Consider the following 115,343-nt stretch of genomic DNA (forward strand, 5'->3'; position numbering starts at 1 on the left):
GGTAAAAGTTCAATAGCAGGATGACGTTAAACACGTTAATCGCCATAGGAAACACCAGCGCTCCGAGAGAATCAATAAGTCCCAAGCTTTTAATCGTCAAATAGGTAGGAATAAGTCCGCCGTTGAACAAAATCGTAAAAACGAAAATCCAGGCATAAACGGTTCTTAGACGAAACGTATTGCGGTCCTTGGATAAAGGATAAGCCGTAACAATCGTTAACAGCATGCTTAATGCCGTCCCGACAACAACCCGTTGAATAGAAATGCCAAAGGCTCTTAAATATTCAGGCTTGCCGAACACGTTATCATAAGCCGCTGTTGTAAACTCTACAGGCCACAGCGCAACCTTGCCGGCTGCCGCCGCCGAACCCGAGCTAAAGGAAATCGCCAAAATATGAATGATCGGCATTAAGCATAAAAAAGATATAAACGCAAGAAAGATGAGATTGCAAACTAGAAAAGCCCTTCTTCCGAATGAGGGTTTAATAACCACGGTCTGTCTCCTTTCTGAATCACCGACTTTTCCGCTATTAGAAAATACGGTAATTCGCTAGCCGGTATGCGAGTACGTAGGATACGGAAATGAAAATAAAGGATACGACGGATTTCAATAAGCCGACAGCTGTGGCAAATCCGAACTGGGCTTGCTGTATCCCCATGCGGTAGACGAAAGTATCAATGATATCGGCACTTTCATAAACCGGCGCGCTGTAAAGGTTAAATATTTGATCAAATCCGGCATTCAGCACATTGCCGATATTAAGCGTAAGCATAAGAACGATGATCGGCATCATGCCCGGCAGCGTCACGTGAAGCGTTTGTTTCCAGCGGCCCGCGCCATCGATTTGAGCGGCTTCATAAAGCGTAGGATTAATTCCTGTCAGCGCCGCCAAATAAACAATGGTCCCAAATCCAAATTCTTTCCACACATCGGAGATGACCATGACATAAGGAAACCAGTTATTGTCGCCAAGAAAGAATATCGGCTTCATGCCGAACCATCCAAGCAGCTGGTTCAATATGCCGGAGGAAGGAGACAAAATATCGACCAAAATACCGCTCAGCAGTACCCAGGATAAGAAATGGGGCAGATAGACCAGGGTTTGGAACGTTCTTTTCATCCATTCTCTGCGCAATTCATTAAGCAAAATCGCAATGGTGATCGGCACGAACAAACCGGCAACGATTTTCATTACGGCAATATATACCGTGTTAAAAAAGATACGGCCGATATCCGGATAATCCATTAACAGCTGAAAGTTCCTCCATCCGATAAACGGGGAGCCGAACAACCCTTTATTCGGCACATATTTTTGAAAAGCCATCATGATTCCTGACATCGGAATGTAACTAAAAATAATAATAAAAGCCAAACCCGGCAGCAGCATCAAATGAAGCGGCCATTCCTTCTTCCAGACGCGCGTCAGACTCTTCATATCTTCACCTCGCTGATTCACTTATCATGCTGTGCATGCCTTGCTCAAGAACCTGATTGTTCTTGAAAAAAGGAGGGATTGCATAGATTCAACCCCTCCTTTGCGCTGCAGATCCTATTGAAGCGATTTATACCACTCGTTAACTTCTTTCGTGATTTCATCGCCGCCAAGCTTCTTCCACTCTTCAACGAATGTATCGAACTCGTCTACGGATACTTGGTTCATTATGATTTTGATGAATATTTCATCACGTTTCTTCGTTAAAATTTCTTGACGGTCTGCCATCGTCGGAGTAGGCGCGCCGTAGAATTTGTTTTGCAGGTATTGCTTGTTCTTTTGAATTTCTGGAACATGAGAAAAGGCACCATTAGGACCGGAGATTACATATTCCCACCACATGCTTGTATCGCCTTCAACGTATTGCATAGCGCGTGCATAACGCGTTTTTTGGTCTGCTGTCTCAAGGATGCTTTCGTCTTTGTTTTCGATGGCTTTAGGCAGGATTTCGCCGTTATTGTCAAACTGTTTGCCTACGCGAAGCGGGTTAAGCAGCCAGTAGTTGTTGCCTTTTTCCACACGGTCTTTACCATACCCATATACTTTTTGCTCTTCTGTCGGATGATTGTCAACAACGATCCATTGGTTTAATAATCCGATTACGCCTTCCGGATGCTTGGCTTTTTTAGAGATAACATAGTACTCATCAACGCCAAGACCAATTTGATTCAATGTAGGCTTATTATCTATTGATGGGATAGGGAACACTCCCCATTCTTGAACAACCTTGCCATCTTTTACAGCCCCTTGCGCAAGCTGCGCCGGTGTCCAGGAAGCGCCAAATACCATGCCGATGCTGCCGTCGTAGATGAGCTCAGCAGCTTTTTCCGTATCTTTAACCGCAAACTCAGGATCGATCAACCCTTTTTTGAACATGTCTTGCAGCGCTGCAAGAGCCTGCTTCATCTCAGGCTGAATATCACTGTTCATCAAACCGCCGTTACCGTCTTCCATCCAAATGTTTTCATAAGCATGATAGCCGTTCAAGAACGCTCTCAGTCCGGTAACGCCTGTCTCTGTACTAAAAGGATTCTTGCTGACCGCAATACCATAAGCTTCTTTTGTACCGCCAGGATTCTTCGCTTTGAACGCTTCGGCAATTTCAATGAAATCATCCATTGTCTTAGGCTCAGGCAGGCCCAGTTCTTTCAGCCAGTCCGTACGAACGAACAAGAATTGATAGTTGAACGGGTTGTATGAGCTTGGAATACCCATCATTTTCCCGTCGATCATCGCTGTTTTCATCTGCATGCCGCCGTCCATGGTCAGAAACTTTTTCGTCTCTTCCGTAGCATGCTGATCATAAATTTCGGTCAAATCCATAATCATATCCGCTTCAGTAAGCTCTTTAAGCTGTGCAGCGTTTACAAGCAAGAAATCCGGAAGATCGTTGGATGCGATAGCAATTTTTACTCTCTCTTTAAATTGGCTTACATCTGCAATCCATTTGTTTGTAATTTTGACACCGATATCTTTTTCATAAGCGTCATAAACTGAGTTTTTGTCGAAGTCTTCACCTTCGTCAAATTTCAAGTAAGGATCGCTTGGCGAAACCGTTGAAACCTCAATGATATCATTGCTGTTTCCTGTGCCTGTTGTTTCGACCGGTTCCTTGGTTTTTCCAGGTGGTGGCTCAGACGACGTTTTGAAACCGCAGCCTGTAATCGCCAATGCAAGCGTCAAGGAGATCATGACAAGTGCCTTTTTGCTCTTCAAATTTTACCCCTCCGGTACATTTCGTTATAGTTTTCGCTGCAAATTATGATGCAGTATTTCATATTTCAAGTATAAAAAGAAGCCCCCCGCTGTTCTATATACTAGTCTTTACTTTCGTATACACCTCTTGACACCAGACAAAAATAAATATTTACTGTGTTTGATGTATACAACGTCGGCGTATTCTTTTCATTTAGATACACCTCAAAATGTATGTATGAAAGTAAATAACAGTATCTGGTTAAAGACATCTCTTGTCTATATACTTAGCATATAAATTCATTATTGTCTGGAGGCCATTGGATCATAATGAAACTTCATATTGCTTATGATCATCCCATTGCTATCAATGCTTTCGAATGGACCCCTGCCACTTATCGACAGCCACCTCATGTGCACGCGAGTCTGGAGATCGGCCTTTGTTTAACAGGCAAAGGCTATTTTTTCTTCGGCAACAAACAATATGCAGCTAACCCTGGCGACTTGTTCCTAGTCAATAATGAGGAACGGCATATTGCCCAATCTGCCCCCGACGACCCGAGCCGCTATCTTTTTATTAACTTTGATCCCGCGCTGCTGCTAGCGGAGGAGCCCGGTCTGCTGCTGCCATTCTCCTATCGCTCCACTCATTTTTGCAATCATATTATTGGCGGCTCGCCCCTCGCCAAACAGCTTACGCCTTGGGTGCTGGCTATAGCGGAAGAACTGCGGGAGAAGTGCTCGGGTTATTTGGTCATGGCCAAAAGCGCGCTCATTCAGCTGTGCGGACGTCTTCTTCGACATTACAACGGTTTGCTATCCGATGATGAGCGTCATCATATGGTACATTCCGTTCGCCAGGTGCACTCGCTTGCCGCTTTAATAGAGCATCGTTACAACGAGCCGGTTAGCTTAGGGGAATTGGCTGATGAACTTGGTTTAAGCGTCTCGCGCGTGAGCCGGGCGTTTCTGGAAACGACCGGTTATCGTTTCTCGGAATATGTTTCCTTGCTGCGTATCCAGGCTGCCAAGCGAGAATTGGCGGGAACGGACAAAGCTGTTGCTGATATTGCATTCGAATGCGGCTTTCAAAGCTTGCCGACCTTTTACCGCGTTTTTAAAGAGACTGTCGGGATGTCTCCGATCCGTTATCGGCAATCTATGGGGGTTATGGAATGAGCAAAAAATGAGAATAACGCTTTCATATTTTGAGAAGCCATTTCCGGCATGGCTGGTTATAATCAAGGCACATATTGATTTCACCTATATCAGGAGGGCAACCGTTATGACGAAATGGATTGGACTGAGGGAATTAGTTCGGGAAGAAATAAAACAGCGCGGAGAAGAAGGCTGTATTGTAGAGGGGATGTCCGAACGTCTGGAAGCAGCCGGCACAGACGATGCAAAGCTAATGGAAGTATACCAGGCTTTAATGGCTCTTGAACCACGTGCGGATTTCAAGTATATCGAGCCGTCGGAATTGGAAGCCATTCGCGCCGAACGTCCGGATGGACCGAGATTCCTGTCCGGAAACTGGGATGAACTTAAATGGCAGGATAAATTTCATGGTGCTTGGCTCGGTCGTTCGGCTGGCTGTGCGCTCGGAAAACCTCTCGAAGCTCCTTCCTTCATGCAAGGCTCCGGCGGAAGGCCCGGCTGGCACAATGTTAAGTTGTGGTTCGAAGGCGCGGGGCAATGGCCGATTCGTCACTACACACCAGGCGAATCAACTGCAGAAGCCGAGTACGGTATCGAGATAGCAAGATGGAGCAGCTTGGCCAGCTGCCGGGAAAACATTCGCTTTATGGAAACAGACGATGATATTCGTTATACCGTTCTTGGACTGCTCATGCTTGAGGAGCGCGGGCTTGATTTCAACTCCTGGGATGTGGGCAAGCTGTGGCATCGTCATTTGACATTCGGGCAGGTATTCACGGCTGAAGCACAGTCCTATCTTAATTTCGCTCGTGTCACTTCACATATTAGCGGCGATCGGCCAGATGACTGGGAGAAACATATCCAATGGGGCCGCTCTTATCTGAATCCCTACCGTGAATGGATCGGCGCCCAGATCCGTGTGGACGGCTATGCATACGGTGCTGCCGGCCAGCCCCAGCTTGCAGCCGAGCTTGCTTGGCGGGACGCTTCCTTCTCCCATGTGAAGAATGGGATTTACGGCGCCATGTTTTGCTCGGCAATGATTGCTGCCGCATTCGTTGAAAGTGATATGAAGCGAATTGTTGAGATCGGATTGAGTGAAATTCCGAAACACAGCCGTCTTGCAGAAGATATCGCATTAGCGGTCAACATTGCTGAGGAAACGGAAGATTCATTAGAATTGGTGAGTAAAATATGGGAAGCATTTAAGCACTATCACGCTGTTCATACCAATAATAATGCTGCATTATGCGCGGCTGCTCTCATTCATTCCGGAGGCGATTTTGAGAAAGGCATAACAACAGCCGTACTTGGTGGCTGGGACACCGATTGCAATGGCGCCACCGTCGGTTCCATTCTTGGCGCATCACTTGGAGCAGCGGCGCTCCCTGAGAAGTGGATCTCGCCGCTAAACGATACGTTGTATGCCGATGTCAGTGGCTTCCACCCCATTGCCATCTCCGAATGCGCACAAAGAAGCTATAGTGTCTTCCGAAAATTGCAGCATTAAAATCATGAACCTCTCGATTCATACGGCCTCTTATCATTCAGCCAATCACGGTATTTATTCCGAAAGCCCCATGGGGTTGAAGTAGTTGAGCCATCCTTAAAGACTTAAACCGACTGCAACAGATTGCAGCCGGTTTATCGATTATCCAAATGTAATTTTTCGCAATAATATGCTTCAGCTATTTCCTTTTAAAAGATCCCAGCTTTGCAGCATGGATTCCGACAATGAGTAGCCATGCAATTTCGGCTGCGATTAAGAATCGTCCGAACAAACCTGCCAGAACATCGGGTCCAAACTGTCCATCTTGGGGAATTTGAAGTACAAATAGGAGCATAGCGACTATTGCAATAACAGAACTTAGAATGAGCAGACTCCTAATCGGTCTCCAAGTATCGACTCGTGTTAGCGAAAAACTAATCAAGACTGAGGCCAGTGGCGTATAGTCAAGCATCGCTCCAATCGAATGCATTCTGCCATTGAACGTTGCATCCTCTGGACTGATAGAAATTGGATCGGTGACGAAGATCCCCGCGATGATGACGCCAATTGCACTGATCCCTAGTATGACAAGTCCTATGTATCCTGTGATGGTACGAATTTGCGGGAAAATCGTAACCATAACACTGATTTGGGCAACCGCCAGCATTCCAAAAGACAATTGCATCATCCAACCAGAGGTGCCAAGCGCATACTCGCTGATAAAGCGCCATGTCGGATCAAATTCAGGCTCCAGAATATGAAGACTAGAAAGGATTAAAATGAACAACGTCCCAGCGAGGACCGATATAAGTGCAAATCTGGAAGCAGTCTTTGTTATAGGTTTTACATGGACTAGCTGCTTAGCCAATTTCTATCCCTCCTGTTGTCCGTGACTCTCGTCATCGTCGATTCATATCCACCTCCACCGGGATAACACCATGTACCTTCATTGGAGTTCCCATCAGAACTGAAAATTCCTTTGAAGTATGAAGTCGATCCCTTCTCACCTGCCCAAATGACAAGCGTGTCTCCTTCGATCTCATAAACATAGTCGAAAGTGTTGCCTAGCGTATCATAATACCGGGATCGGATATCCGTGCTTGTTCTCTCACCGAACGGCTTCAAATGCCCAATAAACTCAATGCCCTTCACTTCTTGCCCATTTTGGGAAAGCTGGACGCGTTGGATCAAAAAATGTCCGCCTTCCATCCATTCATAGGTTACAGTTCCTTCGGCTCCGCCGCTGATATCCCAAGTGCCGACCAACCGATTCAGAGTTTGAAGATCAGTCATATTCACATTCTCCTTAAGCAAAATGTCTTACGATTCAAAATCAGCTTTTATCCTTGTTAGATAATTTTCAAGTGAATCTAGCCTTTTGTTCCAGACGTCCCGATAATTTAGCATGTAACTCGTAATAAAACTATTGATACCTGTCATAGTTCCTCCTTTTTCTAGTAGTCCAGCTTTTACTCCTCAAAATGATTGAGACCTCTTCAAGGATAGATATATTCGCAGCTGCGCTTTGCTACGGGAGCGCACTATCCCTGCTTCGCTCAAAATGCGCAAATGACGGAATACGTGCGACTGGCTGATACTTAGGGCATTGACAATTTCTCTTACCGATTTCGGACCTTTTTTAAGTAGTTCAACAATGTTGGACCTTTTTTAAGTAGTTCAACAATGTTGGACCGATTGAGATCGGCAAAAGTGAGTAACGTTATTTGGATGATTAATGTGTTCGTGCACCTAATATATACTTTAGCGTATATACATGTCAACATATATTAGACACCAACAGTTCTTCCACATTGCGTTACCACCTTTCCGGCAATAGAAAAAAGCCCACCATCAGTTGTGATGGCGGGCTTTTTTCAATAGTTCAACATTGATTTCGAACTATTCTGACCGTTAACTGAAATAGGCTGCCGATTCATTGCTGTCCCCACCCATCTCCAGATGATTATGGATCAATAGTTTCCCGATAGTTCACTTCATAAATCTATAACCGCTTCACTCCGTAATGTATCCTGATAAGTGTGTCTAAAGTGACTTTTCCGCCATGAATCAAGAATTCCTCGAACCATGCACCCGTCATCTTATATTTCTCCTGCTGTTCAAACCATTCGCAAAATGCTTTTCCTGTCGGCTCCAACATACGATGAAGTGCGGGCGTGACTATAAACAATCCGCCTTCATGATCCATCAGGCTGATGAGTGAATCCTCAGTAATCGAGACATCTATCCCTGTAACGTCCATATAAACTTCGTAATTGAATTTCTCCTCCGTAGCACCTCCGTTGTTATGCGCTCGGATTCGCAAATCAGACTGATCAATACCTTGCGATAATGCCCAAGTGATCATGACGTCAAATGCTTCTTTCTTTACTTGCTGCCATTTCCTTCCCTTCCTGCCGGCGGCCTTGTAATAAGCTGCTCGGTATGGTTGAAGTTCAATAATTTCTTTGGTTTGTGTTAGGACGAGCTCGATTGGGATGTAGATATCCATTTCCTGCATATCAGATGGTATGCCGAGATGGGTAGCACAACGCATATCATAATGTTCCATGATCGGACCAGCAGCTGTTTGAAATGACGAGTATGGAAACCATTCCTTGAAAATATAATCATACGTTCGCCCTATCGACTCTCCAACCGGTCCAATCGCTGTGAACCTTGCATATTTCGTTTTTGGGATGAGCCGTGCTGTGGTCCCTGGCGGCACATGGTCTACGCTTGTCACTTCGATCCCGATAAAGTAGGTGTATCCGCTCTCGTCTCGATCTACCGTCAATGCATAGTCAATTTCCTTTTCTGGCTCAACACGTAGATGTGCGATATTGCCGAAAGTTTGCTGCCACTCATCGAAATACTGTTTCCACAGATCGGGCGAAGATACACCATCTTCAAATCGACATTCTATGCCAATTAGCTTCATCGCTGGTTTTGTTACGATCATCGTATGTGGCTTGGTTTTTATCATGGCTACAGCTCCCTTTTGCTGCTGTGCGAGATTGACAGCGTGGAATGTAGGCAAAAGAAACCGTCTCTTCCGATAGTTTTCAGGTGTTAATCCATACATGCGTTTGAAAGCTCTACCGAATACATCATGGGATTCGAAGCCGTAGTCATATGCGATATCCGCAATTTTATCATTGCTATAGCTTAAACGTTCAGCAGCAAGATGCAGTTTGCGACTGCGTACATATGACATGACGGTGAAGCCGGTATACGCCTCAAACACGCGCAAAAAATGTGACTTAGAGAAGCCGGCCAACGCTACAAGTGACTCACACGGAATGTCTTCCTGCACATGCGTCTCAATATAATTAAGTACAGATTGAATTCTTTGCTCATAATCCATGGATGTGCACCTCCACGGAATAAATTGTAGCATGGAGAAAAATAGGTTTCTCGATGTTTTTTCTCTTATTGGGGAGAATCGTTATGCGGTTTGCCTTCCCTTGTCCTCGCTCTGCGATAAGAACTTGCATTGTTAAACAAAAAAGTCCGCGGAATCCGCGGACTTTAATACATGGTAGATTATTTATTGAAAGTAACTTTCTCTGAACCGCCATCAAGAATGATCGACGTGTCCCGCGGCTTCGTTTCCGCGATTTTGCGGCCGCCTCTGAACGAATAAAGCACTGCCGCCTGTTTGCGAATAGCCTCATATTCGTTCTCCGCTTCAAGAACGATGAAGTTGGCAGGCTTGCCTTCTTCAATACCGTACACGTCCTCGATATGCAGCGTTCTCGCGCTGTTTTTCGTAATGAGATCGATTGAGTTCACGATTTGATCGTAACCGAGCAACTGCGATGCATGGATGCCCATGTGCAGCACCTGAAGCATGTTGCCCGTGCCTAGCGGATACCATGGATCAAAGATGTCATCGTGACCGAAGCACACATTGAGACCGGCTTCCTGCAGCTCTTTGACGCGAGTCAGCCCTCTTCTTTTCGGATACGTGTCGAAGCGTCCTTGCAGGTGGATGTTAACCAGAGGGTTGGAGACGAAATTCAGGTCAGCCATCTTCAGCAATCTAAATAATTTGTACGTATAGGCATCATTGTATGAGCCCATCGCCGTCGTGTGGCTTGCTGTTGTGCGGGAGCCCAGTCCGCGTTCGTAGGCTTCTTTGGCGACGACTTCCACGAAACGGGATTGCTCATCATCGATTTCGTCGCAATGGATGTCGATAAGACGGTCGTATTTTTCGGCGAGGTCAAACGCAACCTTCATCGAATCGACGCCATACTCCCTCGTGAATTCGAAGTGTGGAATGCCGCCGACCACGTCAACGCCCATTTTCAGCGACTCTTCCAGCAATTCCGCGCCGTTCGGGTAAGAGTGAATGCCTTCCTGCGGAAAAGCAACAAGCTGGATGTCGATGTACGGTGCCATTTCTTCTTTCACTTCCAGCATCGCTTTAACTGCGGTCAAGCTTGGATCGGTAACGTCCACATGCGTCCGTACATGCTGGATGCCCTGCGCCATCTGCCACTTGAGCGCCGTTTTGGAGCGCGTTTTGACATCTTCATGCGTCAGGAACGCCTTGCGTTCTGACCAACGCTGGATGCCTTCGAACAACGTTCCGCTCAAATTCCACTCCGGCTCGCCCGCCGTTAATGTTGTGTCCAGATGAATGTGAGGTTCAATGAACGGCGGCAGCACAAGCGAGCCGCCAACGTCAATGACTCCCTCATTCGCAGTTGTTTCCAATGACTGCGTGATTTGCTCAAACTTCCCGTCTTTCACGACGATATTCCATAACCCTTCTTTACCCCGCAATTTTGCGTTCTGTATAATCATTTGTTTTCCCCTTTTCTTTGGATTCTTTGGCAGGAACGATCAGCATTAACACGATGTAGGCCACTGCCGTACCGATCAGTGCGTTCAATGGCGTGATTCCCGGAGCCAGCTGGGCGAAGGCAACGCCGATGGCCCAAGCTACCATCGCTATCCAGTTTACCTTCTTGAAAGTCATGTCGGCAAACGGTTTATAGTTTCTGCGCTTCACGAAGAAGTAGTCCGCGATGATGATGGCCCCGATGGACGGGATCGCCGCGCCCAGCACATTCAGGAAACCGACGAAATTGTTGTACATCCACATGGCCAATATGGTACCTACGATGCCATTTACAATGACGAAGAACTTTTTCGGAATTTTCGTAATGTTGGCAAAGCCCAGCCCGGAAGCATAAAGAGCGTTATCGTTGGTCGTCCAAATATTCAGTCCCAGAACGATGATCGCCGGAATGATCAGCCCTTGCAGGAACATGACCTCCGAGATATCTGCCTGCTTATATGCCATTGCGCCGACTGCGCCGAACAGGAACATGAGTGAGTTCCCCAGGAAGAACGCAATGACCGTTGCAGTAACCGCCTGCCGGGACGTGCGAGAAAACCGGGCGAAATCGGGAGTCAGTGTTCCGCCGCTAATGAATGACCCGATACAAATGGTCAATGCCGCTGCCGCGGTGAGCGTCTGGGTCGGGGTGTAATCGAGCAATCCTTGCAGTCCGCCCAAGGAGCCTGTCCCTTCGAACATGGAGTAACCGCCAAGAATGGTAATAGCCGGTACCGCAATATAGCCCAGAATGACGAGCGATTTCATGCCGAAGATTGCTGATGCTGTCATGGCGAGACCAAATATGAAGATCAACAGGTACACATTCCAATCCATCGCTTTGGCAACCGGAATCGCGAACATGGCCACACCGACGCCGAACCAACCGACCTGCGTAAAGCCGAGCAGGAATGAAGGGAGGTACGAGCCTTTCTCACCAAACGCATACTTTGCCAGCAAATGCGTGGAAAGGCCCGTTTTGGCAGCGATATGTGCCAGCGCTCCCGTATAGATGCCGAGTGCCAAATTGCCTGCAAGCACGATTCCGATGAACTCCATGAACGTCAAGCCGACTCCGAGCGTCCCCCCTGCCAGCATGCTTGCCGAAAAGAAAGTGAATCCTAACATGACGGATAACGTCTTCCAAAAATGGTTTCTCTGCGTTTTCGGTACCGCTTGCCACGAAAACTCTTGATCTTGATTGCTCATCAGAATACCTCCAGGTTAAAGTGTTCTGATACCAAAGAAGCAGAAAAAAGAGGCTACTCGTCAAGTCTTCACTGACAAGTAGCCTCTTTTTCACATCATAACCCGCGCGAAGACACAGAGCATCCCCTGACGGAATACGCACTGATTCTCGCGTGATTATAAAAATCCGCTGCCCTTGCCAGCCTCTCTGGACTGAATTAAAGGTACCAGTATTCAATTACATTCTATTATTTTGGAAAAACCTACAGTTGTCAATGTTATAATTATCCAATGGTTAAAATCCTCTTAAGTAAATGTTCTTTTTGCAGGTTGTTCAATCTTTGATGCGGAAGGAAATCGTAAAACTCAAGAGCACAAAGATAAATTGGAGAGACAAAGCCAATAATATCCCCGTCAATATACCCAAATCCAGCGACTGACTAATCGCAATGAGGGCTCCGCCGATTCCAATACTCAAGCCAGGACTAAATGCATCTGTAAACTGAAGACTGGCGGATATTTCTCCCTCTTCCCCTGCTTTCGCGTGCTGCAGCGCAATGGCTCCGGTGGTTGGATGTGCCAGACCGATGCCAAACCCAGTGAAGAGCTGCGAAAGAACTGCAAATCCAATTCCCCCTGCGGGTAGGCCAACAGCCAGCAGTACTGATAAAACTCCAATGATCATAAATCCAATACCGATCATTACCCGTTTCTTTCGGCCCTTCCCGTGGTCTTTAATATCATACCTTGACTGCAGCCAAGCCGCCGTTGACCAGCTTAACGCACCCGCGGCCACAATCAGTCCCGCTAAATCTGCAGGAAGCTTTTTCACATCGGTCAAAGCCAAGACGACATAGCTTTCAGTCGCATTATAACAAGCAACGAAGAAACCTCTTGAAGCAATCGTAGCAGGCAAACCCGCTCTAGCTCTTAAGGTACCTTCTGGCAGCAATGTTCGCAAAGGCTTAATCAAGATCACCAATCCAGCTACCGAAAGCAATATACCATTCCAATTGGTTACCAGACTTAATCCCACCAGCAGCAAGCCCGTTCCAATCGTTAGCAGTAACGCATATCCTTCTTTTCGGCTGTTCTTTGGAGTGGAATCCCGTCTCACAGTAAATTTGCGAAAAGCGGGAAGCGTCAGCAGTACAGCCAAACCAATGAATGGAAGCAACATCCAAAAAACAAATCTCCAGGACACATGCTCCGCTATGGAACCGGCGATAAAAGGGCCGATTAACGCAGGCAGAATATATGCCCCGGAAAACAAAGCAAGTATTTTCGATCTCAGCTTATCGGGATAACCCAAAGTAATGCTGTAATACACGCACGTAATAATAGCCCCTGCACCAAATCCCTGAAACACTCTCCCTGCGAGTAACATCATCATGTTCACGGAAGCAGCCGCAATCACGATGCCTGTCACAAAAATAAAAATCGATATGCCAAACGACGCAAAAACGCCCATTCGGTTGATCCGCTGACCGATAATCATCGTTCCAAGGATTTGTGCCAAAAGAAAAGCGCTGAATATCCAGCCGAACAAATGCAGCCCGTCTAATTGTTGAGCCAGGGTCGGAGCAATCGTCACAAGTGCCAGTCCTTCAAACGCAACGGTCGTTACCGCAAGAATGATCCCTATAGTTAGTGCTCTATACTTGGCGTCGAAAACCCCGGCATTTTCGGAGGTCATTTCCATCCTTCAGTTCTCCTTATGTATAACTCCAAATTAGTCTTGAAAATAATTGTTAGCCCCAGCATTCGTATCTCCAATCCTCTGTTACAAGAATATTTGCAAAATTATCATTGTGAATTAGGTGAATTTAAGCTAAACTTTTTTCTCCTCGTTCACGTTAGCCTACAGAATCGGGGGCACAACTCGGAAATTCAATACGCTATTCTTTCTAAAGTTATTCCTTCCTCGTCACAACCGATTTGAAGGAGCTGCTTCTCCAAAATCCAGGCATCCGTATGTTCAATAAAGAAATGAATTCCCTCTATCGATTGAACCCATACGGGATCGATCGGTGTTGCATTGGCATTTAGACCCACTGTGAAAGCATCTGAACCTCACCTGCGTATTTAGCATAAATTCTTACGTGTTGTCCCTCTTCCAAGCCCCAATCATGCTTAAAAGAATAGATTGCTCTCTCAGATACTACCAGTGACTTCATTCATATTTATCCTTCCTGCTTCTAATCGCATTTTTTAACTTCGCCACGATAATTCGCCATTCTGAAACTGGCTCCGCATCCACAAGAAGCTTTTGCATTGGGATTATTCATGGTGAAGCCGCCTAACATCCCGCTTTCTTCATAGTCAATGACAAGACCTTCAATGAACTCAACGCTATTAGCATGTACCAAGATGCGAAACTCTCCTTGGTTCAGTATGATATCTCTATCTCCTTGCAATTCATCCACGGTAAGCGTGTAAGATAGTCCGCTGCAGCCCCCTTCTTCAATACCTACCCTGAGAAACGAGTTAGGAAGGTTTTCGTTTGCTATTATTTCGGCTACTTTTCTTGATGCTGTTTCAGTGATCTGAATCATTGCATATCCCTCCAAATGATGATGTATATATTGAATTCGGATACTTAGTAAACATTTCCCTTTACAAAGTATACCGTACATTTCGTTTTTGACTTTGTCAACATTTTTGTTTAAAATGTACTGGTTCGCGTAGATTGAATGGTTTAATTGGAGGTATGCAAATGAGTCGAATTCAAAGTAAAAAAGATGCCTCCACAAGGACACGGAGAGCAATCATCGATCAGCTAAAAGAGCATGGTAGAATGGACGTTTTGGCACTCTCCTCCCACTTTTCTCTTTCAGGAATGGCGATTCGTCAACATTTGAGTGCGCTAATCGAAGAAGGATTGGTTACATACGAAGAAGAACCTCGCCCCATGGGCCGACCAACCAAACTATGGAGACTGACACCGGCAGCGGATCGTTTTTTTCCTAGCGGTTATTCGGAGTTATCACGTAGTCTAATCCATTCAATGAAAGAGGCATTCGGGAACGAAGGAATGGATAAACTGCTGACTGTCCGGAATAAGAGCATGCAAGAACAATATATGAAGTACATTGGGGATACACCGGATGTAATGGAAAGGCTGGAAAAACTAGCGGAGATTCGAACAAGTGAGGGCTATATGGCTGAAATCAAAGAAGAAGACGATAAGAGTCTTTTGTTTATTGAGAAGCATTGTCCGATTTGTGAAGCGGCCGCTGCATGTACTGGTTTATGTAAGAACGAATTGCAATTATTTCAACATGTTCTTGGACATGATGTCACTGTCGAACGGATCGAATACATTCTATCAGGTGGAAGAAGCTGCATTTACAGGGTTCATAAATGAAGAATCCCCTCCAAGTGAACTTAATGTGCTTTTATACACAGTCTACTTAAAGGGGATCTTATCCATTTGAAGATCGTTGTTCTGCGACTCTAAAATTTCATATGGGCCTTGTACTTTTCTTCATCACCCCATTTCCAATTGTGCTTTTTAGTTATAGACTTCTGTAACTATATTTATAGCATCCTTAGCTATAATGAGCGTGTCACAATTAAGAATATCATATACATTCAGCGAGTTGGCTTCAGTGGTCTGCACATCTGGAATGTTATTTGCACTTTTATACACGATGTGATCCACCTCAGGTGTTACAATTAGCACTTTCTTATTGGCATGAAGAGCTTTAAGCATCGCGACGATAGCTTTTGTCCTGTAGCTTTCAAGCTTAATATGGTCAACTACAATGAGTTCATCATCTTGCACTTTGGCGGATAAAGCTGATTTGATCGCAAGACGTTTAACCTTTTTATTGAGACGATATCCATAGTCACGAGGTTTGGGACCGAACGCAATACCTCCGTGACGCCAGTGCGGCATACGAATGGAACCCGCTCGAGATCTATTAATTTTATTTTGTTTATAGGGTTTTCTACCTCCCCCTCTAACTTCGCCACGAGTTAAAGTCGAGTGTGTCCCGCTACGCTTGTTCGCAAGATGGTTAACAACAGCTTCATGCAGAACCGATTCGTTGGGGATAATACCGAAGATGGATTCTTCAAGTTCCATTTCACCCGTAATGTTACCTTCCATATTATAAATAGAAACGTTTAACAAACTTAGCTACCTCCTGATTATCATCGTAAAAAAGTGGATTTCATTATAGGAACGGACAGCTCAAAAGTAAGCAGAAATCATGATAATCAGTAGTTTATTGGATTTTGAATATCAACATTTTCTTTCTACTCACTTATATTACAATCGAAGTATCTACGATAACATCCATCACTTCGACCCCCTCTTGGTGCAAATTTAAATGGTTAATACCCAATGTGTCCCTTACATCTACACGATAACAGATAGAAAATACATGATCTATATACAAAACGATGCTGTAGTATTTTATATTTGTTAACTCAGAACTAATGCTAATTAACATGTAGTGTGTACTCAGAGTGCAGATTTCTTCTTTTCATTATAAAAATCCCTTCAAGAGTAACAGTGCTCGTGTTTAGCACTCTTGAAGGGAAAAGTAGGCATCTATTTCTGATATATTATTTTTCTGATAGCATAGGTTGATAAAAAGAATGATTCTGCGAGTTCCTCGACTGAGGCGCCAGCTAAATATGCATTCAGAATATCATTATTTCTTTTGTTAATCTCTTTTCGTGCGCCGGACAGCTCTCCCCAGACTTTATGTTCATTTTTTTTAGCGGGTATATAGAGGTATTCTCCTTGTATATAATCCTGCAGTTTTTCAACTAGTTCCTCCGGCAAGACGACAGTAGCATTAATATATCTCACGAACGACTCACTCCTTGAAATTATAGTTCAAGTAGCAAAGCCAGTTTAAATTTTGTTGGCTACTCCATGCAAATGCTGAAAACCGGCTCTGCATGGAGAATCACATGTGTTATCGATGTATTTTTATGGGACATTGTATTCCCCCTGGTCAGTTGATCGAGTTATTAAATTTTCCCGTTTGATCCATATAGTTGGCCGCATGCTGCGTTAATGTCTGATCCAAATTGGGTCCTGACGGTGACGTTAATCCCCTTTGACTTCAAGATTTTAAGGAACATATTGATGCTGTTCTGATCCGACTCTACAAAACTTTGTGATGTGGCATCAGTAGAATTGTAAGGGATTAGATTGACATGATATAAATGTTCCCATGACCCTCTGCCACGCAACAAATCTGCAACAGCTTCAGCATGTTTAGTTGAATCGTTGATACCCCTCAGCAGGATATAAGCAATGTAGACCTTTCGCTTCGTTTGTTGAATATGCTTATCCAACACGGTCATAACTTCCTCCAATGGAAAATGATTGTTAATTGGCATTAACTCACTTCGTTGATCATTAAACGGTGAATGTAGGGAGAAGGTTAAATTAATCTGTGGAAATTCCTTCGTCAACTTTTTTACTCCAGGTAATATACCTATTGTGGAAACCGTAATTCTTCGATGTCCTAAACCGAAATGTTTAGGATCCGTCAGCACATGCAATGCATCAAATACATATGGGTTTGCAAGTGCCTCTCCCATCCCCATAAAGGACACACTGTCCAAGGGATAGTTATTCAAAGTAAAGTAAAGAAGTTGATCCGTTATTTCATCCGTTGTGAGATTCCTTTTCAAACCAAGTGTTCCCGTAGCACAAAATGTACAACCAAATCCGCAACCACACTGCGAAGAGATACAATAGGATTCCCATCCAGTTTTATAACTTAACCTTACGGACTCAATGAATTCATCGCCAGGGATGGCAAACAGAATTTTACTAACTTGATTGGATTTCTGCTCCATTTTTGGTGTGATCCTTAACACATTGTTTCCAAGCTCTTTGATTAGTTCATTTCTTAATGGCTTAGGCAAGTTGTTCATTGCTTCAAAAGTTCCAATCCTGTTCCTGAAGATTGCCTCTGTTATTTGCGCATATCTATAATTAGGTTGCTTTAGAGCCGATAAGATCTTACGAATTTTCTCATACTTCGATAAATGCTTCATATCTATCTCCCTTTAAACGGAGAAAACGCAAAAAAGCACCAGCTCACCGGTGCTTTTTTGCGTACATTAACCTAACTATACCTATACAGAAATAAGAGACTACCTATAAATAAGTCACGAACTGTATATATGCATAGAAGGATAAAGTTCCGGTATCTGATTTGTTATTTTGTGAACCTGATCAAACATCGCCTTAAATGACAGGTTCACATTTACATCTACAATTTCAGAAGCAGTCATCACTTTATCCCTCCCATTCAATTCATCATTGTAATCACATGAAAAACTTAACACAATATATAACTTACGGTCAAGGAGTGTCATTTACGTTATATCTCTGCCTTCTTTGGTTCTGGCAATATGTAGAGACGCAATAAATGAAAGCTTCGCCTACAATTTAATCAACACTTCCGTGCCGTCCTGAGTCTGGACATCGACCAGAACCGTCCCTTTGCAACCTTGCAACTCCTTGATGAGCTGCCTGATCGCTTGCTTCGTGCTTTCGTTTTCGAGAATCGACTGCACCAGTTCAATCCCAAACCGGCTGCAGTCCGAATCGAAATCATCCTTCCGGCTCAAGTGCTCACCCGCGTGTCCGTCGTGCTTGCTCAGCCAATCCTTCATTTTGCGCTGGACTAAATTGGAAGTCAGGATACCGCTCCCTATACGCAATACGGCATATGGGACTGGAATCGTAAAAGCGTGCTCCTTGCTCTTAACCTTCACAATTATCATAACCCATCACTCAATCACTACAGTGACGGTATCCTTATCACCGGAGCGGATGTCAACGATTTGCCCGTCAAGCTCATTCTCGATTGCATCGATCAGCAGATCAATATCGATATCCTTCACATATTTCGCGGCCTGCGGAATATTGGACGCAATGCTGTGCCCCGCTCCGAGAACAGCCTTTACCAGTTTAATCGGCAAATTGATGTTGACATTATCGTTCTCTTGGGAGGTTACCCGTATTTTCAACGTTTTGTCTAAATAACCGCCGGATGAAGGTGAGAATTTCTTCGAATAGTCGGGTTTCCCCAGCACCTGCACGGCATGTGATGGATGAGCCGTTTGCTTCTCCTTTAGCGCGTCGATCAACTCCGAAGCCTTGTCAGAATCAATTTTGCCTTCCTGCATCATGGACAGCACTTTACTGATTTCTTCTTTCATCGTTTCTTCCTCCTAAAAGTTTTTTGTGAACGATGCTTCCTGAATCGGCTTCGTAAAAACTCGCTTCGGAAGCATAGGCTCATTCATCCTTCAACATTTTGACCGCTTCATCCGCGGTGATATCGCCATTCTCCAGCATGGAAATGACTTTCTTCTCATCAACTTCCGGCTTCTTCCGCGTATCATATCCGAGGGCTGTAATGATATCATTGAGCTTGCCCCGTACCGTCGGGTAAGATATGCCCAGCTCTTTCTCCACTTCCTTTATATTGCCTCTGTTTACTAGAAAGGTGATCACAAAATGGAGTTGTTCGGGCGAGAGTAGAGCCAGCTTTGATAATTCAAACGTATTCTCAATCGTCGTTCGGCAATGTCCGCATTCCAGCTTAACGGCGTGCAGTTGGTGGTCACATACAGGACACTGTGTGATGATGGGATATTTCATGCTCTACTCCTTTCTTTTTTTTGAATTATAAATCAATATATTCAATTTGTAAATGCACATAAAATTAATTTAATTAATTCCGTTATTAATTTTATTCATTACAAGAGCTGGAATCCCAAAAAAATTAAAATCCTTTATTAAAAAAGAAAGCCTCAACGGATCCATCGGGATGGAGCCCAGTTTCAACCCGGTTCATCCCTATCGACTCGATGGTGACTCTTTTCCCAAACCTCCATCACTTAAGTGGAACTATTCCTTTAACAAAAAAGCTGCGAGTTCGCGACTCCTAAAGCTACATGTTCTTATCCTCCGATAAAAAACGGATTGGTCTGCTGAATCATCTTTGATATGCTGATATCAAACATTGGATACGGGAGATGAACATGAGTGTATAAAATACTGATCGTGGACGATGAAGCGGATCTTCGAAAGCTGCTGACCGATTACTTTGAAATCAACGGGTATTTCGTCATGACGGCCAAGGACAGCCGGGAGGCCCTGCGTAAAGTGGAACAAGGACCCGATCTCGTTTTGCTGGATATCAACATGCCTGGGCAGAACGGTCTTGAAGTATGCGAAATCATCAGAGATTTTGTCTCGTGCCCAATCTTATTTTTAACCGCTCGAGTCGAAGATGCCGATAAAGTAGCCGGCTTTCGAGCAGGGGGCGATGACTATATCCTGAAACCCTTTAGTATTCGCGAGCTCGGCGCCAGGGTCGAAGCGCATTTGCGCAGGGAACAGCGAATTCAAACGAAAACCTCGGTGCGGTTTAACAATGATTTGATCCTTAACTATACGTCCCGGGAACTCTATTTTCAGGATACACGCATTCCTATGGCTAAAAAAGAGTTCGAGATTATCGAATTGCTGTCCTTGAACCCCGGCACGGTGTTCGAGAAGGAGCGCATTCACGAAAAAATCTGGGGTCTTGACGATGAAGGCGATAGCAGCGTTATCGCCGAGCATATTCGGCGAATTCGCGCCAAATTAAAGGAATACAGCTGCGACGATCGAATCGAGACGGTTTGGGGCGTAGGATACAAATGGTCGAGATCATGAATAGGCTACTGCTAAAACGACTTACCTTGCTGCAATCGTTTATCCTGTTATGCGTTCTCACGATCTTGGCCGTACTGGCCATCATCACTCTGGAGTTCGCCTGGGCAGAGAACCTGAGGCAGCGTTTTGGTGAGACCGATTGGATTCTGCCCTGCCTCGTCGCGGCGGTGCTGCTCACCGTGGCAGCCGGAATTGTCACCATGGCTATACTATTTTACAGATGGAAACTAAAACGTCCGCTGGAGATATTGAAGCAAGCATCCGAGAATATTTCGGCCAACGATCTAGACTTCAGCATATCCTATGACAGCCGGGACGAGATGGGCGAGCTGATCACCATTTTTGAAAACATGCGCTCAGAATTGGAAAAAAATATTAGGACAATCTGGCGATCGGTTGAGGAGCGCAAGCAGCTCAATGCGATTTTCGCCCATGATCTGAGGACGCCCCTATCTGTGCTGAAAGGGTACGCGGAGTTTCTCGCCACCTATTACCCCGAAAAGAAATTGTCAGAAGAAAAGGTGCTGGACCTGATCCATACCATGAACCTTCACATCGTTCGTCTGGAAAACTATGCGGAGGCCATGAACTCGATTCAGAAGCTGGAGGACGTCCCGGTGCATCGCCAACCGATGGATATGATCCCGTTGACGGTTTTGCTGAACGACAGTGCCGAACAAATTGCTAGGCAGCTCGGCAAAAGCTTCGTCTCTTCCATCGAAAACGCAAATACCATAATAAACGTGGATGCCCATGTCGTCATGCAGGTTTTCGAGAATCTGGTAGTCAATGCGGCGCGACACGCAACCAGTCAGGTGAACGCTTGTTATGTCATCCAGGATGACTCAATCCATATTACCGTCACGGACGACGGACCCGGTTTCTCGGACGATGCCCTGGACAAGGCTGCGCTTCCTTTTTACCGCGGGGAGGTGTGGGATGCAACCGAACATCGTGGGCTAGGACTTTATGTTTGCAAGGTGCTTTGCGAAATACATGATGGGAGCCTGCAGGTCGAAAATAGACCTCACGGCGGTGGGTGCGTGACGGCACGTTTTGGAATGGAGTTGATAAATAGTTGATAATTATCCGTTAGCATTTCCTTATCACGATTGAAGGAGTGCTATGATGCCGAGAACAAAACAAAGAATGCTTATCGCAATTACCTGCTTGCTTCTGTTATGGACCGTGTTGGCGAAGTCCGTATCCACGTTGGAAGTCCGAGACCGTACCGAAATTTTGGGGGACATTGACGAATACATGATCCGGAGCATGAAGGCCAATCACATCGGAGGTGCGTCTGTAGCGATATCCCATAACGACGAGGTCTTCTATACAAAAGGCTACGGTACATTTGCTGATGGCCAAAGCATAACGGGCGATACGCCCTTTCCCATTGCTTCGCTAAGCAAGTCCATTACCGCTTTAGCCGTGCTGCAGCTGGTAGATAAAGGTCGGATTGATCTGGATGAGGCTTACGTTTCCTATTTTCCCGAACTTTCGCCTCGGGATTCCCGAGTCCGTGACATTACGGTCCGACATTTATTGAATCAGACCAGCGGCCTTAATGACAGAACAAATCCCGATATGACGAGGACTCCGCAGTTCCACTCACTGATTGAGGCAAACCCGTTATTAAACGAGGTTGAGCTCGCACATGAACCTGGAACAACCTACAGCTACCATAATCCCAACTACATGCTGTTGGCGAACCTCGTGGAAAGCATAAGCGGAGAGCGTTTTTCGGATTACCTGGATCGTCATATTTTTAAACCTCTGGGTATGAACCATACCTTCAGTGTCAGCACTACGCAGCAAATCAATGGGAATGAAGCTATCCCACCGGGTCATTACTCGATTCTAGGTCGTTCCTTGAGTCGCTCGGAGCCGCTGTGGTTCATTGACGGTCCCGCAGGCATCGTTTCAACCGCGGAAGACATGTCCAAGTGGATGATTGCCCAGTATAGCGGCAACCTTCTTCCCCCGGCGCTGATGAATCAATTTCATTCAGCCGGAGACATTGCGCCGTATGGCATGGGTTGGCTCGCAGATCAAGATGAATCAGGCGGTCGAACGATATCCCACAGCGGCATTTTCTGGACGTACAAGTCGGAAGAAACGATTTATTTGGACGAGCAGATGGGGATTTCAGTGATGTTTAATTCGGGATTGAACGCTTTTGTGAATTACTCGGCGTTTATCGATGGAATCGCGGATATTATGAGGGGAGAGCAGCCCGAAATCTCTTTTTTTAACGACCGAAACATGGAGACCATCATGATTGTGCTGATCCTCGCGACGCTTATATGGGGAGCGTATGGCTATGTTCGTATCCGTCGGAGGAAGAAACGGCTAAGGACCATTCGTTTGATTCTGATCATGGTCGGAAAGCTAATTCCTATCTTAATTCTGTTGTCCCTCTCCCCACTAGTAACGTTTATCGGCGGAGGACGCGTACTGCCTTGGTTCGGCCTCTGGACTACCCTGTCGTCACCCATCATATGGCTTGTTGTATGGTCACTTGTCAGTCTTGTGCATTTGGCTTCTTATATAGCATCTATGTTCAACCACACAAAGAGTGGCCAATTGAAGGCTGACAATCGATAAAGCGACATCTGAGCCAACAACAGGTTCCATCTCCCCGCTCCTCGTCTTGGGTTTCGCCGGCCTTTCCACACGCTGGTTCCAAATCCATAGCGTCGCTTGTGATACGGGGTCTACTGCTCAAGTTAGGCTTTCTGTTAAAATGCGCTGTCAAACGTACGCTCCATTGAATCAGCCTCTGTAGAAACCGCGAAAAAGACAAATGGCCCCTTCGTCTTTAACACATGATGATCGACCAGAAAGTATTCATCTGGTCGATAATCCTTGAATTTCATTTTCTGTGCTTCGATTCGTTGCTCAATATTCTCTTTGACGCTTTCTGCCTGACGCTCATCCTTTAGCTTGATGACGGCCAATTCATCAGCTTTTACATTCGATGTAGACGTATAAAGAATAAAATCATCCACGCTGTCTGTATCCATCTTATACAATTTCTGCAGCTTATTCAGATCCTGCTTTTTCATTTCTTTTAGGCTCACTGCCTGTTCGATACTTTTTCCGATTTCGGTAGCCGACAGTTGTTCTGAAGTCTTGTCATCCTTGCCTGCGCATCCGGACAAAACGCCAATCACGACGACGAATGCAAGCATAACCGAGTAAAAACTTCTTTTTTCTGTACATTGTTTTTTCATTTTGATCACTCCGTTAAATTTGTTATGGATGGGTCCTCGAAAAACGTATTCGCATTATAAAGCAATAGCATGTCCTGGATCCCCTGTTCGTTCGCAAGCGACGCTAAATCCTCCTCATAATACCGAAGGTCTACCACATGTATTTCGCTATAATGCTTTAATAAGAAAGGAATCAGGCTGTTAGCATACGAATCTTTAACCACCAGCAGCTTTCTACCGCTCGGATTAGCCGTTTTAATACGGATTCGTGCATGATTACCGTTAAGAAACACCGCATATTTATCCTTCCTCTGCAGCTGCTCCATCGCATACAATGAATCCGTGGTCTTCTCTTCATCGACATACGTTACGGTATATTTCTCTTGATCCTTTGGCAAATAAAGCTGCAAGCGATCGGGCTGTATATGTCTGAAACCGCTTTTTGAATAAAGTGAGCCGTAAAATTCATCGGTTACTTGCTGGATGTTAAACTCTGCCTCTTTCTGTGGTGTCAGCCCCATTTGTCTGCAAAGTTCCAGGTAAGCTATATAAGCGCCTTTCGTCGTCCAATGATGATCGGTTTTATAAAAAACATGTTGCTCCCGTTCGGCATATAAAGCGGAGAACACATCGACAAAAGGAATATTGGAATGCAGGAAGCGCCGGACCTTTTCCAGGTACGCTTCTTCATCGCCGACCATGGCATATTTCGGGAGCTTGTCTTTATACAGAGCCGCTGCCGTTGGCACCAGCATCACATATTTGTTCAACCCGGGCGTGGCATGGTCAAACGCATGAATGGCATCAACCTTCCCCTTCCAATCCTCTTCTGCAGGGGGAATAAAATTCTGAATCAGATACCCGTCTTTGCCGATGTAAATTCCGTTGTTCTCCTTTTTCCCCATCATGCGGTCCGTATCGGTTTTTGTCCCGATCCAAAAGTCTCTAAAAACAAATTGGTCGGACACATATTTTTCGAAATCAAGAGTGAAATCACCAGACACCAATGCTTTCAGTGAGAAATGCGGCAGCTGCTCCAGCATCCGATTCTCAGATTCCGATAATGTACGATCCGCCGCCGCAAGATTAAGACCTGCGATTATGCTTATAAACAGGAGCAGCAATAAAGCCAGCAATTTAATTTTGAAATTTTTGTAATATCCCATGGCTGTCCCCTTTTAAAATCGAAAATATAAAAACGGATTGTAGGTTGCATTGACCAAATAAGCCGTCGACAGAACCATGAATAGTAAATAGATAACCGGTACGGCAATTATGCCGGCAATTCTCCATTTTTCCTTTATGAAGGATAACATCTTTCCCGGAAGCGGAGTCGCACAGAATGCCAATACGACTAGTAATACAACATTCGTAGACAAATCATAGAGCGCCTGCTGATCCACAAAAACATGCCCGCCGAAACCGAACATCGCGCCAATGAAACGCCAAGCGGAAGAGAGTGTCTCCATTTCGAACAAAACCCAGCCGATGATGACGACCAGAAGCGTATAGACATGGCCGACAAAAGCAGATCTGCGTTCCAACCATTGCAGAAGCAATAGTTTCTCGATGATCACAAAGAATCCGAAATACAAGCCCCACACGATAAAGTTCCAGCTGGCGCCATGCCATAATCCGGTTAAAAACCATACAATCAGTAAATTCCGGAGCTGCTTCTTAAACCCTGATCGATTACCGCCAAGCGGTATATAAACGTACTCCCGAAACCAGCTCCCAAGCGATATATGCCATCTGCGCCAAAATTCGGTTACACTTTTAGAGATGTAGGGATAACGGAAATTTTCCATGAAATCAAATCCGAACATTTTCCCCAGTCCCCGTGCCATATCAGAATAACCGCTGAAGTCAAAATAGATTTGCAGTGTAAATGCGGTAATGCCCAGCCAGGCGGAGAGTACGCTCATTTCCTCGATCGGCGTCGCTTTAACACTCGCCCACAATAATCCGATATTGTTGGCCAACAGCACTTTTTTGGCAAGTCCCCTGATGAACAGTTCCGCCCCTTCGCCAAAACGGTCCAGCGACACCTTACGGGAAACAAGCTGTTCCGCAATATCGCCGTATTTGACGATGGGACCCGCTACAAGCTGCGGGAACATGGTCACATATGCCCCAAAAGAGATGAAATTTCTCTGCACCGATACTTTATCCAAGTAAACGTCAACGACATAAGACATCGTTTGAAAGGTATAGAAAGATATGCCCACAGGCAGCGGCAGATCAGCTGCTTGGATATTCATATGAAACAACTGATTGATGTTGTCCACGACAAAATCCGCATATTTGAAAAAACCGAGAATCCCCAGACTGCCGACCATCGAGCCGATAAAAATCGATCTGGCAATCAGCTTCCGATGTCTATATTTATCGATCAGCAGCCCGTTGATATAATCGAAGACCGTGGAGAAGATCATAATAAAAATGTATAAAGGCTCTCCCCATGCATAAAAGATCAGGCTGACAACAAGGAGGACAGCATTTCGAAATTTCATCGGAGATACGTAATAGATCAGAATGGTGACCGGCAGAAAGAGAAACAGGAATATTAGGCTGCTAAAGACCAATACTCACACCCCCATGTTGATTGATCCATTGCATGCTATTCCACTTGATCTTTTAGCAGATCCAGCATTCTAGTGTAAAACTCCGGTTTGAAATGAATGCCGTCCGAGTCGTACAGATCATTTGAGCCGTTTGAAAATATTGGGAACAAGTCAACATATCCGATGTTCTCTTTCTCCGCCAACTCTTTTAAGCCTTGGTTATAATCATTGATATTTTTGTATCTTGGTTCCAGTTCTTCCGCTTTCGCCGTCACCGGAGTTACTGATAAAAGGGTTACTTTCGCTTGTGGAAGTTTTTCCTTGATCGTACCGATCAGCTTCGCATAGTTTTTCATGGAATAGGCTTTGGGGTTATCCGCTGGCCATAAAATGTCATCCGAACCCAAGAGGATAAAGATTCGTTCCGGGTCCCGCTTGATCAACTCATCCATATCTTGAAGTGCAAACTCCGCTGTTTTACCTGCGCCTGCCAGAACATTCCCCTCTTTCAGCACATCATGGAAAGATAAACCCTCCGTAATGGAATCCCCAAAAAATATGCTGTTCTGGAAGAGTGTTTGATACGCGGTTTCTACTGAGCCTTTTGATACCGTTGCCTGTCCTTGGTTTTGAGTGGTCGGTTGCTGCGGACTTAAGCTTGTGGATTCGTTTCCGCATGCTGCTAAAGCAAGTGTAATACTCCCAATTAGTAGGGTTGTAACTATTTTTTTCATGTTCATGTTCCTCTCTTTAATTTAAATTTAGAGCTTCTTTAATTCCGTCTAGGATGGAGCTTGCCATCCGGTATTGGAAATCTTCCGACAGCATTTCATTCTCTTCTTGCGGATTCGTTAAATAACCCATTTCGATTAGAGCCGCCGGCATGTTCGAATCCTTCAAGACGAAGAAATCCTCTTTTTTTACTCCCCGGTCCCGAAATCCGCTGGTTTGGACGATATGCTTTTGCAAAATTTCCGCCAAGAACAGGGAATCTTCATGGTAATAGTAGGTTTCAGTACCAGAAACGCTAGCGTCTTCGTACGTATTCCCGTGAATGGATATAAACAAATCCGCGCCCAGTTGATTGCCGATTTCCGGCCGTTCCCGGTCAATCGAAGATATAAAGCGATCTTCTGATCGAGTGAGAACCACCTCAATTTGCGGCTCCTGTTTCGCCAGTTCTTCTACCTTAAGTGCTACCTGCAGCGTAAAATCCTTCTCAAAATTTCCACTGGCTCCCGTTGCACCGTTATCCTTACCGCCATGTCCTGAATCAATCACGACCTTATAAGGGGTTTCTGGCTGGTGTTCTAGCATTCTTATCTTATCCGAGCGGACATCCATGCCGGTTTTACGGTCGCTTGCTGTCCCTTCCCCGGAAACAAGTTGATACAGCAGAACGATCACCAGCACAGACAAAAGGGTGTTTATAATCGAGCTGCCTTTTTTCATACGTTCTCTCCTCCTCCTGAAAAAAGTGTAATCTTCAGAGATAAAGATAAGGTGCAGATAATATCAAACTTCCATAGAGTATTAGGCTTAGGTTGCGGCAAACAAAAGGAAGCTGTTCCTGACAGGTCCATAAGAGACCTTCAAGAACAGCTCCCTGTTCCAAAGGATGCTATTGCTGCGTCTACAAGCGATGATCCTTTTGAAAATTCAAGTGAAAATGCTCGTTATCGTCGTAAACACCAAATTGGTAGACTTCTTCTTCATAGAATTCGATGATCTCCGGAAGAACCTGCAGCGTTTGCGGCTTTTCGTGCATCAATACGACTTCCAAATCGACTTTTGTTGCTTGTTTGATATTCTCGACAATTTGATCCGGGTGATCCTTCAGTTGCCAATCATTCGATTCAATGGTCCAATCCCAAATCTTGATTCCTTCTTGGGCAATTTGGTCGCGCAGCATCTTATCGTCCAGTCCAGGCGCTGAACCGTATGGCGGACGTACCAAATTCGGTTGTTTACCTGTAATTTCATGGATGAACGCCAAGTTGTCTTTCATCTCAGATACGAATTGCCTCTCTTCATACAGTCTATTGTATTGATGAGTCATGCTGTGCCCGCCAATATAGTGTCCCTCGTCTGCTGCACGCTTCACGACACTTTGCAGATCCTTGCGCTGCAGGTTGCTTCCTTGCATAAGAAAAACGTCTATCGACGTACTTTCTCAGTAGACATAAATTAAAAAAGCGCAGAACCGGGTTCTACGCTTTCTTATTCAAATGAAAATAGAATAGGACTCCATTGGGAGTGTTGGTTACACCATATGGGACACCATGCATTTCCAGAATCTTTTTGGAGATGGAAAGGCCAAGCCCGGTCCCTCCAGTCGACCGTTTTCGGGAAGGCTCGCCGCGATAAAACCGGTCCCAGATCTTCTCCAACTGTTCGTCCGGAATGCGGGTTCCTTTATTTTCGATGCAAATTTTAACGGTGTCCTGTTCTTCCGTGGCTGTTACGAGTATGGACTGCTGCTCCGGCGTATAACGAATTGCGTTGGTGAGGAAGTTGACGATGACCTGCTCAATCCGAAGCTCGTTCCCCACAACTTCAATAGGTTCAAGCGAAGTATGCAGATGCAATTGCTTGCCCGCAATGTCCACAGCCATTTTTGCGCATGTCCGCTCGATGACGGTGTCGATATAAAAGGAATCCTTGTTCATTTTATACGTTCCCGATTCATATTTTGCCAATTCTAGCATGTCCACGATCAGCAGATCCATTCTCTTGACTTCGTCTTCCATCGCCTTGAAGTAATAATCCCTTTTATGGCTTGCCACCCCGTCCTTCAAAATCGCAAGACAGCTTTGTATGACGCTTAACGGCGTTTTCAACTCATGAGATACGCCGGATATAAATTCTTTTCTCGTATTCTCCAGCTGCTTCTCTTTCTCGATGTCCTGCTCAAGCTGGAGAATATGGGAGTGCAGCCGCTCGGAGAGCTCATTAATGTTGCGCGACAAGTCCCCGATTTCATCCTTTGTTGTGATCGGGATTTTCTCGGAGAAATCGAGGTCTGCCATTTGCCGGGTGGTGCGGTTGATGCGCAACAGCGGCCTGGCGATCTGGCGGGAATAATAGAACGATGCCAGCATCACGAGGAGAAGCGTCGCGATAATGATGTAAGCATAATAATTTTGGATCATTCCCGCGGCTTCGTTGACCGGCTGAAGCGACGTCATCGCGAACAAGTATGCCGGATTACCGTCACCATCTTGAATGCGGTCCACGAAAATTTTATAGTCCACGCGGTATTCCTCGACATCCATAATCCGATTCGAATTCACGGCAGGATCATAGTCGCCGTACAGCAGATCCGCTTGGAAAGCTTTGATACGGTCCAGAAACAAGTGATTCGTATAACGAGAAACTTCTGCGCCTTTCGGTATCCGGACTTTCGCAATGGTTCCTTTGACCAGAAATCCGGGATATTTTTCACGATATTGGATTACGTTCGTTCGATTGAGGACCTCGCCCTCTTTGTTCACCATCTGCCGATTTTCCAGCTGGTTTTCCTCTCTCAGATTGTATGCGTGCATCGCCATCCGCTGGATCACCGGCTGATTGTTCATGATCAAGCCTTCGATCGCAATCGGTTCCCCTTCTTTGATCCAAGGAGTGAGGAACGGATTATTGCTGCTGAAGTCCTCTACGTTGATAAAACTGTATAGAGGTACGTTCAACGTTTTATTGGAGAACATGGCATCATCCGAATGTTCCAGCTTGATTTCCATGATGTAATCTTCGGTATATTTCAGATTCCCCCGGGCGTCCAGCGTCGCGATCCATGTGTTGTTCTTTTGATAGAAGTCTTGCTCGAGCTTGACCATCTCTTGGGCGTTCGCGGCACGATTCAAGTCAATTTGTTCATAAGCCTGCAGCGCCTTGTTAACGCTCTTCACTTTCTGGTGAACATAATACTGTTTGAAAAATACGGTTTGCCCTATAAAAATCACGGCAAGAATGAACAAGCATAATCCCGTCGTTAATAGGAACAGCTTAAGAACAATGCCTTTTTTCATAACTTCTCCTCGAATTTATAACCTGATCGAACAATCGTGGCAATATGCTTGGCATGCTCCCCTAGCTTGGAACGCAAATTGCGGATATGACTGTTGACAGTCCGATCGTCGCCGACAAAATCATACCCCCAGATTTTTGTAATCAGCTGTTCTCTGGTGATAATAATTCCTTTGTTTTTCATCAGATAAGCCAAAATTTCAAATTCCGTATGCGTCAAACTGCAGTTTATCCCATCCACCGTAACCGTTCGGGATGGAAAGTGGATGGAAATACCGTTGCTGGACAATGCATCGTCTTCCTGGTCCCGGGTCTGTCTGCTCTCCAAAAGCCGCTTCGCCCGGGCCAGCAGGATTGCAGGGCTGTACGGTTTGGTTACGTAGTCGTCGGCTCCCAGTTCAAACCCCATCAAGGTATCATCCTCATCCGAACGGGCCGTCAGCATGATAATTGGAACGTTTGATACTTTTCGGATGCGTTTGCATACGGACCATCCGTCCAACTCAGGGAGCATGATATCCAGAATGATCAGATCCAGCTCATGTTCCTGGAATAGCGCCAGAGCTTTTTTTCCATCGTCCGCTTCAAGCACTTCATAACCTTCTTCAAGCAAATAATCTTTTATGATTTCTCGTAAAATCTGCTCATCTTCTACAATCATTATTGTTTTAGACATGTGACAACCTCTCAAGTTTTAATGAGCTTAACATTAGCCCCTTAGACTGACCAGTATGTGCATCATTTGGATATTAGCACTTTTTGACATGCTAGACAAACGTTGTTATCAAGACAGAACTCTAATCTATCTCGGGACCAAAACCGTAAGTCTGGCGGCACTCACTCCTAACCTGCCACTTCCCTACTTTACGAATTCCATCAGGTAATCCAGAAACAGCGGATAGAAATCCGGCTTGAAGTGAACGCCGTTGTCCGCGTAACGGATTTTGTTGGCGGCAAAGAGGGTTGACAAGTCCACGTAATCGACTTTCATTTCATCGGCCAACTGATCAAGTGCTTGGTTGTAGTCCGTAATGTTCGCAGGCTCTTGCTTCACGGCTTTCTCGTCGACTGGCGGGATCGACAGGATGTGAATTTCTGTCTTGGACAGCTTGTTCCGAATGCTGCTGATCAGCTGCCGATAGTTCTCGATGAATGTCTGCTTATCCGACAAGGCAAAATGCGTTCGTGAAATGAGAGCCGTCTTCATCGTATTGAATCTTGTGCTGCCGGAAAATGGGGGCAAAATCAATATAATCTACTCCCTTCCCCTTCGCCATCTGCTGCAGGGCGTTTGCTCCAGGAAGCAGGTCCTCGTTCGTCAGTCCTCCAATAATCGAGTCGCCTACGAACAAGCTGCTACAGGCTCCTGCGTCGTAGCGAGCTGAGACTGCTCCGTGTCGTCAGCCGCACTGCAGGCGACGAGGGTCGATAGTATCACTGTTGACAAAAAAATGCTTACCCATCGTTGTATCATTTTCATACACAATAACTCCTTCTTACTTGCAAGATATCCATATCATAAGATAGCGAAATCAATTTCAGGTGCAGAAAAGATCAATTCGTCTTCAATTTATACAACAATCGCTCTGATACTGAATTTAAATGGAATGAATTTGAATTGCTCAGTTTAGAAGCAGCAATGGACGATGAGATATGGAAATCAGAAATAACGGCGTGGTGGGAGGAATTTTTTGATTTCATAATGTCGAATACAATAGAGTTCCAATGACAAAATAGGTAAGGCACACAACCTTAGTCCGGTTGAGTACCGAACTAAGGTTGTGTGCCTTCAACCCAGAAATATCAATAGTCTAGTAGACGGCCATTATCGTTCCATTGACCGTACATTTTATTCTCTCTCGTGTTGTTTATGAACTTGTCTAATCTGCTCTTAAATAATTCTGGCTGATTCTTATTGCTTTGTATCGTGTCGATCCGAACTCTTTTATAAAGATCTGGAAATGCCATGAAATTCTCATATACTTGCTTTTCCTCTTTTAGTCTTTGCTCAATAACTCCATCGAGTCTGAAAGAATCGTGATCCATCTCAGGAAGAACCATTCTGCCTTCGTCTCTCATGAACCCCAGCTTTTCAAGTCGGCGGACGCGTTCTTTATTTAATTCAGTCCATGAACTTTTCTTACTTCTAGGTGATAGTCTCTGAGCCAGCTCTCTTTCAGAAATTTTCTTCTTGACGCTATCAATCCATCCAAAGCATAATGCTTCCTCAACGACGTCTAAATATAACAATTTATCAGGGGTTGGCGTCATACTAACCAAGACCCAGCAAGACTCCTCAGTCTTGCCATGGTTCTGCAGCCAAATCCTTAAATCCTCTCTTGATGTTACTGGAATTACATGTTCAATTTCCATAGCTAAAACCCATCCTCCTCCTTTCTAATGAGAATATCAAAACATGGCCCTTTCATTGGAAGGCCATGTTTTGAATGAGTTACTGTTTGTTTGAACTGACTTTATCAAGGAAACGATCTGCGTCACTATTAAATTTCCAGGCAACTCCGAACTGATCAACCAGCATTCCAAAACACGAAGACCAAGGAGTATTAGATAACGGCATCACAACATGGCCACCAACAGATAATTGATTAAAGTATTCTTCCAAAGTTTGTTTATCGTCCATGACTAGACTAATAAGTACGTTGTTTCCTTTCACCAGCTCACCTGTCACCGCCTTCATGGAAGGCAAAATATCCGACATCATCATTTTCCCGCCTGCAAATTCTATCGAAGACTCCATGATCATATCGAGTTCATTTTCTGGCAACGGATAGTTTGGATCCTGAGGAAAATCCCTAAATTTCACTTTTTTTACCTCGTTCGCATTTAGAGCCTCCGAATAAAAATTCAATTGCTCTTTCTGCGATTCCATCAAAGTTTAAATATACAATTGCTGACATAAAGTTGTACCTCCTTCTTTTGATAAATGAAGTATAATTTATTAGTGGTGACAGACGCATGTCACCATTTGAAAATTTGTACCAAAAGAGGGGCAGCTATGGAGAAAGTTGAGAGATTAATATCCATTATCATGATATTGCTGAAAAAAGATATCGTTTCAACAAAAGAATTCGCACAATTATTTAACGTTTCCAAAAGAACGATTCTTCGCGATATGGAAACACTGAGCTTATCCAACATTCCCATCTATTCAGTTCATGGAATTCATGGTGGGTACGGTATTATGGATGAATACAAGGTGGATAAACGTCTTTTAAGCAGCTCCGACTTAGAAAATATATTGACTGCACTCGGCGGATTGGAACAAATTCTAATTAGCGAGGAAGTTGAAATCACGATTAAAAAAATGGAAGCCATGGTTCACCCCATGTCACTGAAAAGTTCAGTCCGACTTTCATTTTATGATTGGGAGGGTCGGTCCGAGATTCTTCAAACCTTGAAGACATGCCAGGAATCGATAATAGGGAGAAAGTTAATTTCATTCGATTATATAGATAAAAATGGCATAATAACGAATCGAATTGTTGAGCCGTATCAGCTTCATTTTAGCGAAACGAGTTGGTATTTAAAGGGATTCTGTTTACATCGTCAGAGCTATAGAACATTTAAATTATCCAGGATCGATAATCTCAATATGGATGAAGAAACCTTTATCCCTAGAGATTATGTATTTGAACAAAATGAAGCCGGTTATCAACCTCAACTTGTTGCTATCAAGGCGTTGATTGCGCCCAGTGTAAAAGATCAATTCATTGAAAGATACGGTCGCAAGAGCATTGAAAACTTTAACTCTGAATATTTCTTAGCCACTATCCATATTCCTCAGAACAGTATTGGATTTCAATTTTTAGCAAGTTTCGGGACGAATCTAGAAATCGTAGAGCCCCAATCCTATGTTGAAGAATTCCGTAATTATTTGCTCAAAATGGTAAATAAATATTCTTGAAAGCTTTAAAAACGCCATGGATCTGCACAAACCCGATGTGGATATTCTGGTAGTGACGAATGTATCCCCGTTTCTGTTCCAATCTTGGTGATCCAACAACGACAATCTCGGATTCCTGGCAATCAAATCCGTGTGGTTCAATGGTGTGCTTCAGTTAGGTTAATATGGTTAATGCAAATGATGAGTGAACCAACGCCCCTTTTAAAGCTTATCGTCCCCCCCGATGTGTGAGGACTGTAGTTCCGCTATTTCTTTTTTTTTGCCCATTAGCGAATGTATGAGGACATGAGATCCGCTATTGTAGGTTATTGCGGGCTAAATTTGTGGTTATGGGTAGATTAACGGAACGTGTGTCCGGATAAACTCCCAAATGAACCGTTTTTCGGTAAATAGCGGATCGTGTGTCCGCATGGGCCCAATAACAGCGCGTTTTTTGCAGTAAACAGTGAATCCTAGATCCGCATGGGCCCCAAAATCATTCGCTAAAGTAGCTAACTAATATAGCTAACTATAATAGCTAAACGGTTTTATTCTCCTCCTCTATAACAATAACTTCCCTTGCTGCTTCTATGAAAGATAATATGATGGGTGAAAGCCACTTATCTTTATGCCATAGCATCTGTGTATACACGTGCAAGTCCGGAATTTGCCATGGAAGAGCAACAAGTTCGCCCCGTTCAACTTCGGCTTTCGTTACGATTTCAGGAAGAAAGGCAATACCGATTCCCGAAATTGCACATTGTTTAATGGCTTCGGCACTTTGAAACTCTAAATAAGTAATCGTATCAATGCCCTCTTTCTCAAATTGCCGGTCAAACATGGTTCGATAGGGACATCCCTTTTCATTCGTAAGAAATACTTGTCCATGAAAGTCTTCCAGTTGCAGTACCGTTGGTTTCACAAGTGGATGGTCAGGAGCAGCGAATAAGCGGAAAGTTTCTTCCACCATCGGCTCCACTTCAAGTCCGCTCGAGCGAATGGGTTCGTCCAACATAAAGACGACATCCGCGGCTCCCTCAAAGAGCGCTTGCTTGAGTTCTTGATTGGGAACGGAGCGGAAGATGAGGCGCACTCCAGGATAGCGTGAACGAAATAGTTGAAAGACAGCTGGAAGCCGATAGGCGCAAATAACCTCATTGGCACTGATCGTTAGGGTGCCGATAAGATTTTCATTATCATGAACGACGCTGCGGGCTTCGTCCAATTTGTCTAAAACACTTTGGATCTGAATTAAAAAGCGTTTACCTGCAGTTGTGAGAACGAGCTGCTTGCCCAAGCGGTCAAAGAGACGAACACCAAGCTCATCCTCCAAGGCTTTCATTTGCATCGTGACGTTGGAGGGGACGTAGTTCAGCACTTCCGCAGCCCGAGTGAAATTTAATGTTGATGCAACCGTGCGGAACGTATTCAATTGGCGCAATTCCATCATATGATCCCCCTTCTTACTTTCAATAATATTGAATACAACTTTGAATTTCATTCACTTTTATTGAGAGTACCACGGACCTATACTTAGTACAAGAAATACACGCTACATGTGTGGTTTCATTTTGAAGGGAGAGACAAAACGATGGATTATGAGATTTTTGATTTGGGTGACGTAACCTTGCAATCAGGTGTGACGTTACCGAGCGCTTTTCTTGCTTATAAAACTTATGGAAGATTAAATGAAAAGAAAGATAATGTCATCGTCTATCCAACTGCTTTTGGCGATCAGCATGTTCAGAATGAATGGTTGATTGGAAACGGCATGGCCCTAGATCCGCGAGAATATTTCATTATCGTTCCAAATCTATTGGGCAACGGGTTATCCTCGTCTCCCAGTAACACGCCTCCCCCATTTGACCGGGCTCATTTTCCGGGGGTAACCATCTATGACAACGTTAAATTCCAGCATCGGCTGGTGACCGAAAAATTCGGTATTGAAAAGATCGCTCTCGTCGTTGGATGGTCAATGGGAGGCATTCAAGCATTCCAATGGGGGGCAAGTTATCCCGACATGGTGGAACGAATTGCACCTTTCGCCGGAGTTGCAAAGACCTGGCCCCAGACGTATGTGGTCCTGGAAGGAATGAGAGCTCCACTCATGGCTGCAGTCCGCTTCGATTCAAGTGAACTAAATCAGTTGACTTCTGCAGACATGCGCGCGGTTGGTCGTGTCTATGCCGGATGGGGCGTATCACACGCGTTTTACAGAGAAGAACTTTATCGTGAGCTGGGATTTGACTCATTGGCAGATTTTATGGTGGGCGTCTGGGAAGATAGTTTCATGAAGATGGATCCGCACAATGTCTTAGCCATGTTATGGACAGGACAAAATGCAGATATTAGTGCAAACCCGTTTTATAACGGAGATTTCGATAAGGCGCTCAAGAGCATTAAAGCACTTGCCTGCGTCATGCCGGGGAGCACGGATCTCTTCTGCTCTGCGGATGATAACGAATACGAGGCTAAGCTTATGCCTAATGCTGTTTTCAATCCGATCAAGTCGATCTGGGGACATTTTGCCGGTCGCGGAATCAACAGTGCGGATAATCAATTTATTGATGATAACCTAAAACGCTTGTTGACGCTTCGTACAGACGGATAGATCATAACAGAGGTCACCAGAACTTACTGGTTGACCTCCTTTTTGTGTAGTTGTGCTTGCTGAGCAGTTCTGCCCGTTAGCTAAAACCGGTCGTCAGTCTAGTGTTTATATTTTCTGTTGACAACATCAACAGCTACGGCACAATGTTCTTGACCTCAGACAGAACTTAAACAGCTGATCCAGTGTCTTTTTCGAGCCCCTTGCATGATTCCCGTCTCTTCTGGAATCATCGGTGCAAAACTTCATTCATTTTGAATCGCTTTGAACCGTAGATAACGAAACGAGGACCGGACCGGCAAAAACCGAAGCCTCTTCGCCTTTTGGATTGTGAAGGCGGAACAGGAATGCGTCGCCTGTTTCAGACTGCCACACGATATAATCGTTTATCCCTTCACCACTCGAGGTTTGTAGGTAGAGCTCGGCGGAACCCAGTGGATGCTCGACGAGCTCTCCACTAAAATCGGATACTTCGCCGAACTCTTCCAATTCCTTTTTTCCTGCAGCTTTAAGCTGCGTTAGGTCATAACTTGTAGGCAGTGACTCAATATCAACATAGTATTCTGGATTGCTGCTAAGAAATAGGCGTCCTTCGGCAGCGTCGAAAGCAAACTTTTCGAATACGTATAAGGAAAAATCTTCTTCCTGATGCAAGGTGGCTGTAAGTGACTGGTTACCCTCACCCGTCATCAAATCAAAGTTTTCGCTCTGCGGACGCGTCCCTTCGGAAGGAGCTTTAGCTACAAACGCCTGAAAATGGATGTTCGCATTGTGAGCCACCCCCTTAAATTCCTTTGATTTTTGTCAGATCCCCGCTGCATAGAGTTTCAAGATTATCAAATATCTTACGAACAGGCCAATCCCACCATTTAATGAGAAGGAGATAATCGATGAGTTCATCGTCAAATCTTTGCTTAATGACTTTGCAAGGATTCCCGCCTGCAATATGGTAAGGGGGAACATCCTTTACAACAACAGAATTAGCTGCAATAATTGCTCCATCTCCAATATGTACACCGGGCATTACGGTCACATTTTGACCGATCCATACATCGTTTCCAATTACAGTATCACCTTTAAGGGGTAAGTCGGCCAGTGTCGGAGTCGCTTTCTCCCAACCATGGCCCATAATGTTAAATGGATAGGTAGTAACGCTGTACATTCTATGGTTTGCCCCATTCATTACAAATTCAATACCCTTTGCTATTGCGCAAAATTTTCCGATAATCAGCTTATCTCCAATAAATTCATAGTGATGTGTGACACGCTCTTCAAACTTTTCAGCCCCGTTGATATCGTCATAATATGTGTAGTCACCGACAACAATATTTGAGCGAGTTACAACGTTTTTAATATAACATATACTTTTAATTGCCTCATTTGGGTAGATTGCATTAGGATCAGGTCCATATTGCATATAAAATTCCCTCCTTCGTGTTTTATAAATAAACGAGAATATCGCGTTGTACTTGATTATTCAATTATTTTATTATACCTCTTTCTATATCAAAATATCTCGATGAGGGCCGATATCAAAGACAAACTTTATACGCCAAAATCCATTTATATTGCCGAATGGTTCATTGAACAAGTCATCATGTTTGATGGGTTATTCTATAATCATCGTAATGACCACGATGATAAGTAACCATAAATAAATTCTAAAAAACAAAGTATCTGGAATTTTCTGAGCCCACCTTCTCCCGATTGGTACTCCTATCAGCCCCCCAAGCGATAATCCAATCAATGCAGGTATATAAATAAATCCAATGGTCGAATCTGGCATGCCAGCTACCCGTAATCCTGAAGCAAGATAAGTGGATGCACCGACAATAGCGACAGGCAGACCTAGTGGTGTAGCTAGAGCGACCGCATGCAGCATCCGCATCCCATATTTTCTAAGGTATGGGATCGTCATAACGCTACCGCCAATCCCTAGCAACGTTGAAATAATGCCAATGAACGATCCAATAACGAAACGGGATATGCGTCCTGGCAGAGGAGAGATCGGGAATTCATCGTTACTATTCGCTGTTTTCTTGTACAAATTAGATATAATGACATAACAAAGTAGCATAATAAATGCACATTTGAGCAATCCACCATCGATATAGCGGGCCAACAGCCCGCCGATTAGAGCGCCTGATGCGATAAAACCGGCTAATTGTCTAAATACCATCCAATTGATATTACCTTGCTTCGAATGATTATAGGTGGAATTCGTTGAATTTATAATCATGACAGCCAGTGATGTCCCCACAGCTGTATGCATAACATATTCCGCAGGAACAACGTGAGGAAGGAAAACATATAGAATTGGGACGACAACGAAGCCGCCACCTAGGCCGAAAAGGCTGGATAATACGCCGATAAACACCCCGATTAAAGTAAACGCAATCAATGCCATGATCCTACTTCCTCCTTTAATTCAGCCCGCACTCATCGCTGAATGACCCGCTCTCGTCTAGGTCCGACGGACATAATCGTAATCGGTACCCTATCTCCGACTCGATTTGTTCAACAAAATCCCTTGCAGCTTACAGTTATGACTCCTATTTGGATTTGCTTATAAAATAAATGATAATGGAATAGGGCATATTATAATAATTGATATTTGTTATACTCGATATAAATAAAGGTAATGGTAATGCAAGCAAAATCTGGAGTAGTATCGTATCTTTTATGAGATTGCGAGACTTGAGTCAGCTGAACCAGCGAAAAGCAGCCGATCACATTAATCGGCTGCTTTCCTTTATTTTTGCAAAGTTCATCACTAATTCTCTTTTTAGAGCCCGCTTTGCTAATCAACTGTAGTCTTCAATTAATGATATTTTTCCTTTTTTAAATTCTGAATACTGACTTTCCTTTCAGTTGGATCTTATCTCCAGTTTTTAATCCGTTCGGCAAATCAACGGCCAGTATCCCTTCAATTATCACTTCTATTTCTGACGGCGACCAAAGAACCCGTTGAATTATATAAATAAACATTATTTTTATTTTATTTATTCTTACCACTCCTTACCGCCGGGTAGTTGGATGTTAGTCCAACTGCTTACATCGCATTGTCCATATTCATTATTACCCACAGCCATCACCGTGCCGTCCGATTTAAGGCCGATGGTATGAGCGCAGCCCGCCGCAACTGCTACAATATCGCACCAGTCACTTACATTGCATTGACCATACTCATTCCAGCCCACAGCTGCCACCGTACCGTCCGATTTAAGCCCGATGGTATGATGACTACCCACCGCTATCGCGACAATACCGCGCCACCCGCTCACATCGCATTGACCTACCTTATTTTGACCCACAGCGACCGCCGTGCCATCCGATTTAAGCCCAACGGTATGAAGATAACCCGCCGCAACCGCCACGATGCCGCGCCAGTCGCTTACATTGCATTGGCGATACCTATTATTACCCACAGCCATCACCGTACCGTCCAATTTAAGACCGATGGTATGCCAGTCACCCACCGCGACCGCCACCATATCACACCAGCCACTTACATTGCATTGGCCTTCATTATTTCGACCCACAGCCACCACTGTGCCATCCGATTTAAGACCGACGGTACGACGCCAACCCGCCGCAACCGCCACCATATCACGCCAGCTGCTTACATCGCATTGGTCATACTTATTCCAACCCACAGCCGCCACTGTGCCGTCCGATTTAAGCCCGACGGTATGAGCATTACCCGTGTTCGTCGCCATATGAACATTACCAGCCGCAACCGCAACCATATCGCGCCAGCCACTTACATCACATTGGCCATATTTATTATCACCCACAGCCGTCACCGTGCCATCCGATTTAAGTCCAACCGTATGACGACGACCTGCTGCTATGGTATCTTTGGGAATTGCCCATATCTTGCTGAAAAGATTCCCCTTTTCCATAAGGTTCTCCCCCTTGTTTTTTCTTTCCAACTTAAATCATACAACATTCACGCAAGTGCTAAGGCAAAGCCTGCACACCTTTGATTTTTCGTAATCTCAAAACTAGAAAGCTTAGCTAGCGCATAGAGAGACTGAAATCTTTGGCAAAACGTAATATCCCCAACTTGGCCCGATCCATCACGACCAGATATCGCCAAGCATGCGGACAGAATGAAAGTTACGTTAATCCGTCCGTCTCATCTGAAACGATCCTATTGTACTATACTATCCTGAAGGAGGTCAGCGCCAAAATCAAACATTTCGACGGAAGCAAAGAAACTGCGCGACAGACGTTCCGACATCTCATTCCTATCAAAAAAACGACCTGGGTTCGACCGGTCGTTTTCCATTAAATGATATTGCAGTATAATAATACCGAATTATTTCCCGAAACAAATAGAACGGTAACCACAGGTGGATTATCTAATATACCGGAAACCTCCTGAAATGCTTTGTATCCAATTCAGGTCACTTCCATGAACTAAATAGATATTTAGTTTAACCAGATTGGCGAAACTTGCATTTTCAGACGCTAAAATCGTTGCGATATTATGAAGCGCCTGCTTTGACTGCATTTCCAAATCGCCAGCTTCAATTAGCTCACCTGTTGAGTTAATAGCATTTTGTCCGCCGATATAAATTGTTTTTGCTCCATTTTGAAGTTAGGCCTTGGTTTTCATTATGATTCGGTGTTTTATTTCACTGGTGTATAAAGACCGACTATACTCTCATCATTGGGAAATCGAGTCTTTTAAATAATCCGTAAAATTCACTGGGGATCTGCCAATCAGGTTTTCCAAAGCGGGATTGGTTTGCGAGAAATCTCCTTGTCGACTTGCCTGAAACATACCCGTAAGCATACCAACCATCGCTTCCGGCAGTCCTCGGGACATCAAGTGGTTTCGATATTCATCATCCGACACGACAATTCGCCGAATCGGTCGATCCAAGACCTTGGAAGCAATCGATGCGATTCTACCCATGTCAATTGCTTCGGAAGCCGTAAGGTGAGGGGTCATACCGTCATATCTCTGCTCTGTCAAGATGACCGCTGTGGCTTCAGCCAGGTCGGAATGGCTGGTCCAGGCAACAGGACCATCTTCCGGAGCAATCAATTCCCCTGTTTTCAAGGCATCACCCATCCACATCATCGCTGATGCGGCATAAAAGCCGTTTCGCAGCGACGTGAAAGCCATTCCCGAAGATTTTAGCATCTCTTCTGTAGCAGCATGAACGTTCATGGGAGGAAAATGCGACGTTGCAGATGAAAACATTTGGCTAGTATACAGCAGTCGACCAACACCCGCTTTCTTGGCCGCGTCGATTGCGGTTTGATGCTGGCGAACAGCAACTTCTCCCAAGGAGTGGGACGAGATAATAAGAACTTGAGACGCTCCCTCAAAGGCGTGTAGAAGACTTTCGGAATCATCGAAATTTCCTTGCCGGACACGAACTCCTCGTTCTTTTAGGTCCTGTGCCGTGTTCACATCACGGACACTTACACCAATATCCCCGGCAGGAACACGCTTGAGAAGTTCCTCTACGACCTTCCGGCCTAATTTTCCATTCGCTCCTGTAACAACAATCATTTCTATACTCATCCTTTCGTTTGCAAATCAGATAAAGAGTTTGCCATACGATTTTGTTTGTGCAATCATAATCGTATAAGTGCGTGTTAACAAAAGTCGCTGAATCAGACACAAACAGCTCAATGGATTTTAAGTGACTTTTTGAACAACCTCTTAAGTAAAAGATAAAAGGATTGAGTTATGCAAACAACCTGCAAAAAGCTGTTTTTGTTGTGTTCCCAACATTTTTGCCCTTTTGTCTGTTATTGAATTTGAGAGAAAGAGGGGGATAAAATGTCGGTAAATCCCGAGGATCCGCGTGTTAAAAGAACCCGTCAATTGTTCGTGCAGGCTTTTAACGATTTGGTTGGGAAAAAGAGAAACATCTATTCCATTTCTGTGCACGATATCACGAATCAAGCAACCGTAAATCGAACAACATTTTATGCTCATTTTCAGGATAAATATGACTTTCTTGAATATTGGATGACGGAAAAGTTCCAAAGGACTATAAGGGATAGACTGCCGGAACAAACAAGATGCAATGCGGACAATTTGCGCATCCTTATTCAAACCATATTCGATTTTCTTTTGCGGTTTCGACAATGTAGTACGCCGGGAGACAAGCAGTTTGAAGCGATGTTTGAAAATGCCATGCGTCAGGATCTTCATCGACTTCTGCTTAAACGGGTAAATGAAATGGACACACAGGGCTTTTCGCAAGAAAAATTGGAAGCTGCGGCACTCGTTATCAGTTGGGGCATATTCGGATCCGCTTTGCAGTGGAGCCGGAACCCTCAAGATCGTTCAGTGGAAACGATGTTTGAAGAAGTCATTGAGGTTATAGCGGTCAATTTGGCCCCTTTCTGGGAGCAAACAACCAGCTAAAGGTATGCTCTCGTTCAATAAAAAAAGCCGCGATTTACGCGGCATCATTACCATATCTCCGGAGCGATGTATCCTGACCGTTCAGCCGTTATCAGCCTATAGACTTATTGCGGCTTCCATTAGTCGCTCTTTTGTCATCGTAGGCGAATCGCTGCCTAACCGATATATGATCGCCTGCCCCTCTTTTTCGATCATCCAACTGATTTCTTGGTAGACATGGCTATCGGTATATACATATGAATCGTTTATTAAATAATGGGCGTCGTGTCCATTCAGCTCCATTTCTTCATATTTAGCTGAAGATGGGGCTAACGTCTGTATTTTCACTTTGGAATCGCGAGGTGTTTCCATGACCAAATACAGCGTCTCTTGATCTGAATTGCGATATACGGTGGTGTACGATAACAACGGAAACGAGGTTGGAATGGAAGTTTTTCTCCATATAAAATCTTTTCCCGACTCTTCGCTCTCGGCCTTCAACTCTTCAAGCAAAGCTGCGATATCCGTCTCGGAGCCCCCATAAGCGCCGAATGGAGACAGCTCCATTCCTCCCGTGAACCTATACGTTCCAAGCAAGGAGTCTGGAGGCAACACATCAAAATGTCGGTCCGTTAATGCCTTTCTCCAAGTATCCAGGTCCTCGTTCACGTCCGGCTGCGAGACAGGAATGAACGGCAAGCTCTTGACGTTGCCCAAATCGGATAAATAGACGACGGCGGACTCTCCCGGGTTCAACTGAGCTTTCACCTCATTCCGGGCCTGGCTGATGCTCTCGAGCTGAGTTTTGCTTAAGCTCAAATCCTCCAACGTTACGGCGGACATCGTCATATTACCTCTCGTCTCTTCGAACAGCAGCGTTCGACCCGCATAAGCAAAGCCGCTTACGACCGCAATCAGTATAATGACCATTACCGCTTTGGACCATTTCCGTCTTCTTCTCATCGGTTGTTCTCCCTTCTTCTCCAGCATCTGCTCCCTGTGGACGTTCATTACTCGCAGATCTATAGAAGAAGGACACACGATGTTTTTTGCGTTTTGTTGAAACTCGTCTTTCAATTGCTGTTCAATAGACATAGCCGTCCCGCTCCTTTCTGTGGTCCCGCTGGCTATACATATGGCGAAGTCGCTTCAGGGCATGATGGTGCCTGGATTTTACGGTGCCTAATGGAATTTTTAACAACTGGGCGATTTCTTCAAGCGTGCAGTCCTGATAATACCTGAGGACGACAACCTCTTTGAGCTTCAAAGGCAGCGCTTTGAGCATCGGAATCAGCTCCAGGCGGTCGCTAAGAAGGGATACTCGATCTTCCATTGCCAATTGAGGCGGTTCGGAAGACATCCCTTTCATCTTTTCCAAAATGCGAATCCTTCGCCAGCTTTTTCGCTTCCAGCTCCGAACTTGCCGGATAATCAAGCCGTTGAACCAAGAACTGAATTTCTGCTCCAGCTGATAATTGTCCAGGCTCTTGAACAATTCGATATACACCTCGCTCATAATATCCGGAACATCGTGCTTGTTGGGAGCCAGATAATAGATTAAACCGAAAGCCTGATCACGTGTTAAATCATAAATTGTTTGGAACGCTTCTTCATCTCCCTGACTCATCCGGATGAGCCAAGGTTTGATATCCATTTCATTCATAGGGCCGGCCTCCATTTAAGGACTTACACCTGATATTGGCTCCATTGCCCAATAAGGTTCAATTTGATGTCAAAAAAGAAAAAACGCAGCTTTCCGGCTGCGTTTCATCTAATTATGCTAGGACCTTACAGTATGACGATTAAATAGAAGAGCGCTGCTAAAACAAAACGATACAGAGCAAACCATTCCAATCGAAGTCGCTTAATCAGTTTGATGAACGTCACTACTGCAATCATGGCCACAATAAAGGATGTCGTAAAGCCAACTAACATTAGAAAGAGATCGTCAGCATTCAGCAAATCACGACTATCGTATAAATCTAACAAGCTTGCGCCAAACATAACAGGCACGGAAATAAGGAATGTGAAATCTGCGGCGGCTTTTTGACTAGTACCAAGCAATAGTCCACCGGAAATCGTGGACCCCGATCTTGAAAATCCCGGCCACAAAGCCAAACATTGGAACAGGCCAATCCCGAAAGCTTGTTTGTAATTAATCCCATCCATCGTATCAGCGGTTTTAGTTCTCCTGCTCCGTGCTGCGACGATCATCAACAAGCCACCGGCAACTAGACCGATCAAGACAGGGGTTGGGCCGAATAATTGACTTTTTATTGTGTCTTTGAAGACAAGATATAGGATTAATGCTGGTAACATAGCCAAAATCATATGAATAACATTTAATCCTTTACTTTGGGAAAAATCCATTTTAATCAGATTAGCCCCAATCTGCAAATACCTTTTCCAATAAAGAATTAGAACTGCCATGACTGCACCCAACTGGATCACAATTTTAAAAGTTATTGCAGCGTCTCCCTCAAAGCTAAGCAGATGGCCTGCTAAAATCAGATGTCCAGTAGACGATACCGGTAAAAATTCAGTTAAGCCCTCTATTATGCCAAGTATTATTGCTTTAACTACATCAGTCATCAATGGATGTCCTCCTTCGGAAAAAACTCGTTCAAGCCTTTTCCAGTATAAGGTAGACGTCTATATATTCCCATCGATTAACCTAACAATATTCCATTCCGTATGACATTCTTGTCACATTGCTCAAAAGGATAGAAGAACAACAGAAAGAAGCCGATATACCATAGCTTGCGGCTCCTTATCCAAGTCTAACTATGGACAATTACGTTATCCAGTCACACGATTCACAATTTTTAGAACAGTATCCCGCGTTAATTTGCTTCCGCCCGCAGAAATGAGTTTGACGGTAGCATGAGCTAACGCTAGTGGAATCTTGCAAAATTTTAACGCTGGACCATCCTTTAGGTCTGCGACATAAGAATCGGCGATTTGTAAATTACGGCATGTGTACTGGTGCATTTCATTAAATCCCCAACCATCAGGAAAGAAGTCAACACCACGTTTAAGATCCTCATCTCTATTTCGGAGTATATTTACTGCTTGTAGTCCTCTTCCGAAGGCAATCGCCTTTGTTAGATCAGATTGCGTCCCGTCATGCCATAACCAAAGTTCTGATAACATCTCTCCAACCATACCAGCCACGCTATAGGTGTATCTGTCCAGATCCTCTTCTGTATGAATATTCCACCCGTTCTGAACCCAATCAGACATATGTAACGACATCTTTGCGATGTAATGATTTACGATGGCGACTCCGGAAGACGGACAAAGAAGCACCCATTTATCTAGCTGCATCGTAACTTCCGGTAATACCGCCCGATAAGGTGATAGTAATCTTCGTGTTGCTTCCATAACTTCCATAACATCCTGGGATTTAAATATTTCAGAAATCCCAAAAAGTAATTCAACTTTCAATTCGTCAGTGAGTTCATGATGATCTTCGATTTCGTCTATTGCTCGCATACATAGATAGGCAGATGCAACTGCCTCCCTTATTCCTAATTCCAAATAGCTTATGGGTATATAAAAAGTACGGCTCGTCTTCTTTAACATGGACATTGCTTCATTCAGGTCGACGTTATTAATGAGTACTCCCTCCAAGTATTCGTTCAGTTTTAAAATTACTCATTGCTTTACTATGATAACATACGTTGATATGGTCAATCCAAATACAATAATCTAGACTTGTGTTTTGATCCGATTCGACGATCAATTTGACGAACTTATATACTTAAAGCAAAAAAAGCCGCAATTTATGCGACTTTCAAAATCTATTTAGTCATCACTTCTATTCTACTTTAACCCCTCTTTTTTCCAACTCATCTCCAATACATTTAAATTCATGATCTGTAATATATACATTTTCATTTATAGGCAGACCATTTATTGCAAGTCTGGAGGAGTCTTCTAATGTTACATATATTTTATCCCAACCTTTAAATTGTTCAGGTATGCCATCTAATAATGCTTCTTCACAAACGATCATTAGCCCTTCTCTAACCCAGCTCATAGCACAGTCAAGATGAAGGTTTGTATGATGAAGGGGTACCTCGACCACCTTATATCCAAAATTACTCACTAAATTCCTCATCCATCGAATACCATTCAGAGTATTGCCCTTTTGATATATCTGGTTTTGGAATAGATAAGTATAAGCACTTATTGTTGTCTGATTCCATTGCTAATATATTTCTAACGGGTAGTATCTCATTTCTTCTATGTGGAAATCGAAGAGACCCTTCTATTAAAAAATGTCCTACTGTGAAAAAGGGATCTCTTATAAAGAAATTGCTATAACCATCCTCTTTTCCTATCTCCTTTTCATAGTCCGTTAGCAGCCTAGGAACTTTGACTTCTACATTATATTTTTCTAAAACTTTCTTTAAATTACGCAACAATCGTTTAGGATATTAGTGAGGAAGAAAAATTGAGGTTTCCCGGGGCACAGCGTTTGGTGGAATCGCCTCTTACTTCACCTATTCAGTCATCACAATATTTCGATATACCCTTCTGTTCCATGCACGCGTATTCGTTGCCCATCTTTTATCAGCTTAGTGGCATTTTCCACCCCGACAACGGCTGGTAAGCCATATTCACGCGCGATAACGGCTCCATGGGTCATCAATCCACCCACTTCGGTGACCAGGCCTTTTATGGATACAAATAAAGGTGTCCAGCTGGGATCAGTAAAGGAGGTGACTAATATATCTCCATCATCCAGATCCGCATCTTCCATGTTTAAGATGACACGTGCCCGCCCTTCTATAACACCGGAAGAAACAGCTAGACCTACAATCGCTTCGGCTGGAAGATTTTCTCGTTTGTAATTACCTGCAATGATTTCACCATCCGACGTGATAACACGTGGAGGAGTTAGTTTTTCATACAATTTGTACTCGTCTTTTCGTTTGCTGATGATCTGTCTGGTCGCAAGATTCGCTTGCTGCTCGACCATGCAACCCGGGTCATCCAGTTTATTGGTGCATACGACTTCGTGAAGTTCTTCAAACGTGAGATAATATATATCTTCTCTTTCATGAATAACGCCCGCTTGTACGAGTTGTTCGGCTTCTTTGAGTAAAGCCTGCTTATAAACGAAGTAGCGATTCACCATGCCGTATTTTGGATATTCCCGATAACCGATGAAATTCCGGATAAGGTCGATCATTCGTTTGGTTTCTTTGGCTTTTTGTTCACCATCTGGAAATTGCTTCAATCGCTCTAATAGTTCTTTTTCTTTTTTTAAAGCCTCCTGTTGCCCCTTCTCAAATTTCCGACCGCTTTCATTAGGTTCAAAGTGTTTGATGTTACCCAGAATCAACGGGACAAGCGTAATTGGTTTTTCGCTCCAACGAGTTCTGGTGATATCGATTTCTCCGGCACAGCGCATGCCGTATTTGCTGAGATAAGTATAGATCGCGTCTTGGGTTTCCTTCCCGCCTTCCAACTTAACCAGTTCATCCAAAAAATTGTCGTCTTTGACATGTTGTAAATAATCAATGACTTCCGGATAAGGACGGATTACATCTGCGACATCGAGCAGCGCCAAACCCATTTCCGAAGTAATATTATTGGGTACAGATTGAGAAAGCGCATCCGCTGCGTTTTTTTCACCTAGCCACTCGTTCATTTTTTCATTGATCCATGATGAAGCATTCATGGCAGCCATAAACACAGCCGAACTTTGTGGGTCAAATAAGATCTTCTTTAATTGCTGAATATCTTCCAGGATAAAATCAAACAAATCCGATCCAGACTTCGTTCGGATGTTATGTTTTAACTCTTGGATCGATGTTTGACTACGCTTAATCAAATCAGAAACGATTGTCGGGTCGTTTTCGAATTGTGGTTGAGTACCGGCAGGCGGCATACCTTTATTGCTTTTACTAGGACTCGAGTCTTTTTTATCGTTTGGTACTAGTTTTATGAAATCTCGATCTATTATGGTCATAAGTGCGTCTTTTAAGAGCGGATCGTATTGTCCCATGCCATTTAATAAAAATTCTCTACTGTCAGGTGAAGCTAGATTATGCGTGACATCAACAAATAACCTTCCACCAGCTTTACGCATAGGTGCAGCAGTGGTCAATAGAAAAAAAGACAATCCCAGTGGTTTTATGGGATCCGTCATCATTTGTTGATGACCAACAGAGATATAGACGCAATTTTCTTGATTGCTCGCTTCAGGGATGGGGTATAAAGTCGTGATAGGCCGACTCTGGACAATATAAAAAGTATCGTGAGCCAAACACCATTCAATATCTTGCGGGCAACCAAAATGAGCTTCGATCTGTCTCCCGATGCGTGCCAGTTGTAAAATTTGTTGATCTGTAAGTGTTTGAGTCTTTTGCTGATCGGGATCGATCTGCTGTGTCTCTGTTCCGCCTTCTTTTCGTCCATAGATCGCCAATGTTTTGGTTGCTATCCTCTTATCGACGATCTCCCCTTCCTGTACTTGATAACAATCAGCAGATACCAAACCAGAGACCAGTGCTTCTCCAAGTCCAAAACTGGCATCGATGGATAGCAGCTTTCGGCTCGAAGTCATCGGATCGGCGGTAAATAAAATCCCTGAAGCCTGTGGGAAAACCATCCTTTGAACGACAACGGATAAATAAACTTGACGGTGGTCAAATCCATTTTGCATCCGGTAGATCACAGCGCGATCCGTAAATAGGGAAGCCCAGCATTGGCTGATATGCTGCAAGATGGCATCGACGCCAATGATGTTTAAATAGGTGTCTTGTTGACCGGCAAAAGAGGCATGTGGCAAATCTTCAGCAGTCGCACTGGAACGTACGGCATACGCATGTTCCTCGCCAAACTTGGAGAGATAATGAATAACTGCTGCCACGACATCGGATGGAATTTCTGCTTCCATAATGGTTTGACGAATCTTCCGGCTGATTTCACCAATTTGATCTCGATCTTCTGTTTTTAACATGGTTAGTTGACCCAGCAAATCATGATACGTTTCATTTTGTTCGATGGCTCTTTGATATCCCACGGTTGTAACACAAAATCCTTCGGGAACCTGTATCCCTTCGATTTGTGATAATCCCCCTAAATGCAACCCTTTTCCGCCAACGAGCCAAAGCTGCGTTTTTTCCATTTCCTGAAAACCGAGAACCAACGAACTCATTCAACATCTCTCCTAACCATTAAATTGAGAAAAAAATATTTGACAAGGTTTTTTTGACATGGTACAATTAGATTGTAGGATGATATATTAATGTCTAAATCATCTTTGTCAGACGTGATCTGATTATAGCATCGTGTCTGTTTATATGCAATATCAAAGAACTTGGTTAATTACACCTTGTTTTTTTTGTTTACGCGCTATACCTTCAATCATAAACTTCATGAACAACTGAAAGACCGCCATCCCGGCGGTCTTTTTGTGATCAAGGATAAAATTGATGTACTCCAGAATGCCGATATCGAGCATCGAAGCCGTTAATGTGCCATCATTTCATGGGCAATGCTATGGCCATCCATTGCGGACGGGTAATAGGTAGGCCAATTCGTAACCTCTTGAAGTAAAGCCTCGCGGTCGTCTCCCCAATATAAATGGAAATGATCAGACTTGCTTGGCGTGATGCGATGGTCGCTAAATTGAATGTAGCGAGGCAGTCCCTCGATGTCATCAACCGACTTAAATATGTAACGGACCCCGCGGTTACCTGCTTCGTAAGTCAGTATTTCGTATCCATCGGCTTGGTATTCGACCGACTGCTCCTGACCGTTCGTGAAAAACGTGACGGTGTCACCTTCGATGACAATACGTTCCGTATCGGTCTTGTAGCCGACTTCATAATATTCCTTGTACGCTGCCGCCGTCATTTTTCCGGTATCCTCCGCTTTGTGCACAAACACCTCATCCAGTGTTCCATCCAGCAAGTATGGATAAACCGATTGCCAGTCTCCTTCCCAATCTGACAGTGTACGATGCTGGATTTGGCTGTCATCAAAGAACCCCTTGTAGATCGCTTCTGCTTCCTCATCATGATTGTGGTTGTGGTTGTGGTTGTGGTCGTCCTCATCATCATGACTATGACTGTTGCTGCTTTCATGAGTACCGCTGTCTGCCTCAGTCTCGTTGATAGGACGATTCTCATTAGGATCAGCGCTTTGACACCCTGCAAACAATAACCCCAATGCTACTAAAATAACTCCCATCCCAAGTTTAAGTTTCATACTTAATCCCTCCATTTAATAGTAATCATTACGATTAAGGATTATACGGTGGGGATTTGCCTTTGTCAATATAAATCGTAATGATTACGAAATGGAAGCAACTCAAAAAAGGACCATCCCACACAGAATGGCCTTTCTGGTTATAAACGATGCTTAGCATCTTGCTGCTTATTTACCTCCCTACGATTTTCAAACTATCTGAATCCAAACCATAGTTGCTTTGCTGCTCTGCTTCTTTAAGCCGGTGGAATGCTCTGCGGATTGTTAAATACATTTTTCGGATCGTATTTGGCTTTTACTTTTCTTAATCTGGCAAAGTTCTTTCCATAATAAACCGGCCCTGAACATTTTATCGCATGAGATGGCTTCACCCATGAGCTGTTCCATTCGACATAGAATTTAGCTTTTCGCCAATAGGTTTTAACTGGCGGATGGCCTCGCTTTTTGATCCCAGGTACACCCCCAACATACTGACATTCCCGCCTTTTTTGGGACCGATGCTTAATTCGCTGCCCAACTTGGTGCTGGCGTTAGGTGCCCATACCTGCCATTTTTTTACGACTTTTTCGAACTGCTCCCATGGCCAGGTGATGCGGAATACGGTAGCTTGGGCTGGAGCGCGCAGTGCTTTTAATTTATATTTGGTATATATGCCGAAGTTACCGCCACCGCCACCACGGGTAGCCCACAGGAGGTCGGAGTTTTGTTTTTTGTTCGCCCGTATGACTCTCCCTTTTGCATCAACCATTTCGAGTTCGACCAGGTTATCGCAGATGAGGCCTGTCGTTCTTTGCAGCGGCCCAATTCCCCCGCCGGGTGTGATTCCGCCGATACCAACCGTTGGACTGTCACCAAATGGAGCCATATAGCCTTGCCGTGCCAACTTATCTACAATTCTTCCTACCCGATTACCTGTCTCAATTAAAACAGTGCCGCTTTTTTTATTCAACTTAATGTTCTTCATTTGGCTAACGTCGATGACAATGCCTCCATTAACCTGTGAAAGGTTGGTCTCTAGAGCATGCCTTCCGCTTCTCGGACGAATAGGGACATTATTTTTACGTGCCCATCTTATGGCATTGGCTACATCCTGTGTTTTTTGAGCGAAAACAAAAACTTTAGGGCATCTGTCCGTATGTGGATCCCAATTCTTACGAGCGGCTTCATAACCAGGATCACCCTTAAAAATCACTCGCCCTGTAAGCTTAATTTCTGATTTCACGATCTATCCAACTCCTTATAAATAAATGATCATACTTTTCATCAACCGATTAGGCAGGCTACATTTAACGTATGAAGGAGTTCGATGTCGTGTATGGGCTGAAGCTGAATAAGGTTTTATATTGTTTTGGGTATAAAACAAAAAAAGCCGCGGATTCCGCGACTTCTTATGTGTGTTACTTTTGCACAATCTGAATAAGGTTGCCACATGTATCGTCGAAGACAGCAATTGTGAGTTCGCCCATTTTTGTAGGCTCCATAGTAAACTTAACGCCGTTATCCAATAATCGTTTATACTCTTGTTGAATATCCGCAACACCAAACATTGTCGCTGGGATCCCATCGGCAAATATCTTCTTTTGATAATCCTTGGCAGCAGGATGGTCATTCGGTTCGAGTAAAAGCTCGGTACCGTCTTGCTCATCGGTAGAAACAAGCGTTATCCACCTAAATTCTCCGACGGGAACGTCCTCCTTTTTTAGAAACCCCAGCTTTTCTGTATAAAAATCCAGTGCCTTGTCTTGATCTTGTACGAATATACTGGTAACAATGATCTTCATTACTCTATCCATCCTTTCAGCAAATTTTTAAGTGGTTCGTTGTTGAATATAACTACTCGATATTTTCCCTTTCGTTTTGATTTTACGAGCCCTGCATCTTCTAATGTAGAAAGATGTTTGGCTATCGCTTGTCGCGAAATGGACAGGTCATGCTTCATAATGAGACGTACCGTTAGTTCATACAACGTAAGCTCGTTGCGTTCAGATAGTTCGTCTAAAATAAGCCGCCGAGTCGAGTCTCCTAGTGCTTTGAATATAGCGTCTTTGTCCCAATTCATATATCCAGTATAAGCAACCCTACGGTTGCTTGTCAATAATAAGCAACTGTAGGGTTGCTTAACCAGCGATCGCGAGGTCGGACTATGCACATCATGAGCGATTGGATGAAATGCTGCGAAAAGCAAAAAACACGCCGCAAGGCGTGTTTGCTTTTCGAGTTACTACTGATGAAGACTTTAATATTCTCCCTTAATGACGAAAAATGAGCCTCGAATCGTTCCAGCTAATTTAGACTTCTGCCTGGCAAACTTAAACTTCCCTTCTAACTCCGGTGGTACCTCCATCCCCTCAGAAAGCTTAAAACCAACGGCCCGCTTCTTAGGGTCATCAATCGTATACATGACGTTGAGTCCAAGACCATCCTCATAAAAGACGTAGGCAAATTGGATATTCTCCACTTGAAAACGCGACGTTTCTAATGGTTTGGCCGCAAACTCAATATCACGTTCTTCTTTTAAAATTCGGTTTACATAATCCAGGGTCTCCTGGCTTTCGCTTGCTGGTACAACCGTAAATTCATGCTTGTATTTGTTCATGAAGTAACGGGCTTCATTCGCTCGTAAACCAGCAAGCGCTTCTGCTACGGGGGAAGATTCTAAACCAACCGTAGACACATTTTTAAAATCAACGATATAGGACATATTCATCCCTCCTAAAAAATTTTGTGAGCGTTACTTCTTAGAACCTGCTTCGAGCAAAGCTTGCATCGGAAGTGTTCACTTATTTCCTAACAACGGGAATCCATACTTCACCAAATACTAGCCCGTTTCGCTGCCCCATCTCAACCGTTGCATTTGGCCCACCAACATAGGCAAAATTCTGTGCTTCCGGCAAAACTTGTCCGAAGGCAATGCCAGTAATTGTATTACTCAACTCTTCAGCCGTCTTCCCTTCCCCTTTAACAACAAGGTATTCCCCCTTAGGAAACTGAATAACCCTGGTTGCTTCGGGTAGAGATGCCTCTGTCATAACACCAGCATAATACATCATCTTATTATTAACCGCTTCGTTCACGGCAAAAATGTAGTCATTTGCGGCGATGGTCTTCAGAGTATCAAGCCTACCATCTTGTTTCACAGCCTCCCAAAAGTCTGCTTTCTCTTGGTTTATGCCAGCATAGTCTGTGTAATCGCTCTGCAGCTCAGTTCCAATTCCTAAAACGATAAAGCTGTCTTTTTCCTCAAGCGTAAAATTTGTCATATTCAAAACCTTCCTCTTTTTTAAATTTATCAAATGATTTGTCTTTTCACTTGATGGGTTTATAATATCCTTAAATCGTGTCAAAAAATGATACTGTTTAGGGGAGGCCCTATGAAAAAAGTTGAACGGATTAATATCATTATGCGCTATATCAATAATCGTGCCCACTTTACTATATCTGAAATCATGCAGGAATTTAATATCTCTCGCTCAACAGCGATTCGAGATATCAGAGAAATTGAAGCGATGGGGATGCCACTTGTTGCTGAAGTTGGGAGGGATGGGGGGTATTTTGTCATGAACAACTCTGTCCTGCCTACAGTCCGCTTTACCGATAATGAAATTAAAGCTCTGTTTATTGCCTTTATGGCGACAAGAAATCAACAACTCCCTTATCTAAAGAGTCGTCAATCTTTAGCTGAAAAATTACTTGGCCTCATCTCCGAAAACCAGCAAGATGACCTTGTTCTGTTAAATCAAATATTGCTGTTTGAAGGGACCAACCCCTATAATCCCGACTTGCTCGATCTGTCAGACTTGCCCCATCCGATGTTAGATAAACTCATTCAGGTCCTGCTTCTGGACAGATGTTTATGGCTTTCCATCAAAGAAGAGAAGGTAATAAAGTCTTATCCCATGTATCTCTTGCATCTTTATCGTGAAAAAAGCTTATGGCTAATTGAAGGTTTTGACTTGGAGGAAGAAAAGAGGCGGATTGTACCTGTCGACAATCTCACCCATGTAGAACCATGCCCTACGAAAAAAAGAGTAAGTAAGAAAAAGATATTAGAACAACTAAGTAAGCAGGAAGAAGAAATCAACCTTGTCCTTGATCTCGGTCCAAAGGCGATTGCCCAGTTCAAAAAATACCATCCTTTAAAGTTTTCAGTTTCATATACGAATCCGTACCAAACCACAGCCACCTTAAAGACTTTTATCAATGTTCATCATTCAGAAGAATTAACCGAAATAACCAATTGGCTGCTTTTCCTGGGCGATGACATCAAGATCAGAGAGATCCCTGAAGAAGTCGTTGCAGGTATAAAAGATAGATTAAACTTATACTGCCCATAAGCAGCAGCTGTTCAAACCCAATTATTATTGAGCTTGGCAAGTTGCCGGCTATCCTTATTATCTCACGATCACAAGAAATCGTATCCATCTGAGACGATCGATTCGACCTTAAAAATAAACATCCCCTTCTTCTTTTAGAGAGAAAGGGGTGTTTATTGGTTGCTTTAAATGGATGTTAGCCCATTCATTTGCCGCTATTGTCTTGATCGGTTTGTGCGCTTATTAGAGCAGCCTTGCCAACCCCTAAAGCATAATAACTTACCGCAACAATACCTAAGAAAACAATGCCGATAATCAGGGAAACGCGAGTCTCATCGTTCAGCCACATACCGACCAGTACCATAAGCAAAAAGACGATGGTCACATAGTTTGTCATTGGGGCGAAAGGCATTTTGAACGGATGATGCCCCAATTTGTCCTTGATTTTTCTGAATTTGATTTGACTGATCAGAATAACAAACCATGGCACCATACCGGGAAGTACGCTGGCACTGTATACGTGCACAAACAGATTTTCCGGTGCGATATAACTTAAAAATACGCCAAAACCCAATCCCACGAGTACGCCAATCGTTCCCAGCAAGGGCACCCCGTTACGGGACAGTTTCGTAAATATTTTTGGTGCCTGTCCATTGACTCCCAATGTGTAAAGCATGCGTCCTGCGCTATAAATTCCGCTATTACAACCTGACATGGCAGACGTGATGACAACAAAGTTGATGAGCCCCGCCGCTGCAGTAATGCCGATTTTCGCAAATGTCGCAACGAACGGGCTGCCGATGGCTTGCAATTGATTCCAAGGATAGACCGTTACAATCACAAATATCGCGCCAATATAGAAGATCAATATCCGCCATATGATACTTTGCGTCGCGCTCATTAACGTTTTTTGCGGGTTCTTGGCTTCACCTGCTGTGATCCCGATCAGTTCGACGCCTTGATAAGCTCCGATCACCAGCGAGAGGGCAAAGAAAAAGCCTGACCACCCACCGGTGAAAAAGCCACCATGCTGCCACAGGTTAGAAAATCCGATCGCATTTCCGCCGTTACCAATTCCGAACAAAATCAGTCCAAACCCAGCAACAATCATCAAGACGATGGTTACGATTTTAATCATCGAAAACCAAAACTCAAATTCACCAAATGATTTCACAGAGAATAGATTGGCTGCACCGAGAATCACCATGGCGACGATCCCTGGTATCCAACCGGGCAAATCCGGAAACCAATACTTCATATAGGTCCCTACGGCAATGATCTCTGCCATCCCGACAATAACCCATTGGAACCAGTTGCTCCAAGCTGTCATATACCCTGCCAAAGGATGAATGTACTTATGTCCAAAGGTCGCAAATGACCCCGTGCTCGGCTCTACGTACTGCATTTCCCCCATCGCGCGCATAATGAAAAATATAAATATCCCGACAATGGCATACGCAAGCATCACCGATGGACCTGTCCATTTGATCGTGCTTGCCGAGCCCATAAATAACCCGACACCGATTGTGCCGCCCAAAGCAATCATCTGAATATGACGAGCTTCGAGTCCCCTCTTTAATTCATTGTTGTTCATTGCAGCTTCCCTCTCTGCTACTATCTTAGCTGTTAATTTGGATAAGTTGAAAAATTCATCATAATCCTAATTTTGTTGTGTTGACGCTGATCCAATTGTAGTATTTTGTTCCTATGAAAACAATGATATTCATTTGGTAAACCTAATTGAAAATCATTTGGTAGACTTAAACAAACACAGTGCATATAAAAAAGCCGCATTATTGCGGCCTGTTCAACGTATATGTTCTCATGTGCAGCAGCCCCACTTCAACACAAGCCATGGATCCATAGTTACAACAATAACTCCATGGCTTTTCGTTCTTTCTCCGCTATCTCAAGCAAATGGCTGGAGGCTTGTTTCAAGCTTTCGATGCTCCTTGTTTTCCCGGCATGGTCGATCATGGATGAAACGCCGGTCCACATGGGAGCGAGTTGCACGAACTGCAAGTAAGCTTTCTCTATTTTGGGATCGCCCAACAAGTCCGCGCTTTCTTTCAGAAAATCCCGATAAAGGTTTCGAAATAGCGCGCCTCCGGTTCCGCCCTTTTCCATCAATAACGCGGTCAGGCACAGATCTTGTTCAAAGTTTTTACTGCGGGACGGCCATTTCAAGATTTCGCTGCTCATTTTTATGATGCCTTTATTGCCAGCGTTGCGGATGGGCGGATTCAAATAATCCTGTGCATTTTGGGCCAATGCCGAACGAACAGCGGGTTTCATCGGCGGAAGATCGCCGGCGGGTTCGACGGTGAAGGAACGATTCCTGGAACTCATGGGACCTTTGGCGTTTCTGGCCTTGGCCAGATGATCTAAACGTGTCGTCAAAAGTCCGCCTTGCTGTCGCGTGTCCGCCATATAGGCGTATTCGCCATCCATCCCATAGATCACCGCATAATGGCCCGCAAAGTGAACTTTACTCGTAAAGTAATCCAAGTAATAAGAGTCTAATTTAAGCCCGACCGGAATTCCTCGTTCAATGAAGCTTTGAACATTTTTCTTCGCTTTATCAATCGAAGTTGTTTCTTGAACGTTGAGAGTTAAGTTAAGCCTAGTGGCGATACGGGTAGTCAAAGTATCCGTTTTCGCCCTCCCTCCGATAAAAGGAAAGTCCATATTTTTCGAATCCCAATAAATAAAACCCAAACCTTCCCCCAGCCCAAATAACATCGGTTCCGACAGCCGGATGCCTGCAAATTGAAGCAAATTGCCCACTGCCGTGGTCTCACAATGTGTTCCATCATACGGAACAAAATCCTGAATGATATGGGACATATTAATTCCTCTCTTCCGACAATTCATGGATTAGACTCATCACAAATGTTTGTTCGCTCTCGATGAGATTCAGCGGATGTTGGAATAATGATCTCACGTGAAGCGGCAGCCTGGCACCGCCCTGCGATTCGTAGGTTTGTTTTATGTTCATTAGTGCCTCACTAAGAAGATCCAGCCTTTTTCGCAAAGCTTCAATAGCTTCGTCTTTCTCGATGAATGGTAATGCCGCAAGTCCAAGATCAAAACGTTGATCCCGCTCCCGCGTTCTGGAGAGACTGGTTAAGACTTCGTCCTTCAGCGCAGCCGCCCCGCTCTCCGTAATAACAAATCGGGTCGGCATCGGTCCTTTTCCGGATTTTTCACCGGAATCTTCTGACATGACCAATCCTTTTTCATTCAATTTTTTCAGTCCCGTATACACCGAAGTGGTGCCAATATGCGCCCACTGCCGATAGCCTCGCTGATCGAGTAATTTGTTAATATCGTATCCTGAAGCTTGATCCAATTCAGCAAGGATCTGGAGCAACATAAATTCTACGTTAGAAAGGTTCACCAGAAAGTTCCTCTTTTCATAAATAATACACGCATATAATATAACAGTGGTGTAATATAAAATCAATAAAAAGAGCACATGGCATTCATACGCCTTTGCGCTCAGTTGTTATTATTCATCGATTGTTTTGAGGAGCTTTGCAGGTACGCCACCAACGATTGAATAATCAGGAACATCTTTTGTAACAACAGCTCCGGCCGAAACAACGGAATGTTTACCGATCGTTACACCAGGCATAATGGTTGCTGCAATTCCTATCCATGCCCCTTGATTAATAACGATTGGTTTTGACACGGTAGATCTTCTTTGAGCCGGAGATATCGGATGATTGATAGCATTGAAGCATCAGGTTCCTCGAGTTGACACTCATATACTAGTACTATATAGTACTAGTATGGAAAAACAAAGAAAAAGAAAATCGAATCGTGATATCGTACTACAAGTTGCCGCACATTTGTTTCTAACAAAAGGTTATCAGCTAACAAGCATGGATGATATCGTTGACCATTGTAAAGTTTCAAAAACTAACATTTATTATCACTTCAAAAGTAAGGAGGATTTGTTGCTACAAATTATGAGCCAGTTTATAATTCATTATCAAGAGCGGATCGACACCGTTCTAGGCCGATCGGACTTGTCCGTAACTGAAAAGTTAGAAAGTCTCTTGAAAGCTATAACTGAAGATAATGCTGGAACTGATTACTTAGGAGGATGCCCGTTTATTACCTTCTTTACTCAAGTTTCTAATGACTTGATCAAAGTCCAAGAAATGGTTAAGGATTTCTTCGAGCATCAAACCACTTTACTCGAAAAACTGTTATCGGAAGCCATTCGAAATAAAGAATTACCGGAACAAACACCTATTAAACAAACAGCAGCACTGATTATCTCTTCAATAGAAGGCGGACTGTTCCTCACCAAAGCCACAAACAACCCCTTATTATTAAATAATATCCTTACTTCTATAGCATTTTTGCTAAAGAAGTAATTTTTTGTCCATTATTAGTACTGAACAGTACTAGATCGAAGGAGTAAATTTCAACTATGAATATTTTTTTGACAGGCGGGACTGGTTTTATCGGCAAACAGATCATAAAGCTTATGCCAAAACATCATCGCACCATTGTCTTGGTTCGTTCCATCAACAAATTCAACAACATGGTAAACTCATTAGTGCCTTCTGGACATCAAAATGTGGTTCCCGTCCTGGGCGACCTAACCCAGCCAAATCTGGGGTTAAAGGGGAATGACCTACGGCTAGTCATGGATTCCGATATCATTATTCATGCAGGTGGCCCTATGAACATAGAACTGGATCAAAGCGCAGCAGAACGGGTCTTTCTTCAAGCCTCCAAGGAAATTGCCTCAATTGCTCGATCGGTTCATCAAAAGAAAGCTTTGAAGCAATTCATTCACGTAGTCGGATTTATGAGTCCATATAACGAGGAGAATTTCTCAGATGATCAGACGGGCTTCCATCTAGAGAAAGCCCCGCCCTATGAACAAATGAAATTTAAAGCGGATATGTATATTCGACAAACCATGCATGATCTAGGCATACCTTTGTCTGTCGTTAACCCCGGCGTCGTAATTGGAGATTCCATAACTGGAAAGACAGAGCAGCTCGGTGGTTTAAGTATTTTGGTCGATTCCACTAGGAGAAAACTAATGCCTTTTGTCCCTGGAGGAAAAGAACACTGGATTCCTATGGTTCATGTGGATCATGTTGCCTCTTTGGTATCTGCCTTAGTTGAGGAGGAGCAACCGCTAAACAACACATATTTTTTGCTGGATGAGAAATATAATACTCCTAACATGAAGGAGCTCGTTACAGCAATCGCAAAAGAAGTTCGTGTAAAAGCTCCTGTAGGCACAGTTTCGCTAAAATTAATGAAAAGTTTACTTCGTATGGGAGTAGGAAAATTAGTAAAAATCCCTGAAGCCTCTATGGAATTTATTGTGAAGCCTGATTTCCCTACAACATCAATAAAAGAAATGGGATATAAACACAATTTGAATATATCGCTTCAACAAACTACCTTGCCTTTTGTTATTACTGACTTGGATTATCGTTTGTCCCATAAGGATTCAATCTATTCCGATAATTTTCACAATAGCCGGGTTGGGAACTTGACTGCACTGGTTAGGGAAGGAAACGGAATACCGATCATCATGCTCCATGGTACATTTGCTGGTGCGGATTGCTTTATTCCATTGGCAAACTCCTTGCCTCACCAACCGATTTGGCTTGTAGATCTGCCTGGTTTCGGACGGTCACCTTATCATCACAATCCCCAAACGATGGCTGGATACATCAATTCCGTTGTTGATTTGATCCTTAGCTTTCAATCACCGGTTATCTTAATAGGACATTCTTTTGGAGGATTGGTCGCAGCGCACGCAGCAGAACAACTTCAAGAGCGAATTAAAAAGTTAATTTTATTGCAACCTGTTTTACATCCCGCACATTACAAATATCGCTCTTCCCATGTAACAAAGTTCTTTTTATCACTGATGAATAAATCGATGTTCAAAAGAAGGCTCTTGGCAAACGGAAGCTTTTTGAATGAGAAGGAGATCCCTGATTCCTATTTAGATTACGTGATGGAAGATTTGCAGTCGCCTCGAGTTAGAACATCTAATTCGGAAGTAATGTCAGCTATTTCTAACCCCCATTCGATTCAAGCGAATCCTGACGGGATTGATTTGAACAAGCTAAACATCCTTTGGGGAGATAAAGATTTGGAGTATTCTGTTCCGAATGAATGGAGCCGCAATCCAATCACTTACTTACCGTTAGGACATCAGTTCCCCATTTCCCATCCGGAAATAACTGCACAATGGATTCAAAAGTGGATCCAATAACCTGCTACTAACTATCAAGAAAATGAGATAACCTTTGATAGCCTTGAAGATGAACGTATACATCTTATTCTTGCCTCCATGCGAAACTGGACTTTAGTCGGGGTCTGCTACCTCCTGCGGCCTGTTCCGAATCACGGAGATATTCGTTACAATACAGCCAAGACTTTTGGAGGAGCGATTGATCATGAATTACGAACATAAAGTACAGAGGGAAATTGCCGACTGGGAACATAAAATGTTCAAACCGCCAGGATGGCTGGAAAAGACATCGAAAACCATCGGCAATCGGATCAATCATTTGATTCCCCCGAAGGTGCACAGCATCATTACGACCACCATTCGATCAATCGTTCGCACGGCATTGTTCGGTGCGGAATATACGCCAAGTCGCGCGGTGGAGCGTACACTGGAACTGGAGGCTGCCGATCAAGAAGCGAAAGAGTTGTTTGCCCTGTACCAAAAAATCGCTGTTGCCGAGGGCGCTGGAACAGGGGCTGGCGGCATTATGCTTAGCATGGTGGACTTTCCAGCTTTAATTGCGATCAAGATGAAATATTTGTTTGAGCTGGCCCATGTTTACGGTTATGACACTAAACACTTCTCCGAGCGGGTATTCATTCTCAAGGTATTTCAAATGACATTTTCCGGGCCAGAAAACCGTGCAAGGTTGCTCGCTTCCATCAAGCATTGGCATATAGAAAAGGAACAATGGCGCTCCGATGCCGATTACGCCAAGAATATGGACTGGGAGACATTTCAGATCGAGTATCGCGACGCCATGGACTTTCGGAAAATGCTGCAGATGGTGCCTGGGATCGGCGCTATTGCAGGCGCATGGGCAAATTACAGCATCCTTGAGGAATTGCGTGAATTCGCTATGAACGCTTACCGCCTCCGCAGATTGCATGATGATTTCGTGGTTGTGGATTGATCCCTCTCTGTCGTCATATACATCCAAGGAAGATCGTTGCTTGGGAAACAACAAAGACAGCTAATCCATATGATTAGCTGTCTTTTGGTTTGCCTTCAATTGTCATTACTTTGCGATGAATGCGCCCACATCCGAAATTGCGAACCCCATCCCGAAATTCCAATACTACTATATTTTGGCAAAACGAATTATAATCCTTTTTGTGATCACATTAATTCTAAGTCAGACAGCCATATTCCACCGCCATACAAAGGAGGGATGCCGTTTCAAACCCAATTGCCGAAGTTGACTTTATCCCCATACTAAAGGAGGAACTCTGATGATGCGAAAGAGAATACCTTACCTGCTGATCCTGTCGTTGCTGCTGACCTCTTGTTTCATCTTCGGTACGAAAGCCGAAGCTGCAGACTATACGCAGGGCGTCGATTTATCCGGAAGTACAGCTACCGTATGGTTCAAATCCGCCGTCAATACGAGTTGGGTCGATGTGCATTATAAAGTGAACAGCGGAGAACAGCAAAATCTCAGAATGGCTTACAACGCTAGCAAATCCCGATATGAACAGGCCATCTCTGGCATGGCCACCGGCCACGTGATTGCGTATTCTTTTACTTACAATAACGGAACTCCAGCCTACGACACCGGTGTCTTTACTTACACCGCCGGATCCATTCCACCTCCCTCTACTTCCGGCTCCATTTATGACATTCATCCGTCCTCAATTCCCATGCCTCCAAACGGCTCCGTCTCGGTGAAGATAATGAACGGGACCAATGGCGCTTATACCGACTCGCAAATATACTGGGGCGTTCTCGGCATCAATCCCGTTAACAATCAGTGGAGCTATCTGGACCTCAATGGCAATCTGATCCCCATCTCCAGCGCCTTGAATGATGCACCAGAACATCTAACCAAGAACGGCATCAACTACGCCAACATTTATCACAAGGTCAGCGATGCTTCCTGGGTCACCTTGCCCCGGATCACGTCAGGTCGAATGTTCCTTAGCGTTGGCACTCCAATGTACCTGAAGACCTATAACGATGGATTCGCCGGCCCCGATCTGAACAATCCGACCGATCCAAACCGCGATATCTATTTCGATTTCGTCGAATTCACGATTGACGCGGCTGGCTATCACGGCAATACGACACGTGTAGACGGATTCGGTTTTCCAATCCAGCATCGACTGATCAACAAAACCGGTTCCTTCGATCAAACCGTAGGTGAGTTCGAAAACGAAACCCGAAACGGAATCTTCGCCAAATTCCAGGCCGAAGTTCCTGCCCCCTTCAAATCGCTGGCCACGATTCAAGCACCTTATCGCATCGTCGCGCCGATTCATGGTTCTTTCGCACAAGGTGGCGCTAATGCCAACTATTTCGGCGGGTACGCTCCATACAGTACACAGGATATTTTCCGATGTGACGGCGCTTTAACGGATGCGGCAACCTGTGCAGCCATCAATCGCCATGTATATACGACTAATGACTGGAATAACGTGTCGAATTACTATCAGGCTGCGCCTGCCAATTATTACGCTAAATTCTGGCACGACCACAGCATTAACCGTTTGGCCTACGGGTTTCCATATGACGATGTCAACGGTCAGGCCGCTTACCTTGAAGTGGGCGATCCGAAAGGCCTGATCATCCGCATAGGCTGGTAAATCTTCCGTGATCGCTAAAGCGTTGAAAATCGCCGATAGGCAAAAAAAAACGCCGTCTTGGTATGAATGAAGTTTCATTTCCTCTCTAATGTTGATCAACATCAGGCATCCATCTAATCGGCAAGTATATAAGTTTTTGTCTACCGACAGTTGATAAATTGAATCTCCAATTATAAACAAAAACGATGCCACAAAGTCATCGTTTTTGTTTTTTAACTATCAATAGATTGCATGAATCCCACTGTTTACGCTTTAGTTGCAAAACAGCAGTCATTACTCTGGTTAGCCATCCCTTCAGTTTTGTTGCACAACGATTACATCGCTTTCGGAACGTTTGATGAATCTGTCTGTTTAGGAGAACGGATAAACATCAAGGCTAATATCGCACCCGCAAAAGCAACGATTCCAGACCAAAGGAAAGCTTGCTGAAAACCATGATTAAGAGCTGCCACAGGATTAGAATCTGATATGGAAGCCGTAGTTGATGCAGCGATCGCTACCATGATAGCAAGGCTTATAGCTGATCCTATCTGATAGCTTGTATTAGCGAGTCCAGATGCAAGCCCCGCTTCTTCAGGCTTGGCTCCAGACATAGCAGCCATCATAGAAGGAATATAGGCTAGAGACATTCCGAGAGCACCTAAAAGTGAAGCTGGAAGTACATTGATAAGGAAACTGCCATCCACAGGCGTATTGGTTGAGAATAAGAGCATTGAGCCTCCAAGGGCAATCAATCCAATCACAATGTTTGCTTTTATACCGAATTTACCGATCAATTTGCCCGTAATAACGATCATGAAGATAGCAATCAAAATCGTCATCGGAAGCAGACCAATCCCTCCAGCGAAAGCTGAGAACTTTAGTACCTGCTGCATATAAAGGTTCAGGAAGTACCATAATGGTATCCAACCACCAGATAACATGATAAGCGCGATATTGCCGGCAGCCAGGTTAGGCGCCTTAAAGATTCGAAGGGGTACAAGCGGTTCCTTTTTGATTAGCTGAATGATGAGGAAAAGTATAAACAATATCACTCCTGCGATAAGTGTCCACACGGTGATCGGTGCTCCCCATCCATTATGTTCTGCAGTCACGATGCCGTAAACGATTAAAACCAATGATGCTGTGACCGATATGGATCCTGCTATATCGATGCTTCCTTTTCTACGTATACCTTTTGCTAAAAGACCAGGAGATAAGAGTAAGGCGACAATCCCAACAGGTACATTAATTAAGAAGGTCCATTGCCAACTTAACCACTCCGTTATAACACCACCCAGAAATACCCCTGCTGATCCTCCCGCAGCTGCCGAAGCACCCCAGAACCCCAGCGCTTTACCCAATTCTTTAGGATTACCGCTGAATAACATCATCACGATGGTTAGAGCTGAAGGTGCTATTAAAGCGGAACCGAATCCTTGCAGTGCACGACCGATGTTTAGTGACTCTTCGTTCCATGCAAAACCAGCGAGTAAGGATGCTACTGTGAGAATCATAAAACCCCACATGAACATGCGCCGTTGTCCAAAGAGGTCTGATAATCGGCCACCGAGTAGTAAGAGCCCCCCGAAGAAAATCACATAAGCGTTAAAGACCCATTGTAAACTTTCCTGAGTATATCCAAGCGCTTCTTTGATTGCTGGCAATGCAACTCCGATAATCGATGTATCCATAATCACCATAAAATTCGCAAGACATAACAATGCTAGTGCCATCCATCGTTTTGGATCTGCTTGTAAAAGAACCTGCTCTTGTTTTGACATTATAAATCCAACCTCCTTTAGCTACTTATCACCAGGTGCTTTTGATCCAATAAATTAACCCCCGCGACGGCCGCCTAAGAAAGTGAGTTAATTTAAGACCATTATTTACCGAAAAAAGCGCAGAACATGAAGTTCTACGCTTCCAACTCGAAGTGGAGCATTAGCGATGTCGCATGTAATTCAAAATTCTCAGCCTTGTCCTAAAAATGAGCGTGGTCCGGATACGCCGGCAGCGTGCATACGAAGCCTAGCTTACGGTACATCTCCAATGCCGTCTCCATATCTTGGACAACATGGCCGACACGATGAATTTTGTCAATTTCAGTCCCCATCGTACAACCTCTTCATCATCTAATATATTCAAACAACCACGATATAGCTGAACGCTATTTCATTGTTACAAGCATGTTTTGGTCATGATAAAATCCTTCTGTTCTTCATTCCCCATATAGAAAGAATGGGCACCTGTTTGAACAAACCCCATGTTCTTATAAAAAGCAATAGCATTTTCATTTCGTTCCCATACGCCTAACCAGATGCTCTTTTTATTACGTTCCATGGCGATTTCCATGGCTTTATTGAGCAGAAACTTGCCAAGCCCATGTTTTTGATATTGGCCCTTAATATAAATCCTCTCGATTTCAAGCGAGTCATTGCCCATCATTTCAGTCTGCGCATCATGGATGTTTACCTTTAAATACCCGGCGATTTGCCCATTATAATAAATAAAATAGAATTCTGAAGCGGTATTGGATACCTCTATTGCTAGTTGGTTAATGTTAAATGCTCTTTCTAAGTAGGTTTTCATATTTTCAGGTGAATTTTGATCCCTAAATGTCTCATTAAACGTCTCAATACTGATGTCTTGAAGTAAGCCCAGGTCTTCTGACGTGCACTTTCTTATTGTTAGAGTCAATTGGCTTCCCCTCCCTTTTGTAATTCAATACAATCTCTTGTTTCCCTTTTTTACAAACTCCCAATCTTTTTCTACGTTTTTTCTGACCGTCTGCAAGAGATTGAGCAGAGTTTCTGCTTCGCTTACGGATAATCCCTCTAATGCAACCCGATTGGAATAATCATGTTCTCTTTTTATAAAAGGATACACCCGTTTCCCTTTCTCCGTTGGAAAGAGCCTTTTGATTTTTCTATTATGTTGATCTTCTTTCTTTTCAATAAAGCCGTGAAATTCAAGCTTCTTTATGGCACGGGCTGCAGTTGTCCGATCTACTTTTATCATCTCCGCTAACTTCTCTTGAATGATTCCTGGATTTTCACATACTCGCACAAGGTACAAATACTGTCCTTTCGTCAGGTCATATTCTTTAAATTCTATATTGCTTATCGAATCTAATGCCCTTGCGATCATGCCGATCTCACGCAGAATTCCCTTCATACACTGGCTCCTTCGTTCTCATTTATGTTGTAAATGCAACAAAAACATAGATATAGTTTAATCTATTTATGTTGCATTTGCAACAAATAAGATGATAAATAGATCGCGTGCGTAAAATGACCAGTATAAATTGATTCACTCGACTTATAATGCGTATTAACCTCGGATTGCGAAGGACACGGCACTTTCAGGCGGCGTTCCATGAACAAATGACCACTTCAATGAATTGTCCTGATTCATCGAAATGGTCATTAGATTCAAGCTGCACTCGTATTCTTGACGGCACCGTACCAGAAGAAGAAATCCATGAACTGATCAAACAGAGCTATGTTTTAACTATGGCGTCTTCTCGAGGTTAACATGGTTCAGTTCATTCCCATCCGAATGATAGATGAGCTGTACAACCCCAGTGGAGAACGTTTTTGCATTTACCAGCTTTAAATTCAACCTTTGCTTGATATCCAAAAACAACGGTTTTCCTTCTCCCAAAATGACAGGGTGAACCGATAATCTGAATTCATCAACCAGCCCTAACTGGATAAAGGTTGTAATAAGGCTTGCTCCCCCATATAACCAGATGTCTTTACCTGGCTTATTCTTTAATGCATGTACTTCCTCAAGGATATGATTGTTGATGTAAGTTGCTTTATGGTCGCTCCCTTTTTGCGTCCTGGAAAACACATATTTTTCTTTACTGTGAACGATTGACCATAATTCTTGTTCAGTTTCCGGATGATCCGTTTCAGGTGTAAATTGCCCCCATAAATCATAACTTTTTCTGCCATACAAAATCGTATCGATTTGATTTAAGAAATCCATAAACCCCATCTCCGGGTCCATAATGCACCAATCTACTTCCCCATTCTTCCCTTCAATAAAACCATCCAAAGTTACGGCTAAATCTAAAATGATCCTGCGTTTCAAGATATGTTTCTCCTTTCGGGATTTACCACTCATTGTATCCCATCATTATGTCATCTAATGTCTTATTTAATAAGAACGGGAAGACTTATCATTCTTGTGTCCATTGACCCAGTGCAAGTATAGACCTATTTCCTAAAAAATTGATTGCAAGCCGTGAACCTCGGCATATATGATAAGATCACGAATCCGTTACGGATTCCATAATCCGGCATGGATTCTGCCATTTCATGAGGGGGATTTTATCTGAAACGCAAACTCATCGTCAAAGCAATGACCACAGCCGCGCTGCTGAGCGCATGCGCGTATCCCGTCCACGCGGATTCCATTTCGCTGAGCGATATCAATCAATCCTATGCCAAGGATGCGATTCTGGAATTAGTGGAACAGGGCATTATCAATGGAAAGGGCAACGGCAAGTTCGATCCGACCGGCAAAACCGAGCGCCAGGACTTTGCCATTATCTTGGCGAAGGCATTAAACCTTGATGTGTCGTCGAAGCCGGCGGATTCAACGTTCAGCGACGTTCCGCAGGACCACTACTCCTACTCATTCGTAGAGGCTGCGGTTAAAGCCGGCTTAATCAAAGGCCAGGGCAATGGGGAGTTTGGCATGGGACAGAACCTAACTCGACAAGACATGGCGGTGTTGTTTGTTCGGGCATTGGGCGTTGAGGTTGAGGGCATGGGCAGCCAGCTGAAATTCTCCGATGCGGCGAGCATCTCCTACTATGCCAAGGATGCCGTTGCAGCCGCCATTGAGCTTGGGCTTATGAACGGCATGAATGGAAAGGAGTTCAACCCAGTCGGTCAGGCGGACAGGCAATCGGTCGCCTTAGTCGCCAATCGATTCCTGAAAGTGAAAGAGCAGCTAGATACCCCGTCAGAACAGCCAGTCCAGACGCCCAAACCCGACGAGGTAACACCTCCTCCTGCTGAGAAGCCGACGCAGAATCCAACGCCGTCTACCGGAGGCAGCAGCGGCGGATCAACCGCGCCAAGCTATCCGAATCCGGGCAACCCAAGCTCGCCAGATAGCGCTGCTCCGATTGTAAGGCTTTTGTCTGCCTCCTCCGTTCTCATAGGGGAGAACGTGGCGGTCACTAGCAATGAAACCGGGTTCGTTTACTTAGTCCCCTATTCTCTAAACGCCAACACGAAAGCGCAGCTTGAAACCTCTGTCGCCGAAAAGCTTGCCAGTAAATCCGTCGTTGCAGCGGCTCAAGCGGAAACACTCATTGCAACGGCGAATCTGTCAGCGGGCGACTACAAAGCGTATGCGGTCGACGCTGCAGGCAATGTGTCCGCGCCAACCGGCAAAATTACGCTTTCAGCGCTGCAGTTGGAACAGCCGGCCTTGCATTTTTCCGATGCACGGACGCTCGTAATCACATACAATGAGACCCTTAACCCCCTCTTCGTTCCAACTGCCCATGAATTATCGGTATATACCAAGGATGGTGAGTTACAATTACCGAAAGAGGTTGAACATATTAACATTACGGGCCGAACCGTTATTGTTGCCCTAGCGGAATCACTGCCGATGGCAAGGCCGGTGGAGGTCGTATATGATCCGTCTTCAGCCGCCACCGCGATCCGCAGTGCAACAGGAACGATCTCACCTGCATTCGGGCCGATCATGGTTCAGTATTTGCCGGACAACGTAAGGGAATTGTTTGAAGCGCTGATCACCGAAGCCGAGGCGCTGCGCGACACCTCAATTCCAGGGAACACAGCCGGCACTTACCCGTCGTTCGCGTTTGAGCAATTAAACCAGGCGATCTTGAACGCCTACTCCATCGCAGACAACCCGAATACGCCTGCTGCAAGTTTGGCAATCGGTTATAACGATCTGATCCAACAAATGAAAGCCTTCAAAGACAGCCGAATAGAGCCCCTGAGGGTCTCTCTTGCCGAGGAAAACGCATCGTTTGTATTAAATAGCAACATGTTGCGCTTGAATGGCATGTCAGCCCAAATTACGGACTCCTCGCTAGACGAAGATCGATATGATATAAGGAATATTAGAAACCTTATCGAGGTAACGAGAGGCGATGCTTTCATAGAATTGGAAATTCGTTATGACTCTGTCACTAATAGGTACGAGATTCAATCAGAAGGCCAAACGATAGGACATATCGAGATCGAGACCTCGGATCCATCGCTCATCCAGTTAACCGCCCGTGATCATGGCATCCATGTAGCACCTGCTCCGAATGTAGATCAAGACCGCCCGGTCTCCCTGATCTTTAAAGTTTTCGAGAAGGATGCAGAAATCGGCAAGGTCGAATTGCCCATCCGATTTGATTCCGAACCTCCAACGGTTACGCAGGTTACTTACGACAGCGCTCAAGGACTCTTCTTATTCCAATCCAGTGAACCGGTATACTCTTATCCTCAGACCATTCAACTAAGAGCACAAGTGGATTATTCCGGTAACGGCGATTTCAGCCAAAATTCCATCGATATCTTCCCGTTAGTGGACGGAGAAGACTTCAAGTTAGAAATCACACCGGATAAACGCGCCGTCACACTCCAGCTTACCCGTATGGGCATTTCCAAGCTGGCCACCCAGCTTCCAGGAGGAAAGTTCAAAATCATGATTCTCGGCATGAGTGATTTCGCCATGAATTGGCAACAGAAGATTCATATCATTGACTCGCCGGAAACACCATAATGTAACAAATGGAAGCCCGGATTTTTCAAGGAAGTACCCAAGTTGTTAATTGCTACACGTATATCCTCACTCTCGCAAAGTTAGATGGATTTGTTGTGTAAAAAGAGTTGAATTCCCTTCCAACATACAAAATCCCACTGATTCTTAATTTGATCAGTGGGATTTATTATCTGTGCGGACCCTTTAGATGAATATGTATTAATTTACTTTATAACAGGCAGCGCCTTGGAATGTGGGGCAGAACTGAGTCAAATACTCCAGGCTGTTGCTCGTGTGTTGTCGATCAATCATTTAATCCCTTTCCATTCAAGATATGCGGGATATATTTTTCAACCCTGGACTCTCGCGTTTTGGATTGCTTGGGTGCAGAAAAATGCAAAATGTAGGCTCTTTGCCGTCCCGGCGTTAATGCTTCAAAAGCCGTTTTTAAGCCTTGAATTTCAACGAATTTACTTTCTAATTCTTCCGGCATGATATATTCCGTATTCTTTTTAAAGCTCACTTGCAAACCGGCTTTCTCAACTTCGATGGCTTCAACAATATATGTTTTCAGGATAAGTTGCATTTCATCGATCTCTTGAACATTGGTGAACCGAATCTGACGCGCTGCCTGAACATTCGCCGTTTGCTGGATTAGGATTCCATGGAGATCTTTTAACAACGCGCCTTTATGAAACAGAAGCGCACAGTAATCCTTAAAGCCATGAATCAAAACGATGTTTTTATCGTCAAGCGTGTAACAAGGATGCATCCACTTAAAATCCTCGGTCAGTCCGCAGTCAAGAACGATTTCTCTCAGCAGATTGAATTCTTCCTTCCACTTCTTAAGCTTGTTAAAATAGGGATCAATCTTGGAATTCCTTTCACCTTTTATCATCGAGGTACCCCCTTTATGCCCTTGTTCGTTTCGCTAGAGACGTCGGCAATTGGTCGAGGCTGCTCAAATTCTTTTCTTGCCAGTAACTGTTCAAGCCTTCTTCACCTTTGTGCTCCGCCCACCGTTGGAGTGTTTCTCTCTCCTTTTCGTACGACATGAATGGTACCGCATAACCGCAGGACGTCTGGACTTTATGTATATCAACCGTAATGATCTGCCGGACTCCAGGCATCGGCTCGAACATCCCGTATAACAACTCCCACTCGTTGTCCTCCGGAAGAATTACCGTTCCGGTTCCGTACAGGCGCAGAATATTCGGAGGTCCCTGGAATGCGCAGAACATCATCGTGATACGACCGTTCTCTTCGAGATGGGCACTGGTCTCATTGCCGCTCCCGGTCAAATCCAAATAGGCGACCTTACGATCGGACAAAATCCGGAACGAGTCGTACCCCTTCGGCGACAGATTGACATGCCCATCTCGCGACATGGGGGCCGTTCCGACAAAAAATAGGTGCTGCTTTCGGATAAAGGCCATATGCTCAGGTAGCATGGCCGGAAACTGTTTTCCCATCGTATCCCCTCCGATGAACTTGTATTAGGTTCGATTCACGCGTGAATACCAACCCAGGTCGAGCGCTCTGAGGCGTTCGGACGGATCGCTGGCTCCGGTCGTGATCTCGCTCTTGGCTATACGTTCATTGTATTCGAAGCCGCTACATAAGTATAATATATTCTTATCAAGCATACATACACTCCGGTTATGAATAAGGCGACTAACTCTTCACAACTGTTACGGATGCGCTCTGCCTCGATTATAGTACATGCCTTGTTCGTTATCGACCAACAACTTGCCCTTACATTTTACAACTAAATTTCCCCTCCCCCCGCTTATTTGTACATCGATATCTAACCCATATCTCTTACGAATCTTGTGTCCTGCTTCCTTTTTACTTTGACTTTACTTGATTTTTACTTCCATCTATTAAGCTAACGTATGGTATCCAATACCGAGTTTATTTTGGGAGGAATAATTAATGAAGAAAATAACTTCTGTGTTAATCTCCGCTATGCTTTTTGCATTACCGGCCACCCCTGCTTTTGCTCAAATGAATGATGATACGGTCAAGCAAAAGGCTCAAGCGTTGGCTTCGGAGATCGTGTCCAATTATGATGTCAGTGGCTTGCAGTATGCCATCATGGATCATGGATCCATCGTGTTATCCGATAGTGCTGGCGTATATGATAAAGCTACCAAGAAACCAGTAACTAAAGACACGATGTTCGGAATCGGCTCGGTCAGTAAAATGCATGTAACTGCGGCAACGATGATGCTAGCTGATTCGAATAAAATTGATATTGATAAACCCCTGAACACATATATCAAGGATTTTAAAATGGCGGATGAACGATATAAAGAGATTACGCCACGGATGTTAATGAATCATTCTTCAGGGCTTTATGGGAGTCACTATGGAAACAGCATGTTTTTTGATGACAACGATACGAAAAATCATGATGAATTATTGGTAAAATTACAATCAGAAGTTTTAAAGTCAGACCCAGGCGAATATTCAGTATATTGTAACGATGGGTTTCAGCTGCTTGAATTATTGGTTGAACGAGTAAGCGGTTTAAGCTACACCGAATTCATTGAACAATATATTAGCTCCCCGCTGAATTTAGACTCTACTAAAACACCACTCGATTCCTTTGATAGAGAACGGCTGGCAAAAACATATTTTCCTGGGATCGATCAGGCTTTACCCGTTGAGAATGCCAATGTCCTTGGGACAGGAGGCATCTACTCCACGGCAGAGGAAGTAAGTAAGTTTGCTGAAGTATTAATCGGGAATCGAACGGATATTTTATCTGAGAAGTCTGCAAAGGCCATGCAAAATCATGAGTATCGAAATGGAATCTGGGTTTCTGAAGAGACGAACACCGTGAATTACGGTCTTGGTTGGGATGCCGTTCGTTTAGCACCTTTTAGTGATTACGGAATAACAGCATTATCCAAAGGCGGGGATACCGTTATGTATCACGCAGCTTTAACTGCCCTACCCGAACATGATATTTCTATGGCTGTGCTTTCATCTGGAGGGAGTTCAGTTTTCAATAGTGCATTTGCAACCAACGTTTTATTAGAATATTTAAAGGATAAAGGCATCATTCAAGATATCCTGCCCGATAAAATATTTGATCCTTCCATAAAAGTGGATATGCCATCGGAATATCTCTCTTATTCTGGATTATACGGTTCCGTGGGCAGAACAATAAATCTTGATATCAAGAACGGAGAAATTGATTTACCTGCTCTACAAGGCGGGGAGATACCATCACAAACATATGTATACACGGGAAATGGACAATTTAAAAACAAGGAAGGAAATGTAGCCATAAGCTTTGATCTACAAAAGAACGGAAAAACGTATTTAAAGGTTAACGCATATACGAATCTACCAGGTTTAGGCCAAACCGTTACCGTAATGTATGAATATCAAAAGCTGGATCCCAATCCTCTAAACGATACAACTAAAAAGGTATGGGAGCATAGAAACGGAAAAAGTTATTATGCATTGGATGAAAAGATAACTTCTGGATTTTATCTAGCACCACAGGTCTTAAATAAGAAAATATCCGTTGATGTGGAACATGGGTACGCAAACGGCACTAATATTGTGGATGAGAATCAAGCCATTAACGCAGTTGAAATTCCTATCATGTATGGAAGGGATGCATTTGATTTGAAGTTCTATACATTGAACCGTACGGAGTATGTAATGGTCAATAGTCAATCCTATATCAGTGAAGATGCGATTCAACCCATATATGCAGGGAACTCCTCGATCAGCAGCATACCATTCAATGGTCAGGCTGTTTGGTATAAGATTGATGAAAAATCAGCCAATCGAGCCATGACTGTGGAGGTTCCTTCAAGTGGAGGATTTGCCGTTTATGACGGAAAGGGAAATGTTGTGAACTTTTCAAAGGCAAGCAACAATCACTCGGTTGTACTGCCTGAAAGCGGGATGATCGTTTTTGGTGGTAAGGCGGGAGATGTATTTCAAATTAATCTGAAGGCTAGGTAGGCTAGAACTTGTATTGGGAAGCCTTGATCCGAATGGACCCGGCTTCCCATTATGCAGGGCAGTGTTTATATCGATTATGGGGTCTCGTAGTTTTTTAACGGCATACCTACGTATTCCCGGAAAGAGCGAATCCGCTCTCCCTCGAACTCGAAGACGATTGCAAGCTCATTACGAAAAGGCCGCCCATTCAACAAACCTTCCGAGCGAAATACCACCACCCCGTTGTCCTCACTCTCAAGCTCGATGAGCGGAGTCAGTTGCATCTGAAATACGGAGCGCTCGAACCTGATCAATTCCTCGAACCGCTCTTTGCCTTGCTGTTCGTGGTTCCATCCCTCTAACGGAAGCGGAACGAAGAAATGGAAATCTTCCGTAACCGTTATAAGAAAATCGGCTGTGTCCCCTGTTTCCAAAGCCTGCTTAAAAGCATCAAACACTTCACAAGTTCGGGATTGGACTGAGTCTAGAGATTTCTCCATGAACAAATCCTCCTTATTAATGGTTTATTGTACTCTCTAAATATTGAGTTTTCATTGAGTCGTTTTGATTGGTGAGACGCCATGTAAAAGGAATCTTGCTTAACATTGGTTAGTGCGACACAACCTTTAGCTGGCTCGATATCGTTCCTAGGTGAATGGCTTCGTGAATCAGAGCGAAGTTGAACAACTCGCCGGCGGTGTTGAATTGGAACGGGCCCAAAGCATACGGATTCGAAAGCTTCTCCCCCAGCATTTCAGGTGTCAACTCAGATAAGCGAGAAAGCTGCGCGGTTAACAAATCGACCAACTCTTCCTTCGATGGAGGAGTAAACGTCCAGTCCAAGGGCTTTGTTCCAGAATTAAACAGCGTTTCGTACGAACCCGGTATAGCAGCCGGAGAGCCGAAGCTTAGCGTAGAATACTTATCCATCCAATAAATCACATGGCCGACATTCCAACGGATTGTATTGTTGAATCCTAGCCCTTGAATGTCGAACAGTTCCTCAGGGATCGCCTGCACCTGCTGCAGCACCAATTGACGTACGGTTGTTGCCGTGTTGATAACCATGTCAGACATGTTAATTTCCTCCTTTGTTATGAGAACCTTTTGCTATTCCCAGTTTAGATCTCATGGAACATTCCATCAATGCAGTGGGCGTTACCGTAACGTTAAGTATCAGTTAACGATTATTCGTTGACAGAAAAACAAGATGGAGCAACAATAATCAGTGAACACGATACAGCGATACAATAGAAAGCAGGTGAAAATCGATGGAGTTAAAACAACTGCAATATTTCATGGCCATATGTGAAGAGCTTCATTTTACGAGAGCAGCCGAAAAAATGGGTGTCAGCGCACCCAATATCAGTCAGCAGATAAGAAGATTGGAAGAAGAATTAGGGGTTCTGTTGTTCGATCGTGTGGGTAAAACAATTGTTCTTACAGACGCTGGAGCAATTCTTCGTGAACATGGTGCTGCCGTGTTCAGGCATCTGCAGCAAGCGGGCGACGCCATTGCTGATCTGAAGCAAATGCAAGGCGGATCTCTTTCCATCGGGGTCTTGCCCGGTGACGCGGATCTCATGTTTAATGCCTTGCTACTGAACTTCCATCAAACCTATCCCACCATCTCCCTGTCCCTTTTGGAAACCACAAAAGTAACAGAACAAGTTCTGGACCGAAGCATCGATGTCGGCGTAACCATTGGACCTGTTATCGATGATCGTCTCACGTCAATTCCTCTGTTTCATGAAGAGTTCTCATTAGCAGTAAGTATGAATGATCCCATTGCCACGGAGAACTTCATCCCCTTGAAGAGGTTGCAAGGCTTAAAGATGGTCATGTTTCCAGCAGACCACCAATGCCGGAAGCTGATCGACCGATTTTGCATGGACAACGGGTTTACTCTACAGCCGCACATGGTGACAACAACGTTATCTTCCCTCCTTCAGATGGTACAGAGCGGAGTTGGCGCTTGTGTTCTGCCGCGACTTCTATTGGAGAATCTTCACAATCCCGACATCAAGGTTGTGCACCTGAGGAACCCTACGCCATCTCAGGACATTTGTCTGATCTACCGTAGCGACAGGTATGTCGGATACGCCATGCGTACGTTTATCAAAACTTTGAGAGCCTACATCGAGACAGCTATCCAACATTCGAAGTCTTCATAGAAGGCAGCACTTTTCTGATCCTTCGGCGATATAGCAAGAGAAACGAGCCGGCAAAGTCTGCCCCACTTCTTCTATCTCAACACAGAATACGTTCATTCAAAATCTTTTTTTAGTACTGCACTGCAAATTTAGTCAATATATTCTAAAGACATGATTGCGATGGCTTCTTCTATTTTCAGGGAAGGAAGAAATGGATATGCCGATACGTCCGCCAATCTTGCAGAGCGGCGATACCGTTGGAATCGTTACCTTAGGTAGCCCGCTCGCTGCGAACATCATTAATGCACGAATCGAATATTTGAGAGCAATGGGGCTTAATGTTGTTTTGGGTCAATATGTATATGCGCAGAATGGATTTCTTGCTGGCACAGACGAGCAGCGGGCTTCCGATTTAATGATGATGTTTCGAGATGAGCAGGTCAAAATGATACTGCCCACAAGAGGCGGTACAGGAGTGGCCGGAATTCTTCCGTACCTTGATTATAATGAGATACGAAATCATCCAAAAATCGTTACGGGTTACAGCGACATCACGGTACTATTAAATGTACTGCATCAATATGTGGGTTTAATAACATTCCATAGTCTGCTACTTATTGACTTCAAACCCGAAACGCCCGCTTATAATTTCGATCAGTTTTTTTCTGCGACATCCGTATATTCTTTAACCCGGTCCATCTTGAATCCACAGGGGATGCCGCTGATAAGCCGTGTTCCGGGCAACGTTACGGGGCAGCTTGTAGGTGGTAATCTGACATCGTTTGTCGATACGTTAGGCACGCCTTTCGAAATCGATACACGGGGGAAGATTCTCGTTCTTGAAGAAACACATGAACCCACCAATACCGTCTACAGGTACTTGAATGATTTGAAGCTTGCCGGAAAATTTCGTGACTGCATCGGCATTATTATGGGAGAATGTTCAGGTTGCCAGGCGGCTTATGGCAAATCCTATGAAGATGTAATCAACGAATTTGTTGTACCTCTCGGTAAGCCGCTTATAACGAACCTTGCTACAGGTCATGGTTTTTATAAAGCCGCTTTGCCGTTTGGCGCAACCGTTAATCTCGATTCAGTCCATAGTAGAATAACTATAGTTGAACCTACCGTCAGCGTTTGACATCGGCTAAGACGATGAGCTGTATCATGTCTAGCGACAAGCCTCGCAGCGCGGAGCCTGCAAAGAAAGTCCTCTGCTCGTAATGTGTACGGCTCAGACGAACAAGCAGCAAAAAACAGCCTTGGCCGACGAACGGCCAGGGCTGTTTGCAAGTTTACATACGTGCGAGTCGACAACTTTGTTTGCAAAGGAGCTAACATGATCCCTGTTGTCTGCTCATCGACCTGTGTATGGATAGGATAAACAAAGTCGATGAACAAATGGATCTGTTCCCGAAGTTTGGCTAAATTATGGGCAGCAGCTTATCGCAAAGGGTGTCCTCATCGATCCGTCAATATGCTGCTTGCTCATACAAATCAACAGGCAATGCCTGCACGAACGGCGACCAGTCGCCCGTTGCATATACATGAAGCCGGTGCATGGCACGTGTGTACATGCTGTATATAGAAGTTTGCGATCGTTTTCCCGGCTGTAAGCTCGAGATGATGCCTCATAAATCAGAACCGCATCAAACTCAACACCCTTGGCGAGATATACTGGAATGACCATCGCTCCTTTTTCAAAGGTAACCGTCTCCTTTGTAATGAGCTGCAACGCTTCGCTTCCTTGCACCTGTAGCGACTCAAAGGCTGCGCGGCTTTCAGCCGCAGTCTTCGTAATAACGGCAATAGAATCAAAACCTTCGACTTTAAGTGCCTCGATGTCTTTCAGTATACGTTCGTCACGCATCTCTCCGCCCTCCACCTTCATAAGAAGAGGTTTCGGTCCGCTCCTTTCAAAAGGGACGATTTCCGTTTTTTTTGCGTTCAATTGATTTTTTATATTCTTGGCGTATCTGCCAAGTTTTTTTTATTTTCCCGTAAAATCGAACTCGCTCGCCCCCTCCCTATCATAAAATAGAAAAAACCGCGTTGTAGGTAGAGGTCCCGCAACCCGGTTTTATCAATGTTTGTCCGCTGCTCTCCTCTATCTATACCTTTTCCTAACAAGCTCAGATTTTATAATGCGCCCACAACCCGGTGAGGTACATACGGCTCTTCAAGGGAGGCAATCTCCTCCAGTGTAAGATTGACCGAAAGAGCAGCTGCAGCGTCTTCGAGATGCGATATTTTGGTCGCACCGACGATGGGAGCTGTAATCGGTTGCTTTTGCAGCAACCAGGCAAGGGCAACCTGTACACGGGGAATGGCTCGCTCTGCCGCAATCTGTGCAACCCGTTTCACAATCACCCGATCTGCATCGGCAGTGGCATCATACTTGGATTTTTGAACCATGTCTGTTTCTGAACGGTGCGTCGATTCTGACCAATCGCGTGTCAATCGTCCCGATGCTAGAGGGCTGTAGGGGATCACGCCGATTTTTTCAGATTTGCACAGCGGCAACATTTCGCGCTCTTCCTCGCGGTAAATGAGATTGTAATGGTTCTGCATCGAAACGAACCGCGTCCAGCCATTCATCTCGGCAACATGCTGCGCTTTTAGAAACTGCCACGCATACATGGCTGAAGCTCCGATATAGCGGACCTTTCCGGCTTTCACCACATCATGTAGAGCCTCCATCGTTTCTTCGATAGGCGTATCATAGTCCCATCGATGGATCTGGTACAGATCGACATAGTCGGTACCCAAGCGCTTGAGGCTTTTGTCGATTTCACTCATGATCGCTTTCCGGGACAGCCCCATGCCGTTCGGTCCTTCGTGCATACGGAAATGAATTTTCGTCCCGAGGACAATTTCGTCCCGATTGGCGTAATCCTTCAATGCGCGGCCCACAATCTCCTCACTTGTACCGTCTGAGTACACATTCGCCGTATCGAAAAAGTTGATGCCGAGCTCCAATGCCTTTTTTATAATGGGACGACTGTTCTCCTCGTTAAGCACCCATTGATGCACCCACCGCTCTGCTACGCCAAATCCCATGCATCCAAGACAGATGCGGGATACGTCGAGTCCGGTATTTCCTAGTTTCACATATTCCATGAACATCCCTCCTTAAATTTATGTCTACCCCCTGGAGTGATCTCCAGGTCACGAGTGACAATCAGCATTCTGCATCTTCCACAAATTTATTGAAAAGATTTTTGTTTTTTCCCAATTTGCGACTTTCCTCGTAGAATTGAATTTTCTTCTCTAACAATTTAAGATTCTCTTGATATATATTTAATTTAGCTCTGACTTCCTCTTGATGGTTATATAATATTTGCAATAATTTGTCTAATCCTTCTTGTCCTTTCTCCAAAAGATCGATGTATTTTTTAAGATCTTCTAACGACATCCCTGTTTGCTTCATGTGTAGAATGAATTTGAGCCAGTTCCCATCTTCGTCTGTGTAGAAACGGATCTTGTTAGAATCTCTCTTGGGCACTACTAATCCCATTTTTTCATAGTAACGAAGTGTATGCTCACTAGTTCCTAATATGCGAGCCATTTCTCCTATTCGATAAGACATATGTCCATCCCTTTCATTTTACCCTTGAAAGTATCTCCTCGAATGAAACCTCTATTCCTCAATGGTTTTAATGATCTTTGCGGGTACGCCTGCAACGATTGTATGATCAGGAACATCTTTTGTAACCACAGCCCCGGCCGAAACAATTGAATTTTCGCCCACCGTTACACCAGGCATGATGGTTGCTGCAATCCCTATCCACGCCCCCTTTTTTATAACAATTTGTTTTGAAACGGTTGATCTTCTTTGAGCTGGAGATATCGGGTGATTGATGGTCACAAGGTTTACTTTAGGAGCAATTAACACGTTATCTTCAATCGTGATACCTCCCCGATCCATGAATGTACATCCTTGATTAATGAAAACCTTATTCCCTACTCTAATATTTTGACCGTAATCCGTGTAAAACGGAGGAAGCAATTCAAATGTATCATCCACTTTACTCCCCGTTAACTGGCTAAAAAGTTCTCTAACTTTATTTTTGTTGTGATAACCCGTATTTAACTCTGCAATTAGCTTCTGTGCACGTTCGATAGCATCTGCCATTTTATGAAATTCAGGGTCACGAAGTGAAATGACCTCACCTGCGCGATCTCTTGCAAAAATGTCTTGGTTCATCCTATACGCTCCCTCGGAATTTTTTATGTTTAATGAGAAGTTCCTTCTCTACCGTAACACCTAGAGTTAACTCTAAGTCAAACAAAAAATTCAATCAGAATACAGCTTGACTTAAAGTCTGCTCAAAGTGATAGCCTTATAACACCTTACGAGGTAAATATGTTGGAAATGGGGAACATTTTATGTCAAATGTAAAAGACCAAGTTGTTATTATTATGGGAGCATCCAGCGGAATAGGTGAAGCGACAACACGTAAATTAGCAGAGCAAGGAGCCAGATTAGTCATTTCAGCTCGCCGTGAAGATCGTTTGAAGAAGCTTAAAGCTTCCATGCCCGATGCAAGCATGGCGTATCAAACCGCGGATGTAACAAATGATGAAGAAGTGCAAAAAGTTATCGATTTGGCAATGAAGGAATATGGACGAATTGATGCTATCTTTAACAACGCTGGTATTATGCCCACAGCTCCGCTCGCTGAGAGCAGAAAACAAGAGTGGAAAGCCATGTTGGACGTAAATATTATGGGCGTTTTGAATGGAATCTCAGCCGTTTTACCAATCATGCAAAAGCAGCATTCCGGAAAAATTATTACAACATCTTCGGTTGCTGGTCATGTTGTTTATCCAGATTCGGCTGTTTATTGTGGTACGAAATTTGCTGTAAGAGCAATTATGGAGGGACTGCGTCAAGAAGAAAGAGAAAACAATATTCAATCCATCGTTATTTCTCCTGGGGCAGTTGATACAGAACTATATACGTCCATTCATCATGAAGAGAATCGAAAGTGGGTACAACAAAATTCTGCAAACCCTGAGCTCAGCATGAAATCCGAAGATATTGCAGATGCGGTTGCTTATGTAGTAGGAACACCAAATAGCGTATCCATAAGCGAAATGGTTATTCGTCCAACAAAGCAGCCTATTTAAATACATCTCATGATTCAGCGAGTGGGTTTATTAGCAACCATGGAAATTAACATCACTATCAAGAAAGAGGTTGTCCTTCAAGTCACCAAACGTGACTTCGGACAACCTCTCTCATTTTACAAGCTCTGTCCAATTCGAAGGTGCAACGGGCTCTGCCCAAGTCAGAGAAAGCAACCCTTTCGGGTGACGATGGAAAGCTTAAACGGCTCTTAATGGTTTGTTTTAGATAAAAAAGTTTCCTATAGAATTTCCGTGTTCTTGTGTTGTCACACAAATAGCTCGGCACCAAGGAAAAAGAGAAAGCCGCTAACACTTGTATAAGCACTGAGGAGGTATTGTTTGGAATCCTTATTGAGGCGTCTCTCAACAACGGATCGGAATGCATGTAGAATAGCTATTACAAGAATAACGTCCTGATAAGCCGATAATCTCCATTCCATAACAAACCTCATGTAGAAAAGGCCGATTAGAAAAACAACTACAATGATGGACTCCCCAATTAGATGAAATCGATTAATATGCTTATACAGCAGCCCATCTGAATCGTAGGATACCTTCAGCTTTTTTTTGATCCATAAGTACCCGGACGAAACGACGATCGCATACAAAATGATACTGAGTAGGAACATTCTAAAGTCCCCCTTTCCCAAAATAGAGGCCAGTATCACTCAAGACCTAACTTGCTTCGTTTTTTTAAATTACACTTATCTGGGAATGGAGGTTTATCATTCCTTTAAAATACACTATTTTCTTATTTGAATCAATGCGTAAACAAAACAGCACCTATGGAAAACAAGGTGCTGTTTTGAGTCTGATTTCAATGATTGTTCCAACGATATCTGCTTCTTAAGCGCCGCATCAAAATTTTTCAGGAAATTGTTTGACAATGCCTTCCGTCAGAATATCCGCTAAATGAATCATATGGATCTCGTTTTTGTCAGTTGCTGCAATATCCGCTTTCCAATCTCCTTTGATACAGCTAACGACGATTTCCGTAACCAACTGAAGGTGTGTATACAGCATATCTTGCAGCGTTTTAAACTGCCAGTTCGGATTCGCTGCGCTTAAAAATTTGGCGATATCGTCGGCGTTTCTATGCCAATCTGCCTCTAACTTGGTCACATCTGCCTGATTGCCCGCTTTGGCAGCGTCTACAATTTTCACTGCGATCAGAATATGCTCTCTTAGAAGATCAGCCAGCTTATTGCCTGCGACTTCTCCATAATATGGCTTGATCACATTGCCTATGTCCTGCTGGTTCTGCAATAGCCGGTCCAATACGTCCTTCTGATCAGGTCGATTGGATACGGCGCTGACAATATAGCTTCTTGTCCATATTGTGTGGTCGATCCAGACTTTCTGCATATCGGTTTTTAGTTGCACCATTTTGGGACTTAGGCAATCCTTTTCCTTAGCAACCTTCGCTTGCACAGGTACTACTGGCGTCATGGTAAAAACTAGCGCCAAGGTTAACAGTAATGCCGCCAATCCTTTGTTTTTCACATTCATCTGCTCCTCTGTATGTTTGGAATAAAACAATCTGTCTTATTATGGTTGAAGCATCCCATTTCATACAGAGGATGATTTACGAGACAGCTGTCATTAGATACAGGTTTCTATCAACAAGAAAAAACACTCATAATGGAGTGTTTTTCTACCGGACTACTTTAATTACAGGAACCCATAACTCGACTTTTTTTCTTCTGTAAGGGGACAAACAACTCTATGAAGTTTTCAGTGCATACAGCTCCGAAATTATCCGATCGAGTCTCTCTTGGATGAGGATCGCTTCCGCATATCGGGCAGGAATGCCCTCATATCCGTAGTAGATACCTGCCAACCCACCGGCAATTGCGCCGATCGTATCGGAATCTTCCCCTAGATTTGCCGCCTTCTGTACGGCTCCTGCAAAATCTGACGTATGGAGTAAAATATGTAGTACCCACCGGAAGGTATGCACCACAAAACCGCTTGCCGGGCAATCCGGCTGTGCTTCAATGATGCCTTCGTATTCACTTCCCACCACCTCGGCCATGATGGCTGCTCTTAAATTTTCACCTTGTAGAATGCGTTGCGCCATTCGATTGTACAAAACGCAGACTTCGGCGCATCTTGGATCATAATGCGTCATCCGTGACTGCAAGATTGTCACTCGGTCAATATCCAGCAGGTCCTTATAGGCCAGGGCCGCCGGCAGGCAGCGCATGAGGGATCCATTCCCACCGCTTTGCCCCATATCCATGTGCGCAACAAAGGCCGCTTCAAACCAGTCTCCCTCGTATTTTTGAAAAACATGACGGATGATATTCCCTATGTCTTTGGGCCGTGATTGGTACCATTCCATAAAGAAACGCCCGATCGCCTCCAGCGGCTCATCAGGATTTTCGAGTATCCCTTCTGCCACGCAAAGCGTCATCATCGTATCATCGGTCACTTCCCCCTGTTCCAACTGCCACACCCCGCCGCCGATAATCTCCGTCAAATAGCCGTGCTTCTCCTTAATCTCTCGCTCGCTCATAAACTCCGTCGTTCCACCAAGAGCGTCGCCTACAGCCACTCCATACAGGCCGCCCTTGATGCGATCATATAATTTGTTATCCATGCGACCACCTCATATTCATGTTGGAAAAGAAATCAAGTAGTGTTTCTTCCCGGTCATCGTAGTGAACGGATAGGAATTGTAATGTCTTGGTTTATCCGGACCGGGGCAGCTTCCCGGTACATTACAATTTCATAGGTTTCCAGCTTGGGAGCGAAAACTCGTACTTCATAGTAATCGTCCTGTTCGCTTCTCACTCGTGCTTCCCCTGAATCTATCCCGACGCCTTTATCGAAACGCTCCTGTAATTCGGGATTTAAACTCCCTTTGGCTTCAGGGTACATTGCAAACAAAATACCCAAACGCTTGTTATGATCGTTACTTTCCTTTTTAATTTTCAACCGCAAATAGTCGTTCTTGTAACTCGCCCCGGTTATCGTTAACTCCTGGTCTTTAAAGCGGACTTTCTTTGGATACGTTTCGTCTAGCGAAAGGGTAAACGATCCGCCCGGGCTCTTTTCTGTCAGTAGCACTTGATCCAAGTGCAGCGTAAGAGAATTCACCGACTCATCGAAGTAAGGGGAGCCGGTAAACATAAGCTTGTTGCCGTTCATCCGTTTCCCACCGGGAACATCCACCATGTTCTGCGGGGTGTCCGTATGCAATTGGTACTTCTTCCCCTTATCATCCGTTACAAATGGGGCGGCTCCAGAATGGCCGAATAACAGATAGTAATCCGCTTCATCCGCGATTTTGATATCGAGATAGGTATTTGTCGGTGTAATTTTTATATGCTCCAGCGTCATTTCCCGCAAATCCGGGTCCCCCGCCACCTTGACGGTCTGATGAATCGGTATGATCCGATCCTCCAACCAGTCCGTATGATGAAAAGGAACACTCATCTTGAGTGTATCTGTTGTTTGTTTACCGTCTTCATCAACGTAGGGTCGAATACCGATTTCAAATTGCAATTCTTTAGGGTTTTGGTTTAAAAACATGTTGACATCCTCTGGATTTACTTCACCAATCCGGCTGATGACCAGTATCGGCTCCTTTGCATCATCGCTCGATTCGATCACAACGCTAGCGCTGCTTCCTCCATCAGCAATTTCAGGAATATTTACGGAATAGACCGGTGCTTCCCTGTTAAGATCTAAACTGCCGTCCTGTCTTTTAAAGACATGTTGTTTCAAACGGTCGGATTTAATGAACACTTTATATGACAGCCTATCGCTCGTCAAATATACATCGCTGATGCTGACAGTCACCCCATCAAACTGTTTCACGACAGGTTCAAACGGACTGTAGCCATGGGATTGGGCGTTCTCAACGCCATCATGACCGCGCAGCGTGTCCAGCCAATCCGAAACGATGGAGAAGCCGGGAATCCCTTTGACCATAGCGGCAAGAGCCGGAGACTTCTGCACGGTGAAACCCAGAGATAAGGCCAATACCATGCAGGCTGCAGCTATTGTATACCTTCTTCTGCCGATTCGCTGCCGTGGCTTCGTCACCACCATGTCCTCCTCCGGCTGCTGATAACAAAGCGGTACCTCCTTGGCAAATTGAATTAATGAATCAGGAAGCGGAATTTCATCTAACGATTGCTGTATATTTTTCTTCAGCTGCCGTTCATCCTGGTTTAACATTCGATCACCTGCTCCATTTTTAGTCGGGATGCCGTTTGGCTCAGCTTTAGTCTGGCGGCATGAAGCCGCGATTTAACCGTCCCGGCCTTGATGCCCAGAACGTCGGCAATCTCATCGATGGACAGCTCCTGGTAATAATACAGCGCAATGACGGACCGATGGTGGATGTCCAGTGACATGACGCATTCCAGCAGTTCGGATCCCCTCTCTTTTTTCAGTACGGCTTCGAGCGGTGATTCATGCTCGTCCGGAAGCTCCAGCTCGTCGATATTTCCCGAAACATTAGCGTGGCGTGACCTTTGTCTGACCAGATCCAATGCACGGCAGGCCGCCAAATGATTGAACCAGGATTTGAAATTCCTTATTTTTTTCCCTTTGATAATGGCTTGATAAGCTTCGATCAGCGTGTTCTGTACCGCATCCTCAGCCAAATGAGTGGAGCGCAAAATAGCCGCGGACGTACTGTATACTCGGCTCAGCAGAGGTTCCACCAGCTTAAAAAAAGCATCTTTATTTCCTTTCCGGCACAACTCAAACAATCGTTCTTCGCTTTCCATCCTGTCAACTCCCAAAAGTACTATACAATAAAGGCGAACAGAATGGAGGTTCGGTTCATTATTTGTGCAAAAAAAAACAGAAACGGCACTGATGGCCGTTTCTACTTCCTGCATATGGTTGGCTTTTACTGGAGCTTAATCCTCATCTCCAACTCTTTCAAAAACGTAACAGGCGTCATTCGCTTAGTCATCACCTGAAGGGCCGCATTTCGATCAACCGCCGGGAATTCAAGTTCGTAGCGGTAGACACCGTCTTTTAAGCCGATCAATTCCTTACGAGTTAAATCCAGGGCCTTTCCATTTTCCACGAGCCAAGTTCCAACGTTTTGAATGGATGCCGTCTCCCCTTCGATCGACAACGTTAGCACGGTCCGGTTCTTTTCGAATTTCACACCCGTTACGGTCATGGTTCCGATCTTGCCCTGATCCAGCTTAACCGGATAGGTAACCGATAGCTTCGCCGTTACGGTGGCTTTTTCCGCTAACTTTGTACTTTTATCATCATAATTGCCTCCTACATAGGGCTTGATGATAAGTTCCTTCGGTTTGCTCTTTAATGCCCCCAGTTTCTCTTTATAATAACGGTCAAACGTGCCGTCCGGCTTTTCGCGCATTTTGTCTTCCGCCTGAATACGGTCGTAAATCCATCCGTTGCTGTCCATGACGACATAGTTCATAAGCATAATATTGCGGTCCATTTCCCGATCCATATTTTCAGGGACATTCCGTGAAATGACATATTCCATGAATTGCGGAGTAGCTGTTAAAGACTCCAGTTCAAATACGGCTCCCCCGTATTCCTTTATAATAGCCGGATTCAGCTTGAATCCGGAGCTTACTACGCTTTGCCCTGCTTCCGCTTGGGAAGCCGCATGAACGGCCTGCGACGACAAAGTTCCTCCGATTAATAACGCTGCACTTAGATATACGATGGTTGTTTTTTTCATGATTATTTCCTCCTTTATCTGATGAAACAAAACACATATCCGGGCTCCTTTATCAATTTGGACCAAGATGATGCTTTGTTGTTTCTACACTATAGGCGAAGGAAATAACAAGAAGGTTCAGACATGAATCATTTTAGTCCGATGGATAGATTGCAAGTCACGCCATACTGACCGTAGCTTCATGGGCTGCTTGTGCTGGTAGTTAATCACCAGAAAATGAAGAAGAACCGACTCATTTTTCATAGCCGGCTCTTTTGCATCAAACCTTATAAATATCGCGAGATTATATCTCTTGTGCAGTAAGTACGTTATCCGGCGCTTTTTGGTTCATAATCGGCACCATGACCAGTGCTCCAAGAAGAAATAGGAATCCGGCTCCGCCATATATCGTACTCAGCGAAAAGGCATCCTTTAACGCACCAGCGAAAGACATGGAAATGACCATCATGCCTACGAACATCGGATTCAGAACCCCATTCACCCGACCGACAATGGAAGCATGTGACCATTTCAGGATCATGGTGCTGATTCCGATATGAATGCAAGGGAACACAAGCCCATTCAGAAATTGAACGGTCAGCGTGACCGTAACGCTCGTCGAATAACCGACAATGGCTGTGCAGACCGCGCCTGCCAGCATGCCTATTGCAAGAAGAACCTGCGGCGGAACCCGCTTCGCGAAGACGGCAACGATCCCCCCGCCGATCAGCATGGCTACGCCATTCACCATCAGCAGATATTGCAGGAACTCCTCGCTCCTACCCAGCCGCTCCGTTACGATAAACAGGTTGAGAGCTTGGGCTACGCCAACAGCAAGTCCTGCGAGAATGAACGCGAGTCCGAGCATGCGCAGCACTTGGCTTTGCCAAACATAGCGGAAGCCTTCCGCGAAATCTTTACGGAATTGCCCTTTGACTGCGGCCGTTTGAGATTTCATATTATCCTCAGGAAGGCGAATCAGGACGAGTGCGGAAAGCAGAAAGACCACGCCCATCACAGCGATTGATGTTTCAAGTCCAAACGTGCTGTAAACGAAGGTGCCAAGCATAGGGCCAAGTACCATGAAGATGGCCATCAGCGATTGAAATAAAGCCATCCCTTGCTGCAGTTGTTCTTCAGACACATGATACTTAAATAACCGCATACTTGAAGGTTGCGAGAACTGCGAAAGAATAGCCGAGATGAATGCGACAAGGTAGACGGATTGCCAAGAACCGTAATGTATGGTAAGAAGCACTACGAATACCGATACCGCGGATAATAAATCGCACCAGATCATCGTTCGCTTTGGCCTCCAGCGGTCCGCAAATGTACCTCCGATGAACGAAAAAACAAAAATAGGTGCGAATTCTGCTACGCTGATAAGCGAAATGGCGTATGGATCGTTATTTGTTCTATCCGCAACATACAGGAGGATCGCGAAATTACGTACCCAGATGCCGATTTGCAGGAGTACGCTTGATAATAAAATCGTCTGCAGGAACCGATTGCGTAGAAGGCTTGGTGCATTGGTGCTTTTGTCGTGCCTATTCAATCTTTTCAACCTCCAATTTGTCTTTAAAAGATATCCGCCTTGATTATGGGTATGTCTCTCCTTTCCATTCCTTATTATAAGGACCTCATCATCGTTGACCTCCGCCTGAAGACTGAAATCTATAACAATTGCTGCGCTATCTCCCAGACATGTCCTGCCGGATCTGTGAAGGCAGCAGTGCGTACCCCCCATGGTCGATCCACTGGACCATTAAGTAGAGCAACACCTTGTTTATTCAATTCATTACATACTGCATCCACATCCTCCACCCTAATGGTAAACTGGAAACGAGATCCGGATTCTCGGCTTGCAACTGTTCCAGGATGGATCAGACCGTATGCCTCGGAAATATTCAGGAGGTTAATGCTCATATTTCCGAAATCAAATACTGCAGACACTTCGTCTTCATATGTGGCGGAAAATCGAAATACTTCTTGATAGAACGCTCTCACCCTTTGCAAATCCTCCACAAACAACGTTATAACATCTACATTCATCGACCCTAATGTCTTCATACGTACACTCCTTCAACAATCAGATTAAATGGAAGGTTTTACACTATCTGATTTGAACCAGCGTTTCCCGTTAATGTCAGTTGGTATTTGGAAAAGTCAACGCCATCAGGACCGAGCATGATAAACTCCCATGTACCGCCCGGCTTCATATCAAACTGCTGAATAGTCATCGTAAAACCTTGTGGCCCCCACCACTTCGATAGGTGTTCCTCTTTCGTCCAAACATCAAACACAAGATCACGTGAAGCATCAAATACGCGGGTGATCACAATCTCGCATTCACCTACTTGCGTCGCAATTTTGTTTGTTGCATTTGTTTTGGTTCATGTCCATCCCACCAATATGAATTTGATTTGTTGACAACTCCTATTTCCGATCATAGCAAATTAATAATGCATGGATTTCTTTTAGATTGCTCTTTTGAATAACACAATTATTACACTCGAAAACGCCCAGTTTCCTTAAATAATTGATTCAATAAAACTGCCCGTTATCTTCAGGTTTGGCTTCCAAGGCCGATTGGAATTAGAGTATCATCTGCTCAGTTAGAATATAATTTTTTGTCTATATCCGCTGACAAAAAAAGCCGCGATTTCCGCGACTTCGTATGTGTATGTGTTCTTGTCTCTTACAAGTGCCCTGCGACTATTCGGCGCTTCTCGTTCACTTGCCTTCCTCATCGGCTGAGGGACCGTAGATGCCCGGCACCGGAATATCAAGCAGCCGCAAATATACCCCGAGCTGCGCCCGATGGTGAACCATATGGCTTAAACCGAAGGTGCGAAGCGCGACTGCCCGCGGTTGGCGCAGAATGATATGGTCGCCGTTCCGCAAGGTCCATTCCTCTGCGAGCGCTTTCTCATCGCATTCGGCTAACAGCTGTTCAAGCTTGATAACGTTCGCGTCAAATTCCTCCAGCATGTCTCCGCGTCTTTCTAAAGCTTCCCGCCGAAGCGGCACGGTCGAAAGATCGAATTCCGGGTAAAGAAAAATCGCGACTTGCCAGTTCAGCAAGTTGATCAGGTGCGTGGCGAGCCCGCCTAACGTCATGGATTTGACGTGCGGTTTCCACGTCATATGCTCCTCGGGTAAGCACTCCAGGATGCGGCGCGTATGGGCCAATTCGTGCAGAGCGTCCCCGACGATCAGTTGTTTCACCATAAATTCCCACTCCTCCCTAATATGGTTAGCATACTATAAATCCGATCGAGTGAAAAGGCTTGTCTCGGTCGTTCGGCATCCGATAACGGGACGACATTTCCAGAACATATGTCCCTCCTCTGCATTCGAGGACTCAGTAATCCCCGTCATCGGCCGCGGGCCCAGGAGCAGACGGCTGATCGCATCCGCGTTATAGCCGAAGCCGTGCCAGCTACTACTATTATCAGTATGATATCAGTCTTTATCTTCGTATTCAGCCCTTAAGTACGTTAAAATCTCCAAGGTACTCGGTTTTTCTTCGATGGCCCTCCGATACGGAAAGGCCATCTGCCTGCAATGAAGGAAAGCACGGAACTAGAGTTGACCGGTCTGTGACTGTTTATTTTTCACAGGCGCAAACCAACCGAGAAGAGCTATCGCCACCAAGACACCATAGAAAATAATGGTCCAGACTGTGCTATGTGGGAAATCATGATTTAACACCCCGATATCCTCATGGGCCAAAGTAATCACAGCGAGCTTGACACCGACCCATGCCACGATGGCATAAGCCGTGGTCTCCAGTGCTGGCCGCTGCGCAAGCAGCTTTACAAACCATGTGGCAGCAAATTTGATCAGAACGAGCCCGGCGATTCCGCCAAGCACGACAACCAAGAATTGTCCTCCGTCCATACCGCCGAAATCCGGAAGCGGGGAATCTGGGAGACCCAGTGCCAAAGCCACTGCAGCAAGAATGGAATCAATTGCAAAGGCGAGATCTGCAACAGCAATTTTGCTTACCGTTGGCCAGAAGCCTTTACCGGCAGCATCTTTCTTTACGTCCTCGCGAATATTCTTGTTTTCCTTACCGAAACGCGCTTTGATGATGTGCTTTAACCCGAGGTATAGAAGATAAGCAGCTCCGATCGCCTGTATTTGCCAGACATTCGCAATAAACGATATTGCAAACAGAGCAGCGAAGCGAAAAACAAAAGCCATAATGATCCCATAATTAATAGCTTTCTTCTTCTGGTCCTCCGGTAAGTGCTTCGCGATCACTGCCAGTACAAGGGCATTATCCGCCGATAATAAACCTTCCAATCCAATTAGAATTAGTAATGCCCAAGCATACTCCAACCAAAGTGATTCCAACAGTACTTCTCCCCTCTTAACTGAGAAATTTTATGGTTAAACCTCTGACTAAAACAACTAAGCTCCAGTTAAAGCAGCAGAGGTTTATTCCAGTTTTGATTATGCCATGACTCCCTTTCGTTATTACGTTGTCAAGTAACGTCTCGTTTCATTCATTTATGGCACAACTTTTCAATCTACTCTCTACAAGGCGACTTCTCGTTCAGAAATCAAAAATCCCCTTTTCCAAGGGGATTTCCTTATGTACTCTTATTTCCGCCAAAAAATTGAACAGTCTGCCCTATCTACAATTAAACTCGATCATTTTCTCAAGTAATGAGAAATCAACCGGACTTTCCTACCGGATACGTATCAATTCTTAAGTGTGATCATAGCCAGCCTTCACAATTTCATCAGAAAAATGCTGAATCCCTACCCTTTCAGGGGCAACAGCCATATGATGTCGATCAGAGAAGCAAGACCCAGCATATCCGAAATCATCAGATCCATCCATTTAACTATTCAGACCTCACAGGTATTCAAAATATTGTTGCACTCCGTATGCTGCAGTCATGCTTATGACGAATCCAACAATAACAAATCCAATAATAATATTGGTTATCCTAACATGGCTATGAAATTAAACAAATTTGCATTTAGAAGTAAAAATTGATTATCCTGAAATGTTATTTGATATCTAAAGGAATGGATATAGTCTTATCGTACGTTTTAATATATTGAAATCCTTCCAGTAGCAAGAGTTCTGGTTTATCCCTTGTGTTAAATGAATACGTCTGCTCCCACAGGATGTTACCGTTATTCAGATCCCAAGGTCTTGAAGTGGACATCGATGATACGGGAACTGTGTTACCAGCTGCTAGTATGGATAAATTATCCGTTTCCAAGATTGTAAATTGTTTTCTGGCGATAACGATGTCATAACCTGTAGCGGTTTTTGTTACACTTCGAATCCATAACTTTTCTTCGCCTATCTTGATCGATTGATCTGATGGTGAGGCAAGGGAAATCGCTTCTACCACTTTCTGAAATCCTTCAAATGCTTCGAGTACGAGTTCAATGGTCTTAACCTTCTCTGTTGGAAGCACATCAAATTCAATTTCGAATCCTGGGATGCCCGCTTCACCATTATGATTCGACCGCATTCCCCAGCGCTTTAATTCTGTTCCATTCACATATAGCTTTGTTTTCTCTGATATTCTCGGGTAACCCTTATTCTCCAGTTCATAATGTCCCTTCACAATCGTTGAGGTTGGCGAAGCCGTAATGGAGTCATAGTGAATCGCCCCCTGATCGACAGGAATGGATTTAGATATTTTTTGTTTTACAATGCTCTTCATCGCTTTATTCGCTTCAAACTTGAAGGAGATCGGATAGGAAGACCGTTCCCCATTATCCAACCACTTACTGAATGTAACAGTTAATGTTCTGGAGAATGGACTAACAGGCTCGAATTTATATACTCCCTCATATTTCGATTCGCCTTTGTTATAATGGCCGCTCCCTTCTTTCGGATCTGAATCAGTCAGGAACCCTTGCAATTTATCTACATTGTAATCAAACGATCCATCGGTATCAATAACGGAGCCTACGGGAAGCTTAATGGTGTAATACATTAGAAATGCATTATCGTCTGAAATAACACCATTGACAGTAATAATAGTGCCGTCATCAAACGTTTTGCTCTTATTGACCGTTTGTCCGTACCCATGCTCCGCCACTTCAGAAAAGCTGAGAGCGATCAATTCGTTTTTTTCAAGCAACTTGGCTCCATAATAAGCGAAGGCAGGATATTGATACATTCCGGCAATCAGAAGGAGGGCTGCTGCAGTTGATGCAATCCAAGGTAGAGCTATATTCCTTTTTCTTTTTTTGGCTGGCACATCCCGAAGTGCATTGCGGAGTCTGTTCTCAAGTTCTGATGGGGCTTGTACCATGTTAAAGCTCTGTTTGTACTCCTGTAATTTCTCCTCGATCGTTCTCATAACGATCACCTCCAATCAAGACTTTGAGCTTTTGTATTCCTTGTGACATTCTTGATTTGATTGTTCCAAGCGGTGCGCCCGTCATGTCCGCAATCGTCTGATACGGCAGGTCGTGGACATAACGAAGTTCGATTACTTCCCGTTGCTTTGCAGTCAGATGAGATAACAATAGCTGCATATCCATCTCAGATTCTGTTTTACGATATGGATTATCGTCAGTGAATCCAGCAAGGGATGATTCTTGTTCCTCTTCCATTGGAAGAAATCGCTTCTTTTTACGAAGTAATGTTTTGCACCGATTAACGAGAATGGTTTTGCTCCAGCTATAGAATGCTGCGCCATTTTGCAGCTGATCAACCTTTTCATAAATTGTAACGATCATGTCTTCCATCGCATCCATCGCATCGTGCTCGTTCCCCATATATGAATAAGCAAGACGATAATAAGCGTCCTGATCAGCCATGATTAGTTGTAATAAAGCTTCCTTGTTGCCTCTTTGGGCTTGTGAGACAAGACGGCTTACTTTCATTTTCTCCCTCCTTTTCATAGATAAGAGATGACTGAGGTGATAAAAGTTCATTTGGCACAAAAAAACCTCCGCAACTATGTCAGGGACGTTCCTACATCCCTGGAAGGTTGCAGAGGGGAAATTGTTCCGGTACGGATTTCTTGGCGATATTAATTTGGGTTCGGGCACATATTTCAGAACTAAAGCCTCATCTATATGTGCATGTTATGACCTTTTCTTACATACCTATGAGAGAATACTCATGTTTTCAGGCGAAAGAAGGGATATCATGAAGACAAGATGGGGCATTGCTTTGTTGTTGCTCTTTATGATCGCGGCTATAATTCTGTACCGGCAAGTTCATGATCGTCCCAAAGTAGAAGATCTTTATACCGATGGGCAGCTTCGCATGGAAATACAAACCGTTCACTCTGTTGCAGAACCCATGAAGGAGACGTCCTTTCAGGTTTTCATTACCGAGCTGCCTGAGAAGCCCGTTGTTAACGCCGATATCAAACTCAACCTCAAGATGCCAGATATGTTTTGTGGTGTGTTCCCCGCCGTAATTGTCGAATCAAAGCCGGGTGTATACAGTGCAACGGCCGTACCTGTTATGCAAGGACTTTGGCAGGCGGAAGCGGTCCTTCGTTGGGAGAATGAATATGTCACGGTGAAGACGTTGTTCAAAGTTCGCTAGTCCTGCTTACCATAACCATGGGTGAATTCCCGGAATCCATCCGTTGACGCTAAGTCCTTTTAAAATAGACAGCACTCCCATTAAAAAGGCCAGAAATCCGCCGAATTTACGCATTCCTCTACGCCACTTTTTCGTTAAACTGCCGGCAGACAGCCCCGTTAGGAGCAGAATGGGAAAAGTCGAAAGTCCAAATACCAGCATGATCAAGAGGCCTTCCAGACTAGAACCGGATGCCGCTGCATTCATCTGCATCGCATAGGTCAAACCGCATGGAAGAAAACCGAGCAAAAGGCCGGTTAAAAATGTCGCTAACAACTCATACCGCTGACCAAGCCGTTCCAATTTCAGGTGAAAAAAAGAGTGTCTCGGCAGATGAGCGTTATAAATGGGCAATGTGTACCGACGAAATGTCCACAGCAGAATGAGAAGTCCGCCAATGATGCTGGCCGCTCCCTGGAAACCTACAAAGCTGCCAGCCACATCCAGAAAGGAGCCCACGATCCCCATAAAGCCTCCAATCACCGTGTACGTTGTCACTCTGCCAGCGTTGTAGGCTAACACAGAAGCAAGCGGAGAACTGCTGGTTCGAAGGGCCAGAGACGAAACAATCCCTCCGCACATAATCAGACAATGCGGCGCCCCCATCAAGCCAGTCAGTGCTACTAACAGCAATCCGCTCCCCGTCAATGCCATGCTCTTACAACCCGCTGTACCCCTGATTGGGGTCCAGGGGAATGACCGACAACCAGCAAAGAGCTGACTTCCATTCCTTTTGGAATCTCTGCTTTTGGCTTCAAGTCCTGTGTGAGCATTCCTCCATCTATTTTCGGATGCCCACGCATACGTAATTTCGCTCCACGAAGCATTCCATCCCCCTTCCCGGCCGCTCCCTATATACCGTTTTCATAGGATCGTGCATCCATTCATTGTATGAAGGTACGGGAATATTAAGAATAGCTATAAAGCTGCGTGATCATTGGATTGGAGAAATCAAAAATAAGTTTTCTGCTAAAATATTGATGAGTTACAAATTATGGTATATGCTATAAGCACTACAACTGAAGAGGTGCATATCCTAATGAAAAAGACTTTTGTATTACTTTTGATGCTGGCATTGTTCATTCCGTCACAGGCTTTTGCAGCATCCGTTTCTACGTCTGAGATTCATAAACTGTACTTTAAGGACTATAACGCACAGGTGAAAAAAGTGAAGGCTGCCCAAAAAGCATACAAGCACCCTGTGTGCGTGAATGTGACCTCGCTAACCACTCAATTCAAACAACTTTCTACTGAATATAACAGCCTTAAGAGGGCTAAAGCCAGTAAAGAAGCGTTGAGCCAAGCGAAAATGTCACTTGATAAGGCAAAAAAAAGTCTCAGCGAAGCAAAGAAAACTTGTAGCAAGCAGACATCCGACATGAAAAAAAGAAGCAACGTCATGCTAAAGAAATTGAACAAATACAAATCCGACAGCATTCAAGAGATCAAGTCTTATATGCAAGGCAAAAGTAAAATGTCTTCGGAAGAGTTCAGCAAGTACATATCTGGAATGAACACTTACATCAATACCAGCATTGAAGAAATTTTAGTTTTCCTTGGAGCACCAGCGGCAGGTTGAATCCTGTCGCTTTTTTTATTGCAAACTTGTTGAGTTCAAGCCAAACGCTAGTCCCACATCGCATACCCTTATATGCCACACCACTCATTACATTTTCATGCTTTCAACTGAATGAGGTCCGAATACCGGGGCTAATTTAGATGCAGACAATTGCTCACTTAAACCGAAATATTCACAAAAATTCATAATCATCGGGTTCCATTTCGAAGGATCAATATAATTTGATTGGCCATCTATAAGAAGATTTTCCTCGATATGAACCTTTTCAATATGCACTTCGATGGCAACAAGTGAACTTGGTTCTTCAAAAGGATGGAGCTTTACAAACCTGGCTTCCAGATGGACGGGGCATTCTTTCACACGCGGCGCTTGAACAAGCTGGGACGGAAGTTGATTTAACCCTGCGACACCAAATTTATTCGCCTCGAACTTATATCCCCTCTCTGCTTTCGACTCAGGGACTGGGTTGCGACCTGTCAACAGGGTCAGACGATCAACTGCGGGAATCAAGTCAATCGACGGGAGATTAAGCACACACTCACCTTCACGGATCATATTTTGCACAGTCTGAGACTTGCTGCTCATTCCAAGCATACATGATTGATTGAGCCACCAGGCAGAGGACATCGGAGCCAGGTTGGGGGTGCCGTCTTCGTTGATCGTACTTATCAACACGACCGAAGTCCCGAAATAGTGGATTTTGGGGTTGATTACTTTATGCATAACAAATTCCATCTCCTCGTCATGATTTTTAAGTAATGTATCACAAGCTCCTTGTTGGAGGATAGGGTTATGGAATAAGACCGCAAGATATAAAAAGTGGGTGATGATTGAAAACAGCCGACCATTAGGCCGGCTGTTACGTGTCATTTACTTATCACTGGTTTGTTTGTTGCTTCTGCGAGCGCAGGGCCATCAATAGAGCTACAGCGATGAGCACGAACGCGGCAAATGCCAGCATCGGAATCGTCAACCAGCCGAACCAATTCAAGTAGTCATTCAAGCAGGAGACCGGCCCGCATGCAGCAATACCCGACTCTTTGGGGAGCTTTTGAATAATACTATGATATGTAGATATGCCTCCGCCAATGATAACCAGGGGCAGGATATATGGGACGATGTGCGTCTTTTGCCGATATGCTGCGATTCCCAAAACAATGACTAATGGATACATGAAGATCCGTTGATACCAACATAAGACGCATGGCGTAAAATGCCATACTTCACTAAGAAACAAACTTCCGCTAGTTGCTACAGCTGATACAGTCCATGCAAAAAATAACCAAACTCCTGTTTTATTCATTTTTCAAGCTACTTCCCTTCTATTCCATTCTTGTTCCAGCAGCCTTACGACTCGGTATTATTACATGATTTTCTCATTTTCTCTTAATTATCTATATATGAAAATGGCTCATTCGGGCTATATGTGATCATGAGTCAAAAAAAGACTGCCGGTCATATTTACCGACAGCCTTCTTAAGATTTTCATTTTCCATCAATACAATACAATCATCCAGGCATTGGGGTTCCCTGATTCCAAAAAGCCAATAGTCTGTCATGGTTGAAACGTGGCCAGCTGGCGCAGCATGTTCGTAATATTGCCTCGGTGGTAGGTGCCATGGGAAGTTCTTTGATTCTTCCCAGGATTGTTTGGTTGGCCCATGTGTGGTAGTTATACTTTTCTACTGATTGATTCGTCATTCGTTCCATCAAGTCACGGATAGTTATTGTTCCGAATGCTGCCGAGCCAGCTTGCTATTAGGCTCCCTTAACATTTCAGCTCTGTTTTGCCCATTTTCAAAAAAACATTGCTCTACTCATCTGCGCCGATGTTCACATTGTCTCCTTGCACTCTTGGCTCACCGTCAATGTCCTGTGTTCCGATGATCGCGTGATCCGTCGAACCAGCATCAATCGCTGGGGACGAAGACTGAAGATGAAAATCGCCTTCGGGAGCATTTACGAATTTAGGATCCATGAACAAAGAATGCGCATCGTTGCCGGTTCCCGCTTTGTATGCGGAGAAGCCAGTATAGTCTTTGCTCTTCCATGTCCAGAATGCATCTGCACTACCGCCTGGAGAATAATATAGATTGTAATCCACGACGTTTCCTGAATTTTTGGCATATTCATTGTAGATCAGCACACCTGTGGAACTGGCCACAAAGATATTGTTCTTGATCACGTTATTTCTCGTATCATACTGGACATAGAGCTGGCCGCTACCATCACCTAAAATATCGTTATTGTAGACGGTGTTGTTTACGACTTTACAATTCACCGTTGAGCCCCGCTCCTCGTCGTATCCACCCATGGCGATCCCCGTCAACCGGTTATTGTGCACCATGTTGCTTCGAATCGTAATATTGCTGGTGGATTTGCCCGCATGCTCGGAGGCAATTTCAATGCCGATATCATTGTTGTAGCTGTAGTTCTGCTCAATGATGCTGTCTTTGCCGCCATCAACATAAATACCGCCAGCTGAGTTACTGTTATTCGAGATTTTTTTCCCATAAGAAGGATTGTTGTTGGAAGAAATGTTGTATATCCGATTACCTTTCATCAAGCCATTTCGGGCCTGATCGTATGCTTCTTCCGGCGCTGTCCCCTCGAAACCGATAATATCAATCCCGATGTTGTCGTTATCGTGAATGAGATTGTCCGTTACCGCGAACTTATCTACATTACCATTCAGTACCAGTGTCTCACTGGAACCAAGGACAAGATTGTACAGCTCATTACCATGAATCGTAATGTCATGAAGCGATTCCGGAGCTTTGGTGCCATATACGGCGATACCATGAGCATCTCTTCCAAGCAAATCGCTGCCGGTTGGTGTGACCGTGCTCTTGATATCGTGGATCTTGTTGTTGGTCAGATTAATAAAGCCGCCTGAGCCTTGAACATAGATTCCAACAGGCACTGCATTTCTGGAAGTCGTCGTATAATTGCGAATCTCCAAGTCCTGAATAGTAATGTAATTCACATCTTTTATCTCGATTAGCCCTTCGATCCCGTTGACTGAAAGTCCAGCACCATCAATGATGGCTTTCTCCGAACCGTAGTTCGTGAAAGTAATGGGACCTTGTGCAGCTGTCCCGGAGCGTGTTATCTTGAGCTTCTGATTGTATACGCCGTCCCGAACGTAAATCATGCTACCCGGATCAGCCTCGTCAGCCGCATGCTGCAGCGTCTTCCATGGCGCACGGATCGTCCCTGGATTGGAGTCGCTGCCATCGCTGGCGACATAATATTCTGTACTGGCTGCCGACACGGCGGTAGGTTGCACATTTCCAGAATCTAAACCAATTACAGTCATGCTCAATCCCACGAGCATAGTCTTTACTAATTTCAACATCGTTCCTCATCTCCCATCTGTTCATATTTATATTACATTGAGGTCATCCATGAAGTCACGACGAATATGGAAAAAGCCAAAAAAGCCGCCCACAAAGCACGACTTCTTGTGCATGCATACCGTGATCCCTTTGAGATCTCATTTCTATTTATAAAGAACTCCTTTCATTTTAATCCTTTAATTGGAGGCAGTGCGATGTTTCAAGACATGTTTCGGCAATATGCCTGATTCTTTATAAAGAAGCTTCCCATCTTTGAAAATAAGGGTGGTCGGTATGCTCATAATCTGATATTGGGAAGACGTCGCCGGGTTATCGTCTACATTAACTTTAACTACTTTAATGGAACCTTTTGCTTCCCTTTCAAATTCCTCAAGAACGGGTGCAAACATTCTGCATGGACCACACCAAGAAGCCCAAAAATTCACTACGGTTACTCCTTCGGTTTGGACCATCCCTTTAAAAGTAGAATCTGTTGCGTGTTGAATCGCCATCACTATCATCCTTTCATCTTCTTGGTCTGACTACGTAACACGTGCGTAGTCTCGATCAAATTTTTCTTGTGTACATGCTTTGATCCTGCATTCGAACCAGTACTTTGCCATAACGACCACTCTGTCGGATGGTTACTTTGCCGGACGGATACGCTTGCTCCAAATAGTCTGCAACCAATTTCCGATTCTGATCATCTGCAGCAAGACCGTGACTGCGAAGCCAGTTCATCATTTCTTGTAACGCCGCTTCTCTTGTAACTTCCGTCGTTTTCGTTTCCCGTGTGATAAGGGACTCATAGGAATAGCCTTTGAGATACAGCAGATGAAGCAAATATCCGAACTCCAAGTGCTTCGATTGGAAGGGCTGACCGGTGATGAGCGGCCAGATTTCATTCACCAAACTGAGCTCCATAGAGCCTGCCGGCATACTGATATAACAATAATCCCGGGCGCATTGTAAAATCTTTTCGACGCTATCCCAATCCAGAATGACCGGACACATCGAAACAAAGACAAGATTGAAGGCATTGTCCCAGTCTCTGGCCAGCACGTCAATATCTTCAAAAGGTTCCGGTACAATCTTCACCTGGTCATCGGCGAATTTTGTGATATTTTCCTTCAGCAATTCGATCAATGGCAGAGAGGATTCTACGGCAGTTACGCGGGCCCCTCGCTCAGCAAATGGCACCGAAAATACTCCCGAAGCGGAGCCAATGTCCAGTACAGAGGCGTTATCGAATTGAACCCCTTGTCCTTCAAGCCAATTCATGATCCGTGTGGTCCGTTTTCTTCCCTCTTCATTAAATGATTGCTCATTGAAAGTCTTCGCCTTATGATCAAAGGCTCTGGTCGGTTCGATTCCGGTCTTTTTCATCTTGTTCACAACGCGTTCGCCGTGTTCTTTCCATGCCTTCTCCCAAATGGCTTCATTAAAAAAATCGTTCATAACATCCATCTCTCTTCCGCTATAGTTTCTGAGGGCAGTGAAAAGCCCGCCGAGCCGCCTCCAATAAACTCCACATCGAATGTTGGTTGATCATTGGTTTTTTTACATTGATGGATCTACATTATCCATAATTGGAGCGCAAAATAAGTATCCCTTCTTGCTTACGCTATTGTTCCATTGCTTATAAGCCTGATCCGGTACGGACTGTATTATGGATGTTCGATATCCATAATACACGATTCAACTTCAGTTTGCAATAGGCGTCCATTATCAAAATTCTTTATTCGCTAGATACCAACGGCTAACGAACAAAAAACCGCCCTCTTCAGAGGACGGCGAGTGGTTTATATCACTTTTTGGGCGAATGAATCAACCTTAATTATGCCTTGTTCCGGCTATTCTCCGCGAAGGACACGAAAACCCTGATCGGGGCCAAAGCCATTGGGATCGAACTTACCTCGGAAAGATATCTCGTTGTTGCTGACGTCGCCGATCCAACCTCCATCCTTTACTTCTCGGAAGGAACCGCTTGGACTATCCAAGTCGCCATGCCAGTCCCAGCACCATTCCCTTACGTTTCCAGACATATCGTAAACCCCTAACTCGTTGGGTTTCTGGGTACCGATCGATTTTGTCGTATTATGATTGCTCTCTATGATAGGCCAGTTCCAATCCCCAGATAGGTATTTGTCTCCGGCGTTTTTCCAATACCATGCGACCTCGTCGGCATTATTGCTTCCGCTGTAGATGTAACCCTTGCTATTCTGACCTCCGCCTGCAGCATATTCCCACTCGGCTTCTGTAGGCAATCGGTAACCGTTAGCTCCCTCATTGATCGTGACAATCCATTTGATATGATCGTTATCATTCCTATTATTCGGATCTTTCTTACCCTTGTCTATGTTGTAATATGGTTTTAAGCCCTCTAGAATACTTCTTTGATTACAATACTCCACAACGTCATACCAACTCACCATTTCCACCGGCAAATGGTCGCCTTTGAATGCAGAGGGATTACTGCCCATGACTTCCACCCACTCTTTTTGAGTGACCTCATATTTGCCAATGTAAAAGTTCGATACGGTTGCGTTTTTTTCAGCGTAGTTAGACTGGTTGTTCTTAGAGGTCCCACCTTCCACAAATACAAAACCATCTATCTTTTCAGACTTCACTTGTGAACAAGCGCCGATCACAACCATTGTTGCTATTAAAAAGAACATTAATAGCTTTCTCATTGATATATCTCCTTTATGCTGATGCTGATAGGAACACTGATAGGCCATAACGGTATGTAACTCGCCTCCCCCCCGTTACGTTAAAGGCCGTTCGTATGGCGAGAAACGGCCCGCAACGTATCCGGACTTAGGGGTAAACGAAGGAAACAGCCACCGGTCTGTCTCCAATGTGGGGGATTGAAGTTTCCTTATGGTCGATTCGTTGTTGATACCATATCAGACAGCACAAACCCCGCTTATCCTCAGAGACGGCCCTACCACTCCCGTTCGCTTGAGTTTTTGATGGCGATGGGTTACCACACTGTTACGTTTGAGCTCCCGCTACTTTGATAACCCTCTGTTGCTAATACCTGATATGACCAGCTGCTTCCCAGATTCATTCCCTTGCTTGCCCATGCGTTCACGTGGTTGCTGAAAGTGATGGACGAGTTGACCCCGGTCGCTCTTTTCGATTGTCGAACACTCCAGTACTGGGCAAACGTTTGTGTGCCGTCAATGGAAGGTGCGTTGTATCTCATGGTCGTATAGATGTCATATGTGCCCCCATCACTGGTTACCGTGCCTTTATGAGTCCCGGTAGGTCGATACGTACCCCAGCTGTCAACGACGTAATATTCGATGAGTGCGTTTCTAGTCCATCCATAGAGAGTCAAATATCCATTGCCGGACGGCGCCCACACGCCGGCATTGTAGTTAATCGTCCGGTTTGGCGATCCCGTATTCCAGCCTTTACCGACAACAAAATTCCCGGTGTTTTGCCAGGTCACGCTGTAATTACCGCCGGAGCCGTTAACGGCATTAACCGTTCCGCCGCCATCGGTCCAATTTTGCCAATAGTCGGTCGCAGCACTTGAGGTCGTTGCAAACAAACCAAAACTCATGGTAGCTGCAAGAATGACCGTCATCAACTTCTTACTGAATTTAAACATAATCTACCTCCTCATATTTTGATTTATCTTTTTCCTTTTACCTCCTTTCTAAGTAAATTATAGAATGACAGCGATTACATAACACTTAGCAAATCAAATATGATATCTAGATTATTTTACAATTTTAGGCACTTGCGACCTTATGGAACAGGTCGGAAAGATTAAGACAAAAAAAGAAGACTACCGGTAATTTACGCCGACAGTCTTATCATCCAATTAGTATATTCTTTTTCCTTTTCGCTGGACAACCCGATGAATAGCTAGCCTTTCTTTGATTTCTCACCGTTTTTTCCATCCACGGCTCATTGATGCCAGCCATGCTTCTTCTGGTTTGATTTCTTCACTCCACCCGACCAGAATGTGGCGTCTGATCTCCGAACTCCTTTGGCTTCCTTCTTATGCCGATTATGATGAAGGTGACATAGATTATGATCGCAATCGAATCGATGAAGGTATCCGCAAGTGCCGATACGTCTTGTAATGCCGTTATGCCAAGAATAACCAGCAACCGGACGATTAGAAGCGACACGATGGTCCATGCGGCAAACCGAATCTTCATATAGTCGCTTTGGAATGACATGAACATGAACACGATGCCGAAGACCAGATTTTCCGCCGTGATGATGTGCCAGACATACATGAATACGGATCGAGTGTCCATCGCTATCGCACTTACATGGAGCATCGGCAGCACTGCGGATTGCCCATTCCATGCGTGTGTAAAGGCAAACAGTATCGCCAGAATGCCAGCAATCAAAAAATAGAAATTCCTAACGTTGATGCCCATGACATCCCTCCTCGGATATTCCCGGTTCCTGCTTGCGAATAGACCGGTAAAGTTCGCGAACGATTTCTGCCAGCCGTTGGTCGCTTTCATGATTAAAGTCCCTTAGCGTTTCGGCTGCTACGTCGAGCAATTGACTGACCTTTTCCAGATGGGCAATTTTCTTACGCGTTTCTGCATTCTTCGCATCGAGGAACGAAGCAACCTCACGGCAATAAGCTGGATCTACATTCTCCATTCTGTGGAACCCAAACGTTCCCTTGATCTCGTTAAGAGTGAAGTCCGCATACTGCATGATTTGAATATTCATCAAATCGATGAGGTCGTTCTTCGAATACCTGCGGTACCGATTGTCTTCACGGGACGGCGATACGATCCCAATCCGGTCATAGTACCGAAGCGTATCCCTTGGAATCCCAAGTAACTGCGAAACCTCTTGTATAGAATAAAGTTTTTCCATGTATTCAAAGTAACATTGGAGTAAGCTCCAATGTCAAGTCAATTTGTATATTCATTTTCAGCGCAATCAAGCAATCTCCAGATTCGTTGTGAGTCTGTTAAAGACAGATAAAAAAAGACCGTCCAATTATGGACGGTCCAAGCATTAGTATGATCTTGCAGCCAATGAAATCCAGTAGGGTCCTCCACCATCATTTACAACCACTTTGATTTTGTAGGTTCCTTCGATTTTGGGTTTAGTCTCCAGTTTAACTTGATAATCAGTCCGAGATGTTGAATTACCTGAAGCAAAAAGATTGCCATTTGGATCATAAACAAGGAGCTCCATACCAGCGCGTTCATCATCCCCCAGCCAGACACGTAAGTTCACTCCATCTGATTTTGCATAATCAAAAGTAACCTCATCTTCACCTGATATAACGAAATTCCATTGATCATGAGCAAGCGGGGTGATAATGCTGGATGATTGAGTTTGTAATGGCGTGTATGCAAATGCACTTGCTGGAATAGATAATAAAACTGCAGTAGCGGTAAGAATACTAGCAATTCTCTTTTTCATAGGCGCACGCTCCTCTTCATACAAATATTATTTTTAATTCCAACATCTACTATAATTGTAATATAAATATTTTTCAAGTTTTTTCCATAGACTACCGAGATGTCTGATGAATGAATACAAGAAAGAAGACTGCCGGTATTTTACGCCGACAGTCTTTCTCTCACATGGAGTATACTCTTCATTCTATTCGCTCGACAATTCCTTAAGCGATTTGATTTTACCATGGGGATGCTGTTCTTGCTTTCGTGACTTCCAGGCAGCTTCTTTCCTTCTCTTCTGGTGAGCCATAACAGATATCCTCCTTTGGAAAATGAAATGTATACCACTTTCTTATATTGTCATTCCCCGGCTTTGTTCATTCAAAAAATTCACTGGGCCGTTAAAATCAGCGGTCCGTCAGCCGTGATTGCAATCGTATGCTCATATTGCGCCGACAGCTTGCCGTCGGCCGTTCTCGCCGTCCACTGATCGTCGTCGATCGTGATACGGAACGTACCTTCGTTGATCATCGGTTCAATCGTAAACACCATGCCTTCCTTTAACCGAATACCTTTGCCGGCTACGCCGATATGCTCGTAATTCGGTTCCTCGTGCAGGCTCCGCCCGATCCCGTGCGCCAGTAGATCGCGTACGACCGAGAACCCGTTCGCTTCCGCATGCTGTTGAATCGCCGACGTGATGTCGCCAAGCCGGCCCCCGGGGATTGCCCGGGCAATCCCCAGATCCAAGCATTCCTTGGCTACCTTCATTATTTTTTGCGCCTCCGGCCGGATATTGCCCACCGCATAGCACCAGCACGAATCGCCGAACCATCCGCCATATTCCACGACGATGTCGAGCTTCAGCAAGTCGCCGTCCATAAGCACCCGGTTCGAAGGAATGCCGTGGGCCACCACATCGTTGACCGAAATGCAGGTTTCGGCGGGGAAACCGTTATACCCTTTCGTAAACTGCTTGCCGCCTAGCTTGGTGATGTGTCTGGCAACAAAATCATTGATTTCCCGAGTGGTGATCCCAGGCTCGATCAGTTTGGCCACCTCGCGGTAACAATCCGCAACGATTTGGCTCGCCGGCTTCATCTCTTCGATTTCCCTGGGTGATTTTAAAATGATCATCTATGTTTATTCGCTCCTTATCAGCTCTATAGTTTTAAAAACCGTACGATATCCATGGCCTCCTCGTGGAGCTTTCCGCGGCGAAGCGATAGCGAAGCGCAGCCAACCAAAGCGGCCAGCAGCATTTCTGCGCGCTGTAACCGATTTGGCGGCTCCGCCGCGTTTCCGCCAGAAGCGGCAGCTCCTTCCGCCACACGGCCGGTTTCCAGCAGCGTGGCAAACGGAGCGAGCACCTCCCGGTGAAAGGCGGCTGAGAGAGGGGCCGATCGCGCTTCAGGTAGCGAGGCAAAGCCCTCACCGGCTAGCTTATGCAGCAGGTACAGGGCGTGGTCCTCAGCCCAAAGCTCCAGCAGCCTGACGCCGGAGGCAGCGACGGGGCCAAGCTCTGCGGCATCGGCCGTTTCGCGGCTTTCGCTTCGGGAATCCGTGGCAGCGGAGTTCCCGGTATCCGCCGCCGCAGCCCGCGCGACCTCCTGCGTAACCTTCAGCGGCGCCTCTGGTGGAACCTCCAGCCATCCCCCGGCCCGCTCCAACGCGTCCCATAGCAGATCGTGGAGCAAATCGCCCTTATTGCTGTAATAATGGTATACCGTGCCATAGCCGAGCTCCGCCTGCGTGGCAACATCACGGATTTCCAGTAAAGGCCCTTTATTCAAAAACACATCGGCAGCGGCTTTACGGATTTGCGTCAGACGCCGCAGCCGGATCTCTTCGTTTTGTTCCTTCGTGCGTGGAGTCATCTCGTCCGTTCACCTCTTTTGTTTTTGACCTACTCTTATGTCAATATAAAACATCAGCCTACGAATTACAAGTGATTAGCTGGGACTATTCGGCTCAACCTAAAAATCGGTGACTTGACCAACACCAACGGGTTAGCTTTGAGCCGGAAATCCCGTTTATCCCCAGGCTGGCTTTAAGCACGTTATTTCAAGCTCTTACTACCAGTGCTCCAGTTTGACTGTTCTGCCATCAGCATAACGAGCTTTGCCTCTGCTGATTAACATCACTTCCTCTATGTCCCGCCTGGTCCTTTAAGCGCATGTCTACATTACTAGTTGCTATTATAATAGAATGAGACATCCCAAAGTTATCAGAAGAGCGAGCTTATCCCCCTCGATTGAAAGGACTTATTATGAATAACAAGCTGATGCGCGTTTTGAAAAAGCTGTACCACCACTCGAATAACGACTATGATCGGGAACGCGAGGTTTCCATCTATAAGACCGCTACACTTACTCCGGCCGAGCAGGAGCTGCTCCACGCCAGCGGATGGGTCCCAAATGAACTGCAATACATCCGTCATGACGAGATCATCGACAAGCTGATCAAGCTGCAGACGAACCCCTTCCTTTCCTGGAGCAGCGTAGGCAGCGCCTTTATCGCCGGGGTTGGCGGGAGCTACCCGCGAGGCATATCTTCGCTGGCCAGTTACCATTCCATGATACATGCGCGGGCGCATGCGTATGAGGAAGCCGAGCGCGTTCTTGCCTGTAGGGTGTGCGCATTCAGTCATAGCGACGAAGGCTGGGACAACTTGTCCTACATCCGTTATGCAATGCATCTGGGCAATAATTACAGCGGATCGAGCTTCGGCGCGTATGTAGACATGACCGAGTTCGTCAAACTGCTGGAGCAAGGTCCTATTCAACCAACGGAAAAAGACAAGCAGGCTTTCAGCGATCTGCTGCATAGCCTGGACCGCGCGGAAGCGGCCGAAATGCCGGGGAAATATGAAAAGCGGCTCACCGCCGAGAAAATCATCAAAGGACACGCCGGCATACGCCGCGGCATGCTCAAGGCGCTCGCCATGGTCGGTGTGATCCCCAATCGCATCCTGGAGCTTGCCCCGGATCGCTGGACGAACATGGAGTCGATCATCAACGCCGAGTTCAGTCTGGACAATACCAAGGGTCGTTCCGACATGGAGATGCCTTGGGCTGGCTGGCAAGGCAGTCTGGGCGTGGATTGGAGCAAAGCTCGCGCAATTTTCGGCGAATGGGTTGAGTAACTTGGGGTTATGATTGGCCACCCATTTAATAAGGAGCTGTCTCATAAGTAGGTTTGCTCACTTGACGGACGGTTCGTCCGACGCGGACGACTCGCCGAGCTCGGCGAGGTCTTGTCCCACTCGTTCATGTTCTTCTTGTTTCTCGGCCTCTTCGATAGTTGAAAACAACGTCTGGACTTTCTCCTGCAGCTTCGCCTTGTGCTTAACGACCGCTTTGCCCCAGACGAACGTGTAACGGTTGGCATTGGCTTCGATCTTGGTGCCGTCGACAAAATAGTGTTCCAGATTGACGTACTTTTCCTGGGCAAGAAACTGAAGCACGCTCGTGAAGACGATCTCCAACACATCTTTCATACGCTCGGAACGAAAGCGATTGATGGTGCGGAAGTCTGGACGCTGTCTCCCAGCAAGCCACATGAACATGACATGCTCACGGACGGCTTTGGCGATCTGACGACAGGAGTAGATTCGCTGCGTATAGGCGTAAATGATGACTTGGGTGAGCATCTTGGGATGGTAGCTGTCTCGTCCGCCGCCGGGATAGGCAGCTGAAAAGATGCGGTCGTCCAAGCGGTTGACCGATTCATTGACGATGCGAACAAGATGATAAGGAGGAATGTCATCCTCCAAGTCCATTGGCAGATAAAGTTGGTCCATGGTATATTGAATGTACAAAGAAATCGTTCCTTTCGTAGATGGTGGGTCGCACTTCCATTTTACCAAGAAACGGTTTCTTTTCGTATGTCTAGAGTATGTTTTCGCACAACGTAGCGGAGAGGACGAAACGATTCCGGACAAGCGAGAGCGGTCGCCTTTGCCCCCGAATTTCATCCTTGCCTAGTACCATTTCAAGAAATTTTGGGGGCAACAGCGATGGGAGGAACGATTCGTACACGGAGCGTCTCCTCACAGAAAAAGGAGGCATCACGCCAGATCTAAGATCTTTTGGGACACCCCATGAGTATTTAACTACTAGCAGACTTAAAGCAAAACTATTAAAGCCCGCCATATAAAGGAAACTGAGAGATAATCTCACGTACACTTCCCAATATCTGATCTTTAACCGTCGAACTGTTCGGATTTTTAAAGGCAAGTCCAATCAGTTGGGCAACTTCTTTCATTTCCTTGGGGCCCAATCCTCTTGATGTCATAGCAGGTGTTCCGAAGCGAATGCCACTCGTTACTAACGGGCTTGCCGTATCATGAGGAATTGCGTTTTTATTAGCGGTAATCCCCACTTCATCAAGGATGGTTTCAGCTTCTTTTCCCGTAAGTCCAATCGTGCGCAAATCAACCAAAACGATATGATTATCTGTTCCTCCCGATACAACGGTTAACCCTTCATTCATTAGTGTTTCCGCTAGTACATTAGCATTTTCAATAGTTTTTTCCATATACGTTTTAAAATCCGATTGCAATGCCTCGCCTAGTGCAACCGCTTTGGCCGCGATGACATGCATAAGCGGGCCGCCTTGTGACCCAGGAAATATCGCTTTATCAATGGCTTGCGCCCATGGCTTACGGCACATGATGACTCCGCCTCTTGGTCCTCGCAACGTTTTATGCGTTGTTGTCGTTACAAAATGCGCATGCGGTACCGGGTTGGGGTGCAAGCCCGCAGCGACAATTCCCGCAATATGTGCCATATCCACAAAGAAAAGGGCCCCGACTTCGGCAGCAATTTGGGCAAACAACTCAAATTCAATCGTTCGAGGATAAGCACTTGCGCCAGCAACGATCATGCGCGGATGATGCTTATGAGCAAGTTTTCGCACTTGATCAAAGTCAATGCGTCCGGTTTGTTCATCGACACCGTAAGGGACAAAATTGTAAAGTCTACCGGAAAAGTTCACCGGACTCCCGTGCGTTAAATGTCCACCATGGGATAAATTCATGCCCAAAATGGTGTCACCAGACTTGACTGATGCAAAATAAACTCCCATATTCGCCTGCGCACCGGAGTGAGGCTGCACATTGGCATGTTCCGCACCAAAAAGCTCTTTGACACGGGAAGTGGCAAGCTCCTCTACGATATCAACATATTCACATCCGCCATAATATCTTTTTCCCGGATACCCTTCCGCATATTTGTTGGTCAGTACCGTACCTGTGGCTTCCATGACAGCCTGGCTTACAAAATTCTCCGATGCAATCAGTTCTATTGTATCCCGCTGCCGTATAAGTTCTTGCCGAATAGCATGTGCCACTGCTTTGTCTTGTTGTTCCAAATATTTCATGAACCCTCTTCCTCTCTGTATGCTCGTTTGTCTACTTATATTGTGTTGTATAAGCAACGATTGTCATGATAGTATATCAATCAATGGAGTGTTATTTAATATCCATAAATCAGTAAATTAAGCAATCCATAATAACATCAGAGGTGTATGTATGCTAAAAGTTAACCGAGATGATGAACGTCCCATCTGGCAGCAGCTTCTGGATCAAGCAATCCATAATATTACGACCGGAAAATGGCCGCCAGGCGAATTACTGCTCCCCTCCCGCGAACTCGCTCCATTGATTGGCGTTTCCCGTTCAACCATACAGATTGTTTACGAGGAATTATTCAGCCGCGGGTACACCGTAACCTCTCGTCGCGGCGGGACAAGAGTTAGCGAATGGTCATATGCCTCTCGTCCATCAGAGGATACGGCTACCCAAGGGCCCCTCCTCCCCGAATTGCCCTTATTAAACGCTTCAGTCGGTCATTTGCACAGTTGGTTCGGAGACAAAGAACATCGGAAAGTAGACATCGATTTCAGTCCCCATGAGCCCTATCTGGACGAACATTTTCAAAAAAATTGGAGACAATCTTTTTTACATGCGTCCACAGAAACAAACTTGGACAATTGGGCTTACGGCAACGCTTATGGCTTCCTGCCGCTGCGAGAACAGATTCAACGTTATTTATCCCTTGAACGGGGCGTTCATGTGAATCTCGATCAAATCATATTAACTTCAGGCGCACAACATAGCATTGATCTAATCGCCCAAGCCCTTTTACATGAAGGAGATACGGTTTCGGTTGAAGATCCCGGCTTCCCTGCTGCCTGGATGGCGCTGAAGTATCGGCGTATGCAAGTTGTATCCGTTCCGGTCGATGAGTACGGGCTGTATGTCGACCGCATTCACCCTGGGTCCAAACTTGTGTTTGTTACGCCATCCCACCAGTGTGCGGTTGGAGTTATTATGTCGGAACCTCGCAGGCAACAATTGTTACATATGGCTGCTGAACAGCGGTTTTGGATTGTTGAGGACGATTACGACAGCGAATTTCGATATCGCGGCGACCCACTTCCAACCTTGTTCAGTCAGCGTCCTCAAAACACCTTGTACATGATGAGTTTTTCCAAAATGGTTGCTCCTGGAATTCGCATCTCGGCAATCATTGGTCCCAATGAGGCTATTCGCCGGCTTGCCCAAGTTCAAGAACTAACCTATCGTCATCTTCCAATTATGGAGCAATTAACGCTTGCTCATTTTATTAAACATGGTCATTTCATGCGCCATATGAGACGAGTTCGAAATGTATATCGGCGCAGACACGAAGCCATGACGAAAGCTATCATCGCGACGGGTCTGAATGAACACTTTACACTAAGCGGCGTAGAAACAGGGCTGCATATGCTTCTTGAGGCAGAACCATCGTTTGACGAAGAAGCCGTGACGAAGTTAGCGCTCGAAAAAGGTATCCGTGTTTATCCGCTTAGCACGTATGGTTTGGAGAGCAATCGAAAAGGATGGGTACTGGGTTTTGCTAAAGTAGATGAAGCTGCCATTGAAGAAGGCATTTATCGTCTTGCGGGGTTGCTTTTATAATACCAACAACCTCGCACCCGTCTTTTGACCCGCTCTATCCCTGTTTTCATGTTCACATCTTCTATTGTTTTGGTTCCGCTTGCTGTACTCCGCTTGATCTGTATTGCTTTTTATGAAATTTCCCATGAATCAATAGATGTGCTGCCAAACCCGCAACAAGTCCCCAAAATGCGCCACCGACGCCAAGTAGAGTGACATTCGCGGCTGTCGCTAAGAACGTAATCAATGCAGTCTCCCGTCCCTTGGGATCCGTTAGAGCATTGGCAAGACTACCACCAATGGTGCCAAGCAATGCCAATCCCGCTAATGTCGCAATAAAGGTAGACGGCAGAATTAAAAACAGAGCAGCCAACGTCACGCCAAAAATGCCGACAACAATATAGAAAATGCCACAGGCAATGCCTGCGATATAGCGTTTTGTGGAATCCTCATGCGCATCTTTCCCAGTGCAAATCGCTGCTGTAATGGCTGCTACATTAAAAGCATGCGAGCCAAAAGGTGCTGCAAGAAGTGAGCCCAGACCCGTTACGGTCAAAATCGGATTTGCGCTCGTCTTAAACCCGTCATTCCGCAAAACGAGCATTCCGGGCATGTATTGTCCTGTCAAAGTAATAATAAATAGCGGCAATGCAACACCTATTGTAGCATGTAGTGAAAACTCCGGAACGACAAATACCGGTGATGCAATCGCCAAGTGGATCGTGCTGAAATCCGCTATTCCCATAACAATCAAATAAATCAGTCCAATGGCCAGTATGCCAACAATCGCATAGCGGGATGTAAACCGTCTTAACACGATATAAGCGGCAAACAGGACAACGACAAGCAATGGATCAACTTTCGCTCCCCCAAAAGCTGAAATGCCAAACTGCAGTAAAATTCCTGCTAGTAGCCCAGAAGCAATACCTGGAGGAATAAGCCGGACAAATCGTTCGAACATGCCCGATAATCCTAAAACAATAAATCCTACGGCAGAGATTATGTAAGCTCCAATGGCTTCCGGATAAGGGGTTACCGCTAAGGCCGAAACGAGAAAAGCCACGCCTGGTGTTGACCAAGCCGTAATAATCGGTTCCCGGTAACGATAACTTAGCCAGATCCCGGTTATGCCCACTCCAATGGAGATGGACCAAATCCAGGAAGCGGTCATTTCGGGACTTAAACCCGCAACTTTTGCTGCCTGAAATACGAGAATAAAGGTGCCCCCATAGTTGACAATGACAGATATTAAAGCGGCTATGGTCGGCGATATCAAATCGCGGCCGCGCAGCGTAGGCGATGTTGTTGTGTTCATAAGTGTTCTCCTGCCTTTCTCCTACTCATCCTGGTGCGCGTTTTCGTTCCAGTAATAGCTGTCCGGCAAGTAACGTTGGCCGAATACGCTTGTCCCCACGCGGATGATGGTAGCTCCTTCCTCAATGGCCACCTTAAAATCACCGGACATGCCCATCGAGAGGATATCCATTTGCACACGAGGGAAATTTTTCTCTCTGATTTGTGTTTGAATACATTTTAGTAACCGGAAGCAATGCCGGGTCTCGTCGTTGGTTGCATTCAGTTTTCCTATCGTCATTAAGCCTTTTACGTTTAACGTTTCGAACCGGGACAATTGTTCCACCAACTCCACTGCCGTTTCCGGAGGAGCACCAAATTTACTTTCTTCATAGGACGTGTTGATTTGCACCAAAATATCCATGGTTTTGTTCTCTTTAACGAGCTGATGGTGAAGGGCCTGCCCCAGTTTCAAACGGTCCACAGAATGAATGAGCGTAACATATTTGACAACGTCCTTCACTTTATTCGTTTGCAAATGTCCGATAAAATGCCACTCTACCTGATTGAACTGCTGCATAAGCGGAAATTTGCCCCGTAGTTCTTGTGCTTTGTTTTCCCCGAATAGAGTCTCCCCCGCTTGTATAGCCATTTGCAATTTTTCAAGCGGTACGGTTTTGGTTGCCAACAACAATTTCACGTCCTCTATCTGACGACCCGAGGCTTGGCATGCCAATTCCATCTGCTGCTTCACGGTTTTGAGATTCTCTTTAACGAAATGCTCCATGTCTTCTCCCCTCTTTCTGCTGCACGTAAGTCCATCATGACAACCTGCACGCTGATCAAAATTAAGTCCT

General features: G+C 44.8%; 116 protein-coding genes and 5 pseudogenes (1 of these 121 only partly in view). 23 read left to right on the forward strand and 98 right to left on the reverse strand.

The window, feature by feature from the left end:
* The 3 genes from MHH48_RS18840 to MHH48_RS18850 all read right to left on the reverse strand — a co-directional run.
* Window positions 1-493: the 5' portion of a carbohydrate ABC transporter permease gene (locus MHH48_RS18840; protein ID WP_179090596.1), read on the reverse strand. It extends 392 nt beyond the left edge of the window; only the first 493 of its 885 coding nucleotides appear in the window; its start codon is at window positions 491-493; the stop codon falls past the left edge of the window.
* Window positions 494-530: 37 nt separating this feature from the next.
* Entirely contained in the window at window positions 531-1,436 is a 906-nt protein-coding gene (locus MHH48_RS18845) for an ABC transporter permease subunit (RefSeq protein WP_179090597.1), read from the reverse strand.
* 114 nt (window positions 1,437-1,550) lie between these two features.
* Window positions 1,551-3,209, reverse strand: a complete 1,659-nt coding sequence (locus tag MHH48_RS18850; protein WP_083659585.1) for an extracellular solute-binding protein — start codon at window positions 3,207-3,209, stop codon at window positions 1,551-1,553.
* Between the two features lie 309 nt (window positions 3,210-3,518).
* Between MHH48_RS18850 and MHH48_RS18855 the strand changes: the two genes are divergently transcribed.
* Window positions 3,519-4,367: an AraC family transcriptional regulator gene (locus MHH48_RS18855; RefSeq protein ID WP_076321483.1), complete on the forward strand. Its 849-nt coding sequence runs from the start codon at window positions 3,519-3,521 to the stop codon at window positions 4,365-4,367.
* 106 nt (window positions 4,368-4,473) lie between these two features.
* Window positions 4,474-5,856, forward strand: a complete 1,383-nt coding sequence (locus tag MHH48_RS18860) for an ADP-ribosylglycohydrolase family protein (protein ID WP_076321484.1) — start codon at window positions 4,474-4,476, stop codon at window positions 5,854-5,856.
* A gap of 178 nt (window positions 5,857-6,034) precedes the next feature.
* Here MHH48_RS18860 and MHH48_RS18865 read toward each other — a convergent pair whose 3' ends face one another.
* From MHH48_RS18865 to MHH48_RS18900, 8 genes are all read right to left on the reverse strand, one after another.
* Window positions 6,035-6,703: a DUF998 domain-containing protein gene (locus MHH48_RS18865; protein WP_076321485.1), complete on the reverse strand. Its 669-nt coding sequence runs from the start codon at window positions 6,701-6,703 to the stop codon at window positions 6,035-6,037.
* Window positions 6,688-7,128 carry a hypothetical protein gene (locus tag MHH48_RS18870; protein WP_076321486.1) on the reverse strand — a complete coding sequence of 147 codons (441 nt, stop codon included), beginning with the start codon at window positions 7,126-7,128 and terminating at the stop codon, window positions 6,688-6,690. The genes MHH48_RS18865 and MHH48_RS18870 overlap by 16 nt, the downstream gene beginning before the upstream one ends.
* A gap of 183 nt (window positions 7,129-7,311) precedes the next feature.
* Window positions 7,312-7,491 carry an ArsR family transcriptional regulator gene (locus tag MHH48_RS18875; protein WP_306024377.1) on the reverse strand — a complete coding sequence of 60 codons (180 nt, stop codon included), beginning with the start codon at window positions 7,489-7,491 and terminating at the stop codon, window positions 7,312-7,314.
* A gap of 346 nt (window positions 7,492-7,837) precedes the next feature.
* Complete coding sequence (locus tag MHH48_RS18880) at window positions 7,838-9,199, reverse strand: AraC family transcriptional regulator (RefSeq protein ID WP_076321487.1); 1,362 nt, start codon at window positions 9,197-9,199, stop codon at window positions 7,838-7,840.
* Window positions 9,200-9,378: 179 nt separating this feature from the next.
* The gene (locus MHH48_RS18885) at window positions 9,379-10,647 is read right to left on the reverse strand and encodes a cytosine deaminase (RefSeq protein WP_076321488.1); all 1,269 of its coding nucleotides are present in this window, start codon (window positions 10,645-10,647) and stop codon (window positions 9,379-9,381) included.
* Complete coding sequence (gene codB, locus MHH48_RS18890) at window positions 10,616-11,893, reverse strand: cytosine permease (protein ID WP_076321489.1); 1,278 nt, start codon at window positions 11,891-11,893, stop codon at window positions 10,616-10,618. Before codB ends, MHH48_RS18885 begins: the two co-directional genes overlap by 32 nt.
* A gap of 313 nt (window positions 11,894-12,206) precedes the next feature.
* On the reverse strand, window positions 12,207-13,574 hold the full coding sequence (locus MHH48_RS18895) for an MFS transporter (protein ID WP_076321490.1): 1,368 nt from the start codon (window positions 13,572-13,574) through the stop codon (window positions 12,207-12,209).
* Between the two features lie 496 nt (window positions 13,575-14,070).
* Window positions 14,071-14,427: an iron-sulfur cluster assembly accessory protein gene (locus tag MHH48_RS18900; RefSeq protein ID WP_076321491.1), complete on the reverse strand. Its 357-nt coding sequence runs from the start codon at window positions 14,425-14,427 to the stop codon at window positions 14,071-14,073.
* A gap of 161 nt (window positions 14,428-14,588) precedes the next feature.
* Between MHH48_RS18900 and MHH48_RS18905 the strand changes: the two genes are divergently transcribed.
* On the forward strand, window positions 14,589-15,239 hold the full coding sequence (locus MHH48_RS18905; protein WP_076321492.1) for a metalloregulator ArsR/SmtB family transcription factor: 651 nt from the start codon (window positions 14,589-14,591) through the stop codon (window positions 15,237-15,239).
* A gap of 147 nt (window positions 15,240-15,386) precedes the next feature.
* Here the strand turns inward: MHH48_RS18905 and rplD are convergent, their stop codons facing one another.
* The 6 genes from rplD to MHH48_RS18935 form a co-directional block, all read right to left on the reverse strand.
* Window positions 15,387-16,010 carry a 50S ribosomal protein L4 gene (gene rplD / locus MHH48_RS18910; RefSeq protein WP_076321493.1) on the reverse strand — a complete coding sequence of 208 codons (624 nt, stop codon included), beginning with the start codon at window positions 16,008-16,010 and terminating at the stop codon, window positions 15,387-15,389.
* 423 nt (window positions 16,011-16,433) lie between these two features.
* Window positions 16,434-16,697 carry a CD3324 family protein gene (locus MHH48_RS18915; RefSeq protein ID WP_076321494.1) on the reverse strand — a complete coding sequence of 88 codons (264 nt, stop codon included), beginning with the start codon at window positions 16,695-16,697 and terminating at the stop codon, window positions 16,434-16,436.
* Window positions 16,698-16,861: 164 nt separating this feature from the next.
* Window positions 16,862-17,902, reverse strand: coding sequence for a Cfr family 23S rRNA (adenine(2503)-C(8))-methyltransferase (locus tag MHH48_RS18920; RefSeq protein ID WP_076321495.1), 1,041 nt, complete (start codon window positions 17,900-17,902; stop codon window positions 16,862-16,864).
* Between the two features lie 390 nt (window positions 17,903-18,292).
* Complete coding sequence (locus MHH48_RS18925) at window positions 18,293-18,637, reverse strand: hypothetical protein (protein ID WP_083659587.1); 345 nt, start codon at window positions 18,635-18,637, stop codon at window positions 18,293-18,295.
* 6 nt (window positions 18,638-18,643) lie between these two features.
* Window positions 18,644-19,075 (reverse strand): hypothetical protein, encoded by a 432-nt coding sequence (locus MHH48_RS18930; protein ID WP_076321496.1) that lies wholly within the window; start codon window positions 19,073-19,075, stop codon window positions 18,644-18,646.
* Window positions 19,076-19,154: 79 nt separating this feature from the next.
* A complete protein-coding gene (locus MHH48_RS18935) occupies window positions 19,155-19,520 on the reverse strand; it encodes a DUF2089 domain-containing protein (RefSeq protein ID WP_076321497.1) in 366 nt (121 codons plus the stop codon).
* 387 nt (window positions 19,521-19,907) lie between these two features.
* On the opposite strand from MHH48_RS18935, the gene MHH48_RS18940 reads away from it, so the two are divergent.
* Genes MHH48_RS18940 through MHH48_RS18950 form a run of 3 tightly spaced genes read left to right on the forward strand, consistent with a single transcriptional unit; the run spans window position 19,908 to window position 23,189 of the window.
* Window positions 19,908-20,582, forward strand: a complete 675-nt coding sequence (locus MHH48_RS18940) for a response regulator transcription factor (protein ID WP_076321498.1) — start codon at window positions 19,908-19,910, stop codon at window positions 20,580-20,582.
* Window positions 20,567-21,664, forward strand: coding sequence for an ATP-binding protein (locus MHH48_RS18945; RefSeq protein ID WP_076321499.1), 1,098 nt, complete (start codon window positions 20,567-20,569; stop codon window positions 21,662-21,664). Before MHH48_RS18940 ends, MHH48_RS18945 begins: the two co-directional genes overlap by 16 nt.
* Before the next feature lie 43 nt (window positions 21,665-21,707).
* Window positions 21,708-23,189 (forward strand): serine hydrolase domain-containing protein, encoded by a 1,482-nt coding sequence (locus MHH48_RS18950; RefSeq protein ID WP_340386558.1) that lies wholly within the window; start codon window positions 21,708-21,710, stop codon window positions 23,187-23,189.
* Window positions 23,190-23,323: 134 nt separating this feature from the next.
* Here MHH48_RS18950 and MHH48_RS18955 read toward each other — a convergent pair whose 3' ends face one another.
* The 13 genes and pseudogenes from MHH48_RS18955 to MHH48_RS19015 all read right to left on the reverse strand — a co-directional run bounded on the left by MHH48_RS18955 (window position 23,324) and on the right by MHH48_RS19015 (window position 33,305).
* Window positions 23,324-23,818 carry a DUF4358 domain-containing protein gene (locus tag MHH48_RS18955; protein ID WP_076321501.1) on the reverse strand — a complete coding sequence of 165 codons (495 nt, stop codon included), beginning with the start codon at window positions 23,816-23,818 and terminating at the stop codon, window positions 23,324-23,326.
* A gap of 5 nt (window positions 23,819-23,823) precedes the next feature.
* Window positions 23,824-24,963 carry a DHHW family protein gene (locus tag MHH48_RS18960; protein ID WP_076321502.1) on the reverse strand — a complete coding sequence of 380 codons (1,140 nt, stop codon included), beginning with the start codon at window positions 24,961-24,963 and terminating at the stop codon, window positions 23,824-23,826.
* Window positions 24,964-24,975: 12 nt separating this feature from the next.
* On the reverse strand, window positions 24,976-26,382 hold the full coding sequence (locus MHH48_RS18965) for an MBOAT family protein (RefSeq protein ID WP_076321503.1): 1,407 nt from the start codon (window positions 26,380-26,382) through the stop codon (window positions 24,976-24,978).
* A gap of 35 nt (window positions 26,383-26,417) precedes the next feature.
* Window positions 26,418-27,101, reverse strand: a complete 684-nt coding sequence (locus MHH48_RS18970) for a GDSL-type esterase/lipase family protein (RefSeq protein WP_076321504.1) — start codon at window positions 27,099-27,101, stop codon at window positions 26,418-26,420.
* 10 nt (window positions 27,102-27,111) lie between these two features.
* Window positions 27,112-27,813 carry an N-acetylmuramoyl-L-alanine amidase gene (locus MHH48_RS18975; RefSeq protein WP_076321505.1) on the reverse strand — a complete coding sequence of 234 codons (702 nt, stop codon included), beginning with the start codon at window positions 27,811-27,813 and terminating at the stop codon, window positions 27,112-27,114.
* A 181-nt stretch (window positions 27,814-27,994) separates the two neighbouring features.
* A pseudogene (locus MHH48_RS18980) lies at window positions 27,995-28,513 on the reverse strand (polysaccharide deacetylase family protein); the annotation flags it as partial.
* A gap of 58 nt (window positions 28,514-28,571) precedes the next feature.
* Complete coding sequence (locus tag MHH48_RS18985) at window positions 28,572-30,389, reverse strand: HAMP domain-containing sensor histidine kinase (protein ID WP_076321506.1); 1,818 nt, start codon at window positions 30,387-30,389, stop codon at window positions 28,572-28,574.
* Complete coding sequence (locus tag MHH48_RS18990; RefSeq protein ID WP_076321507.1) at window positions 30,386-31,063, reverse strand: response regulator transcription factor; 678 nt, start codon at window positions 31,061-31,063, stop codon at window positions 30,386-30,388. The genes MHH48_RS18985 and MHH48_RS18990 overlap by 4 nt, the downstream gene beginning before the upstream one ends.
* Window positions 31,064-31,246: 183 nt before the next feature.
* Window positions 31,247-31,594: a GDSL-type esterase/lipase family protein gene (locus tag MHH48_RS18995; protein ID WP_256720438.1), complete on the reverse strand. Its 348-nt coding sequence runs from the start codon at window positions 31,592-31,594 to the stop codon at window positions 31,247-31,249.
* Window positions 31,548-31,739, reverse strand: a complete 192-nt coding sequence (locus tag MHH48_RS19000) for a hypothetical protein (protein ID WP_256720439.1) — start codon at window positions 31,737-31,739, stop codon at window positions 31,548-31,550. Before MHH48_RS19000 ends, MHH48_RS18995 begins: the two co-directional genes overlap by 47 nt.
* Window positions 31,730-31,867, reverse strand: coding sequence for a hypothetical protein (locus MHH48_RS19005; RefSeq protein WP_256720440.1), 138 nt, complete (start codon window positions 31,865-31,867; stop codon window positions 31,730-31,732). The genes MHH48_RS19000 and MHH48_RS19005 overlap by 10 nt, the downstream gene beginning before the upstream one ends.
* A gap of 323 nt (window positions 31,868-32,190) precedes the next feature.
* Window positions 32,191-32,760, reverse strand: coding sequence for a YdeI/OmpD-associated family protein (locus MHH48_RS19010; RefSeq protein WP_076321509.1), 570 nt, complete (start codon window positions 32,758-32,760; stop codon window positions 32,191-32,193).
* A gap of 79 nt (window positions 32,761-32,839) precedes the next feature.
* A pseudogene (locus tag MHH48_RS19015) lies at window positions 32,840-33,305 on the reverse strand (VOC family protein).
* Window positions 33,306-33,403: 98 nt separating this feature from the next.
* On the opposite strand from MHH48_RS19015, the gene MHH48_RS19020 reads away from it, so the two are divergent.
* The gene (locus MHH48_RS19020; protein WP_076321510.1) at window positions 33,404-34,312 is read left to right on the forward strand and encodes a YafY family protein; all 909 of its coding nucleotides are present in this window, start codon (window positions 33,404-33,406) and stop codon (window positions 34,310-34,312) included.
* Window positions 34,313-34,829: 517 nt separating this feature from the next.
* Here MHH48_RS19020 and MHH48_RS19025 read toward each other — a convergent pair.
* Window positions 34,830-35,738, reverse strand: a complete 909-nt coding sequence (locus tag MHH48_RS19025; RefSeq protein ID WP_076321511.1) for a LysR family transcriptional regulator — start codon at window positions 35,736-35,738, stop codon at window positions 34,830-34,832.
* A 144-nt stretch (window positions 35,739-35,882) separates the two neighbouring features.
* Here MHH48_RS19025 and MHH48_RS19030 point away from each other — a divergent pair, with 144 nt between their 5' ends.
* Window positions 35,883-36,902, forward strand: a complete 1,020-nt coding sequence (locus tag MHH48_RS19030; protein ID WP_076321512.1) for an alpha/beta fold hydrolase — start codon at window positions 35,883-35,885, stop codon at window positions 36,900-36,902.
* Window positions 36,903-37,148: 246 nt separating this feature from the next.
* Here MHH48_RS19030 and MHH48_RS19035 read toward each other — a convergent pair whose 3' ends face one another.
* The 6 genes and pseudogenes from MHH48_RS19035 to MHH48_RS19060 all read right to left on the reverse strand — a co-directional run bounded on the left by MHH48_RS19035 (window position 37,149) and on the right by MHH48_RS19060 (window position 42,432).
* The gene (locus MHH48_RS19035; RefSeq protein WP_256720441.1) at window positions 37,149-37,679 is read right to left on the reverse strand and encodes a hypothetical protein; all 531 of its coding nucleotides are present in this window, start codon (window positions 37,677-37,679) and stop codon (window positions 37,149-37,151) included.
* 4 nt (window positions 37,680-37,683) lie between these two features.
* Window positions 37,684-38,316 (reverse strand): Vat family streptogramin A O-acetyltransferase, encoded by a 633-nt coding sequence (locus MHH48_RS19040; RefSeq protein ID WP_076321513.1) that lies wholly within the window; start codon window positions 38,314-38,316, stop codon window positions 37,684-37,686.
* Window positions 38,317-38,508: 192 nt separating this feature from the next.
* Window positions 38,509-39,306 carry a sulfite exporter TauE/SafE family protein gene (locus MHH48_RS19045; RefSeq protein WP_076321514.1) on the reverse strand — a complete coding sequence of 266 codons (798 nt, stop codon included), beginning with the start codon at window positions 39,304-39,306 and terminating at the stop codon, window positions 38,509-38,511.
* 397 nt (window positions 39,307-39,703) lie between these two features.
* A pseudogene (locus MHH48_RS19050) lies at window positions 39,704-39,842 on the reverse strand (nuclear transport factor 2 family protein); the annotation flags it as partial.
* A gap of 65 nt (window positions 39,843-39,907) precedes the next feature.
* Window positions 39,908-40,804 carry a chromosome condensation regulator gene (locus MHH48_RS19055; protein ID WP_076321515.1) on the reverse strand — a complete coding sequence of 299 codons (897 nt, stop codon included), beginning with the start codon at window positions 40,802-40,804 and terminating at the stop codon, window positions 39,908-39,910.
* A gap of 770 nt (window positions 40,805-41,574) precedes the next feature.
* A complete protein-coding gene (locus MHH48_RS19060; protein ID WP_076321517.1) occupies window positions 41,575-42,432 on the reverse strand; it encodes an SDR family oxidoreductase in 858 nt (285 codons plus the stop codon).
* Window positions 42,433-42,705: 273 nt separating this feature from the next.
* Between MHH48_RS19060 and MHH48_RS19065 the strand changes: the two genes are divergently transcribed.
* Window positions 42,706-43,299 (forward strand): TetR family transcriptional regulator, encoded by a 594-nt coding sequence (locus MHH48_RS19065; protein WP_076321518.1) that lies wholly within the window; start codon window positions 42,706-42,708, stop codon window positions 43,297-43,299.
* A gap of 96 nt (window positions 43,300-43,395) precedes the next feature.
* Here MHH48_RS19065 and MHH48_RS19070 read toward each other — a convergent pair whose 3' ends face one another.
* From MHH48_RS19070 to MHH48_RS19125, 12 genes and pseudogenes are all read right to left on the reverse strand, one after another.
* Entirely contained in the window at window positions 43,396-44,373 is a 978-nt protein-coding gene (locus MHH48_RS19070; protein ID WP_076321519.1) for a hypothetical protein, read from the reverse strand.
* A complete protein-coding gene (locus MHH48_RS19075) occupies window positions 44,363-44,941 on the reverse strand; it encodes a sigma-70 family RNA polymerase sigma factor (RefSeq protein WP_076321520.1) in 579 nt (192 codons plus the stop codon). The genes MHH48_RS19070 and MHH48_RS19075 overlap by 11 nt, the downstream gene beginning before the upstream one ends.
* Window positions 44,942-45,066: 125 nt before the next feature.
* Window positions 45,067-45,870: an undecaprenyl-diphosphate phosphatase gene (locus MHH48_RS19080; RefSeq protein WP_076321521.1), complete on the reverse strand. Its 804-nt coding sequence runs from the start codon at window positions 45,868-45,870 to the stop codon at window positions 45,067-45,069.
* 207 nt (window positions 45,871-46,077) lie between these two features.
* Window positions 46,078-46,869, reverse strand: coding sequence for a squalene/phytoene synthase family protein (locus tag MHH48_RS19085; RefSeq protein ID WP_076321522.1), 792 nt, complete (start codon window positions 46,867-46,869; stop codon window positions 46,078-46,080).
* A gap of 229 nt (window positions 46,870-47,098) precedes the next feature.
* Entirely contained in the window at window positions 47,099-47,389 is a 291-nt protein-coding gene (locus MHH48_RS19090; protein WP_076321523.1) for a hypothetical protein, read from the reverse strand.
* Between the two features lie 408 nt (window positions 47,390-47,797).
* On the reverse strand, window positions 47,798-50,452 hold the full coding sequence (gene ppsA, locus MHH48_RS19095; RefSeq protein WP_076321524.1) for a phosphoenolpyruvate synthase: 2,655 nt from the start codon (window positions 50,450-50,452) through the stop codon (window positions 47,798-47,800).
* A gap of 314 nt (window positions 50,453-50,766) precedes the next feature.
* Window positions 50,767-51,507, reverse strand: a complete 741-nt coding sequence (locus tag MHH48_RS19100) for a metal-binding protein ZinT (RefSeq protein WP_076321525.1) — start codon at window positions 51,505-51,507, stop codon at window positions 50,767-50,769.
* 236 nt (window positions 51,508-51,743) lie between these two features.
* Window positions 51,744-52,729 (reverse strand): annotated as a pseudogene (locus MHH48_RS19105) (FAD-dependent oxidoreductase).
* A gap of 175 nt (window positions 52,730-52,904) precedes the next feature.
* Entirely contained in the window at window positions 52,905-53,288 is a 384-nt protein-coding gene (locus MHH48_RS19110; RefSeq protein WP_076321526.1) for a VOC family protein, read from the reverse strand.
* Window positions 53,288-53,566: a metalloregulator ArsR/SmtB family transcription factor gene (locus MHH48_RS19115; protein ID WP_076321527.1), complete on the reverse strand. Its 279-nt coding sequence runs from the start codon at window positions 53,564-53,566 to the stop codon at window positions 53,288-53,290. The genes MHH48_RS19110 and MHH48_RS19115 overlap by 1 nt, the downstream gene beginning before the upstream one ends.
* Window positions 53,567-53,743: 177 nt before the next feature.
* Entirely contained in the window at window positions 53,744-54,208 is a 465-nt protein-coding gene (locus MHH48_RS19120) for a phage tail protein (protein ID WP_076321528.1), read from the reverse strand.
* 79 nt (window positions 54,209-54,287) lie between these two features.
* Entirely contained in the window at window positions 54,288-54,767 is a 480-nt protein-coding gene (locus tag MHH48_RS19125) for a GyrI-like domain-containing protein (protein WP_076321529.1), read from the reverse strand.
* Window positions 54,768-54,878: 111 nt separating this feature from the next.
* On the opposite strand from MHH48_RS19125, the gene MHH48_RS19130 reads away from it, so the two are divergent.
* Window positions 54,879-55,841 (forward strand): HTH domain-containing protein, encoded by a 963-nt coding sequence (locus tag MHH48_RS19130; RefSeq protein WP_076321530.1) that lies wholly within the window; start codon window positions 54,879-54,881, stop codon window positions 55,839-55,841.
* Between the two features lie 184 nt (window positions 55,842-56,025).
* Here the strand turns inward: MHH48_RS19130 and MHH48_RS19135 are convergent, their stop codons facing one another.
* From MHH48_RS19135 to MHH48_RS19150, 4 genes are all read right to left on the reverse strand, one after another.
* Entirely contained in the window at window positions 56,026-57,414 is a 1,389-nt protein-coding gene (locus tag MHH48_RS19135; RefSeq protein ID WP_076321531.1) for an amino acid permease, read from the reverse strand.
* Between the two features lie 272 nt (window positions 57,415-57,686).
* Window positions 57,687-58,667 (reverse strand): BtrH N-terminal domain-containing protein, encoded by a 981-nt coding sequence (locus tag MHH48_RS19140; RefSeq protein ID WP_076321532.1) that lies wholly within the window; start codon window positions 58,665-58,667, stop codon window positions 57,687-57,689.
* Window position 58,668: 1 nt separating this feature from the next.
* Entirely contained in the window at window positions 58,669-59,223 is a 555-nt protein-coding gene (locus MHH48_RS19145; protein ID WP_144023438.1) for a PadR family transcriptional regulator, read from the reverse strand.
* 108 nt (window positions 59,224-59,331) lie between these two features.
* Window positions 59,332-59,514, reverse strand: coding sequence for a hypothetical protein (locus MHH48_RS19150; RefSeq protein WP_076321533.1), 183 nt, complete (start codon window positions 59,512-59,514; stop codon window positions 59,332-59,334).
* Between the two features lie 34 nt (window positions 59,515-59,548).
* Between MHH48_RS19150 and MHH48_RS19155 the strand changes: the two genes are divergently transcribed.
* The 4 genes from MHH48_RS19155 (at window position 59,549) to MHH48_RS19170 (ending at window position 64,685) form a co-directional block, all read left to right on the forward strand.
* Window positions 59,549-60,208 (forward strand): TetR/AcrR family transcriptional regulator, encoded by a 660-nt coding sequence (locus tag MHH48_RS19155; protein ID WP_083659592.1) that lies wholly within the window; start codon window positions 59,549-59,551, stop codon window positions 60,206-60,208.
* 56 nt (window positions 60,209-60,264) lie between these two features.
* Window positions 60,265-62,085 carry an alpha/beta fold hydrolase gene (locus MHH48_RS19160; RefSeq protein ID WP_076321534.1) on the forward strand — a complete coding sequence of 607 codons (1,821 nt, stop codon included), beginning with the start codon at window positions 60,265-60,267 and terminating at the stop codon, window positions 62,083-62,085.
* A gap of 184 nt (window positions 62,086-62,269) precedes the next feature.
* Complete coding sequence (locus MHH48_RS19165; protein WP_076321535.1) at window positions 62,270-63,016, forward strand: EcsC family protein; 747 nt, start codon at window positions 62,270-62,272, stop codon at window positions 63,014-63,016.
* Between the two features lie 319 nt (window positions 63,017-63,335).
* Window positions 63,336-64,685 (forward strand): glycoside hydrolase family 64 protein, encoded by a 1,350-nt coding sequence (locus MHH48_RS19170; protein ID WP_179090598.1) that lies wholly within the window; start codon window positions 63,336-63,338, stop codon window positions 64,683-64,685.
* A 314-nt stretch (window positions 64,686-64,999) separates the two neighbouring features.
* Here the strand turns inward: MHH48_RS19170 and MHH48_RS19175 are convergent, their stop codons facing one another.
* The 5 genes from MHH48_RS19175 to MHH48_RS19195 form a co-directional block, all read right to left on the reverse strand.
* Entirely contained in the window at window positions 65,000-66,448 is a 1,449-nt protein-coding gene (locus tag MHH48_RS19175) for an MFS transporter (protein WP_076321536.1), read from the reverse strand.
* 200 nt (window positions 66,449-66,648) lie between these two features.
* Complete coding sequence (locus tag MHH48_RS19180; RefSeq protein WP_256720443.1) at window positions 66,649-66,780, reverse strand: hypothetical protein; 132 nt, start codon at window positions 66,778-66,780, stop codon at window positions 66,649-66,651.
* Window positions 66,781-66,845: 65 nt separating this feature from the next.
* The gene (locus MHH48_RS19185; RefSeq protein ID WP_076321537.1) at window positions 66,846-67,364 is read right to left on the reverse strand and encodes an N-acetyltransferase; all 519 of its coding nucleotides are present in this window, start codon (window positions 67,362-67,364) and stop codon (window positions 66,846-66,848) included.
* Between the two features lie 24 nt (window positions 67,365-67,388).
* Window positions 67,389-67,841: a MarR family transcriptional regulator gene (locus MHH48_RS19190; RefSeq protein WP_076321538.1), complete on the reverse strand. Its 453-nt coding sequence runs from the start codon at window positions 67,839-67,841 to the stop codon at window positions 67,389-67,391.
* Between the two features lie 336 nt (window positions 67,842-68,177).
* Window positions 68,178-68,765 carry a dihydrofolate reductase family protein gene (locus MHH48_RS19195; RefSeq protein WP_076321539.1) on the reverse strand — a complete coding sequence of 196 codons (588 nt, stop codon included), beginning with the start codon at window positions 68,763-68,765 and terminating at the stop codon, window positions 68,178-68,180.
* A 270-nt stretch (window positions 68,766-69,035) separates the two neighbouring features.
* Here MHH48_RS19195 and MHH48_RS19200 point away from each other — a divergent pair, with 270 nt between their 5' ends.
* Window positions 69,036-71,438: an S-layer homology domain-containing protein gene (locus tag MHH48_RS19200; RefSeq protein ID WP_076321540.1), complete on the forward strand. Its 2,403-nt coding sequence runs from the start codon at window positions 69,036-69,038 to the stop codon at window positions 71,436-71,438.
* A 283-nt stretch (window positions 71,439-71,721) separates the two neighbouring features.
* Here MHH48_RS19200 and MHH48_RS19205 read toward each other — a convergent pair whose 3' ends face one another.
* Both MHH48_RS19205 and MHH48_RS19210 read right to left on the reverse strand, forming a co-directional pair.
* Window positions 71,722-72,315, reverse strand: a complete 594-nt coding sequence (locus MHH48_RS19205; protein ID WP_076321541.1) for a YdeI family protein — start codon at window positions 72,313-72,315, stop codon at window positions 71,722-71,724.
* Window positions 72,316-72,328: 13 nt separating this feature from the next.
* Window positions 72,329-72,889 carry a pyridoxamine 5'-phosphate oxidase family protein gene (locus MHH48_RS19210; protein ID WP_076321542.1) on the reverse strand — a complete coding sequence of 187 codons (561 nt, stop codon included), beginning with the start codon at window positions 72,887-72,889 and terminating at the stop codon, window positions 72,329-72,331.
* A 463-nt stretch (window positions 72,890-73,352) separates the two neighbouring features.
* On the opposite strand from MHH48_RS19210, the gene MHH48_RS19215 reads away from it, so the two are divergent.
* A complete protein-coding gene (locus MHH48_RS19215; protein ID WP_076321543.1) occupies window positions 73,353-75,407 on the forward strand; it encodes a serine hydrolase domain-containing protein in 2,055 nt (684 codons plus the stop codon).
* 74 nt (window positions 75,408-75,481) lie between these two features.
* Here MHH48_RS19215 and MHH48_RS19220 read toward each other — a convergent pair whose 3' ends face one another.
* The gene (locus MHH48_RS19220) at window positions 75,482-75,886 is read right to left on the reverse strand and encodes a nuclear transport factor 2 family protein (protein ID WP_076321544.1); all 405 of its coding nucleotides are present in this window, start codon (window positions 75,884-75,886) and stop codon (window positions 75,482-75,484) included.
* A gap of 109 nt (window positions 75,887-75,995) precedes the next feature.
* Window positions 75,996-76,463, reverse strand: coding sequence for a DinB family protein (locus MHH48_RS19225; protein WP_076321545.1), 468 nt, complete (start codon window positions 76,461-76,463; stop codon window positions 75,996-75,998).
* A gap of 194 nt (window positions 76,464-76,657) precedes the next feature.
* On the opposite strand from MHH48_RS19225, the gene MHH48_RS19230 reads away from it, so the two are divergent.
* Together MHH48_RS19230 and MHH48_RS19235 are read left to right on the forward strand one after the other, a co-directional pair.
* Window positions 76,658-77,560: a LysR substrate-binding domain-containing protein gene (locus MHH48_RS19230; protein WP_076321546.1), complete on the forward strand. Its 903-nt coding sequence runs from the start codon at window positions 76,658-76,660 to the stop codon at window positions 77,558-77,560.
* 196 nt (window positions 77,561-77,756) lie between these two features.
* Window positions 77,757-78,680 (forward strand): LD-carboxypeptidase, encoded by a 924-nt coding sequence (locus MHH48_RS19235; protein ID WP_076321547.1) that lies wholly within the window; start codon window positions 77,757-77,759, stop codon window positions 78,678-78,680.
* A 288-nt stretch (window positions 78,681-78,968) separates the two neighbouring features.
* Here the strand turns inward: MHH48_RS19235 and MHH48_RS19240 are convergent, their stop codons facing one another.
* From MHH48_RS19240 to MHH48_RS19255, 4 genes are all read right to left on the reverse strand, one after another.
* Window positions 78,969-79,409, reverse strand: coding sequence for an ATP-binding domain-containing protein (locus tag MHH48_RS19240; protein ID WP_256720444.1), 441 nt, complete (start codon window positions 79,407-79,409; stop codon window positions 78,969-78,971).
* A 269-nt stretch (window positions 79,410-79,678) separates the two neighbouring features.
* A complete protein-coding gene (locus tag MHH48_RS19245) occupies window positions 79,679-80,659 on the reverse strand; it encodes an aldo/keto reductase (RefSeq protein ID WP_076321548.1) in 981 nt (326 codons plus the stop codon).
* 61 nt (window positions 80,660-80,720) lie between these two features.
* Entirely contained in the window at window positions 80,721-81,128 is a 408-nt protein-coding gene (locus MHH48_RS19250) for a MerR family transcriptional regulator (RefSeq protein ID WP_076321549.1), read from the reverse strand.
* A gap of 51 nt (window positions 81,129-81,179) precedes the next feature.
* Window positions 81,180-81,746 (reverse strand): sugar O-acetyltransferase, encoded by a 567-nt coding sequence (locus tag MHH48_RS19255; protein WP_076321550.1) that lies wholly within the window; start codon window positions 81,744-81,746, stop codon window positions 81,180-81,182.
* 182 nt (window positions 81,747-81,928) lie between these two features.
* Here MHH48_RS19255 and MHH48_RS19260 point away from each other — a divergent pair, with 182 nt between their 5' ends.
* Window positions 81,929-82,672: an SDR family oxidoreductase gene (locus MHH48_RS19260; protein WP_076321551.1), complete on the forward strand. Its 744-nt coding sequence runs from the start codon at window positions 81,929-81,931 to the stop codon at window positions 82,670-82,672.
* A gap of 266 nt (window positions 82,673-82,938) precedes the next feature.
* On the opposite strand, the gene MHH48_RS19265 is transcribed toward MHH48_RS19260, so the two are convergent.
* From MHH48_RS19265 to MHH48_RS19330, 14 genes and pseudogenes are all read right to left on the reverse strand, one after another.
* The gene (locus tag MHH48_RS19265; protein ID WP_076321552.1) at window positions 82,939-83,301 is read right to left on the reverse strand and encodes a DUF4181 domain-containing protein; all 363 of its coding nucleotides are present in this window, start codon (window positions 83,299-83,301) and stop codon (window positions 82,939-82,941) included.
* Between the two features lie 229 nt (window positions 83,302-83,530).
* Entirely contained in the window at window positions 83,531-84,175 is a 645-nt protein-coding gene (locus tag MHH48_RS19270; protein ID WP_179090600.1) for a glycosyltransferase, read from the reverse strand.
* 220 nt (window positions 84,176-84,395) lie between these two features.
* Window positions 84,396-85,274, reverse strand: coding sequence for an ADP-ribosylglycohydrolase family protein (locus MHH48_RS19275; RefSeq protein ID WP_076321554.1), 879 nt, complete (start codon window positions 85,272-85,274; stop codon window positions 84,396-84,398).
* A 53-nt stretch (window positions 85,275-85,327) separates the two neighbouring features.
* On the reverse strand, window positions 85,328-86,860 hold the full coding sequence (locus tag MHH48_RS19280) for a DUF4179 domain-containing protein (RefSeq protein ID WP_076321555.1): 1,533 nt from the start codon (window positions 86,858-86,860) through the stop codon (window positions 85,328-85,330).
* Complete coding sequence (locus MHH48_RS19285) at window positions 86,854-87,417, reverse strand: sigma-70 family RNA polymerase sigma factor (RefSeq protein WP_076321556.1); 564 nt, start codon at window positions 87,415-87,417, stop codon at window positions 86,854-86,856. The genes MHH48_RS19280 and MHH48_RS19285 overlap by 7 nt, the downstream gene beginning before the upstream one ends.
* A 125-nt stretch (window positions 87,418-87,542) precedes the next feature.
* On the reverse strand, window positions 87,543-88,364 hold the full coding sequence (locus MHH48_RS19290) for a DUF5643 domain-containing protein (protein WP_076321557.1): 822 nt from the start codon (window positions 88,362-88,364) through the stop codon (window positions 87,543-87,545).
* 283 nt (window positions 88,365-88,647) lie between these two features.
* Complete coding sequence (locus MHH48_RS19295; RefSeq protein WP_076321558.1) at window positions 88,648-89,898, reverse strand: MFS transporter; 1,251 nt, start codon at window positions 89,896-89,898, stop codon at window positions 88,648-88,650.
* Between the two features lie 119 nt (window positions 89,899-90,017).
* Window positions 90,018-90,413 carry a VOC family protein gene (locus MHH48_RS19300; RefSeq protein ID WP_076321559.1) on the reverse strand — a complete coding sequence of 132 codons (396 nt, stop codon included), beginning with the start codon at window positions 90,411-90,413 and terminating at the stop codon, window positions 90,018-90,020.
* A gap of 38 nt (window positions 90,414-90,451) precedes the next feature.
* Window positions 90,452-90,682, reverse strand: coding sequence for an SRPBCC domain-containing protein (locus tag MHH48_RS19305; RefSeq protein ID WP_256720445.1), 231 nt, complete (start codon window positions 90,680-90,682; stop codon window positions 90,452-90,454).
* A 394-nt stretch (window positions 90,683-91,076) separates the two neighbouring features.
* Window positions 91,077-91,574, reverse strand: coding sequence for a DinB family protein (locus tag MHH48_RS19310; RefSeq protein ID WP_076321560.1), 498 nt, complete (start codon window positions 91,572-91,574; stop codon window positions 91,077-91,079).
* A 354-nt stretch (window positions 91,575-91,928) separates the two neighbouring features.
* Window positions 91,929-92,705 carry a TerC family protein gene (locus tag MHH48_RS19315; protein ID WP_076321561.1) on the reverse strand — a complete coding sequence of 259 codons (777 nt, stop codon included), beginning with the start codon at window positions 92,703-92,705 and terminating at the stop codon, window positions 91,929-91,931.
* Between the two features lie 249 nt (window positions 92,706-92,954).
* Window positions 92,955-93,150, reverse strand: a pseudogene (locus MHH48_RS19320) (iron chaperone); the annotation flags it as partial.
* Between the two features lie 220 nt (window positions 93,151-93,370).
* Window positions 93,371-94,585: a DUF4179 domain-containing protein gene (locus MHH48_RS19325; RefSeq protein ID WP_306024051.1), complete on the reverse strand. Its 1,215-nt coding sequence runs from the start codon at window positions 94,583-94,585 to the stop codon at window positions 93,371-93,373.
* A 55-nt stretch (window positions 94,586-94,640) separates the two neighbouring features.
* The gene (locus MHH48_RS19330) at window positions 94,641-95,216 is read right to left on the reverse strand and encodes an RNA polymerase sigma factor (RefSeq protein ID WP_076321563.1); all 576 of its coding nucleotides are present in this window, start codon (window positions 95,214-95,216) and stop codon (window positions 94,641-94,643) included.
* Between the two features lie 268 nt (window positions 95,217-95,484).
* Here MHH48_RS19330 and MHH48_RS19335 point away from each other — a divergent pair, with 268 nt between their 5' ends.
* Window positions 95,485-95,892: a FixH family protein gene (locus MHH48_RS19335; protein ID WP_076321564.1), complete on the forward strand. Its 408-nt coding sequence runs from the start codon at window positions 95,485-95,487 to the stop codon at window positions 95,890-95,892.
* A gap of 6 nt (window positions 95,893-95,898) precedes the next feature.
* Here MHH48_RS19335 and MHH48_RS19340 read toward each other — a convergent pair whose 3' ends face one another.
* Window positions 95,899-96,585, reverse strand: a complete 687-nt coding sequence (locus MHH48_RS19340; RefSeq protein WP_076321565.1) for a sulfite exporter TauE/SafE family protein — start codon at window positions 96,583-96,585, stop codon at window positions 95,899-95,901.
* 385 nt (window positions 96,586-96,970) lie between these two features.
* Here MHH48_RS19340 and MHH48_RS19345 point away from each other — a divergent pair, with 385 nt between their 5' ends.
* Entirely contained in the window at window positions 96,971-97,510 is a 540-nt protein-coding gene (locus MHH48_RS19345) for a hypothetical protein (protein WP_076321567.1), read from the forward strand.
* Window positions 97,511-97,597: 87 nt separating this feature from the next.
* Here the strand turns inward: MHH48_RS19345 and MHH48_RS19350 are convergent, their stop codons facing one another.
* From MHH48_RS19350 to MHH48_RS19410, 13 genes are all read right to left on the reverse strand, one after another.
* Window positions 97,598-98,233 carry a flavin reductase family protein gene (locus tag MHH48_RS19350; RefSeq protein WP_076321568.1) on the reverse strand — a complete coding sequence of 212 codons (636 nt, stop codon included), beginning with the start codon at window positions 98,231-98,233 and terminating at the stop codon, window positions 97,598-97,600.
* Window positions 98,234-98,387: 154 nt separating this feature from the next.
* On the reverse strand, window positions 98,388-98,813 hold the full coding sequence (locus MHH48_RS19355) for a disulfide oxidoreductase (protein WP_076321569.1): 426 nt from the start codon (window positions 98,811-98,813) through the stop codon (window positions 98,388-98,390).
* A 510-nt stretch (window positions 98,814-99,323) separates the two neighbouring features.
* Window positions 99,324-100,868 carry a right-handed parallel beta-helix repeat-containing protein gene (locus MHH48_RS19360; protein ID WP_076321570.1) on the reverse strand — a complete coding sequence of 515 codons (1,545 nt, stop codon included), beginning with the start codon at window positions 100,866-100,868 and terminating at the stop codon, window positions 99,324-99,326.
* A 177-nt stretch (window positions 100,869-101,045) separates the two neighbouring features.
* Complete coding sequence (trxA, locus tag MHH48_RS19365; RefSeq protein WP_076322157.1) at window positions 101,046-101,360, reverse strand: thioredoxin; 315 nt, start codon at window positions 101,358-101,360, stop codon at window positions 101,046-101,048.
* 55 nt (window positions 101,361-101,415) lie between these two features.
* Entirely contained in the window at window positions 101,416-102,306 is an 891-nt protein-coding gene (locus MHH48_RS19370; protein ID WP_076321571.1) for a class I SAM-dependent methyltransferase, read from the reverse strand.
* A 395-nt stretch (window positions 102,307-102,701) separates the two neighbouring features.
* Complete coding sequence (locus MHH48_RS19375) at window positions 102,702-103,541, reverse strand: SUMF1/EgtB/PvdO family nonheme iron enzyme (protein ID WP_076321572.1); 840 nt, start codon at window positions 103,539-103,541, stop codon at window positions 102,702-102,704.
* A gap of 293 nt (window positions 103,542-103,834) precedes the next feature.
* Entirely contained in the window at window positions 103,835-104,470 is a 636-nt protein-coding gene (locus tag MHH48_RS19380) for a glycoside hydrolase family 11 protein (protein WP_076321573.1), read from the reverse strand.
* 340 nt (window positions 104,471-104,810) lie between these two features.
* Window positions 104,811-105,257 (reverse strand): hypothetical protein, encoded by a 447-nt coding sequence (locus tag MHH48_RS19385; protein ID WP_179090601.1) that lies wholly within the window; start codon window positions 105,255-105,257, stop codon window positions 104,811-104,813.
* Entirely contained in the window at window positions 105,241-105,714 is a 474-nt protein-coding gene (locus MHH48_RS19390; RefSeq protein WP_076321574.1) for a MerR family transcriptional regulator, read from the reverse strand. Before MHH48_RS19390 ends, MHH48_RS19385 begins: the two co-directional genes overlap by 17 nt.
* 144 nt (window positions 105,715-105,858) lie before the next feature.
* The gene (locus tag MHH48_RS19395; RefSeq protein WP_076321575.1) at window positions 105,859-106,272 is read right to left on the reverse strand and encodes a hypothetical protein; all 414 of its coding nucleotides are present in this window, start codon (window positions 106,270-106,272) and stop codon (window positions 105,859-105,861) included.
* Between the two features lie 183 nt (window positions 106,273-106,455).
* Complete coding sequence (locus tag MHH48_RS19400) at window positions 106,456-106,560, reverse strand: DUF6254 family protein (RefSeq protein ID WP_015735743.1); 105 nt, start codon at window positions 106,558-106,560, stop codon at window positions 106,456-106,458.
* Between the two features lie 80 nt (window positions 106,561-106,640).
* A complete protein-coding gene (gene map / locus MHH48_RS19405) occupies window positions 106,641-107,387 on the reverse strand; it encodes a type I methionyl aminopeptidase (RefSeq protein WP_076321576.1) in 747 nt (248 codons plus the stop codon).
* Between the two features lie 26 nt (window positions 107,388-107,413).
* Window positions 107,414-108,127, reverse strand: a complete 714-nt coding sequence (locus MHH48_RS19410) for a TetR family transcriptional regulator (protein ID WP_076321577.1) — start codon at window positions 108,125-108,127, stop codon at window positions 107,414-107,416.
* 392 nt (window positions 108,128-108,519) lie between these two features.
* Between MHH48_RS19410 and MHH48_RS19415 the strand changes: the two genes are divergently transcribed.
* A complete protein-coding gene (locus MHH48_RS19415) occupies window positions 108,520-109,395 on the forward strand; it encodes a hypothetical protein (protein ID WP_076321578.1) in 876 nt (291 codons plus the stop codon).
* Window positions 109,396-109,452: 57 nt separating this feature from the next.
* Here MHH48_RS19415 and MHH48_RS19420 read toward each other — a convergent pair whose 3' ends face one another.
* Both MHH48_RS19420 and glyA read right to left on the reverse strand, forming a co-directional pair.
* Entirely contained in the window at window positions 109,453-110,118 is a 666-nt protein-coding gene (locus MHH48_RS19420) for a transposase (RefSeq protein ID WP_256720446.1), read from the reverse strand.
* A 272-nt stretch (window positions 110,119-110,390) separates the two neighbouring features.
* Entirely contained in the window at window positions 110,391-111,632 is a 1,242-nt protein-coding gene (gene glyA / locus MHH48_RS19425; protein ID WP_076321579.1) for a serine hydroxymethyltransferase, read from the reverse strand.
* Window positions 111,633-111,783: 151 nt separating this feature from the next.
* Between glyA and MHH48_RS19430 the strand changes: the two genes are divergently transcribed.
* Window positions 111,784-113,214: a PLP-dependent aminotransferase family protein gene (locus tag MHH48_RS19430; protein ID WP_076321580.1), complete on the forward strand. Its 1,431-nt coding sequence runs from the start codon at window positions 111,784-111,786 to the stop codon at window positions 113,212-113,214.
* Window positions 113,215-113,275: 61 nt separating this feature from the next.
* Here the strand turns inward: MHH48_RS19430 and MHH48_RS19435 are convergent, their stop codons facing one another.
* A complete protein-coding gene (locus tag MHH48_RS19435) occupies window positions 113,276-114,508 on the reverse strand; it encodes a benzoate/H(+) symporter BenE family transporter (protein ID WP_076321581.1) in 1,233 nt (410 codons plus the stop codon).
* Between the two features lie 21 nt (window positions 114,509-114,529).
* Entirely contained in the window at window positions 114,530-115,273 is a 744-nt protein-coding gene (locus MHH48_RS19440; RefSeq protein WP_076321582.1) for a YggS family pyridoxal phosphate-dependent enzyme, read from the reverse strand.
* Window positions 115,274-115,343: the final 70 nt, after the last annotated feature.

The sequence above is a fragment of the Paenibacillus sp. FSL F4-0100 genome, from assembly GCF_037993005.1.
Lineage (GTDB): Bacteria > Bacillota > Bacilli > Paenibacillales > Paenibacillaceae > Paenibacillus_AQ.

Excerpts from the sequence above, each read along its gene's own strand:
- MHH48_RS18845 (WP_179090597.1), bottom strand. The coding sequence starts at position 1,436 with ATGAAGAGTCTGACGCGCGTCTGGAAGAAGGAATGGCCGCTTCATTTG.
- MHH48_RS18855 (WP_076321483.1), top strand. The coding sequence starts at position 3,519 with ATGAAACTTCATATTGCTTATGATCATCCCATTGCTATCAATGCTTTC.
- MHH48_RS18860 (WP_076321484.1), top strand. The coding sequence starts at position 4,474 with ATGACGAAATGGATTGGACTGAGGGAATTAGTTCGGGAAGAAATAAAA.
- MHH48_RS18870 (WP_076321486.1), bottom strand. The coding sequence starts at position 7,128 with ATGACTGATCTTCAAACTCTGAATCGGTTGGTCGGCACTTGGGATATC.
- MHH48_RS18880 (WP_076321487.1), bottom strand. The coding sequence starts at position 9,199 with ATGGATTATGAGCAAAGAATTCAATCTGTACTTAATTATATTGAGACG.
- MHH48_RS18885 (WP_076321488.1), bottom strand. The coding sequence starts at position 10,647 with ATGATTATACAGAACGCAAAATTGCGGGGTAAAGAAGGGTTATGGAAT.
- codB (WP_076321489.1), bottom strand. The coding sequence starts at position 11,893 with ATGAGCAATCAAGATCAAGAGTTTTCGTGGCAAGCGGTACCGAAAACG.
- MHH48_RS18895 (WP_076321490.1), bottom strand. The coding sequence starts at position 13,574 with ATGGAAATGACCTCCGAAAATGCCGGGGTTTTCGACGCCAAGTATAGA.
- MHH48_RS18900 (WP_076321491.1), bottom strand. The coding sequence starts at position 14,427 with ATGATTCAGATCACTGAAACAGCATCAAGAAAAGTAGCCGAAATAATA.
- MHH48_RS18905 (WP_076321492.1), top strand. The coding sequence starts at position 14,589 with ATGAGTCGAATTCAAAGTAAAAAAGATGCCTCCACAAGGACACGGAGA.
- MHH48_RS18920 (WP_076321495.1), bottom strand. The coding sequence starts at position 17,902 with ATGAAGCATTTATCGAAGTATGAGAAAATTCGTAAGATCTTATCGGCT.
- MHH48_RS18925 (WP_083659587.1), bottom strand. The coding sequence starts at position 18,637 with ATGATAATTGTGAAGGTTAAGAGCAAGGAGCACGCTTTTACGATTCCA.
- MHH48_RS18930 (WP_076321496.1), bottom strand. The coding sequence starts at position 19,075 with ATGAAAGAAGAAATCAGTAAAGTGCTGTCCATGATGCAGGAAGGCAAA.
- MHH48_RS18935 (WP_076321497.1), bottom strand. The coding sequence starts at position 19,520 with ATGAAATATCCCATCATCACACAGTGTCCTGTATGTGACCACCAACTG.
- MHH48_RS18945 (WP_076321499.1), top strand. The coding sequence starts at position 20,567 with ATGGTCGAGATCATGAATAGGCTACTGCTAAAACGACTTACCTTGCTG.
- MHH48_RS18950 (WP_340386558.1), top strand. The coding sequence starts at position 21,708 with ATGATGCCGAGAACAAAACAAAGAATGCTTATCGCAATTACCTGCTTG.
- MHH48_RS18955 (WP_076321501.1), bottom strand. The coding sequence starts at position 23,818 with ATGAAAAAACAATGTACAGAAAAAAGAAGTTTTTACTCGGTTATGCTT.
- MHH48_RS18960 (WP_076321502.1), bottom strand. The coding sequence starts at position 24,963 with ATGGGATATTACAAAAATTTCAAAATTAAATTGCTGGCTTTATTGCTG.
- MHH48_RS18970 (WP_076321504.1), bottom strand. The coding sequence starts at position 27,101 with ATGAACATGAAAAAAATAGTTACAACCCTACTAATTGGGAGTATTACA.
- MHH48_RS18975 (WP_076321505.1), bottom strand. The coding sequence starts at position 27,813 with ATGAAAAAAGGCAGCTCGATTATAAACACCCTTTTGTCTGTGCTGGTG.
- MHH48_RS18985 (WP_076321506.1), bottom strand. The coding sequence starts at position 30,389 with ATGAAAAAAGGCATTGTTCTTAAGCTGTTCCTATTAACGACGGGATTA.
- MHH48_RS18990 (WP_076321507.1), bottom strand. The coding sequence starts at position 31,063 with ATGTCTAAAACAATAATGATTGTAGAAGATGAGCAGATTTTACGAGAA.
- MHH48_RS18995 (WP_256720438.1), bottom strand. The coding sequence starts at position 31,594 with ATGAAGACGGCTCTCATTTCACGAACGCATTTTGCCTTGTCGGATAAG.
- MHH48_RS19005 (WP_256720440.1), bottom strand. The coding sequence starts at position 31,867 with ATGAAAATGATACAACGATGGGTAAGCATTTTTTTGTCAACAGTGATA.
- MHH48_RS19010 (WP_076321509.1), bottom strand. The coding sequence starts at position 32,760 with ATGGAAATTGAACATGTAATTCCAGTAACATCAAGAGAGGATTTAAGG.
- MHH48_RS19020 (WP_076321510.1), top strand. The coding sequence starts at position 33,404 with ATGGAGAAAGTTGAGAGATTAATATCCATTATCATGATATTGCTGAAA.
- MHH48_RS19025 (WP_076321511.1), bottom strand. The coding sequence starts at position 35,738 with ATGGAATTGCGCCAATTGAATACGTTCCGCACGGTTGCATCAACATTA.
- MHH48_RS19030 (WP_076321512.1), top strand. The coding sequence starts at position 35,883 with ATGGATTATGAGATTTTTGATTTGGGTGACGTAACCTTGCAATCAGGT.
- MHH48_RS19040 (WP_076321513.1), bottom strand. The coding sequence starts at position 38,316 with ATGCAATATGGACCTGATCCTAATGCAATCTACCCAAATGAGGCAATT.
- MHH48_RS19045 (WP_076321514.1), bottom strand. The coding sequence starts at position 39,306 with ATGGCATTGATTGCGTTTACTTTAATCGGGGTGTTTATCGGCGTATTA.
- MHH48_RS19055 (WP_076321515.1), bottom strand. The coding sequence starts at position 40,804 with ATGGAAAAGGGGAATCTTTTCAGCAAGATATGGGCAATTCCCAAAGAT.
- MHH48_RS19060 (WP_076321517.1), bottom strand. The coding sequence starts at position 42,432 with ATGATTGTTGTTACAGGAGCGAATGGAAAATTAGGCCGGAAGGTCGTA.
- MHH48_RS19065 (WP_076321518.1), top strand. The coding sequence starts at position 42,706 with ATGTCGGTAAATCCCGAGGATCCGCGTGTTAAAAGAACCCGTCAATTG.
- MHH48_RS19070 (WP_076321519.1), bottom strand. The coding sequence starts at position 44,373 with ATGTCTATTGAACAGCAATTGAAAGACGAGTTTCAACAAAACGCAAAA.
- MHH48_RS19075 (WP_076321520.1), bottom strand. The coding sequence starts at position 44,941 with ATGAATGAAATGGATATCAAACCTTGGCTCATCCGGATGAGTCAGGGA.
- MHH48_RS19080 (WP_076321521.1), bottom strand. The coding sequence starts at position 45,870 with ATGACTGATGTAGTTAAAGCAATAATACTTGGCATAATAGAGGGCTTA.
- MHH48_RS19085 (WP_076321522.1), bottom strand. The coding sequence starts at position 46,869 with ATGTCCATGTTAAAGAAGACGAGCCGTACTTTTTATATACCCATAAGC.
- ppsA (WP_076321524.1), bottom strand. The coding sequence starts at position 50,452 with ATGAGTTCGTTGGTTCTCGGTTTTCAGGAAATGGAAAAAACGCAGCTT.
- MHH48_RS19100 (WP_076321525.1), bottom strand. The coding sequence starts at position 51,507 with ATGAAACTTAAACTTGGGATGGGAGTTATTTTAGTAGCATTGGGGTTA.
- MHH48_RS19110 (WP_076321526.1), bottom strand. The coding sequence starts at position 53,288 with ATGAAGATCATTGTTACCAGTATATTCGTACAAGATCAAGACAAGGCA.
- MHH48_RS19115 (WP_076321527.1), bottom strand. The coding sequence starts at position 53,566 with ATGAATTGGGACAAAGACGCTATATTCAAAGCACTAGGAGACTCGACT.
- MHH48_RS19120 (WP_076321528.1), bottom strand. The coding sequence starts at position 54,208 with ATGTCCTATATCGTTGATTTTAAAAATGTGTCTACGGTTGGTTTAGAA.
- MHH48_RS19125 (WP_076321529.1), bottom strand. The coding sequence starts at position 54,767 with ATGACAAATTTTACGCTTGAGGAAAAAGACAGCTTTATCGTTTTAGGA.
- MHH48_RS19130 (WP_076321530.1), top strand. The coding sequence starts at position 54,879 with ATGAAAAAAGTTGAACGGATTAATATCATTATGCGCTATATCAATAAT.
- MHH48_RS19135 (WP_076321531.1), bottom strand. The coding sequence starts at position 57,414 with ATGAACAACAATGAATTAAAGAGGGGACTCGAAGCTCGTCATATTCAG.
- MHH48_RS19140 (WP_076321532.1), bottom strand. The coding sequence starts at position 58,667 with ATGTCCCATATCATTCAGGATTTTGTTCCGTATGATGGAACACATTGT.
- MHH48_RS19160 (WP_076321534.1), top strand. The coding sequence starts at position 60,265 with ATGAATATTTTTTTGACAGGCGGGACTGGTTTTATCGGCAAACAGATC.
- MHH48_RS19165 (WP_076321535.1), top strand. The coding sequence starts at position 62,270 with ATGAATTACGAACATAAAGTACAGAGGGAAATTGCCGACTGGGAACAT.
- MHH48_RS19170 (WP_179090598.1), top strand. The coding sequence starts at position 63,336 with ATGATGCGAAAGAGAATACCTTACCTGCTGATCCTGTCGTTGCTGCTG.
- MHH48_RS19175 (WP_076321536.1), bottom strand. The coding sequence starts at position 66,448 with ATGTCAAAACAAGAGCAGGTTCTTTTACAAGCAGATCCAAAACGATGG.
- MHH48_RS19180 (WP_256720443.1), bottom strand. The coding sequence starts at position 66,780 with ATGGGGACTGAAATTGACAAAATTCATCGTGTCGGCCATGTTGTCCAA.
- MHH48_RS19190 (WP_076321538.1), bottom strand. The coding sequence starts at position 67,841 with ATGAAGGGAATTCTGCGTGAGATCGGCATGATCGCAAGGGCATTAGAT.
- MHH48_RS19200 (WP_076321540.1), top strand. The coding sequence starts at position 69,036 with ATGACCACAGCCGCGCTGCTGAGCGCATGCGCGTATCCCGTCCACGCG.
- MHH48_RS19205 (WP_076321541.1), bottom strand. The coding sequence starts at position 72,315 with ATGATAAAAGGTGAAAGGAATTCCAAGATTGATCCCTATTTTAACAAG.
- MHH48_RS19210 (WP_076321542.1), bottom strand. The coding sequence starts at position 72,889 with ATGGGAAAACAGTTTCCGGCCATGCTACCTGAGCATATGGCCTTTATC.
- MHH48_RS19215 (WP_076321543.1), top strand. The coding sequence starts at position 73,353 with ATGAAGAAAATAACTTCTGTGTTAATCTCCGCTATGCTTTTTGCATTA.
- MHH48_RS19220 (WP_076321544.1), bottom strand. The coding sequence starts at position 75,886 with ATGGAGAAATCTCTAGACTCAGTCCAATCCCGAACTTGTGAAGTGTTT.
- MHH48_RS19225 (WP_076321545.1), bottom strand. The coding sequence starts at position 76,463 with ATGTCTGACATGGTTATCAACACGGCAACAACCGTACGTCAATTGGTG.
- MHH48_RS19230 (WP_076321546.1), top strand. The coding sequence starts at position 76,658 with ATGGAGTTAAAACAACTGCAATATTTCATGGCCATATGTGAAGAGCTT.
- MHH48_RS19235 (WP_076321547.1), top strand. The coding sequence starts at position 77,757 with ATGCCGATACGTCCGCCAATCTTGCAGAGCGGCGATACCGTTGGAATC.
- MHH48_RS19240 (WP_256720444.1), bottom strand. The coding sequence starts at position 79,409 with ATGCGTGACGAACGTATACTGAAAGACATCGAGGCACTTAAAGTCGAA.
- MHH48_RS19245 (WP_076321548.1), bottom strand. The coding sequence starts at position 80,659 with ATGGAATATGTGAAACTAGGAAATACCGGACTCGACGTATCCCGCATC.
- MHH48_RS19250 (WP_076321549.1), bottom strand. The coding sequence starts at position 81,128 with ATGTCTTATCGAATAGGAGAAATGGCTCGCATATTAGGAACTAGTGAG.
- MHH48_RS19255 (WP_076321550.1), bottom strand. The coding sequence starts at position 81,746 with ATGAACCAAGACATTTTTGCAAGAGATCGCGCAGGTGAGGTCATTTCA.
- MHH48_RS19260 (WP_076321551.1), top strand. The coding sequence starts at position 81,929 with ATGTCAAATGTAAAAGACCAAGTTGTTATTATTATGGGAGCATCCAGC.
- MHH48_RS19265 (WP_076321552.1), bottom strand. The coding sequence starts at position 83,301 with ATGTTCCTACTCAGTATCATTTTGTATGCGATCGTCGTTTCGTCCGGG.
- MHH48_RS19275 (WP_076321554.1), bottom strand. The coding sequence starts at position 85,274 with ATGGATAACAAATTATATGATCGCATCAAGGGCGGCCTGTATGGAGTG.
- MHH48_RS19280 (WP_076321555.1), bottom strand. The coding sequence starts at position 86,860 with ATGTTAAACCAGGATGAACGGCAGCTGAAGAAAAATATACAGCAATCG.
- MHH48_RS19285 (WP_076321556.1), bottom strand. The coding sequence starts at position 87,417 with ATGGAAAGCGAAGAACGATTGTTTGAGTTGTGCCGGAAAGGAAATAAA.
- MHH48_RS19290 (WP_076321557.1), bottom strand. The coding sequence starts at position 88,364 with ATGAAAAAAACAACCATCGTATATCTAAGTGCAGCGTTATTAATCGGA.
- MHH48_RS19300 (WP_076321559.1), bottom strand. The coding sequence starts at position 90,413 with ATGAAGACATTAGGGTCGATGAATGTAGATGTTATAACGTTGTTTGTG.
- MHH48_RS19310 (WP_076321560.1), bottom strand. The coding sequence starts at position 91,574 with ATGGTGAAACAACTGATCGTCGGGGACGCTCTGCACGAATTGGCCCAT.
- MHH48_RS19330 (WP_076321563.1), bottom strand. The coding sequence starts at position 95,216 with ATGAAAGTAAGCCGTCTTGTCTCACAAGCCCAAAGAGGCAACAAGGAA.
- MHH48_RS19335 (WP_076321564.1), top strand. The coding sequence starts at position 95,485 with ATGAAGACAAGATGGGGCATTGCTTTGTTGTTGCTCTTTATGATCGCG.
- MHH48_RS19340 (WP_076321565.1), bottom strand. The coding sequence starts at position 96,585 with ATGGCATTGACGGGGAGCGGATTGCTGTTAGTAGCACTGACTGGCTTG.
- MHH48_RS19345 (WP_076321567.1), top strand. The coding sequence starts at position 96,971 with ATGAAAAAGACTTTTGTATTACTTTTGATGCTGGCATTGTTCATTCCG.
- MHH48_RS19350 (WP_076321568.1), bottom strand. The coding sequence starts at position 98,233 with ATGCATAAAGTAATCAACCCCAAAATCCACTATTTCGGGACTTCGGTC.
- MHH48_RS19355 (WP_076321569.1), bottom strand. The coding sequence starts at position 98,813 with ATGAATAAAACAGGAGTTTGGTTATTTTTTGCATGGACTGTATCAGCT.
- MHH48_RS19360 (WP_076321570.1), bottom strand. The coding sequence starts at position 100,868 with ATGTTGAAATTAGTAAAGACTATGCTCGTGGGATTGAGCATGACTGTA.
- trxA (WP_076322157.1), bottom strand. The coding sequence starts at position 101,360 with ATGGCGATTCAACACGCAACAGATTCTACTTTTAAAGGGATGGTCCAA.
- MHH48_RS19370 (WP_076321571.1), bottom strand. The coding sequence starts at position 102,306 with ATGAACGATTTTTTTAATGAAGCCATTTGGGAGAAGGCATGGAAAGAA.
- MHH48_RS19375 (WP_076321572.1), bottom strand. The coding sequence starts at position 103,541 with ATGAGAAAGCTATTAATGTTCTTTTTAATAGCAACAATGGTTGTGATC.
- MHH48_RS19380 (WP_076321573.1), bottom strand. The coding sequence starts at position 104,470 with ATGTTTAAATTCAGTAAGAAGTTGATGACGGTCATTCTTGCAGCTACC.
- MHH48_RS19385 (WP_179090601.1), bottom strand. The coding sequence starts at position 105,257 with ATGGGCATCAACGTTAGGAATTTCTATTTTTTGATTGCTGGCATTCTG.
- MHH48_RS19390 (WP_076321574.1), bottom strand. The coding sequence starts at position 105,714 with ATGGAAAAACTTTATTCTATACAAGAGGTTTCGCAGTTACTTGGGATT.
- MHH48_RS19395 (WP_076321575.1), bottom strand. The coding sequence starts at position 106,272 with ATGAAAAAGAGAATTGCTAGTATTCTTACCGCTACTGCAGTTTTATTA.
- MHH48_RS19400 (WP_015735743.1), bottom strand. The coding sequence starts at position 106,560 with ATGGCTCACCAGAAGAGAAGGAAAGAAGCTGCCTGGAAGTCACGAAAG.
- map (WP_076321576.1), bottom strand. The coding sequence starts at position 107,387 with ATGATCATTTTAAAATCACCCAGGGAAATCGAAGAGATGAAGCCGGCG.
- MHH48_RS19410 (WP_076321577.1), bottom strand. The coding sequence starts at position 108,127 with ATGACTCCACGCACGAAGGAACAAAACGAAGAGATCCGGCTGCGGCGT.
- MHH48_RS19415 (WP_076321578.1), top strand. The coding sequence starts at position 108,520 with ATGAATAACAAGCTGATGCGCGTTTTGAAAAAGCTGTACCACCACTCG.
- glyA (WP_076321579.1), bottom strand. The coding sequence starts at position 111,632 with ATGAAATATTTGGAACAACAAGACAAAGCAGTGGCACATGCTATTCGG.
- MHH48_RS19430 (WP_076321580.1), top strand. The coding sequence starts at position 111,784 with ATGCTAAAAGTTAACCGAGATGATGAACGTCCCATCTGGCAGCAGCTT.
- MHH48_RS19435 (WP_076321581.1), bottom strand. The coding sequence starts at position 114,508 with ATGAACACAACAACATCGCCTACGCTGCGCGGCCGCGATTTGATATCG.
- MHH48_RS19440 (WP_076321582.1), bottom strand. The coding sequence starts at position 115,273 with ATGGAGCATTTCGTTAAAGAGAATCTCAAAACCGTGAAGCAGCAGATG.